This is a genomic window from Luteibacter sp. 329MFSha (assembly GCF_900111665.1).
In the GTDB taxonomy this organism is placed as follows: domain Bacteria; phylum Pseudomonadota; class Gammaproteobacteria; order Xanthomonadales; family Rhodanobacteraceae; genus Luteibacter.
The window spans coordinates 965,959-1,077,382 of record NZ_FOJE01000001.1 but is presented as its reverse complement, the minus strand read 5'-3'; the positions used below and the strand labels follow the sequence as shown (position 1 = coordinate 1,077,382).

At 68.1% G+C, this 111,424-nt stretch carries 115 protein-coding genes and 2 pseudogenes (2 of these 117 running past the window's edge); 51 read left to right on the top strand and 66 right to left on the bottom strand.

The annotated features are described in order from the left end of the window. The 4 genes from BMW54_RS04820 to BMW54_RS04810 all read left to right on the top strand — a co-directional run. Positions 1-433, top strand: the 3' portion of a protein-coding gene (locus BMW54_RS04820; protein WP_090055709.1) for an MOSC domain-containing protein. It extends 272 nt beyond the left edge of the window; only the last 433 of its 705 coding nucleotides appear in the window; the start codon falls outside the window, past its left edge; its stop codon occupies positions 431-433. Then, the gene (locus BMW54_RS04815; protein ID WP_090053407.1) at positions 430-750 is read left to right on the top strand and encodes a hypothetical protein; all 321 of its coding nucleotides are present in this window, start codon (positions 430-432) and stop codon (positions 748-750) included. Before BMW54_RS04820 ends, BMW54_RS04815 begins: the two co-directional genes overlap by 4 nt. Positions 751-888: 138 nt before the next feature. Further along, positions 889-1,059, top strand: coding sequence for a hypothetical protein (locus BMW54_RS18740; RefSeq protein ID WP_175472766.1), 171 nt, complete (start codon positions 889-891; stop codon positions 1,057-1,059). Between the two features lie 282 nt (positions 1,060-1,341). Then, positions 1,342-1,908 (top strand): DUF924 family protein, encoded by a 567-nt coding sequence (locus BMW54_RS04810; RefSeq protein ID WP_090053405.1) that lies wholly within the window; start codon positions 1,342-1,344, stop codon positions 1,906-1,908. Positions 1,909-1,940: 32 nt separating this feature from the next. Here the strand turns inward: BMW54_RS04810 and BMW54_RS04805 are convergent, their stop codons facing one another. After that, entirely contained in the window at positions 1,941-3,266 is a 1,326-nt protein-coding gene (locus tag BMW54_RS04805) for an epoxide hydrolase family protein (RefSeq protein ID WP_090053403.1), read from the bottom strand. Between the two features lie 183 nt (positions 3,267-3,449). After that, complete coding sequence (locus tag BMW54_RS04800) at positions 3,450-3,989, bottom strand: YaeQ family protein (RefSeq protein WP_090055706.1); 540 nt, start codon at positions 3,987-3,989, stop codon at positions 3,450-3,452. A gap of 230 nt (positions 3,990-4,219) precedes the next feature. Here BMW54_RS04800 and BMW54_RS04795 point away from each other — a divergent pair, with 230 nt between their 5' ends. From BMW54_RS04795 to BMW54_RS04775, 5 genes are all read left to right on the top strand, one after another. After that, positions 4,220-4,513, top strand: a complete 294-nt coding sequence (locus tag BMW54_RS04795) for a hypothetical protein (RefSeq protein WP_090053401.1) — start codon at positions 4,220-4,222, stop codon at positions 4,511-4,513. After that, positions 4,510-6,063 carry a PepSY-associated TM helix domain-containing protein gene (locus BMW54_RS04790; protein ID WP_090053399.1) on the top strand — a complete coding sequence of 518 codons (1,554 nt, stop codon included), beginning with the start codon at positions 4,510-4,512 and terminating at the stop codon, positions 6,061-6,063. Before BMW54_RS04795 ends, BMW54_RS04790 begins: the two co-directional genes overlap by 4 nt. Beyond that, positions 6,060-6,332, top strand: a complete 273-nt coding sequence (locus tag BMW54_RS04785; protein WP_090053397.1) for a DUF3325 domain-containing protein — start codon at positions 6,060-6,062, stop codon at positions 6,330-6,332. The genes BMW54_RS04790 and BMW54_RS04785 overlap by 4 nt, the downstream gene beginning before the upstream one ends. A gap of 972 nt (positions 6,333-7,304) precedes the next feature. Continuing rightward, positions 7,305-9,497 carry a TonB-dependent receptor gene (locus BMW54_RS04780; RefSeq protein WP_090053396.1) on the top strand — a complete coding sequence of 731 codons (2,193 nt, stop codon included), beginning with the start codon at positions 7,305-7,307 and terminating at the stop codon, positions 9,495-9,497. A 59-nt stretch (positions 9,498-9,556) separates the two neighbouring features. Next, positions 9,557-10,276, top strand: a complete 720-nt coding sequence (locus tag BMW54_RS04775; protein ID WP_090053394.1) for a 4'-phosphopantetheinyl transferase family protein — start codon at positions 9,557-9,559, stop codon at positions 10,274-10,276. Positions 10,277-10,310: 34 nt separating this feature from the next. Here the strand turns inward: BMW54_RS04775 and BMW54_RS04770 are convergent, their stop codons facing one another. Further along, complete coding sequence (locus tag BMW54_RS04770; protein WP_254779060.1) at positions 10,311-12,074, bottom strand: GGDEF domain-containing protein; 1,764 nt, start codon at positions 12,072-12,074, stop codon at positions 10,311-10,313. A gap of 99 nt (positions 12,075-12,173) precedes the next feature. Then, the gene (locus BMW54_RS04765) at positions 12,174-13,007 is read right to left on the bottom strand and encodes an SAM-dependent methyltransferase (RefSeq protein ID WP_175472765.1); all 834 of its coding nucleotides are present in this window, start codon (positions 13,005-13,007) and stop codon (positions 12,174-12,176) included. Between the two features lie 205 nt (positions 13,008-13,212). Between BMW54_RS04765 and BMW54_RS04760 the strand changes: the two genes are divergently transcribed. After that, a complete protein-coding gene (locus BMW54_RS04760) occupies positions 13,213-14,268 on the top strand; it encodes an alpha/beta fold hydrolase (protein WP_090053393.1) in 1,056 nt (351 codons plus the stop codon). 113 nt (positions 14,269-14,381) lie between these two features. Further along, on the top strand, positions 14,382-15,224 hold the full coding sequence (locus BMW54_RS04755) for a class I SAM-dependent methyltransferase (RefSeq protein ID WP_090053391.1): 843 nt from the start codon (positions 14,382-14,384) through the stop codon (positions 15,222-15,224). On the opposite strand, the gene BMW54_RS04750 is transcribed toward BMW54_RS04755, so the two are convergent. Both BMW54_RS04750 and BMW54_RS04745 read right to left on the bottom strand, forming a co-directional pair. Continuing rightward, the gene (locus BMW54_RS04750; protein ID WP_090053389.1) at positions 15,221-16,006 is read right to left on the bottom strand and encodes a LytR/AlgR family response regulator transcription factor; all 786 of its coding nucleotides are present in this window, start codon (positions 16,004-16,006) and stop codon (positions 15,221-15,223) included. The two genes, BMW54_RS04755 and BMW54_RS04750, sit on opposite strands and share 4 nt — an antisense overlap. Then, on the bottom strand, positions 16,003-17,112 hold the full coding sequence (locus BMW54_RS04745) for a sensor histidine kinase (protein WP_090053387.1): 1,110 nt from the start codon (positions 17,110-17,112) through the stop codon (positions 16,003-16,005). The genes BMW54_RS04750 and BMW54_RS04745 overlap by 4 nt, the downstream gene beginning before the upstream one ends. 177 nt (positions 17,113-17,289) lie before the next feature. Between BMW54_RS04745 and BMW54_RS04740 the strand changes: the two genes are divergently transcribed. Beyond that, on the top strand, positions 17,290-17,628 hold the full coding sequence (locus BMW54_RS04740) for a hypothetical protein (RefSeq protein ID WP_090053385.1): 339 nt from the start codon (positions 17,290-17,292) through the stop codon (positions 17,626-17,628). Positions 17,629-17,708: 80 nt separating this feature from the next. Next, entirely contained in the window at positions 17,709-18,773 is a 1,065-nt protein-coding gene (locus tag BMW54_RS04735) for a redoxin domain-containing protein (RefSeq protein ID WP_090053383.1), read from the top strand. On the opposite strand, the gene BMW54_RS04730 is transcribed toward BMW54_RS04735, so the two are convergent. Further along, entirely contained in the window at positions 18,770-20,317 is a 1,548-nt protein-coding gene (locus BMW54_RS04730) for an MDR family MFS transporter (RefSeq protein ID WP_217642604.1), read from the bottom strand. The two genes, BMW54_RS04735 and BMW54_RS04730, sit on opposite strands and share 4 nt — an antisense overlap. 110 nt (positions 20,318-20,427) lie before the next feature. On the opposite strand from BMW54_RS04730, the gene BMW54_RS04725 reads away from it, so the two are divergent. Both BMW54_RS04725 and BMW54_RS04720 read left to right on the top strand, forming a co-directional pair. Then, entirely contained in the window at positions 20,428-21,117 is a 690-nt protein-coding gene (locus tag BMW54_RS04725; RefSeq protein WP_090053381.1) for a TetR/AcrR family transcriptional regulator, read from the top strand. 27 nt (positions 21,118-21,144) lie between these two features. Beyond that, a complete protein-coding gene (locus tag BMW54_RS04720; RefSeq protein ID WP_090053379.1) occupies positions 21,145-21,804 on the top strand; it encodes an HAD-IA family hydrolase in 660 nt (219 codons plus the stop codon). A 68-nt stretch (positions 21,805-21,872) separates the two neighbouring features. Here the strand turns inward: BMW54_RS04720 and BMW54_RS04715 are convergent, their stop codons facing one another. The 9 genes from BMW54_RS04715 to BMW54_RS04675 form a co-directional block, all read right to left on the bottom strand. Next, complete coding sequence (locus tag BMW54_RS04715) at positions 21,873-23,243, bottom strand: serine hydrolase domain-containing protein (protein WP_175472764.1); 1,371 nt, start codon at positions 23,241-23,243, stop codon at positions 21,873-21,875. 123 nt (positions 23,244-23,366) lie between these two features. Then, positions 23,367-24,122 carry a LytR/AlgR family response regulator transcription factor gene (locus BMW54_RS04710; protein ID WP_090053375.1) on the bottom strand — a complete coding sequence of 252 codons (756 nt, stop codon included), beginning with the start codon at positions 24,120-24,122 and terminating at the stop codon, positions 23,367-23,369. Further along, positions 24,119-25,141 (bottom strand): sensor histidine kinase, encoded by a 1,023-nt coding sequence (locus tag BMW54_RS04705; protein WP_175472763.1) that lies wholly within the window; start codon positions 25,139-25,141, stop codon positions 24,119-24,121. The genes BMW54_RS04710 and BMW54_RS04705 overlap by 4 nt, the downstream gene beginning before the upstream one ends. Before the next feature lie 182 nt (positions 25,142-25,323). Next, a complete protein-coding gene (gene msrA / locus BMW54_RS04700) occupies positions 25,324-25,833 on the bottom strand; it encodes a peptide-methionine (S)-S-oxide reductase MsrA (RefSeq protein ID WP_090053371.1) in 510 nt (169 codons plus the stop codon). Next, positions 25,830-26,288, bottom strand: a complete 459-nt coding sequence (gene msrB, locus BMW54_RS04695) for a peptide-methionine (R)-S-oxide reductase MsrB (protein WP_090053369.1) — start codon at positions 26,286-26,288, stop codon at positions 25,830-25,832. Before msrB ends, msrA begins: the two co-directional genes overlap by 4 nt. A gap of 106 nt (positions 26,289-26,394) precedes the next feature. Next, a complete protein-coding gene (gene zwf / locus BMW54_RS04690) occupies positions 26,395-27,888 on the bottom strand; it encodes a glucose-6-phosphate dehydrogenase (protein ID WP_090053367.1) in 1,494 nt (497 codons plus the stop codon). 155 nt (positions 27,889-28,043) lie between these two features. Next, the gene (gene yjjX, locus BMW54_RS04685) at positions 28,044-28,607 is read right to left on the bottom strand and encodes an inosine/xanthosine triphosphatase (protein ID WP_090053365.1); all 564 of its coding nucleotides are present in this window, start codon (positions 28,605-28,607) and stop codon (positions 28,044-28,046) included. 62 nt (positions 28,608-28,669) lie between these two features. Next, complete coding sequence (gene pgm / locus BMW54_RS04680; RefSeq protein ID WP_090053364.1) at positions 28,670-30,313, bottom strand: phosphoglucomutase (alpha-D-glucose-1,6-bisphosphate-dependent); 1,644 nt, start codon at positions 30,311-30,313, stop codon at positions 28,670-28,672. Positions 30,314-30,503: 190 nt separating this feature from the next. Beyond that, positions 30,504-31,142 (bottom strand): response regulator, encoded by a 639-nt coding sequence (locus BMW54_RS04675; RefSeq protein WP_175472762.1) that lies wholly within the window; start codon positions 31,140-31,142, stop codon positions 30,504-30,506. Between the two features lie 92 nt (positions 31,143-31,234). Here BMW54_RS04675 and BMW54_RS04670 point away from each other — a divergent pair, with 92 nt between their 5' ends. Both BMW54_RS04670 and BMW54_RS04665 read left to right on the top strand, forming a co-directional pair. After that, entirely contained in the window at positions 31,235-32,071 is an 837-nt protein-coding gene (locus tag BMW54_RS04670) for a hypothetical protein (protein WP_090053360.1), read from the top strand. After that, complete coding sequence (locus BMW54_RS04665) at positions 32,068-32,901, top strand: NAD-dependent protein deacetylase (protein ID WP_090053358.1); 834 nt, start codon at positions 32,068-32,070, stop codon at positions 32,899-32,901. The genes BMW54_RS04670 and BMW54_RS04665 overlap by 4 nt, the downstream gene beginning before the upstream one ends. Here the strand turns inward: BMW54_RS04665 and tadA are convergent. From tadA to BMW54_RS04640, 5 genes and pseudogenes are all read right to left on the bottom strand, one after another. Then, the gene (gene tadA / locus BMW54_RS04660) at positions 32,898-33,329 is read right to left on the bottom strand and encodes a tRNA adenosine(34) deaminase TadA (protein WP_090055695.1); all 432 of its coding nucleotides are present in this window, start codon (positions 33,327-33,329) and stop codon (positions 32,898-32,900) included. The two genes, BMW54_RS04665 and tadA, sit on opposite strands and share 4 nt — an antisense overlap. 127 nt (positions 33,330-33,456) lie before the next feature. Then, the gene (locus tag BMW54_RS04655; protein ID WP_090055692.1) at positions 33,457-34,008 is read right to left on the bottom strand and encodes a DNA-3-methyladenine glycosylase I; all 552 of its coding nucleotides are present in this window, start codon (positions 34,006-34,008) and stop codon (positions 33,457-33,459) included. A gap of 78 nt (positions 34,009-34,086) precedes the next feature. After that, complete coding sequence (locus BMW54_RS04650) at positions 34,087-34,548, bottom strand: nuclear transport factor 2 family protein (RefSeq protein WP_090053356.1); 462 nt, start codon at positions 34,546-34,548, stop codon at positions 34,087-34,089. Between the two features lie 311 nt (positions 34,549-34,859). Next, a pseudogene (locus BMW54_RS04645) lies at positions 34,860-35,933 on the bottom strand (NADH:flavin oxidoreductase/NADH oxidase); the annotation flags it as partial. A gap of 85 nt (positions 35,934-36,018) precedes the next feature. After that, positions 36,019-37,029 carry an aldo/keto reductase gene (locus BMW54_RS04640; RefSeq protein ID WP_090053353.1) on the bottom strand — a complete coding sequence of 337 codons (1,011 nt, stop codon included), beginning with the start codon at positions 37,027-37,029 and terminating at the stop codon, positions 36,019-36,021. Positions 37,030-37,223: 194 nt separating this feature from the next. Here BMW54_RS04640 and BMW54_RS04635 point away from each other — a divergent pair, with 194 nt between their 5' ends. Then, positions 37,224-38,141 (top strand): LysR family transcriptional regulator, encoded by a 918-nt coding sequence (locus tag BMW54_RS04635; protein WP_090053351.1) that lies wholly within the window; start codon positions 37,224-37,226, stop codon positions 38,139-38,141. A 9-nt stretch (positions 38,142-38,150) separates the two neighbouring features. Here BMW54_RS04635 and BMW54_RS04630 read toward each other — a convergent pair whose 3' ends face one another. Beyond that, positions 38,151-39,035, bottom strand: coding sequence for a LysR substrate-binding domain-containing protein (locus tag BMW54_RS04630; RefSeq protein WP_217642643.1), 885 nt, complete (start codon positions 39,033-39,035; stop codon positions 38,151-38,153). Between the two features lie 116 nt (positions 39,036-39,151). On the opposite strand from BMW54_RS04630, the gene BMW54_RS04625 reads away from it, so the two are divergent. Beyond that, on the top strand, positions 39,152-40,021 hold the full coding sequence (locus BMW54_RS04625) for an aldo/keto reductase family oxidoreductase (RefSeq protein WP_090053347.1): 870 nt from the start codon (positions 39,152-39,154) through the stop codon (positions 40,019-40,021). Here BMW54_RS04625 and BMW54_RS04620 read toward each other — a convergent pair. Then, the gene (locus BMW54_RS04620; RefSeq protein WP_090053346.1) at positions 40,009-40,854 is read right to left on the bottom strand and encodes a helix-turn-helix transcriptional regulator; all 846 of its coding nucleotides are present in this window, start codon (positions 40,852-40,854) and stop codon (positions 40,009-40,011) included. The genes BMW54_RS04625 and BMW54_RS04620 overlap by 13 nt on opposite strands. A gap of 92 nt (positions 40,855-40,946) precedes the next feature. Here BMW54_RS04620 and BMW54_RS04615 point away from each other — a divergent pair, with 92 nt between their 5' ends. Then, the gene (locus tag BMW54_RS04615) at positions 40,947-41,840 is read left to right on the top strand and encodes an SDR family oxidoreductase (RefSeq protein ID WP_090053344.1); all 894 of its coding nucleotides are present in this window, start codon (positions 40,947-40,949) and stop codon (positions 41,838-41,840) included. On the opposite strand, the pseudogene BMW54_RS04610 reads toward BMW54_RS04615, so the two are convergent. Beyond that, a pseudogene (locus tag BMW54_RS04610) lies at positions 41,825-42,776 on the bottom strand (LysR family transcriptional regulator). The gene BMW54_RS04615 and the pseudogene BMW54_RS04610 sit on opposite strands and share 16 nt — an antisense overlap. A gap of 99 nt (positions 42,777-42,875) precedes the next feature. Between BMW54_RS04610 and BMW54_RS04605 the strand changes: the two are divergent. Continuing rightward, a complete protein-coding gene (locus BMW54_RS04605; protein WP_090053341.1) occupies positions 42,876-43,727 on the top strand; it encodes an SDR family oxidoreductase in 852 nt (283 codons plus the stop codon). 62 nt (positions 43,728-43,789) lie between these two features. Continuing rightward, positions 43,790-44,206 (top strand): RidA family protein, encoded by a 417-nt coding sequence (locus tag BMW54_RS04600; RefSeq protein WP_090053339.1) that lies wholly within the window; start codon positions 43,790-43,792, stop codon positions 44,204-44,206. 10 nt (positions 44,207-44,216) lie between these two features. Here the strand turns inward: BMW54_RS04600 and BMW54_RS04595 are convergent, their stop codons facing one another. Further along, the gene (locus BMW54_RS04595) at positions 44,217-45,134 is read right to left on the bottom strand and encodes an MBL fold metallo-hydrolase (RefSeq protein ID WP_217642603.1); all 918 of its coding nucleotides are present in this window, start codon (positions 45,132-45,134) and stop codon (positions 44,217-44,219) included. A gap of 215 nt (positions 45,135-45,349) precedes the next feature. Beyond that, the gene (locus BMW54_RS04590; RefSeq protein ID WP_090053338.1) at positions 45,350-45,922 is read right to left on the bottom strand and encodes a TetR/AcrR family transcriptional regulator; all 573 of its coding nucleotides are present in this window, start codon (positions 45,920-45,922) and stop codon (positions 45,350-45,352) included. Positions 45,923-45,998: 76 nt separating this feature from the next. On the opposite strand from BMW54_RS04590, the gene BMW54_RS04585 reads away from it, so the two are divergent. Then, positions 45,999-46,748, top strand: a complete 750-nt coding sequence (locus tag BMW54_RS04585; protein ID WP_090053337.1) for an SDR family NAD(P)-dependent oxidoreductase — start codon at positions 45,999-46,001, stop codon at positions 46,746-46,748. A 49-nt stretch (positions 46,749-46,797) separates the two neighbouring features. On the opposite strand, the gene BMW54_RS04580 is transcribed toward BMW54_RS04585, so the two are convergent. From BMW54_RS04580 to BMW54_RS04565, 4 genes are all read right to left on the bottom strand, one after another. Then, complete coding sequence (locus BMW54_RS04580) at positions 46,798-47,784, bottom strand: alpha/beta hydrolase (RefSeq protein ID WP_090055687.1); 987 nt, start codon at positions 47,782-47,784, stop codon at positions 46,798-46,800. Between the two features lie 99 nt (positions 47,785-47,883). Continuing rightward, entirely contained in the window at positions 47,884-49,104 is a 1,221-nt protein-coding gene (locus tag BMW54_RS04575) for an MFS transporter (RefSeq protein WP_090053335.1), read from the bottom strand. An 86-nt stretch (positions 49,105-49,190) separates the two neighbouring features. Next, positions 49,191-49,976, bottom strand: a complete 786-nt coding sequence (locus BMW54_RS04570) for an alpha/beta fold hydrolase (protein WP_175472761.1) — start codon at positions 49,974-49,976, stop codon at positions 49,191-49,193. 106 nt (positions 49,977-50,082) lie between these two features. Continuing rightward, positions 50,083-51,027, bottom strand: a complete 945-nt coding sequence (locus BMW54_RS04565; RefSeq protein WP_090053332.1) for an amidohydrolase family protein — start codon at positions 51,025-51,027, stop codon at positions 50,083-50,085. A 106-nt stretch (positions 51,028-51,133) separates the two neighbouring features. Here BMW54_RS04565 and BMW54_RS04560 point away from each other — a divergent pair, with 106 nt between their 5' ends. After that, positions 51,134-52,036 (top strand): LysR family transcriptional regulator, encoded by a 903-nt coding sequence (locus tag BMW54_RS04560; RefSeq protein WP_090053331.1) that lies wholly within the window; start codon positions 51,134-51,136, stop codon positions 52,034-52,036. Here the strand turns inward: BMW54_RS04560 and BMW54_RS04555 are convergent. Further along, the gene (locus tag BMW54_RS04555) at positions 51,978-53,054 is read right to left on the bottom strand and encodes an AraC family transcriptional regulator (protein WP_217642602.1); all 1,077 of its coding nucleotides are present in this window, start codon (positions 53,052-53,054) and stop codon (positions 51,978-51,980) included. The genes BMW54_RS04560 and BMW54_RS04555 overlap by 59 nt on opposite strands. 58 nt (positions 53,055-53,112) lie before the next feature. Between BMW54_RS04555 and BMW54_RS04550 the strand changes: the two genes are divergently transcribed. Further along, the gene (locus BMW54_RS04550; protein ID WP_090053328.1) at positions 53,113-53,865 is read left to right on the top strand and encodes an SDR family NAD(P)-dependent oxidoreductase; all 753 of its coding nucleotides are present in this window, start codon (positions 53,113-53,115) and stop codon (positions 53,863-53,865) included. Positions 53,866-53,878: 13 nt separating this feature from the next. On the opposite strand, the gene BMW54_RS04545 is transcribed toward BMW54_RS04550, so the two are convergent. The 4 genes from BMW54_RS04545 to BMW54_RS04530 form a co-directional block, all read right to left on the bottom strand. After that, the gene (locus BMW54_RS04545) at positions 53,879-54,622 is read right to left on the bottom strand and encodes a DUF72 domain-containing protein (protein WP_090053326.1); all 744 of its coding nucleotides are present in this window, start codon (positions 54,620-54,622) and stop codon (positions 53,879-53,881) included. A gap of 105 nt (positions 54,623-54,727) precedes the next feature. Beyond that, positions 54,728-55,543, bottom strand: a complete 816-nt coding sequence (locus BMW54_RS04540) for an NAD-dependent epimerase/dehydratase family protein (RefSeq protein ID WP_090053325.1) — start codon at positions 55,541-55,543, stop codon at positions 54,728-54,730. Between the two features lie 4 nt (positions 55,544-55,547). Next, positions 55,548-55,997: a MarR family winged helix-turn-helix transcriptional regulator gene (locus BMW54_RS04535; RefSeq protein WP_090053323.1), complete on the bottom strand. Its 450-nt coding sequence runs from the start codon at positions 55,995-55,997 to the stop codon at positions 55,548-55,550. A gap of 96 nt (positions 55,998-56,093) precedes the next feature. Continuing rightward, positions 56,094-57,008, bottom strand: coding sequence for an SDR family oxidoreductase (locus BMW54_RS04530; protein ID WP_090053322.1), 915 nt, complete (start codon positions 57,006-57,008; stop codon positions 56,094-56,096). A gap of 5 nt (positions 57,009-57,013) precedes the next feature. Here BMW54_RS04530 and BMW54_RS04525 point away from each other — a divergent pair, with 5 nt between their 5' ends. Then, entirely contained in the window at positions 57,014-57,724 is a 711-nt protein-coding gene (locus BMW54_RS04525; RefSeq protein WP_217642601.1) for a TetR/AcrR family transcriptional regulator, read from the top strand. Positions 57,725-57,839: 115 nt separating this feature from the next. Here the strand turns inward: BMW54_RS04525 and guaA are convergent, their stop codons facing one another. From guaA to folD, 3 genes are all read right to left on the bottom strand, one after another. Beyond that, positions 57,840-59,396 (bottom strand): glutamine-hydrolyzing GMP synthase, encoded by a 1,557-nt coding sequence (gene guaA, locus BMW54_RS04520; protein WP_090053319.1) that lies wholly within the window; start codon positions 59,394-59,396, stop codon positions 57,840-57,842. A gap of 123 nt (positions 59,397-59,519) precedes the next feature. Continuing rightward, entirely contained in the window at positions 59,520-60,974 is a 1,455-nt protein-coding gene (guaB, locus tag BMW54_RS04515) for an IMP dehydrogenase (RefSeq protein ID WP_090053318.1), read from the bottom strand. A 100-nt stretch (positions 60,975-61,074) separates the two neighbouring features. Continuing rightward, complete coding sequence (gene folD / locus BMW54_RS04510; protein ID WP_090053316.1) at positions 61,075-61,929, bottom strand: bifunctional methylenetetrahydrofolate dehydrogenase/methenyltetrahydrofolate cyclohydrolase FolD; 855 nt, start codon at positions 61,927-61,929, stop codon at positions 61,075-61,077. Positions 61,930-62,147: 218 nt separating this feature from the next. On the opposite strand from folD, the gene BMW54_RS04505 reads away from it, so the two are divergent. Next, the gene (locus BMW54_RS04505; protein WP_090053314.1) at positions 62,148-62,726 is read left to right on the top strand and encodes a GNAT family N-acetyltransferase; all 579 of its coding nucleotides are present in this window, start codon (positions 62,148-62,150) and stop codon (positions 62,724-62,726) included. A gap of 17 nt (positions 62,727-62,743) precedes the next feature. Here the strand turns inward: BMW54_RS04505 and moeB are convergent, their stop codons facing one another. From moeB to ndk, 8 genes are all read right to left on the bottom strand, one after another. Next, positions 62,744-63,913: a molybdopterin-synthase adenylyltransferase MoeB gene (gene moeB / locus BMW54_RS04500; RefSeq protein WP_090053313.1), complete on the bottom strand. Its 1,170-nt coding sequence runs from the start codon at positions 63,911-63,913 to the stop codon at positions 62,744-62,746. A gap of 26 nt (positions 63,914-63,939) precedes the next feature. Continuing rightward, a complete protein-coding gene (gene der, locus BMW54_RS04495) occupies positions 63,940-65,337 on the bottom strand; it encodes a ribosome biogenesis GTPase Der (RefSeq protein ID WP_090053312.1) in 1,398 nt (465 codons plus the stop codon). A 23-nt stretch (positions 65,338-65,360) separates the two neighbouring features. Then, on the bottom strand, positions 65,361-66,560 hold the full coding sequence (gene bamB, locus BMW54_RS04490) for an outer membrane protein assembly factor BamB (protein WP_090053310.1): 1,200 nt from the start codon (positions 66,558-66,560) through the stop codon (positions 65,361-65,363). Beyond that, a complete protein-coding gene (locus BMW54_RS04485) occupies positions 66,557-67,207 on the bottom strand; it encodes a YfgM family protein (protein ID WP_090053309.1) in 651 nt (216 codons plus the stop codon). The genes bamB and BMW54_RS04485 overlap by 4 nt, the downstream gene beginning before the upstream one ends. A gap of 151 nt (positions 67,208-67,358) precedes the next feature. Then, positions 67,359-68,324, bottom strand: coding sequence for a helix-turn-helix domain-containing protein (locus BMW54_RS04480; protein WP_090053307.1), 966 nt, complete (start codon positions 68,322-68,324; stop codon positions 67,359-67,361). Between the two features lie 89 nt (positions 68,325-68,413). Next, complete coding sequence (gene pilW / locus BMW54_RS04475; protein WP_090053306.1) at positions 68,414-69,184, bottom strand: type IV pilus biogenesis/stability protein PilW; 771 nt, start codon at positions 69,182-69,184, stop codon at positions 68,414-68,416. Beyond that, positions 69,174-70,310 carry a dual-specificity RNA methyltransferase RlmN gene (rlmN, locus tag BMW54_RS04470; RefSeq protein ID WP_090053304.1) on the bottom strand — a complete coding sequence of 379 codons (1,137 nt, stop codon included), beginning with the start codon at positions 70,308-70,310 and terminating at the stop codon, positions 69,174-69,176. The genes pilW and rlmN overlap by 11 nt, the downstream gene beginning before the upstream one ends. Further along, the gene (gene ndk / locus BMW54_RS04465; RefSeq protein ID WP_090053302.1) at positions 70,307-70,732 is read right to left on the bottom strand and encodes a nucleoside-diphosphate kinase; all 426 of its coding nucleotides are present in this window, start codon (positions 70,730-70,732) and stop codon (positions 70,307-70,309) included. The genes rlmN and ndk overlap by 4 nt, the downstream gene beginning before the upstream one ends. Before the next feature lie 250 nt (positions 70,733-70,982). On the opposite strand from ndk, the gene BMW54_RS04460 reads away from it, so the two are divergent. From BMW54_RS04460 to BMW54_RS04445, 4 genes are all read left to right on the top strand, one after another. Next, positions 70,983-71,645 (top strand): TetR/AcrR family transcriptional regulator, encoded by a 663-nt coding sequence (locus BMW54_RS04460; protein ID WP_090053301.1) that lies wholly within the window; start codon positions 70,983-70,985, stop codon positions 71,643-71,645. A 33-nt stretch (positions 71,646-71,678) separates the two neighbouring features. Then, positions 71,679-74,048 carry a 3-hydroxyacyl-CoA dehydrogenase/enoyl-CoA hydratase family protein gene (locus BMW54_RS04455; RefSeq protein ID WP_175472760.1) on the top strand — a complete coding sequence of 790 codons (2,370 nt, stop codon included), beginning with the start codon at positions 71,679-71,681 and terminating at the stop codon, positions 74,046-74,048. Between the two features lie 50 nt (positions 74,049-74,098). Further along, on the top strand, positions 74,099-75,307 hold the full coding sequence (locus tag BMW54_RS04450) for an acetyl-CoA C-acyltransferase (protein WP_090053299.1): 1,209 nt from the start codon (positions 74,099-74,101) through the stop codon (positions 75,305-75,307). Positions 75,308-75,464: 157 nt separating this feature from the next. After that, complete coding sequence (locus tag BMW54_RS04445; RefSeq protein WP_090053298.1) at positions 75,465-76,388, top strand: MBL fold metallo-hydrolase; 924 nt, start codon at positions 75,465-75,467, stop codon at positions 76,386-76,388. A 26-nt stretch (positions 76,389-76,414) separates the two neighbouring features. On the opposite strand, the gene BMW54_RS04440 is transcribed toward BMW54_RS04445, so the two are convergent. Further along, on the bottom strand, positions 76,415-76,750 hold the full coding sequence (locus BMW54_RS04440; RefSeq protein ID WP_090053296.1) for a tRNA-binding protein: 336 nt from the start codon (positions 76,748-76,750) through the stop codon (positions 76,415-76,417). Between the two features lies 1 nt (position 76,751). Beyond that, positions 76,752-78,026: an NAD(P)/FAD-dependent oxidoreductase gene (locus BMW54_RS04435; protein WP_090053295.1), complete on the bottom strand. Its 1,275-nt coding sequence runs from the start codon at positions 78,024-78,026 to the stop codon at positions 76,752-76,754. A 183-nt stretch (positions 78,027-78,209) separates the two neighbouring features. Between BMW54_RS04435 and BMW54_RS04430 the strand changes: the two genes are divergently transcribed. Then, positions 78,210-78,734, top strand: coding sequence for a 3-hydroxyanthranilate 3,4-dioxygenase (locus BMW54_RS04430; RefSeq protein WP_090053293.1), 525 nt, complete (start codon positions 78,210-78,212; stop codon positions 78,732-78,734). Positions 78,735-78,802: 68 nt separating this feature from the next. On the opposite strand, the gene BMW54_RS04425 is transcribed toward BMW54_RS04430, so the two are convergent. Then, positions 78,803-79,363, bottom strand: coding sequence for an NUDIX hydrolase (locus tag BMW54_RS04425; RefSeq protein WP_090053291.1), 561 nt, complete (start codon positions 79,361-79,363; stop codon positions 78,803-78,805). Between the two features lie 153 nt (positions 79,364-79,516). On the opposite strand from BMW54_RS04425, the gene BMW54_RS04420 reads away from it, so the two are divergent. The 3 genes from BMW54_RS04420 to BMW54_RS04410 all read left to right on the top strand — a co-directional run bounded on the left by BMW54_RS04420 (position 79,517) and on the right by BMW54_RS04410 (position 83,710). Beyond that, positions 79,517-80,473 carry a hypothetical protein gene (locus BMW54_RS04420; RefSeq protein WP_090053290.1) on the top strand — a complete coding sequence of 319 codons (957 nt, stop codon included), beginning with the start codon at positions 79,517-79,519 and terminating at the stop codon, positions 80,471-80,473. 215 nt (positions 80,474-80,688) lie between these two features. Beyond that, on the top strand, positions 80,689-82,176 hold the full coding sequence (locus tag BMW54_RS04415) for an amino acid permease (RefSeq protein WP_090053288.1): 1,488 nt from the start codon (positions 80,689-80,691) through the stop codon (positions 82,174-82,176). A 94-nt stretch (positions 82,177-82,270) separates the two neighbouring features. Further along, positions 82,271-83,710: an amino acid permease gene (locus BMW54_RS04410; protein ID WP_090053286.1), complete on the top strand. Its 1,440-nt coding sequence runs from the start codon at positions 82,271-82,273 to the stop codon at positions 83,708-83,710. A gap of 312 nt (positions 83,711-84,022) precedes the next feature. Here the strand turns inward: BMW54_RS04410 and BMW54_RS04405 are convergent, their stop codons facing one another. Then, complete coding sequence (locus BMW54_RS04405) at positions 84,023-84,349, bottom strand: high-potential iron-sulfur protein (protein WP_090053284.1); 327 nt, start codon at positions 84,347-84,349, stop codon at positions 84,023-84,025. A gap of 159 nt (positions 84,350-84,508) precedes the next feature. On the opposite strand from BMW54_RS04405, the gene BMW54_RS04400 reads away from it, so the two are divergent. Genes BMW54_RS04400 through BMW54_RS04385 form a run of 4 tightly spaced genes read left to right on the top strand, consistent with a single transcriptional unit; the run spans position 84,509 to position 87,478 of the window. Beyond that, positions 84,509-85,153, top strand: a complete 645-nt coding sequence (locus BMW54_RS04400) for a methylthioribulose 1-phosphate dehydratase (RefSeq protein ID WP_090053283.1) — start codon at positions 84,509-84,511, stop codon at positions 85,151-85,153. Next, positions 85,150-85,719: a 1,2-dihydroxy-3-keto-5-methylthiopentene dioxygenase gene (locus tag BMW54_RS04395; RefSeq protein ID WP_090053281.1), complete on the top strand. Its 570-nt coding sequence runs from the start codon at positions 85,150-85,152 to the stop codon at positions 85,717-85,719. Before BMW54_RS04400 ends, BMW54_RS04395 begins: the two co-directional genes overlap by 4 nt. A gap of 54 nt (positions 85,720-85,773) precedes the next feature. Continuing rightward, the gene (gene mtnC / locus BMW54_RS04390) at positions 85,774-86,457 is read left to right on the top strand and encodes an acireductone synthase (protein WP_090053279.1); all 684 of its coding nucleotides are present in this window, start codon (positions 85,774-85,776) and stop codon (positions 86,455-86,457) included. After that, a complete protein-coding gene (locus tag BMW54_RS04385) occupies positions 86,441-87,478 on the top strand; it encodes a C13 family peptidase (RefSeq protein WP_090053278.1) in 1,038 nt (345 codons plus the stop codon). The genes mtnC and BMW54_RS04385 overlap by 17 nt, the downstream gene beginning before the upstream one ends. A 127-nt stretch (positions 87,479-87,605) precedes the next feature. Here the strand turns inward: BMW54_RS04385 and BMW54_RS04380 are convergent, their stop codons facing one another. From BMW54_RS04380 to BMW54_RS04370, 3 genes are read right to left on the bottom strand one after another with little or no spacing between them, the layout of a single operon-like run. Further along, a complete protein-coding gene (locus BMW54_RS04380; protein ID WP_090053276.1) occupies positions 87,606-88,409 on the bottom strand; it encodes an amidohydrolase in 804 nt (267 codons plus the stop codon). After that, entirely contained in the window at positions 88,397-89,542 is a 1,146-nt protein-coding gene (locus BMW54_RS04375; RefSeq protein WP_090053274.1) for a pyridoxal phosphate-dependent aminotransferase, read from the bottom strand. Before BMW54_RS04375 ends, BMW54_RS04380 begins: the two co-directional genes overlap by 13 nt. Positions 89,543-89,551: 9 nt before the next feature. Next, positions 89,552-90,580: a LysR substrate-binding domain-containing protein gene (locus BMW54_RS04370; RefSeq protein WP_090053273.1), complete on the bottom strand. Its 1,029-nt coding sequence runs from the start codon at positions 90,578-90,580 to the stop codon at positions 89,552-89,554. Between the two features lie 129 nt (positions 90,581-90,709). Between BMW54_RS04370 and BMW54_RS04365 the strand changes: the two genes are divergently transcribed. Next, entirely contained in the window at positions 90,710-91,291 is a 582-nt protein-coding gene (locus tag BMW54_RS04365; protein WP_090053271.1) for an FMN-dependent NADH-azoreductase, read from the top strand. An 87-nt stretch (positions 91,292-91,378) separates the two neighbouring features. Here the strand turns inward: BMW54_RS04365 and BMW54_RS18735 are convergent, their stop codons facing one another. From BMW54_RS18735 to BMW54_RS04340, 7 genes are all read right to left on the bottom strand, one after another. Then, positions 91,379-91,528: a hypothetical protein gene (locus BMW54_RS18735; protein ID WP_175472759.1), complete on the bottom strand. Its 150-nt coding sequence runs from the start codon at positions 91,526-91,528 to the stop codon at positions 91,379-91,381. A gap of 14 nt (positions 91,529-91,542) precedes the next feature. After that, positions 91,543-91,701, bottom strand: coding sequence for a hypothetical protein (locus tag BMW54_RS18730; protein WP_175472758.1), 159 nt, complete (start codon positions 91,699-91,701; stop codon positions 91,543-91,545). A 46-nt stretch (positions 91,702-91,747) separates the two neighbouring features. Next, positions 91,748-92,626, bottom strand: coding sequence for a ribonuclease H-like domain-containing protein (locus tag BMW54_RS04360; protein ID WP_343124109.1), 879 nt, complete (start codon positions 92,624-92,626; stop codon positions 91,748-91,750). After that, positions 92,623-95,040, bottom strand: a complete 2,418-nt coding sequence (locus BMW54_RS04355) for a DEAD/DEAH box helicase (RefSeq protein ID WP_090053267.1) — start codon at positions 95,038-95,040, stop codon at positions 92,623-92,625. Before BMW54_RS04355 ends, BMW54_RS04360 begins: the two co-directional genes overlap by 4 nt. A gap of 68 nt (positions 95,041-95,108) precedes the next feature. Next, positions 95,109-95,333, bottom strand: coding sequence for a hypothetical protein (locus tag BMW54_RS04350; protein ID WP_090053265.1), 225 nt, complete (start codon positions 95,331-95,333; stop codon positions 95,109-95,111). A gap of 104 nt (positions 95,334-95,437) precedes the next feature. Beyond that, a complete protein-coding gene (locus BMW54_RS04345; RefSeq protein ID WP_090053264.1) occupies positions 95,438-95,677 on the bottom strand; it encodes a hypothetical protein in 240 nt (79 codons plus the stop codon). Between the two features lie 71 nt (positions 95,678-95,748). Then, the gene (locus BMW54_RS04340; RefSeq protein WP_090053262.1) at positions 95,749-96,153 is read right to left on the bottom strand and encodes a hypothetical protein; all 405 of its coding nucleotides are present in this window, start codon (positions 96,151-96,153) and stop codon (positions 95,749-95,751) included. Between the two features lie 143 nt (positions 96,154-96,296). Here BMW54_RS04340 and BMW54_RS04335 point away from each other — a divergent pair, with 143 nt between their 5' ends. Together BMW54_RS04335 and BMW54_RS04330 are read left to right on the top strand one after the other, a co-directional pair. Next, positions 96,297-96,701, top strand: a complete 405-nt coding sequence (locus BMW54_RS04335) for a hypothetical protein (protein ID WP_090053261.1) — start codon at positions 96,297-96,299, stop codon at positions 96,699-96,701. A 37-nt stretch (positions 96,702-96,738) separates the two neighbouring features. Then, positions 96,739-97,128 carry a DNA-binding transcriptional response regulator gene (locus BMW54_RS04330; protein WP_090053259.1) on the top strand — a complete coding sequence of 130 codons (390 nt, stop codon included), beginning with the start codon at positions 96,739-96,741 and terminating at the stop codon, positions 97,126-97,128. 5 nt (positions 97,129-97,133) lie between these two features. Here the strand turns inward: BMW54_RS04330 and BMW54_RS04325 are convergent, their stop codons facing one another. From BMW54_RS04325 to BMW54_RS04310, 4 genes are all read right to left on the bottom strand, one after another. After that, on the bottom strand, positions 97,134-97,349 hold the full coding sequence (locus BMW54_RS04325) for a hypothetical protein (protein WP_090053257.1): 216 nt from the start codon (positions 97,347-97,349) through the stop codon (positions 97,134-97,136). 94 nt (positions 97,350-97,443) lie between these two features. Then, positions 97,444-97,674, bottom strand: a complete 231-nt coding sequence (locus BMW54_RS04320; RefSeq protein WP_090053256.1) for a hypothetical protein — start codon at positions 97,672-97,674, stop codon at positions 97,444-97,446. Between the two features lie 91 nt (positions 97,675-97,765). Beyond that, positions 97,766-98,104 carry a hypothetical protein gene (locus BMW54_RS04315; RefSeq protein ID WP_090053254.1) on the bottom strand — a complete coding sequence of 113 codons (339 nt, stop codon included), beginning with the start codon at positions 98,102-98,104 and terminating at the stop codon, positions 97,766-97,768. A gap of 52 nt (positions 98,105-98,156) precedes the next feature. Then, on the bottom strand, positions 98,157-98,879 hold the full coding sequence (locus BMW54_RS04310) for a murein L,D-transpeptidase catalytic domain family protein (RefSeq protein WP_217642600.1): 723 nt from the start codon (positions 98,877-98,879) through the stop codon (positions 98,157-98,159). Positions 98,880-99,025: 146 nt separating this feature from the next. Between BMW54_RS04310 and BMW54_RS04305 the strand changes: the two genes are divergently transcribed. Beyond that, positions 99,026-100,744: a L,D-transpeptidase family protein gene (locus tag BMW54_RS04305; RefSeq protein ID WP_254779057.1), complete on the top strand. Its 1,719-nt coding sequence runs from the start codon at positions 99,026-99,028 to the stop codon at positions 100,742-100,744. 5 nt (positions 100,745-100,749) lie between these two features. On the opposite strand, the gene BMW54_RS04300 is transcribed toward BMW54_RS04305, so the two are convergent. Continuing rightward, positions 100,750-101,247: a DUF421 domain-containing protein gene (locus tag BMW54_RS04300; RefSeq protein WP_090053251.1), complete on the bottom strand. Its 498-nt coding sequence runs from the start codon at positions 101,245-101,247 to the stop codon at positions 100,750-100,752. A 147-nt stretch (positions 101,248-101,394) separates the two neighbouring features. Between BMW54_RS04300 and BMW54_RS04295 the strand changes: the two genes are divergently transcribed. From BMW54_RS04295 to BMW54_RS04270, 6 genes are all read left to right on the top strand, one after another. Further along, on the top strand, positions 101,395-102,132 hold the full coding sequence (locus tag BMW54_RS04295; RefSeq protein WP_090053249.1) for a 2OG-Fe dioxygenase family protein: 738 nt from the start codon (positions 101,395-101,397) through the stop codon (positions 102,130-102,132). A 115-nt stretch (positions 102,133-102,247) separates the two neighbouring features. Next, the gene (locus BMW54_RS18910) at positions 102,248-102,616 is read left to right on the top strand and encodes a BON domain-containing protein (RefSeq protein WP_217642599.1); all 369 of its coding nucleotides are present in this window, start codon (positions 102,248-102,250) and stop codon (positions 102,614-102,616) included. Between the two features lie 16 nt (positions 102,617-102,632). Next, positions 102,633-103,151, top strand: a complete 519-nt coding sequence (locus BMW54_RS04285; RefSeq protein ID WP_090053247.1) for a hypothetical protein — start codon at positions 102,633-102,635, stop codon at positions 103,149-103,151. 222 nt (positions 103,152-103,373) lie between these two features. After that, positions 103,374-103,724, top strand: a complete 351-nt coding sequence (locus tag BMW54_RS04280) for a hypothetical protein (RefSeq protein ID WP_090053245.1) — start codon at positions 103,374-103,376, stop codon at positions 103,722-103,724. A gap of 9 nt (positions 103,725-103,733) precedes the next feature. Continuing rightward, positions 103,734-104,627 (top strand): bestrophin family protein, encoded by an 894-nt coding sequence (locus BMW54_RS04275; RefSeq protein ID WP_090053244.1) that lies wholly within the window; start codon positions 103,734-103,736, stop codon positions 104,625-104,627. A gap of 69 nt (positions 104,628-104,696) precedes the next feature. Beyond that, complete coding sequence (locus BMW54_RS04270) at positions 104,697-105,428, top strand: response regulator transcription factor (RefSeq protein ID WP_254779055.1); 732 nt, start codon at positions 104,697-104,699, stop codon at positions 105,426-105,428. Here the strand turns inward: BMW54_RS04270 and BMW54_RS04265 are convergent. After that, a complete protein-coding gene (locus BMW54_RS04265; RefSeq protein ID WP_090053242.1) occupies positions 105,418-107,187 on the bottom strand; it encodes a hybrid sensor histidine kinase/response regulator in 1,770 nt (589 codons plus the stop codon). The genes BMW54_RS04270 and BMW54_RS04265 overlap by 11 nt on opposite strands. Positions 107,188-107,501: 314 nt before the next feature. Between BMW54_RS04265 and BMW54_RS04260 the strand changes: the two genes are divergently transcribed. Both BMW54_RS04260 and BMW54_RS04255 read left to right on the top strand, forming a co-directional pair. After that, positions 107,502-109,376: a S8 family serine peptidase gene (locus tag BMW54_RS04260; protein ID WP_090053240.1), complete on the top strand. Its 1,875-nt coding sequence runs from the start codon at positions 107,502-107,504 to the stop codon at positions 109,374-109,376. 23 nt (positions 109,377-109,399) lie between these two features. Beyond that, on the top strand, positions 109,400-111,424 hold the 5' portion of the coding sequence (locus BMW54_RS04255) for a YadA family autotransporter adhesin (protein WP_090053239.1). Its footprint extends 291 nt past the window's final position; only the first 2,025 of its 2,316 coding nucleotides appear in the window; the start codon lies at positions 109,400-109,402; its stop codon lies off the right edge, out of view.

Sequence of the window (111,424 nt, the reverse complement as noted above, 5' to 3'; positions counted from 1 at the left end):
CCTGTCGACGCAGGGCTTGGTCGAGACGGGTGTCGCCGTGGGCGACGTCTTCCGTCTCGGCTCCGCCGTGCTGCAGGTGAGCCAGGGACGCCAGCCCTGCTGGAAGCTCAATCTGCGCTTCGACACGCGGGACATGGCACTGCGGCTCCAGCAGTCGGGGCGCACCGGCTGGTACTACCGGGTGCTGGAGGAAGGCGATGTGTCTCCGGGCGACCGCCTCGAGCGGATCGACCGGGTCACGCCCGCGTGGACCATCGAGCGTGTCTGGAGGGTCTTCTACATCGACCGCCTCGACTACGACGCGCTGTCCGCGATGGCCGAACTGCCCACGCTGGCCGAAAGCTGGCGGCGCCACGCGCGCCGACGCCTGGAGTCGAAGAGTGTCGAAGACTGGTCGAAGCGGCTCACGGGCAAGGACGCGTCGCAGGCATGACGGACCCGGCGACCACCCTCCTCGCCTCGCTGCGTCTCGCCCGGGAAGCCGTCGAGCAGGCGGCTCGCGACACCGCCGTCGTCGCCGACGAACTGCGCCGCTACCAGAAGTTCGCGAAGCCCGGCCAGCCGTCGGCGCAGATCGTGCGTCTTCGTCAACAGCAAGCCGCGGCGAGGCAGGCATCGGCTCGCGCCAGGCAGGCGTTCATCCTCGCCGCCCGGCGCTTCATCGAGGCCAACGGTCTCGTCGTGCCGCCGAAGACGACGCTCGACGTGTTCGCCACGTCGTGGCTCGACGCGCATCCGGACGGCACCTGACCGGGCGGCGGCGCGTGCCGCCGATGCGCTGCGGTGCGGCGCTCAGCAATGTGTTCGGGGGACAGCCGATGCCGCACGGACGATGCACGGCGACCGACCGATGCTAGGCACGACCAACGCCCGCACGAGGATACCCGCATGAAGATGCAAGCCGTCAGGATCGCCACGCTCGCCGTTCTCCTTCTCGCCGCCACGACCGCCTGCACGCGCCACAACGACGCCGACAGCGCGGTGCCGGGTACCAACGCCGCCGGTTCGGGCACGGCCGCCGCGCCCGCCACGTCGTCGACGGCCGGTCAGAGCCGCTAGGCATACCGCCTACCGGATTCCACCGCGCTGTGGGGAAGCTGCCGCTCGCGCGGCCATTCATGAAGTTGAAGCGGAGTGCCGCATTCGTGCGCGCTCCGTCCGCCGTCGATGGCCCATCGTGCAATCGCGACCCGGCCACGGTCGCCCTGCCGCGGAGCGCATCGTCCTTCCCACCTCGGTCGCTCCGCGGCAGGATTCGTGGCCTCGACATCGCTTGCGATGGCGCGCCTGACTGTCGACGAGCGCGCGGGCTATCATCCGGGATTTGCTGGAGCCGCCCGGATGAACGACATCGCCGCGACACGCCGCGTCCCTGAAACCGCCGAACGCGTCGTGCGCTTCTGGCGCGATGCCGGCTACGACAGTTGGTTCACCAGCGATCCGGCGTTCGACCGCTCATTTCGCGAGCACTTCATGGGCGCGCACCTGGCGGCCGCACGCCGGGAACTCGACGCGTGGCTCGACACCGCCGACGGCTGCCTCGCCCTGCTGCTGCTTCTCGACCAGTTTCCGCGCAACGCGTTCCGCGGCACCGCGCACATGTATGCGACCGATCCCCTCGCCCGCTTCGTCGCCAGGCACATGCTCGACAACGGCCTCGACCGCGAACTCGACCACGACATGCGCGCGTTCTGCTACCTGCCGTTCGAGCACTCGGAAGACCTGGCCGACCAGGACACCTCGATGCGATTGTTCGAAGCACTTGGCGGCTCGTACCTGACCTACGCGCGGACGCACCGCGACGTGATCGTCCGCTTCGGCCGCTTTCCGCACCGCAATCGCCAGCTCGGGCGAGCCACGACTCCCGAGGAGCAGGCGTTTCTCGACGAAGGCGGTTTCGCGGGATGAGCGGCGGTCGGTCGCCCATCCCGCGCTGATCGCTACTTGCGTACTCCGCGGAAGGAGTCGCGGATTTCCGTCACATAGAACGCCGGCTGCTCCCACGCGGCGAAATGACCGCCTTTCGGCAGGCGGTTGTAGTGGATCAGGTTGGGGAAGGCTTTCTTCGCCCAGCTCTCGGGTGCCGCGTAGATCTCGTCGGGGAACACGCTGACCGCGACCGGGATGGTGATGTGCTTCGGCTCGAAGAAGTTGAGCTTGTTTTCCCAATACAACCGCGCCGACGATACGGCGGTTTCGGTGAGCCAGTAGAGCGTGACGTTGTCGAGGATGTCGTCGCGGGACAGGCCCTCCGTCTGCCCGTCGAACACGCGCACGATCATCTTGTAGCTGCGGATGTCGTGGTCGAGCATCCACGCCGCCAGACCGATCGGCGAATCCTCGAGCGCGTACAACGTCTGCGGCCGGTTCGTCATCTCCTGCGCGTAGCCCAGGCCGTGCTTGTAGAAGTCGTCCAGCTGCGCATAGGCGAGCTGCTCTTCCGGACCGAGCCCCGCGGGCGCGGGCGCCCCCGCGGCGAGCAGCTTCGCGATGTCGTCGGGAATCGTCGCCGACATGTTGCTGTTGATCGCCAGCAGGCCCGGAGGCGCCTGCACCGCCATCTGCTCGGTCACCGCGTCGCCCCAGTCGCCACCGGCCGCGACGAACTTCTTGTAGCCCAGCCGCGTCATCAGCGTGGTCCAGGCACGGGCGATGTGCTGCGGATCCCAGCCCACCGCTTCGGGCTTGCCGGAGAATCCGTAGCCGGGCAGCGACGGGATGACGACGTCGAACGCGTCGGACGCCTTGCCGCCGTGGGCGGTCGGATTGGCCAGCGGCTCGGCGATCTTCATCTGCTCGATGACCGAGCCGGGCCATCCATGCGTGATGATGATCGGGAGCGCGTTCTTGTTCTTCGACTTCAGGTGGATGAAGTGGATGTCGACGCCGTCGATCGTGGTCACGAACTGCGGCAACGCGTTCAGGCGCGCCTCCACCTTCCGCCAGTCGTAGTCGTGCTGCCAGTAATCGGCGAGCTTCTTCATCGTCGCCAGCTGCACGCCCTGCGTCGCGTCGTCGACCAGTTCCTTCGACGGCCAGCGCGTGGCGGCGATCCGCCGCTTCAGGTCGGCCAGCTGCTCGTCGCTGGCGTGGTATTTCGGGAACGGACGGATCGACGTGTCGCCGGAATTTCCGGGTGCGTCGGCCGCCAGGCTACCGGTGGATGTGGCGGCATGCGCCGCGGGCCCAGGGACGAAGGCGACGGCAGCGGCGAGAACCGCCGTGATCCATGGGCGCCGTAACGAGATCGACATCGCAGAAGACATGGCAAAACCCCTCCGTGACCCTGCCACGGTGGCGAGGGTCGCTCGATCACTCGGGAGTCCTGGTTCGAGGTGCCCGCTCTTCCATGGCCGGGCGGCGCCAACGCCGAGTATCGGAACGGGCGACACGCAGCGTCTTGCAGGAACGCGCGCCTTTCGTCGCGGCGTCGCACCGCGAATGGCCGTCTAATCGGCCAGAACGCTCAGTTCCACCGGAATCATCGATTCACCGACGATGGCCTGGGCGTGTCCATCCTGGACGATGAACTGCATCTGCATGGTGCGCTCCGTGAGGGCGGCCAACGCCTGCACCGTGGCGGTGTCGATGTCGATCACCGACACGTTCCGCGTCCGCGCCACGGCCGGGCCGAGCTTCTTCCACCAGACCTCGGCGCCGCGGCCGCTGTACGTGTAGACGATCACGCGCCGCGCGCGACCCGCCGCCCGGCGGATGTCCGCCTCGTCGGGCTGGCCAAGTTCGATCCAGAGATCGACCTCGCCGGTGAGATCCTTCTTCCACAGATCGGGCTCGTCGTCGGCGCTGAGGCCTTTGCCGAACGCCAGCGCATCGTCCGCGTTCAGCGCGAACGCGAGCACGCGGGCCATCATCCGCTCGTCGGTCTCGGAAGGATGCCGCGCGATGGTGAGGGCATGGGTCTGGTAGTAATGGCGGTCCATGTCGCTGACCTGCAGTTCGACCTTGAACACCGTGGATTTGAGAGCCATGCGTGGATGATCCGCGTCGGATGCCGGGCGCGAAGCGTACACCACGCGGGGCATGCCCAACGGATCGGGTCACGTCGTAGCGCCAACTCGTGTAGACTTTCGCCGCTCGACCAGCCAGCCCCTCGCAAGCCACGTCGGCCCTTTCGCGCGCGGACGCCGCGCTCGCCGTCGACTTCCGGGGCTGATTCCATGCATCGCTTCCATCGCCTTCGCCGTCCGTCGTGACGACCATGCACCCATCGCGGATCGCCTCCGCGGCAAACGTCGCATCGCGCACCGTCGTCGCCTCGCTGGGCGGGTACGTCGCCGCCGCGCTCGCCGCCGCCACGATGGCGCGCTGGCTGCCGATGCCGCGCGTCGAGGCGGTCATGACCGGTACGCTCGCCTCCTTCGCCATCTACGCGGGCGTGGCGATCATGGCCTTCGCCGTCTCGACCGCGACGCGGGCATGGCTCTGGCTCGCCGCCTTCTGCGTTCCGCCCGCCGTCGCGTTATACCTGTCGATGCACGGCGGTGCCGTATGAAGGAAAGCCTCCGCCAGTCGATGGCCTGGCTGCACACGTGGGTGGGCCTGCTGTTGGGCTGGCTTCTCTTCGCCGTCTTCGTCACGGGCACCACGGCGTATTTCCAGGACGAGATCACTCGCTGGATGCAGCCGGAGATCCGGGGCGAGCGGCATCCGGTCGCCTCGGCGGAAGGCGCCATGGCCTACCTGCAGGCGCATGCGCAGGGCGCGGAAACGTGGACGATCCAGCTGCCGGGAGATCGCTCCGTCGCCGCCATGGCCTACTGGAAGGAGAAAGGCGAAACCTTCCGTCAGTGGCGCGACCATGCGTTCATGGTCGACGGCCAGGGCCGCAAGGTCGATGCGCGCGACACCACGGGAGGGTGGCTGCTGTATCGCCTGCATTTCGACCTGCACTACGTGCCGGTGCTCTGGGGCCGCTGGGCCGTCGGCCTCGCGGCGATGTTCATGCTGGTGGCGATCGTCAGCGGCGTCATCACGCACAAGAAGATCTTCGCCGACTTCTTCACGCTTCGCTTCGGCAAGGGACAGCGCTCATGGCTCGACGCGCACAACCTCAGCGCGGTGCTCGCGTTGCCGTTCCATTTCATGATCACGTACACGGGGCTCGTGACGCTCATGTCCCAGTACATGCCGTGGGGCGTCGCGGCGGCGTACGAGCGACCCGTCGATTACGCCCGCGACCGGTTCGGCGCGGACACGTCACCGGCGCGCTCGGGTCGGCCCGCGCCGGTCGCTCCCATCGCCGACATGATCCGCCAGGCCCGCGAGCGCTGGCATGGCGCCGAGCCTGGGTACATCTCGATCGCGCTTCCGGGCGATGCCCACTCGGTCGTGAAGATCACGCGCGATACTGGCGCCGCGATCGGCACGCGTGGCGAGACGCTCTCCTTCGATGGCGCGACCGGGAAAATGCACGTCCCGCCTCCGTCCAGGGGGGCCGCCGCGCAGACCGAGAGCGTGATGGTCGGACTGCATGCGGGCCGCTTCGCGCCTGCCGCGCTTCGCTGGCTGTATTTCCTCGCGGGACTGAGCGGCTGCGCGATGGTCGCCACGGGCCTCGTGCTGTGGACCGCGAAGCGCCGCCAGCGCCTGCCCGACCCGTTACGCCCGCACTTCGGGTTCCGCCTCGTCGAGCGCCTGAACATCGCGACGATCTCGGGCCTGCCATTCGGCATCGCCGTCTACTTCCTCGCCAACCGGCTCCTTCCGTCGGGCATGGTCGCGCGCGCCGCGGCGGAATGCGATGCGCTATTCCTCGGCTGGGGCGCGCTCCTCCTCTACGTCTTCCTGCGTCCGCCACGACGCGCATGGGTGGAGTCGCTCGGGCTCGTCGCGGTGGCGTACCTCGCCGTACCCGTCGTCAACGCGGTGACCACCCAACGCGGCCTGGTTCCCAGCCTTCGTGACGGCGACCTCGTGTTCGCGGGGTTCGACGCCTGCATGGTCGTCGCGGCGGCACTGTTCGCTTTCGCCGCGTGGAAGGCGGACCGACGTCCGATCGCCCTTCCGCGCAAGACGCGCATCGCACGGGATGCGACCGCGTGATCGCCGCGTGCGTGCTTGTCGCCATCGCGGGTTTCGCCGCGCTCTGCCTCGGGATGGCGCGGCACCAGCGCGATGTCGTGGGGAAATCGCTATCGCGTCGTTCCACCTGGCTCGCGAAGGCCACCGGATGGCTCGCGCTAGCCAGCTCCTTCGTCCTCGCGATCGTTGGCGAAGGCGCCGCGCTCGGCGCGATCTACTGGGTGGGCATCCTGACCCTCGCGGCGCTCACCGTCGCGCTGTGCACCACCGCCCTCTCCCGCCGGCGGTAGCCCGCACCGTCGCCACACCTGTTGGCGCGGACCCGGCCGCGACAGCTTCTCGCCCCGGTTCACAGGCTGGCGCGCCAGATTCGGGACTGGCGCGAAAGGCTGTCGCGCCCAGGTGCGCTCCCACAGCGGCATCGCCTCGCCAGCCAGGTGGGAGCGGACCCGGCCGCGACAGCTTCTCGCTGGCGCGCCAGAGTCGGGACTGGCGCGAAAGGCCGTCGCGCCCAGGTGCGCTCCCAGAGCGGCATCGCCTTGCCAGCCAGGCGGGAGCGGACCCGGCCGCGACAGCTTCTCGCCCCGGTTCACAGCCTTTCGCGCCAGATTAGGGACTGGCGCGAAAGGCTGTCGCGCCCAGGTGCGCTCCCACGGCGGCATCGCCTGGCCAGCCAGGCGGGAGCGGACCCGGCCGCGACAGCTTGTCGCCTCGGTTCACAGCCTGGCGCGCCAGATTCGGGACTGGCGCGAAAAGCCGTCGCGCCCAGGTGCGCTCCCACGGCGGCATCCCGGCCATCGTGTGGGAGCGGACCCGGCCGCGACAGCTTCTCGCCCCGGTTCACAGGCTGGCGCGCCAGATTCGGGACGGGCGCGAAAAGCCGTCGCGCCCAGGTGCGCTCCCACGGCGGCATCCCGGCCATCGTGTGGGAGCGGACCCGGCCGCGACAGCTTCTCGCCCCGGTTCACAGGCTGGCGCGCCAGATTCGGGACGGGCGCGAAAAGCCGTCGCGCCCAGGTGCGCTCCCACAGCGGCATCGCCTGGCCAGCCAGGTGGGAGCGGACCCGGCCGCGACAGCTTGTCGCCCCGGTTCACACGCTGGCGCGCCAGATTCGGGACTGGCGCGAAAGGCCGTCGCGCCCAGGTGCGCTCCCACGGTGCGTCGCGGCGATCGGTGGCCGTGACGTTAAAACTACGTCATACTTGCGACCGGTTCTCATTTACATTCGCATTCAGGGCCCTCACTGCCCTTGGGATCTTCCATGACGTTTCGCCGTAGCGCCCTCGCCCTTTCCGTCCTCATGGCCCTTTCGGCCGCCTGCGTCGCTCATGCCGCCGAGGCGCCTGACGTCGCCGACCCGCAGAAGCGCGACAACATGACGACCCTCTCGGGCGTGCAGGTGGAGGCGAACGTGGCGCCGCCCACCGCCGCGTATGCGGGCGATCAGGTGGCGCGTGGCGGTCGGTTCGGCGTGCTGGGCAATCAGGACGCGATGAACGTCCCCTTCGCGATCACCAGCTACACGGACACGCTGATCCGAAACCAGCAGGCGCGCTCGCTCGGGGACGTGGTCAGCAACGATCCGGCGGTGCGCGTCGGCAACGGCTACGGCAACTTCTCGCAGGTCTTCACGATCCGCGGCTTCCAGATCTACAGCGACGACATCGCGTTCGACGGTTTGTACGGCCTGCTGCCCCGCCAGCTGCTCGCCCCGGAGCTCGTCAGCCGCGTCGAGGTCTTCAAAGGTGCCAGCGCGTTCCTCAACGGCATCACGCCGTCGGGTTCGGGCATCGGCGGCAACATCAACATCGCACCGAAGCGTGCCGAGGACACCCCGATCACCCGCATCGGCCTCGACTGGGGCAGCGACAGCCAGGTCGGCGGCAGCGTCGACGTCGGCCGCCGTTTCGGAGCCAACAAGGAATACGGCATCCGCGTGAACGCCGTGCATCGCGACGGCGGCACGGCCGTGGATGGTGAACAGCGACGTGTCACCGCCGCCTCCGTCGCGTTCGACTACCGCGGCGAGAACCTGCGCATCACCACCGACGTCGGCTATCAGAAACAGGTGATCACCGGTGGTCGCGCCGTCGTGTATCCCGGAGCGATCACCCGTGTGCCGCGCGCTCCGTCGGCGAAGACCAACTACGCGCAGCCGTGGTCAAACTCGTCGCTCGAGGACACGTTCGGCGTGGTACGCGCCGAATACGACTTCGCGCCCTGGCTCACGGGATACGTGGCCGCCGGCGCGCACCACGGCAACGAGTTCGGCGACTACGTGAGCCCGACGCTCGCGAACGTCGCCGGCGCGGCGACCGAGTACCGGTTCACGGTGCCGTACATCGCGGACACGGCCACCGGCGAAGCCGGTTTCAACGCGCGATTCGAGACGGGCGAGGTCACGCACCGCGTGAACGTCGGCTTCTCGGCGCTCACCTTCCGCAAGAAGGCCGCGTACGCAGGTTCGGCGTTCGGTGCCATCGAGACGAACATCTATGCCCCGACGTACGTGCCGGCGCCAGGCTTCATCTACGACATCGGGCCCATCGCCGATCCCGGCGTGACCGGACGCACGCAACTGCGCAGCCTGGCGATGTCCGACACGCTCGGCTTCATGGGCGACATGCTCGAAGTAACCCTCGGCGCCCGTCGCCAGAAGCTCCATGTACTGGGTTACGACTACGGCAGCCCGGGAGCCAAGAATTCGGAGTACGAGCAGTACGCGACCACGCCGGTGATCGGTGTGAATTATCGCTTCGCCGAGCAGTGGTCGGTGTACGCCAACCACATCGAGGCCCTGACCCAGGGCGGCGAAGCGCCGCTGACGTTCAACAGCCTGCCCGTGACCAACGCCGGCCAGGTGTTCGCGCCGTATAAGTCGAAGCAGAACGAGGTCGGCGTGAAGTGGGATGCCGGCAGCGTCGGCAGCAGCCTCGCGCTCTTCCAGATCAAGCAGCCCAGCGCCTACGTCGACCCCACCACCAACACGTACGTCGTCGACGGCGAGCAGCGCAATCGCGGCGTCGAGTGGAGCTTCTTCGGCCAGCCCGTGGAGAGCGTCCGCGTGCTGGGTGGCGTGAACTACGTGCGTCCGGAACAGGTGAAGACGCAGGCGGGCCTCACGGACGGAAAGGACGCCATCGGCGTGCCGCGCTTCCAGGCCAATGCCGGCGTGGAGTGGGACGTGCCGCACACCCCGGACATCACGCTGAGCGCCCGCGCGGTCCGTACCGGCAAGCAGTACCTCGACAACGCCAACGATCTCGAGGTGCCGGCCTGGACGACGTACGACATCGGCGCCCGCACCACCGCGCACCTGGAAGGCGTACCGGTCACCTTCCGACTCACCGTCCAGAACGTCACCAACAAGGGTTACTGGGCCTCGGCCAATGGCGGGTACCTGACGCAGGGCCAACCGCGCACGTTCTACGTGTCGGCATCGTTCGATCTGTAAGCGAGCGTCAGGGACGATGGAAGGCGCTATTCTCCGGTTCATCTCGCAGGGGTGCGTCGATGGCTGAAACCGACAACGGTGGTGCATGGCGGCGGATCCCTCTCGGTGGAGGGCGCCCCGCGCTACCGGATGCGTTCGCGCTCGCCTTCGACGTCGCCGCTTTCGAGCTGGCCGACTTCGACGGGTATGGCATCGCCCTTCCGCCCTCCATCGAAAGAAGCGTGCCGAAGCGTCAGGCCGAATACATTGCCGGCCGCCGCGTCGCGCTCGCTGCATTGAAGGCCGCCGGCAGCGACGCCACCGATATTGCGATCGCGCCGGACCGGGCTCCGGCGTGGCCGCAAGGCTTTCTCGGCAGCCTGTCGCATACCGAGGATCTCGCGGTGGCGGTCGCGGCCCGCGCCGGCGGCGATCTCTCCGGCATCGGCATCGACATCGAGCGGCAGATCGCGCCTGCCGTTCTGGATTCCGTGCGCGAGCTGGTCATCGACCGCGGGGAGCGCGATTCCCTGGCTCGCGCGGCCGCGAGCCTGGGCTGGCCGGTCGTCCTCACCCTCGCCTTCTCGGCCAAGGAGAGTTTCTACAAAGCGACCGCCGCGTCGGTGGGGCGCTTCTTCGATTTCGCGGCCCTACGTATCCTCGCGCTGTCGCCGGAGGCGCGGGTCATCGAGGCGGAAGTCGCCGCGCCGCTTTCGGCGCGCTTCGACGTGGGGCGACGCGTCACGCTGTCGTGGACGCCGCTGGATGAGCGCACCTGGCTCACGAGCTTCGCCTGGTAGGCGCTTCAGCGTCGCGACCTGGCAGCCGCGCCACTCAGCCGCTCCTCATCGTGAGCGGACGGTCGTCGCGGACCTCGGCGCTCACGCGGTTGCGACCGGCGCGTTTGGCGCGGTAGAGCGCCTTATCCGCGTCGCGGCACAGATCCTGGAGGTCGTAGCCTGAGCTGTCGGTGGCGGCGAGTCCCGCGCTGCAGGCATACGTGACGATGTGTCCGTCCTCGATCACGGGTGATGCCTCCATGCAGGCGCGCATCGCCTCCGCGGCGGCGACGCCGTCATCCCGGCCGCGGTCCACGAACAGCACGGCGAATTCCTCGCCCCCCAGCCGGCCGAACAGGTCGTGCGGACCGAGTTGCCCGCGGCAGAGCGCCGCGGCCCGCCGCAGCACCGCGTCGCCGATCGCGTGTCCGTGCGTGTCGTTGATCTGCTTGAAGTGATCCAGGTCGATGAAGACGAGGCACGCGGGTGCCCGTCGCCGCTGCAGCGCCGGCAGGAGCCGTGCCGCTTCGCTCATGAAATGCTGGCGGTTGTAGACGCCCGTGAGGCCGTCGTGCTGCGAGAGCTTCCGGAAGCGCATCTGCGACCGCTTCAGGCGGAAGAGCCACAGCACCACCGAGCCGACCACGCACAGCAGGAGCAGGATGAAGAGCCGGCTCTTCGCTACCGCGCTAGTCTCCAGTTCCTTCTGCAAGAGGAGGATGTTGTTCGCCTTGACGAGGCGTTCGGTCTCGAGCTTCTGCAACACCGCGTGCTGCGTGCTCAGCTCGAACGCCAGGTTGCGCGCCGTGATGTCGTTGAGGTATCCCTTGTCCTGCGCCGCGTACGCTTCGAAATAGCGCAGCGCGGCAGCGTTGTTGCCCCGCGCCTTCTCCACGCGGTAGAGGACGCCGTAGAGCTCCTTCAGCCATTCGCTGACGTCGCCGGGCCGCGTGTGGGCCAGACCGGCCAGAGCCGCGCGACGTGCGTCGCCCGATCGTCCCAGGGCCTCGAGGGCGCGAGCGCGCTGTTCCGCCGTGGCGACGAGGTGGGGGTTGTAACCGATCGTCCGCACGCTTTCGTCGATCCCGTCGAGCTCCGCGATCGCGTCCTCGGGACGACCTTCGTCGAGCAGACGGTCCACCCGCACGAGGTGGACCATGTTCGCCGTGACGACGACATCGGCCGCGACGCAGGCGTCGATCGCCTCGCCGATGGCGGGGTTCGACGACGGCAGCGCGAGGCTGCGCTTGCTGAGCGCCGCGATGCGCAGGCCGAGAACCGCGCAATGGCGCTGCGGCGACGTTCCCGGCTCCAGCATGCCCCCGTAGCGCAGCGCGAGGTCCGTCTGTTCCGCCAGGACGAACATCTGCGACAGGTTGAACAGCAACGCCCAGCGGGCATCCGGATCTTTTACCGTCGGCAGCGTCGGCACGAGCCGGTTGGCCAGGGCGAAGGCGTCGCCGTACTGTCGGTTCGCGGCCAGGTTGCTCAGCAACAGCGCGTTCGATTTCGTCGCGAGCACGGGGTCGCCGGAATCGGCCGCCACTGTCCGAAGCTCGTCCTGTGCGTGCGCGTAATTCCCCGTGAAGGTGTCTTCCCACGCTTCCAGATAGCGAAGATGCCAGCGCTCGGCGGGTGTCATCGACGCTTGCATGGCGCGCAGACGGGCGAGACCTTCGACGAAGCGGGGATGGTCGGAGAAACGGAGCGGTTCGACGTGCGCGAACATGGCCGACACGCTATCGACCGCCGCGGCGAAGCCGGCCGGCGACGGCATGCCACACAGGGCGAGCAGCGCGATGGCGAGCCAGCGCCTCACCGGTTCAATCCGTCCTTTTCCACATGAAGTCCCCTGCCCTCCCGGTCATGGCACGCGACCATGCCCCTGCATTCGTTAACGGCCGACGCATCCGTGGCTTTACGAAGAGGCGGCGGGATCGGCCGCGTCGATCGCGGCGAGCCTGGCGGCCACGCGCAGGTTCCTGCGCAGCGGCTGATAGGGCGGGAGGATGACCGTCTCCTCGGCGGTGAGCGGCAGCGCGGCCAGGTCGGCGAGCGGCGCACGCCGGATGCGCGGCCGGTCGACCGGGAGCGTGGCCGCGCGGTAGACGATGACTTCGTGTTCGGGCGGATAGTCTTCCAGCAGCACGTCGACAAGGACCTGCCGATAGGCCATGCCGGTCGCGAAGCGACCAAGCGAGCGGTCGCCGACCACGCCGACCTGCCAGAGCACGAGATAGCCGCCGGTGTCGATGCGCCGTTCGTAGAGGACGAGCTGGCTGGCCTCGATGTGCTGGCAGCCGAAGCGTCCCGGATCGATGCCGCAGTCCGCGTAGAGGCAATCCTCGGCCGAGATGCCGGGCTCCATGTGCGCCTCGAAGCCTTCGGCGCGCGCCGTTTCGACGGCCTTGTGCGGCGACCACGCGAAGATGCCGGGATGCCCGTAGAAGACGCCGCAGACCCGCCTGCCCGCCCTGACCTCGGTCATCATCACGTCCACCCACTCGCGATAGGTGCGCATCCGCGACTTCCCCTCGCGATAGTACGGCTGGAGACTGCGCACGTCGGGATGCATCTCCCGCAGCCAGGCCTCGACGATCGCGTCCGACAGCCCTGCGAACACGACATCGGCCTGCGCGATGTGGCTGCGCGCGAGCGGCGTCAGGTGCGAGCCGAGCGTCATGCCCATGCCCACGCATGCCAGGCGGCCGCGCCCCGGCGGATTCGCGATGTCCGATGCCCCCTCGTTCATGGGCCGATCTTAGGGCATCCCTGGTCCCGGGACGTGATGGACCACCCTGTCGGGGCCGATTTGTAACCGAACGTATCGGCGCCGGTGGGGGTTACAGAACGTTTCAATAGGGCGGAAGCACGTGCAATTTCCCGACAAAACCGGGGCCTAGAGTGGTCACCGAGGCGCCATCCGGCGCGCACGTCAACGACCCCGGAGAGAGACGATGGATACCTACGACAAGCGGCGGCGGCAATTCATGGGCAACAGCGCGATGGCGCTCGCGCTCGCTTCGTTCGGTTTCGGCCTCGGCGACCTGGCGCAGGCGGCGCCTGCGCCGGCGGGCCGAAAAGGGGCACCGGCACCGGCGACCGGTGGGCATACGTCGTTCGCGCGGATGAAGACCGTGAAGACCGATGTGCTCGAGATCGCCTACGCCGAGGACGGTCCCGCGAAGGGCCCGGTGGTGATCCTCTTCCATGGATGGCCTTATGACATCTACAGCTACGTCGACGTCGCGCCGATCCTCGCCGCCCGGGGCTACCGCGTCGTCATTCCGTATCTGCGCGGCTACGGCGCCACGAGGTTCCTTTCGCCCGACACGCCCCGCAACGCCCAGCAGGCGGCGCTCGGCGCCGACGCGCTGGCGTTGATGGATGCCCTGAAGATCGACAAGGCGATCGTCGCCGGCTACGACTGGGGCGCGCGCACGGCGGACATCGTGGCGGCGCTCTGGCCCGAACGCGTCAAGGCGCTCGTGTCGGTCAGCGGCTACCTCATCGGCAGCCAGGCGGGCAATGTCGCCCCGCTGCCGCCGAAGGCGGAACTGCAATGGTGGTATCAGTACTACTTCGCCACCGCGCGCGGCGAGGCCGGCTATGCGAAGTACACCCACGACTTCGCCCGGCTGATCTGGGAACTCGCGTCGCCGCAGTGGCACTTCGACGACGCGACGTTCGATCGCTCGGCGGCCGCCTTCGACAATCCGGACCACGTGGCGATCAGCATCCACAACTATCGCTGGCGTCTCGGCCTCGCACAGGGCGAGGCGAAGTTCGATGCCCTGGAGGCGAAGCTGGCGACATCGCCCACGATCACGGTGCCGACGATCACCCTGGAAGGCGACGCGAACGGCGCGCCTCATCCGGATCCGTCGCAGTACGCGAAACGTTTCTCGGGCAGGTACGAGCACCGCACGATCACCGGCGGCATCGGCCACAACCTCCCCCAGGAAGCGCCCGAGGCGTTCGCCAAGGCGGTGATCGACGTCGACGCGTTCTGATCTTCGCCCTTCGGTCCGGGTGCGGAACCAGCGCGACGTGTTCACGCGTCAGGCCGCGTAGTTGGTACCATTGGTTCCTTTGCGCCGCTTCATGGCGGCGCGAGGATCCTGTTGTGACGCACTATGCCGGCCCCCTGCTCACCCGCGATGTCGCCGAAGCCATGGCGGCCGCGCGCGACGCCGGCGGCGTCACGTGGACCGGCTCCCTCGATCTGGGCAGGTCGACCGGCGAAGCATCGCTCGGACCGGACACATGGCGCTGGCGGAACGTCGATTACCCGTGGCCCGGCAAGCTGAAGGACCGCTCGATCTACGCCTGGGACGGCGACGGCTTCGACGTCGTGTCGTGCTTCTCCGGCTCGCTGATCAAGCTCGTCCCCACGACGTGGGGCGTGCCGACGTTCGAGATCGACGGCATCAAGATGCTGCCGACGTCGAAGGAATCCCCCCTGGACGACGCGCGCCGGAAGGTGGCGCTGGTGGAACCGCGCGGCAAGCGCGTGCTCGACACCTGCGGAGGCCTCGGCTACTTCGCCGCGTGTTGCCTCGACGCCGGCGTCGCCCACATCCAGTCGTTCGAGAAGAACGCGGACGTGCTCTGGCTGCGCACGCTGAACCCTTGGTCGCCCGATCCAGATTCAGCGGAAGCCGGTGGCCGGCTGCGTCTCGAGCACGCCGACGTCGCGGAGGCGATCGCTGGCCTCGCCGACGCGTCGTTCGATGCGCTGCTGCACGATCCGCCCCGCTTCGGCATCGCGGGCGAGCTTTACTCGCAGGCGTTCTACGGCGAACTGGCGCGGGTGCTGCGCAAGGGCGGTCGCCTGTTCCATTACACCGGCAGCCCGAACAAGCTCACCAGCGGACGCGACGTGCCCAGCGAGGTCGCGCGCCGACTGGAGAAGGCGGGTTTCCGCGCGGAGCTCGCGCTCGACGGGGTGTTCGCGACCCGTCGCTAGTCGCCTTCCTTCACACCCTTCGTCGACACCAGCCGCAGGAAGGCCTCCTGCTGGTAGCGGCTCATGCGAAGCTTCTGCCCGGTATCCATCGTCACCACGTGGTGACCGTTGAACCAGGGATGGATCGAGCGGACGCGGCGCACGTTGATGATCGCGGAGCGGTGCACGCGCGCGAATTGCTTCGGATCCAGCCGCCCGGCGAGCGAGGCCATGGTTTCGCGCAGCTCGTGCACGCGGTCGGCGAGATGCAGCTCGACGACGTTGCGGTTCGCCTTGATCCAGACGATGTCGCCCACATCCACGAACGTCACCTGCTCGTCCACCCGCACGGGCACGCGCTCGAGGTAATCGTCCCGACGACGCAACGCTTCCAGCACCTGGGCGATGGCGGCCCCGCCCGCATCCGTCGCGACGCACGTGCCGAGGCGCGCCTTCGCGCGACGCAGGGTTTCCGCGAAGCGCTCGCGGCCGAACGGCTTCACGAGGTAGTCCACCGCGTTCGCCTCGAACGCCCGCACGGCGTACTGCTCGAACGCGGTCACGAATACGGTGGCCGGCATGCGCGAGGCGCCGATGGTACCGACGACGTCGATGCCGGTGATCGCCGGCATCTGGATGTCGAGGAAGACGAGATCCGGCGACTGGTCGCGGATCGCCGTCACGGCGGACAGGCCGTCGCCGCATTCGCCGAGGATCGCGATGTCGGGGTCCTGCTCCAGCAGGCGAATCACGGCCTTGCGCGCGATCGGTTCGTCGTCGACGACCAGGGTGGCGATCTTCATGCGCCGACGAACTCCGGATCGTCGTCGACCTCGGCGGCCTCGCGGAACGGGAGTCGTAACCGGCATACGACACCTTCCGGCCAGACCATGTCGAGCCTGACCTCGGCCGCGTCGCCGTAGAGCTCCCGCAGTCGCAGTGCGGTGTTGCTCAAGCCGATGCCGTGGCCGGATGGCGCCTTCCGGTCGCCAAGGACGCTGTTCCGGTTGCGCACCTCGATGAGCACGCTGTCGCCCTCACGGCGGCTTTCGATCTCGATGTGGTCGGCACCGACTCGCTCGCCGATGCCGTGGCGGATGGCGTTCTCGACGATCGGCTGGAGGATCAGGCTGGGCACGGCGCACTCGATCGTGTCGGGATCGAGATAGATGCGCGTCGTCAGGCGATCCTTGAAGCGCACACGCTGGATGCCGAGATAGAGGTCCAGCAGAACGAGCTCCTTGCGCAGCGAGATTTCCTGGCCGTCGTAGTCCTCGAGGAAGGCGCGCAGGAGCTCGCTCAGCCGCAGCAGCATGTCCTCGGCGGTCAGGGCGTCCTCTTTGAGCAACGTGGCGATCGCGTGCAGGGTGTTGAACAGGAAGTGTGGTTGCAGCTGCGATTTCAGCGCGCGGAGGCGTGACTGGGCGAGCTCGGTGGCGAGACGCCCTGCCTCGATCTCGCGCTGGACCTTCTCCGCATGCAGCGCCATCGCCTGACGGATGGCGAACAGCGCCCAGTAGGTCAGCAGACCGGTCGCGAAGTGCTGACCGATGAACTGCCGCAGCTGCTCGCCGAAGCCGCTCGGTTCGAACACGGTGGATACCAGAGCTCCGATCGCCATCGCGAGCAGGGTGACGCCCACGCTTACCGGCAGCTGCATGCCGAGCCCGCGCAGACGCACCTCGCCGCGGATCGGGTATTTCTCGGCGAGACGGAACACGAGCGGTGCCAGCCCGGCCCAGGTGTACCACTCGATCAGCGACCAGCGCAGGTAATCGATGGCATCGAACTCCGGGCCGCCGAGCTGGGCGTGGAGGTGGCGCTGGATCGCGAACACCAACGCGACCGCGGTCCACAGACCAAGGTACCGTCCGAGACCGATCTCCGCCGTGCCGAGCCGAACCTTCATTCACCGCGCCTTTTCGCGTGAGCCATGGGTCGCATGCTTGGACGGCTGCGTTCTGCCGTCAAGCAAAACCTCGGCGCGCTACGACTCGTCCCGCTCGCCCGACGATTCGTCCCGGATCGCTTCCCGCGCGCTGGGCGCGGCGCTTCGATGGTGTCGCCATCCCAAGGAGCGACATCCATGCACGCCACCCGTCTCGTCCTCATCGCCCTCGCCGCCACCCTGCCCCTCGTCAGCCACGCGGCCGACCGGACGGCTCTGCCGTCGAAGCTGTTCACCGTGGTCAACGCGTCGTTCGCCAGCATCGCCTCGCTCGAGGTGGCGGATGCCGGATCGGGGGCGTGGGTCGACGTTCCGTTGGGCGAACCACTGCAAGGCGGCCTGGCGACGGCCACGCTGCGTCTGCCGGAGGGCGGTTGCCTCCGCCGCTTTCGTGTCACGTTCCGCGACGGCCGCTCCTCGACCGTCGAACGCGTCGACACCTGCCGGTTCCATCGGCTGCGCCTGGATGCCTTGTAAGAGCGTGGGTCGTGCAAGCGTTTCGCGGCGCGACGTAGTTAGATGGAGGACTCCCATCAGCCTCACGACCCACCGCCGCCATGATCCGGACCCTGCTCATCGCTTCCCTCGTGCTGGCTTTCGGCGCGTCGAACCTCAGCGCCCAGAACGCACCCGCGCCCGCCGTCCGCGGCGCCCTACCCGTCGAGGGCCGTCTTCCGTCGCTCGATGGCGCCACGGCGTGGATCGGCAGCGCCGCGCTGACACCGGCCTCGCTCCGCGGCAAGGTCGTGCTGGTCGATTTCTGGACGTATTCCTGCATCAACTCGCTGCGCCAGGTGCCGTTCCTCCGCGCGTGGGCGAAGCATTACGGCGAGCACGGCCTCGTCGTCCTCGGCCTGCATTCACCGGAGTTCGCGTTCGAGAGGAACATCGACAACGTGCGCCAGGCGGTCAGGGACATCGCGCCAGGCTATGCGGTCGCGGTCGACAGCGACCATCGCGTATGGAGCGCCTTCGACAACGAGTACTGGCCGGCGCTCTACGTCGTCGACGCCGAGGGACGCATCCGCCACCACGTGTTCGGCGAGGGCGAGTACGCACAGACCGAGGCGATCATCCGCCAGCTGCTGGCGGAGGCCGGACAGACCGGCCTTCCTCCGCCACTGACGAGCGTACCCACGGCGGGCGTGGAGGTTCAGGCCGACTGGCAGGATCTGCGGACGCCGGAAACGTACGTCGGGTACGCGCGCGCGGAGCGTTTCGAATCCACGGAGGACGTCGCGCGCGACCGCCGCCGCGCCTATGCGGCGCCCGGAAAGCTCGACGACGATCACTGGGCGTTCGCGGGCGACTGGACCGTCGGCAAGGAATCGGCGCGTGCGGAGGCGGCGTCCTCGCGCATCGTCTTCGCCTTCCACGCGCGCGACGTCCACCTCGTGATGGGGCCCTCGACGCCTGGAACGCCGGTGCGCTTCCGCGTCCTCATCGACGGCAAGCCACCGGGCGCCAACCACGGCGTCGATGTCGACGCCGACGGCCGGGGCACCGTCACGACGCCGCGCATGTACCAGCTGGTACGCCAGCAGGGCGAGATCGGCGACCGCATCGTCGAGATCGTCTTCGACGGCCCGGGCGTGCAGGCCTACGCCTTCACGTTCGGCTAGGCGCGGGCCGCCTGGCGTAGCGGTATGTCGCGAAGGCCCCACGCGATCGCGAAGCCGATCGCCATGACGACGGCGGCGACGTGATAGACCGTGTGCAGGGACGCGCCGAACGCATGCAGGTAGCGTTCGTGTACCGCGGCCGGCATGGCGCGCACGGCTTCGGGCGAAAAGGCGCGCGGCGAGGTCGCGCCATCGCGGAAAAGATCCTGCATGCGCGACCGCAAGCCGTTGGTGAAGATCGCACCGAAGGCGGAGACGCCGATGGAACCGCCGATCGAGCGGAACAGCGTCACGCCCGAGGTGGCGACGCCCATGTGCCGCGCTTCGACGCTGTTCTGCGTGGCAAGGATCAGCACCTGCAGCACCATGCCGAGACCGAGCCCCAGAAAACCCGCATACAGGTAGATCAACGCGATCGGATCCCCGTCGCCGACGGTCCCCAGCAGGAGCAGCGCCGCCGTGGCGATGGCGCAGCCGGCGATCGGGAACACGCGATAGCGGCCGATGCGGCTGATCAGGCGCCCCGAGACGATGGAGCTGGTCAGCACGCCACCCATCAGCGGCAGCAGCTGCAGGCCGGCACCCGTGGGCGAGACGCCCTTGACCACCTGCAGGTACAACGGCAGGAACGTCGTGGCGCCGAACAGCGCGGCACCGACGAAGAGGCCGACCAGACAGCTGAGAAGGAACGTGCGGTGACGGAAGAGATGCAACGGGATGATCGGTTCCGCCGCCACGCTTTCCTCGTAGACGAATCCCACCATGCCGATGAGCGCGACGGCGAGATAGCACCAGAGCTCGGCCGAATCCCATGGCAGCGTCGAGCCGCCCTCCGTGGTGAACAGGATCAGGCAGCTCAGCGCGAGCGTGAGCCAGCCCGCGCCCCAGTAGTCGATGGTGTGTTTCACATGGCGGGCGTGCGGATGGAACACCGCGGCGATGACCGCGATGCACAACGCGCCGAGCGGCAGGTTCACGTAGAAGATCCAGCGCCACGAGAGGTGGTCGACCATGAAGCCGCCCAGCAGCGGACCGATCACGGTCGCCAGCCCGTACACGCCGCCGAAAAGGCCCTGGTATTTTCCGCGCTCCGCCGGCGGGATGACGTCGCCGACCGCCGCCATGGTGATGACGAGCAGGCCCCCGCCGCCGAGACCCTGCAGGGCGCGCGTAACGATCAGCTGCGTCATGTCCTGCGCGAGTCCGCACAACACGGATCCGGCGAGGAAGATGACGATGGCGACCTGCAGCACGATCTTGCGACCGAACAGGTCGCCGAACTTGCCATACAGCGGCACGACCACGGTGGAGCTGAGCAGGTAGGACGTGACCACCCACGAGAGGCGGTCGAAGCCGCCGAGGTCGCCCACGATCGTCGGCAGCGCCGTCGAGACGATCGTCTGGTCGAGGGCCGCCAGAAGCATCACCATCATCAGCGCGGTGAACAGCAGCCGCAGCGACGGTGGCTGCGGCCGCTCGTCGGGCGTCGCGGTGTCGACACGGGGCCGCGGGGCGGCGGGTTTGCGCGCGAGATCGGTGGTCACGCCTACGGGCCTGTAATTAATTAATGGCTGAGTTAATATATGGGCCGTTGGCTTCGGCGTCAATCGCCGCACAATGCCGCCGCCGACCGCGTTGACCGAAGGAACCCCGCATGACGACGACCAGAGCCCGACGAGGACGCCCCCCGGGCCGCCCGCCCAGCCAGCCCGATGGGCCGGATCAGCGCGAACGCCTGATCGGCATCGCGCTGGAACTCTATGCGCGCAACGGCTACGCGGAGACCACCCTCGCCGCGATCGCCCGCGCGGCCGGCATGACACCCGCGGCGGTGCACTATTACTTCCGGACCCGGGAGCAGCTTTTCGCCACGATCGTCGACGAGCGCATCGCGCCCATGCGCGCGCGGGTCGACGCGATCTTCTCGGAGCATGCCGACGACCCGGTCGCGGCCTTCACGCGACTGGCCGAACGGTTCGTGCAGGTCGCGGTCGAGGAGCCCTGGATGGGCCCCGTGCTCATCAGCGAACTGCTCCGGGAGGACGACCTCTTCAAGCAGCACCTGCGCGCGCGTACCGATCCACAGCGCCTGTCCGCCCTGCTGTCGGCCATCCGGCGCTGGCAGGACGAAAGCCGGATCAATCCGGACCTCGATCCCGCCCTGCTGATGACCACGATCTCCGCCCTCACGTTCCTGCCGATGGCCGGCCTGCGCAAATGGGCCGACGATCCACTGCGCAGGCATATCGACGCGCAGGCCATCGCGCGGCACGCGGTGGCGTTGCTGGAGCACGGCCTGGCGCCGCCCGCCCCGCGTGTGCCCGTGGCGGCGTCGAAGGCTTAGAATGCCTGTTTTGCCGGAGCGTCCGCCTTGGCCTTCCCGTATTCCCTCGTCATCTTCGATCTCGACGGCACGCTCGTCGACAGCGTCAGGGACATCGCCGAATCGGTGAACCGCACCCTTCGCGACTGGAAACTGCCGACCTACGACGACACGCAGATCGAGCAATGGATCGGCGAAGGCTCGCGCAAGCTCATCACCTATGCGTTTCGCCACGCCGGCAGCGACGTGGACATCGACGCGGTGATGCCGGGCTTCCTCGTGCACTACGGCGAGACGGCGCTCGACGCCGTGGCGTACGACGGCGTGGTCGACACGCTCGCGACGCTGCACGCGCAAGGCGTGAAGCTCGCGGTCTGCACGAACAAGAACGAGGAATTCGTCCGGCCGTTGCTCGAAGCGCGCGGCATGCTGCCGTACATCGACGGCATCGTGGGCGGCAACACGTTGCCCGAACGGAAGCCCAGCGGCGTGCCGCTGCGTCATCTCGCCGATGAGGCGGGCGTGGCGATTGCCGATACCCTGATGGTCGGCGACTCGGAAAGCGACATGCTTGCCGCGCGCGATGCCGGCATCGACCTCGTGTTCGTGAGCTACGGCTATCACAAGGGTCTCGACATCCATCGCGCCGGCGCGGTCGCGGTGATCGATCGGTTCGCCGACCTGACCGGCGTCACGCGAAAAGGTTGAGGCTCGCCGTTCGCGCGCGAGCGCGCTCCCACCCGACGGCAGGCGGGCTCGGGGCGCGGATGCCTTCTTCATTCCGCGATGGCCGCGGCGATCAGGGCGATGTCGTCGCGGATGCCGTACTCGGGCGGCGCGGAGTAGCCGAAGCGCACGATCACCAGCCGTTGCGAGGGCACGATGTAGATCCGTTGGCCCATCGTGCCGCTGGCGAAGAAGCCGTCCTTCGGAAATCCCGCCGACACGCGCAGGGCCGCCAGTTCGCTCGGTCCGTCGTTCGTCCAGAAGCCGGCGCCGTAGGGCGCGCCGAGCGTCGAGGTACGCGACCACGCGACCCAGCCTTCCGGCAGGATCCGCCCGCCGTCCGGCGCGACGCCGTCGTCGAGGTAGAGCATGCCGAACCGCGCGTAGTCGCGCGCGCTGGCGTACACATATGTCGAGCCCACGAACGTGCCCTGCCCGTCGAACTCCATGGTCACGTCGCCCATGCCGAGCCGGTCGAACAGTTCTCGTCGCGCGAAGGCCCGCATCCCCGCGGCGCCTCCGCCGACCTTCCCGCCGATCATTCGGTCGAGCAGCAGGGTATCCGCCGAGGTGTATTCGAAGGTCCTCCCCGGCGGTTCCTTCGACGGCATGCGGGCCGCGAATCCCGCCATGTCGGCGTTGAGGAATTCCATCCGGGCGACGGGGCTGAACGCGGATTCCGCCTCTGCGGCCGCCAGCCCGCTGCGCATGCGCAACAGATCCTCGGCCGTGATCGTCGCTCGCGGGTCGCCGGGACCGCGCCACTCGGGCGCGTCGAGCGGACGTGTCATGTCGACCGCCCCGTCGCGCGCGAGGATGCCGAGGAACGCGTTGGTGAATGACTTCGCGACGGAGAAGCTCAGTAGCGGCGTGTGTTCGTCGACGCCTTGCGCGTAGCGTTCCGCGACGATACGCCCGTCCTTCACGATCACGACGGCCTTGACGCGTTTCACCGGTTTGTCCGGATGCTCGTCGAACACGGCGTCCAGCGCGGCGGCCAGCGCCGGCCGCGACGCGGGGACGATGCCAGCCTGGGACAGGGCGTCGTTCGCCGCGCGGTGGGTCGTCGGATCGGCGGTCAGCGGCGTGTTCCCCGGTAGATCGAGCCGGCACCCGAAACCCGGCGTGAAGCTCGCGCGGGCGAGGACGGTCAACGGACCGGAGACCTCGACGGCACGCGTCGCGCGCGACACGTGCGGTGTCAGCAGCGCGGCGGCCACCGGGCCGATCATGGGCACGACCAGTTCGTCGACCGTCCGCCGCGGCTCCTGCCCGGCGACGAAGGTCATCGAGCAGACGTGGTGCGCGGCGACGCCGGCGGCGACCCGCAGGGCGTCATGCGCGGGAGGGATGGCGACGCCGATGGCGAGGGCGAGCGCTCCGGCGACACAGGTAACGATGAGGGTGCGTTTGCGAGGCATGGGCCAACTCCGCCGTGGGTAGGGACGGAGCATGCGGCGCCTGCCGGGCGTTCCGATGTGCGGCTGGGACGAAGGCCGCAACGGCCGGGACGAACGACACACCTGAGCTCAGCTGTGGGAAGTCTAGACGCCCAGACCTTCCGGCACGTTCGCCAGGTACCGCTTCGTCCAGGTCACCCGGGCACCATCGACCAGGAGGAGCCTGCGCTCCCCGTCGGGCCAGGGCTGGATCTGTCGGATGGCGTCCAGGCGCACGATCGTCGAGCGGTTCACGCGGACGAACTGCGCGGGATGCAGGCGTCCGAGCATCGCGTCGAGCGTGCCGCGCAGGCGATAGGTCTGGCCGTCCACATGCACGTCGAGGTAGTTGCGGTCCGCCTCGATGCGATCGATCCGCTCGACGCGCACCAGCTCCGCGCCCTCGCCGGCGGGCAGCAGCACGCGTTCGAGGTAATGGGCGGGCGGCGGCGCGCCGTCGATCAGCCCATCGACCCGCCCGGCGATGCCCAGCGCTGGCGACACCGTCGCGCGCAGCCGTTGCACGGCCCGCGCGAACCGTTCCGGTCCGACAGGTTTGAGCAGGTAGTCGAAAGCGTGCACTTCGAACGCGCGTACCGCCTGGTCGTCCTGCGCCGTAACGAACACGATCTCGGCGGGCAGCGGATCGCCCAGGGCCTGCAGGAGTCCGAAGCCGTCCATGCCCGGCATGCTGATGTCGAGGAACACGACATCGGGGCGTTCCTTGTGGATCAGCGCGACGGCCGACGGGCCATCGACCGCCTCGCCCACCCAGCGCACGCCGTCGCATTCGGCGAGGTAGCGACGCAGCTTCGCCCGCGCGGGCGCCTCGTCGTCGACGACCACCGCGCGCAGCGTCATGCCGCCTCCCAACGACGCGCGGGCAGCCAGACCGTGACCACGCTCCCGCCCTCGGCGACGGGCTCCAGTTGCACGCCGGCGTCGTCGCCGTAGAGATGACGCAGCCGCGCTCCGACGTTGCCGAGACCGATGCCGTGACCGCCGCGCCGGTTCGTGTCGCCGCCGGAATCGCGCACACGCACGGTGAGCCGTCCCGACTGGCGCGACGCGTCGATCCGCACGCGTCGTTCGTCGCCGCTGCCGCCGTGCTCGATGGCGTTTTCCACCAGAGGCTGCAGCAGGAGGAAAGGAATACGGAGTTCGTCGAGCGACGGATCGTTGTCGAGCGACACGTCGAGGCCTTCGCCGAAGCGCACGCGCTGTATGTCCGTGTACAGCGACACCAGCCGCCACTCGTCGGAAAGACTGTGCTCCTGCCCGCTTGCGGACAGCGTGGCGCGGAGCAGCGCGCCGATCCGCGAGAGCATTTCGTCGGCGACGCGGGGGCGCTCGTACATCAGCTCGGAAACGGCGTTGAGCGTGTTGAAGAGGAAGTGCGGGTTCAGCTGGAGCCGCAGCGCCTCGAGGCGCGCCTCCGACAATGCCGACTCCAGCTGCGCGGCGCGAAGCTCGCGCGCCCTGCCCTCGCGGTAGCGCTCGAAGAGCCAGAAGCCGGTGACGATGACGACGTAGAAGAACAGCTGCGTCGGCACTTCCATCAGGTAGCGCCAGACACCGAAGCCGTACGCGTATTCCGGGAGCCGCGCAGCAGCGAACACCAGCTGCCGCAGGAGGATCATCGCGCTCGTCTGCAGGATCGACAGACCGGCGAAGATCGCCAGGTGCGTGAGCCACGTCCAGCGCACCCGGCGCAGGATCAGGAAAAGGACGGGGAGGAAGGCGCCGAAGCTGAGCGAGCCCGTGAGCTCCTCGAGCAACTTCGGCAGGTATGGCGATACGTGGTGGTTGGCCACGTCCACGAGGTAACGGTTGGTCGCGCGGAGCACGGCGATGGCGACCAGCAACGCCAGCCAGAGCATGAGCCCCCGGCGATGCCAGAAAGACCCACGCGCGTCCGCAGCATTCGCGCTATCCATGTCGATTCGAACCCCCGACTGCCATGGCGGGCTCGGGCGCCCGCCTCATCCGTGCGTCGATGGCCCGACCGGCCGGAACGCACGTCCCCTGCCGGCCCTTATACCAGAGCCGGCAGGGGAAGCGATCAGGCGGCCCGCTTCGGCAGGACCCAGTCCGGGCGGATGAAGTGGCAGGTGTAACCGTTCGGGTACTTCTCCAGGTAATCCTGGTGCTCCGGCTCGGCTTCCCAGAACGGTCCCACCGGCTCGACCTCGGTCACGACCTTGCCCGGCCAGAGGCCCGAGGCGTTGACGTCCGCGATCGTGTCCTCGGCCGTGGCCTTCTGGGCCTCGTCCGTGTAGTAGATCGCCGAGCGGTAGCTGAGGCCCAGATCGTTGCCCTGCCGGTTCAGCGTGGTCGGATCATGGATCTGGAAGAAGAACTCCAGCACCTTGCGATAGCTGAGCTTCGCCGGGTCGAAGGTGATCTCGATCGCCTCGGCGTGCGTGCCGTGGTTGCGGTACGTCGCGTTGGGCACGTCGCCGCCCGTGTAACCCACGCGGGTGGTGATCACGCCGGGCTGCCTGCGGATCAGGTCCTGCATGCCCCAGAAACAACCGCCGGCGAGGACGGCGCGTTCGGTCTTGCCATTCATGCGGCACCTCCCTTGTTGGCGAACAGGCTGGCGTACTGGCCATAGCCTTCTTTTTCGAGGTCGGCGACGGGGACGAAGCGCAGCGACGCCGAATTGATGCAGTAGCGCAGACCGCCGCGATCGCGCGGTCCGTCCGGGAACACGTGGCCCAGATGGCTGTCGGCGTGCGTCGAGCGCACCTCGGTGCGGATCATGCCGTGCGTGGTGTCGCGGTGCTCGACCACGTGCGAGTCTTCCAGCGGCGTGGTGAAGCTCGGCCAGCCGCAACCGCTGTCGAACTTGTCGAGCGACGAGAACAACGGCTCGCCCGACACGACGTCCACGTAGATGCCCTCGGCATGGCTGTCGTGGAATTCGTTGTGGAACGGGCGCTCGGTGCCACTCTGCTGCGTGACGCGGAACTGCTCCGGGGTCAGCCGCGCGAGTGCTTCAGGCGTCTTGCGATACTCGGTCATGGAGGCCTCCAGGGGGAAAGGAGAGAAGCCGGCAGGGGGTGCGACACCCCTCATGCCGGCACTCTCCACATAATGTGGCCTGCCGTCTTGTATGCAATGGGAGGCCTCAGGCCGCGATGTCTTCCACCCAGCTGTGACCGGCCTGGCGGAGCAGTTCGCGCGCCGACTCGGGGCCCCAGGTGCCCGCCTCGTACGTATCCGGGCCCGCCGCGTCCTCGCGCCACCCTTCCAGGATCGGCGTGACCCATTCCCAGGCGGCCTCGGTCTCGTCCTTGCGGACGAACAGCGCCGGGCTGCCCTTCACCGCGTCGAGCATCAGGCCCTCGTACGAATCGCGGAAGACGACGCGCCGCGGCTCGCCGAGACGCGAGAGCGCATCCACTTCCTCGAGGCCGAAGCTGTTGCCCGGATGCTTGACGAAGAGCGGGAGGGTCACGCTTTCGTTCGGCTGCACGCGGATCACCAGACGGCTGCCCGGACGCGCTTCGCCGAAGAGACCGGGCTCGCCGGCACGGAACTGGATCACCACTTCCGTCAGCTTCTCGGGCATGCGCTTGCCCGAGCGCAGGTAGAACGGCACACCCTGCCAGCGCGGGGTGTCGATTTCCGCCTTCAGCGCCACGAAGGTCTCGGTGTTGCTCGGCGTCTCGCCGGGCAGTTCCTCACGATACGCGGGCACCGGCTTGCCGCCGGTGGTGCCCTGCACGTACTGGCCACGCGAGACGTTGGCGCGCAGGTTCGCACGGTCGAGCGGCTTGAGCGATTTCAGCACGCGCACCTTTTCGTCGCGCAGCGCATCGGCGTCGAGAGAAGCCGGGCGCTCCATGGCGACCACGGTCAGCACCTGCAGCAGATGGTTCTGGATCATGTCGCGCAGCGCGCCGGACCCGTCGTAGTAACCGCCGCGACCTTCCAGCCCGACCGTCTCCGCCGCGGTGATCTGCACGTACTCGATGGACTCGCGGTCCCACATGCGTTCCAGCATCGGGTTGGCGAAGCGCAGCGCGATGATGTTCTGCACCGCTTCCTTGCCGAGGTAGTGATCGATGCGGAAGATGCTGTTTTCCGGGAAATGGCGACCGACGCCTTCGTTGACCTTGCGGGCCGTGTCGAGATCGGTGCCGATCGGCTTCTCGAGCACGATGCGCGAGATATCGGTGCGCAGGCCTTTCTCGTCGACGTTACGCGCGATGTCGCCGTACAGATCCGGCGCCGTGGCGAGGTAGAAGACGCGAACCCGGTCCGCGGCCGGCGTGCCCGCGGCGAGCAGGGATTTCAGCGCGTCCCAGTTGCCCGTCGATTCGGCGCCGTTGAGGCTCACGTAGTGGACGAGGCCGAGAAAACGGTCGACCGTCGCGTCGTCGAGCTCGTCGGCGCGCACGTGTTCGCCGAGCGCCTTGCGCGCGCGTTCGCGATAGCTGGCGTCGTCGAGCGGCGAACGGGCGGTGCCCACGATCCGCGAGTCGTCCGGCACCTGCCCCTCCGCGAAACGGCGGTACAGCGCCGGAAGGAGCTTGCGCATGGTCAGGTCGCCCGTGGCGCCGAAGATCACGTAATCGAAGGAGTCGACCGGTTCGAGGGAATGGGAGATGGCGTTCATGGAGGAGTCCGGCAGGGATGGAAGGACGGCGCGCCGTCGTACCCGATCCTCAATGGAGCGCCCCCTCCCCGATTCAAGTGTTGCAGTGCGGAAAAAACGTTAACCGGCACGCACAACTGTTATGCGGCAGGCGCATCGTTTCCGCTCGCGGCGCATCAGGTCGCCGAGGGATCCACCCCGTACAGCTCCGGATGGAGGAACGGCGCCATCGCCAGCACCATCGCCTGCGTGTAGGCGCTCTCGCGGGTGGCATGGCCGTTGGTGACCAGGCCGATCGCGCCGCCCTGCTGCTTGATGTTGACCGTACCGAATAGGCGGTCCATCACGTCACCCAGTTCCTCGCCCTCGAGCAGCGCCTCGTACACCGCCGGGGGCAACGGCAGCCATGCGCTGCAACCGACCGAGACATCGCTGCCGTGGGCGATCGCGACGTATCCGAACGTGCCCGGGCCATCCTGCGTCACGTCGACTCCGCCTTCGAGCGCGACGTGGAAATCCGCCTCGGCGTGCTGCCGGCAGAAGTTCATGCGGTTGAGCGCGCCTTCGCGCGTCTCGGCGGCGGTCATCGGCTGGTCGGGCACGCCCGACGGCGCATGCATGCCCTCGCATTGCACCAGGCGGCCGGGAAACAGCGGCGCCAGTGCGTTGTGCACGGCACCGATCTTGACGGGATTGCGCGAGCCGACGATGACGCGGATCGGCGAGGTGTCGTGCGACATCGGCGGAGAACCTGGCGGCGATCGCGGGATGGTACCAGCCCGCGATCGCCGAGCGCGCGCGATCAGTCCGCGAGGGCGCGGTCGACCATGGCCTGGGCTTCGGCGAGCACGTCGCGCAGGTGCGCTTCACCCCGGAAGCTTTCGCCGTAGACCTTGTAGATGTCCTCGGTGCCCGACGGGCGCGCGGCGAACCAGCCCTGCTCCGAGATCACCTTGATGCCGCCGATGCCCTGGCCGCCCGCCTGATTGGTCACCTCGACGATCGGATCGCCGGCCAGCGTCTTCGACGTGACCTGAGACGGCTGCAGTTTCGACAGCTTTGCCTTCTGGGCGTGATTGGCCGGCGCGTCGATGCGAGCGTTCGCGGGCTCGCCCAGCTTCGCGGTGATGGCCGCATAGAGCTTGCCCGGATCGGAGCCGGTACGCGCGGTCATCTCGCCGGCGAGCAACGCGGCGACGATGCCATCCTTGTCGGTCGACCATGGCGAGGCGTCCTTCGCGAGGAACGATGCGCCGGCGCTCTCCTCGCAGCCGAAACCGAGGCTGCCGTCGAACAGGCCCGAGACGAAATACTTGAACCCGACCGGCACTTCGCGGAGCGGACGGCCAAGGTCCTTCGCGACGCGGTCGAGCAGCGCGGTGCTGACGGCCGTCTTGCCCACGGCCGCGTCGGCCCGCCAGCCGGGACGGTTCTGGAACAGGTACCACGCCGCGGTCGCGAGGTAATGGTTCGCGGGCATCAGGCCCGCGCCCGGCGCCACCACACCGTGGCGGTCGTGGTCGGTATCGCACGCGAACGCCACGTCGTAATCGTCCTTGAGGCCGATGAGACGACGCATCGCGTACGACGAGGACGGATCCATCCGCACCTTGCCATCCCAGTCGAGCGACATGAACGAGAACGTCGGGTCGACGACTTCGCTCACCACGGTGAGGTTCAGGCCGTAGAGCTCGCCGATCGCCGCCCAGTAATGCACACCGGCACCACCCAGCGGATCGACGCCCATGCGGACGCCACTGGCACGGATGACCTCCAGATCCAGCACGTTGCCCAGATCGCCGACGTAGCGCTGCAGGAAATCGTAGTCGCGGGTCGTCGACGCCTTGCGCGCCTGCGCGTACGGCAGCCGCTTCACCTCACGCAGACCGCCTTCGATGAGGGCGTTCGCGCGCTTCGCGATCCAGCCCGTGGCGTCGGTGTCGGCCGGCCCGCCATTGGGCGGGTTGTACTTGATGCCGCCGCTGTCGGGCGGATTGTGCGAAGGCGTGATGACGATGCCATCGGCGAGGCCGCGCTCGCGACCGCGGTTATGGACGAGGATCGCATGGGATAGCGCGGGCGTCGGAGTGGATTCGCCGCCCGTCGAGACCAGGGTCTGCACACCGTTGCCGGCGAGCACTTCCAGCGTGCTCTCGAACGCCGGACCCGACAGGGCATGCGTGTCGATGCCGACGAAGACCGGACCGTCGATGCCCTGCTCCGCGCGGTACTCGCAGATGGCCTGGACCACGGCGAGCACGTGCCATTCGTTGAACGAGCGGTCGAAGGAGGAACCGCGATGGCCCGAGGTACCGAAGGCCACCCGCTGTTCCGGCACCGACGGATCGGGTTTCAGGTCCGCATACGCCGCGACGAGGGCGGCGACGTCGACCAGCTTGCCTTCCGTCGCCGGCTTGCCCGCGAGCGGGCTGATGTTGGCACTCACCGATGGTTACTCCTCGTGCTCTTGTTCGGGCTTCGCGCCGGGCGCGGCATTGTAGGCCGGGCGACCGGCCACGGTTGTCAAGCGCGCGTGCACGGCGCGCCCGGCCCCCAAGCATACGACGCGTTTTCCGATTTCTTCCATGTCCGCGGGCGCCCGGCATGGTTATCGTGACCCAGGTCGAGGAAACGGACTACAGACGCAGGCGATCGATGTACTCGAAGATCTCGGCCTCGGTTTCCAGCCCCAGCTTGCGCATGGCGTTCTTCTTCTGCTGACTGACGGTGGACAGACCGCGGCCCGTCGCCCGGGCGATGTCCGTCACACTGTTCCCGGCGGCGAACAGCCGCAGGATCTTGAGCTCGCGCGGCGACAGGTCCGCCAGCGTGCCCGACTTTCCGATCGGTTCGCGCTGCGGCGCGCCGATCACTTCGCGTACGGAGGCACCCAGGTACACATGGTTCGCAACGATCTGCACCAGCGCTTCGGGGATTTCCCGCGCGTCGCCCGATTTTCCGATCAGCCCGAGCACGCCCGTGCCCATGATCTCCCGGTACAGCGCCGGGTTGGCGAGCGTCGTGATGACCATGACGGGGAGGTCCGGGTAGAGGCGGCGCAACTCGCGCAAGAGCGCCAGTCCGTCGTGCCCGAGCCCCGGCATGCTGAAATCCGTGATGACGGCGTCGCACGGCGTGCATTCGAGCATCGCCAGCAGTTCCTCGGGCGACTGCGCCTCGCCGACCACCGTCGCCAGCGCGTTCCTCGCGAGTGCCAGGCCGAGTCCCTTCAATACCACCGGGTGATCGTCCGCCAGCATGACGCGGTAGACCATGCGATTCATCCTTATCTTGCCTGTCCAGTCCGCGGCGGGCGGGTCTGGGGCACCGTCGACGGGGGCCTGAGTTGAGCACATCGCGACTTCCGATGCCACTACGCCGGCGCATCGTCCGCATACGCTCCGCCGTGCGTGCGATCGGCTTTCGCACGCGCTTAGGCGCGAGTGCCAGCCTGCCCGAACTCCTCGCACGGCTCGGGCGGCATTACGCGGCGGAAGCGCGTGCCCGCGACATGCGGCTGGAGCTCGAGGTCGACCCTGCGCTGGCTCCCGATCTCGAAGGCGATTTCGGCCCGCTCGGCAACGCCCTGCGCCTGCTGCTCGATCGTGCGCTGGAGCGGCGAACGTGGCGCGTCGCGCTGCATGTCGACGTGGTCGGAGACGGCAGCGGATCGCAGATCCTGCACTTCACCGTGGCGGACGAGCAGACCTCGCCGGTGCCGGACGACCGTCGCCTGCGCGAGGCGTCGGCGCAGGTCGCGGCGCTCGGCGGCATCGTGCACACGGAGACCGGCGACGACATCGGCCACCGTGCGATCGTCGAGCTCGGGTTCGACCTGCCCCGCGCGTCCCCGCATATCGACGTGGAGGCCCTGCGCACGACCCTTGGCGGCGACGCCGCGCTGCGCGAGGTGATCGTCGCGCTCGACCATGCGCTCACGCGAGATCTCGCCGACCTCGACGCCCTGCTTTCCCGCCCCGGCGCGGACGAACTCCAGGCCTGGCTGCACCGGGTCTCCGGGGCGCTGGGCATGGCGGAAGCCAGCGATCTCGCGCGCACCGGGTTGACCCTGGAACGCGACCTCGAACGCGGACGCCAGCCGAACCTGGACCGCGCGATCCGCCGCTTCGCCGGCGACGCGGCCGAGGTGCTCTCGATGCTCCGCGAACACGCCGGACCGATCGGCTATAGTCCCGGACCGTGACCACGCTCTCCGCCACTCCCGACACCGTCGACACCGCCCTGCGCGATTTCGTCGACGCCCATCCGCGGCTTTTCGTGCTGACGGGCGCCGGCATCAGCACCGATTCCGGCATCCCCGACTACCGCGACGACCAGGGCGCATGGAAACGCAGCCCGCCCATGACCCTGCAGATGTTCATGAGCGGCCCGCCGGCACGCGCGCGTTACTGGGCGCGCGGCATGATCGGATGGCGCCATTTCGCCGCCGTGCAGCCGAACGTCGCGCACCGCGCGCTCGCCGCGATGGAGCGCGCGGGACGGATCGAACTCCTGCTGACGCAGAACGTCGACGGACTGCACGAGCGCGCGGGGAGCATCAACGTGGTGGACCTGCACGGCCGCCTCGACCGCGTCCGCTGCATGCAGTGCGGCGACATCACGACGCGCGAAACCATGCAGCACCGGCTCGGCGAGGCGAACCCGGACTGGCTGGCGATGCAGGCGACCATCGCGCCCGACGGCGACGCCGATCTCGACGGCGTCGACTTCTCCGGCTTCCACATTCCGCCCTGCACCGTCTGCGGCGGCATCCTGAAGCCCGACGTCGTCTTCTTCGGCGAGAACGTGCCGCGCGCACGGGTCGATACCGCGTGGGCGCACCTTGCCCGCGCGAGCGCCATGCTGGTCGTCGGGTCGTCGCTGATGGTGTATTCGGGCTACCGCTTCGTGCTCGAAGCATCGCGCCGTGGCCTGCCCATCGCCTCCGTCAATCTCGGGGTCACCCGGGCCGATGCGCTGATCACGCTCAAGGTCGAGCGTTCCTGCGCCGACGCGCTCGCGCCCTGGGCCTAGCGCCGCGCGCGGAAGAACGCGCGCAGCATGTCGCCGGCCGCCTCGGCCTGGAGGCCGCCCGCCACCGCCACGCGATGGTTGTGGCGCGGGGACACGAGCGTGTCGAACACGCTGCCGGCAGCGCCCGTCTTGGGATCGGTGGCACCGAAGACCACCCGCGCGACGCGCGCGTGCACCATCGCCATCGCGCACATCGCACAGGGCTCGAGGGTCACGTAAAGCGTCGCGCCGGGGAAACGGTAGTTGGACAGCGCCTGCCCCGCGGCGCGCAGGGCCTGGATCTCCGCATGCGCCGTGGGATCGTTCAGCGTGATGTTGCGGTTCCAGCCCTCGCCCACCATCGCGCCATCGAGCACCAGCACCGCGCCCACCGGCACCTCGCCCTCCGCATCGCGCGCATGGGCCGCGAGTTCGAGCGCGCGCGCCATCCACGCGCGGTCGGCGTCGTCGAACACGGGGGCGGCAGAGAGGAGCGGGCTGTCGGGCGGGAGCAAGGCGGCGTTCCGGGAAGGCAAGCGCGGATTCTACGGCACTGCGGCACCGTCGATGGGCGCGCTAGCGCCGGAAGCACCCGAGGGCGTGGTCGTCGACGATCCCTACCGCCTGCATCCAGGCGTACGTGATCGTGGGACCCACGAACTTGAAGCCGCGCTTCTTGAGGTCTTTCGAAATCGTCACCGATAACGGCGTCTGTGCCGGAACGCTGCGCCCGTCGCCGCGGATGACCTTGCCGTCCGTGAACGACCAGCAATACGCGTCGAAGTCTTCGCCGCGCTCTCGCATGGCTTCGTAGATGCGAGCCCCGTTGATGGTGGCCTCGATCTTCGCGCGCGAGCGGATGATGCCGGCGTCGTCGAGCAGCCGGGCGATGTCCCTCTCGCCGAAACGCGCGACCCGGGCGGGATCGAACCCCTTGAACGCCTGCCGGAAATTCTCGCGCTTGCGCAGGATGGTGATCCACGAAAGCCCGGCCTGGAAGCCTTCGAGCATCAGCTGTTCCCAGAGCATGCGCGAATCGTGCAGCGGCACGCCCCACTCGGCGTCGTGGTACGCCGTGTACAGCGGGTCGCTACCGGCCCAGGCGCAGCGCTTCGGTTCCTTGCTCATGATCGTCGTGTCCAACCGTCGGTCGGGCATGATCACGCGTGATCGACCGCCGCGCCATCCCTTTCTTGCGAAGGGACGTCAGAGGCCGAGATCGGAAAGACCCGGATGATCGTCGGGACGACGACCCTGCGGCCAGTGGAACTTGCGCTCGCTTTCCTTGATGGGAAGATCGTTGATGCACGCATAGCGGTGGTGCATCTCGCCCTTCTCGTCGAATTCCCAGTTCTCGTTGCCGTACGACCGGAACCAGTTGCCGCTGTCGTCGTGCCATTCATAGGCGAAACGGACGGCGATGCGATCGCCGGTAAACGCCCAGAGCTCCTTGATCAGGCGGTATTCGTGCTCCTTCTGCCACTTGCGGGTCAGGAAGGCGACGATCTCCTCGCGCCCGGTCGCGAACTCGGCGCGATTGCGCCACTGGCTGTCCGGGCTGTACGCCAGCGACACCTTCTCCGGATTCCGGCTGTTCCAGCCGTCCTCGGCGAGGCGAACCTTCTGCACGGCGGTTTCGTGGGTGAACGGCGGAAACGGTGCGGCCATGGCCGGAACTCCAGTGACGGGAGTCCGATGGTAGCGACACGGCCACGGGGAGGCTTGCACAATTCCGTAATGCGGCGACGCATCGGCGCGAGGTCATGGTGTAGGAGCGCGCCCTGCGCGCGACAGCTCTTCGCCTCCACCTTTGGCGCTGGCGCGCCAGCTCCAGAGGTGGAGGCCTCGAACGATGTCACGCAAGGCACGCTCCTGCCTACATCGTCGACAGCTCAGCGATACGCGCCGTCGTCATCGCGCACCCAGGTCGGCGTCGGGCCGACCGGACCGTCCACGCCGAACAGGTGACGGTGCTTCGACGGCTGCGAGCGCAGGTACTGTTTCGGTGCGCGCAGGGTGGCGCCCAGCTCGGCCGCGGCATGCCACGGCCAGCGCGGGTCGTAGAGCACGGTGCGGGCAAGGGCGATCAGATCCGCGTCGCCGGTCGCGACGATCGCTTCGGCCTGCTCGGGACTCGTGATGAGGCCGACCGCCACCACCGGCACGGACACCGCCTGCTTCACCGCGCGCGCGAACGGCACCTGGTAGCTCGGGCCCACGGGAATCTTCTGCGCCGGATGGAGGCCGCCGGTCGACACGTGGATGGCGTCGACGCCGCGCGCCTCGAGCGCTTTGGAGAACGCGAGGGTCTGCTCGAGATCCCAGCCGCCCTCGACCCAGTCGGTCGCCGAGACGCGGACCGTCACCGCCCGATCGGCCGGGAACGCCGCGCGCACGGCATCGAACACTTCGAGCGGGAAGCGCATGCGGTTCTCGAGCGAGCCGCCGTATTCGTCCGTGCGCTGGTTCGACAGCGGCGAGAGGAACTGGTGCAGCAGGTAACCGTGCGCGGCGTGGATCTGCACGAAATCGAGGCCAATGCGCGCGGCGCGCTTCGCGGCGGCTGCGAAGGCGTCACGAATGCGCACCATGCCGTCGCGATCGAGCGCGACCGGAGCGTGCGTGCCCGGCTCGAACGGAATCGCGGACGGCGCGACGGTCTGCCAGCCATGCGCGTCGTCCGGCGCGATCTGATGACCCCCGGCCCACGGCACTTCGGTCGAGGCCTTGCGACCGGCGTGACCGAGCTGGATGCCGACGATGGCGTCCGACCAGCGGCGCACGCTTTCCAGCGTGACACGCATCGCCTCTTCGGTGGCGTCGTCGTAGAGGCCGACGTCGCCCCACGTGATGCGGCCTTCCGGCAGCACGGCGCTGGCTTCGATGGTCAGCAACGCGGCGCCGGACATGGCGAGCTGGCCGAGGTGGATATGGTGCCAGTCGGTCATGCGGCCGTCCTCGGCCGAGTACTGGCACATGGGCGCGATCACGATGCGGTTGGCGAGTTCGAGATTGCGGACGCGAAGCGGTTTGAACAGCGCGGGATGCGCCATGGGAGACTCCTGGAGGATGAGTGCGAGGGAGCTGGGGACGCCGTCACAGATTCACCCATGACGGCATCCCGGCGCTTGGCGATACTTAGCGGTCGATCGGCAGCGGCGCGTCCGGGGCGACGAGACCCTGCGCGCGGAGTTCGCGCCAGAAGTCGGCCGGGATGGTCGCGGCGAGCGCGGCGTGATCCTCGCGGATGCGCTCCGGCTTGCTCGCGCCCGGAATCACCGCGGCCACCGCCGGGTTGGCCAGCGAGAACTGCAGCGCGGCCGCCTTGATCGGCACGCCGAAGCGTTCGGCGGCCGCCTTGATTTTCTCGACCTTCGCGATGATCTCGGGCGAGGCTTCGGCGTATTCGAAGTGCTTGCCGCCGGCGAGGATGCCGGAGCTGTACGGGCCCCCGACGACGATGTCCACGCCCTGCGCCGCCGCGGCAGGCATCAGGCGCTGCAGCGCGTGCGCATGGTCCAGCAACGTGTAACGGCCCGCGAGCAGGGTGGCGTCGGGGCGCGGCACGTCGAGGCCGAGCAGTATCTCGACCGGCTCGGTCTTGTTCACGCCGAGGCCCCAGCCCTTGATCACGCCTTCGTCGCGCAGGCGATCGAGCGCGCGGAACGCGCCGGTGCGGGCCGACTCGAACATGGCCAGCCATTCGTCCTTGTAGAAATCCTGCGCCACGTCGTGCACCCAGACGAAATCGATGTGGTCGACGCCAAGGCGCTTGAGGCTGCCCTCGATGGAGAGCATGGTGCCCTTCTCGGAGTAATCGTTCACCACCTTGTTCGGCAGACCGGCGGCGAACAGCTGGCCGGACTGGCCCAGCTTCTGGTTCGGGTCGACCTCGTCGAGGATCACGCGGCCGACCTTGGTGGCCAGCACGTAGTCGTCGCGCTTGTGCTTCGCCAGCGCCTTGCCGAGACGGATCTCCGCCAGGCCGGCGCCGTAGAAGGGCGCGGTATCGAAAAAGCGGGTGCCCGCGTCCCAGGCGGCGTCGACGGTCGCCAGCGCCTCGTCTTCGGGGATGTCGCGGAACATGTTGCCGAGCGGCGCCGTGCCGAAGCCGAGGGGGCCGTGGGGAAGGAACTGACGAATGCTCATGGGTGCTCCGATGATGACGTTAGGTATGACGGTGGGCGCTCGGTGCGGCCATTCGATACTGGCGATCGCGAATGCCTGCGAGGCGAACGTGCCCCGGCGACCCGATGCGGACTAATATGAAACGCGGACGACCGAGCGACAAGCTCGCCGCCCGTATAGACACTCTTTCCTTTTTTTCATGAGTGAGGCACGCCATGGACAACCGGGCCGGGGAAATGGAAGCCTTCATGCGCGTGGTGCAGACCGGCAGTTTCGCCGCGGCGGCGCGAAGCTTTGGTCTATCGCCATCCGCCATCAGCAAGATCGTCGGGAGGCTGGAGGCGCGTCTCGGCACGCGCCTCATCGTGCGCACGACGCGGACGCTGCAGCTGACGCCGGAAGGCGACACGTATTACGAGCGCGCGTTGCGCGTCCTGGCCGATATCGACGAAGCGGAACGGCTCGTCGCCCATGGTGGCGCCGCGACGCCTTCGGGCAAGCTTCGCGTCAACGCGTCCGTTTCGTTCGGCGTCCGGCGGATCGTGCCGCTGGTGCCCGCCTTCCTCGCCGCGTACCCGCGTGTCGAGCTCGACCTCTCGCTCAACGACAACATGGTGGACCTGGTCGAGCACCGCGCGGACGTCGCGATACGCGTGGGCGCGCTACCCGACTCCGGCCTCAAGGCGCGGCGCATCGGCGAAGCGCGCTTCATCGCGTTCGCGTCGCCTTCGTATCTCGAACGTCATGGCGTGCCGGAGGTCCCGGCGGACCTGGCCCGGCACAATTGCCTCACCTTCAACCTGGGCAGGACGTTCCACGAATGGCCGTTCCTCGATCCGGACACCGGCCAGCAGAAGCCGATCCCCGTGCGCGGCAACTTCCAGGTGAACAACGGCGAGACGATGCGCCGCATGGCGCTCGAGGGCCTCGGGATCGCACGCCTGTCGACGTACCACGTGGAGCGCGACATCGAGGCCGGACACCTCGTGCCGGTGCTGGAGCGCTACAACCCGGGCGACCTGCAGGTCGTGCACGCCGTCTTCGTCGGCCACGAGCACCTCGCGACGCGCGTTCGCGCCTTCGTCGACTTCATCGCCGAACGCATTCCGTCGAAGGAAGCCTGGCGGCCCTGACGGCGTGACTCAGGACGGCGCGTGTTCGCGAACGAAGGCCACGAAGGCCTTCAAAGGCCCCGGCACCAGCCGCCGCCCCGGGTAGTAGAGGTACGGCCCCGGAAAGGCCGGCCACCAGTCCTCGAGCACCGGAACCAGCGCGCCGCTGCGCAGGTGTGGCGCGAGCCAGTCCTCGAACAGATACACGATGCCGGTGCCCGCGATGGCCGCGTCCACCGCCAGATCGGCCGCACCACCGAGACCGACCACCAACGGGCCGCCGGGATCCACGACCACGGTCTTTCCGTCGCGTTCGAACTCCCACGGCGGCTTGTTGCCGCTCGGGAACCGGCCGCGAAGGCACGCGTGCCCGATCAGGTCGCGCGGGTGCGCCGGTTGCCCATGCGCGGCGAGGTAAGCCGGCGACGCGGCAGCCGCCATGCGTTGGACCCGCGGCCCGATCGGTACGGCGATCATGTCCTGTTCGAGCCGCTCGTCGTAGCGAATGCCGGCATCCGCCCCCGCGGCGAGGACGTCGACGAAGCTCTCGTCCACGGTGACGTCCAGGCGCACGTCCGGATACGCGGCGAGGAACGGCGACACGATCGCCGGCAGGACGAGCCGGGCGGCGCTGAGCGGCACGTTGAGCTTCAGGGTTCCGGCCGGGCGCTCGCGGTAGCGGTTCACGGCGTCCACGGCGGATTTCACCTCGCCAAGGGCCGGTGCAAGCCGGTCGAGCAGTCCCTGACCCGCTTCGGTCAGCGCGACGCTCCGCGTCGTCCGGTGCATCAGGCGCACGCCCATCTGGGCCTCGACGCGTCGCACGGCCTCGCTCAGCGCCGACGCGCTGCCACCGCTCAACCGGGCGCCTTCGCGAAATCCGCCTGCCCGGGCCACCACGACGAACGCGTTCAGGTCATTCAGATCGAGTTTCATTGTCCGCCATTCCGCACAACGTGTGCGGATCGTACCGGGTTATCGAACGCCACGGGTGAGCCTATCGTTCTCCCACCCCAACGAGAGATGCCATCATGACCACCGCATCGCAGACCACCTATCGGCTCGGCGACCGCACCGTGAACCGTCTCGGCTACGGCGCCATGCAGCTCGCCGGCCCCGGCGTGTTCGGTCCGCCGAAGGATCGCGCCGCCGCCGTCGCCGTTCTGCGCGCCGCGGTCGAGGCCGGCGTGAACCACATCGATACCAGCGACTTCTATGGCCCGCACGTCACCAACCAGATCATTCGCGAAGCCCTGTCGCCCTACCCCGACGACCTGACCCTGTGCACGAAGATCGGCGCGCGCCGCGACGACAAGGGCGCCTGGCTCCCGGCGTATTCTCCCGACGAGCTCCGCTCGGCCGTCCACGACAACCTACGCAACCTCGGACTGGACGTGCTGCCCGTGGTGAACCTGCGCATCATGTTCGACGTGCACGGCCCGGCCGAGGGCTCGATCAGGCAACAGCTCGAAGTCCTCGCCGAACTCCGGCAGCAGGGCCTGGTACGCCACATCGGGCTGAGCAACGTGACGCCCGCGCAGGTGGCGGAAGGCCGCGACATCTGCGAGATCGTCTGCGTGCAGAACCAGTACAACCTGGCGCACCGCGGCGACGACGATCTCATCGACGCGCTGGCGAAGGACGGCATCGCCTACGTGCCATTCTTTCCTCTGGGCGGCTTCAGCCCGCTGCAGTCGGATGCCCTCTCGGACGTGGCGCGCCGGCTCGACGCCAGCCCCTTGCAGGTCGCCCTCGCGTGGCTCCTGCAGCGCTCGCCGAACATCCTGCTGATCCCGGGCACGTCGTCGGTGGCGCACCTCGACGACAACCTCCGGGCCGGGGAGCTCGCGCTACCGGCCGACGCGGTGGCGACGCTCGACGGCATCGCTCAGCGCGCCTGACGCTTTTCGTCGATCAACGTGCGGATGCGCGCGGCGTCGCCTGGCGACGCCGCGTTGTACACCACCATGCTCAGGTCCGGCCGACCGTCCACCGCGAACGACGAGTATTCCAGTGCGATGTCGCCGAGCGCGCCGTGACGCAGCACCTTCGTGCCTTCACCCTGCGCGCGCACGTCGTGATCCCGCCACATCGACGCGAACTCGGGGCTGAGCCGGCACATCTCGTCCACGAAGCCCTGCATCTCACGGCCCGCACCGACCCGGGCGGCATCCGCCCGGAACGAGGCGACGACGAAGCGCGCCACGCTTTCCCATTCCGGCTGCCGCGCGCGGACGTCCGGACGGCCGAACATCAGCCGCAGAACGTTGCGTTCCTTCGGCGCGAGCGTCGCGTAGTCGGTCAGCACCGCGGCGGCTGCGCGGTTCCAGGCGACGACGTCCCAGGTGGCCGTGCGGACGATGGCGGGACTCAGCTCGAGTGCGTCGAGCACGCGCTGGAGGCGCGGCGACACGCCGTCGATCGCCCGATAGCGCACGTCCGGCGCGCGCCCCAGTCCGATCAGGAACAGATGCTCCCGTTCGACGTCCGTGAGCATCAGCGCACGCGCGATGCGGTCGAGCACGTCGGCGGAGGGCGCCCCGCCACGGCCCTGCTCGAGCCATGTGTACCAGGTCGCGCTGACGTTCGCGCGCTGCGCGACCTCCTCGCGGCGCAGACCCGGCGTGCGCCGCCGCGTCAGTGAAAAACCGAAGGCGGCGGGATCCAGCTTCGTGCGGCGGTCGCGCAGATACGCGCCGAGGCTGTTGTCCGCGAAGGCGGCCGACTCGCTCATCCTGTTAGTCCTCTTACCCGTATAACGTCACTACTTCACCCGGATAACCGGCGGATCCAGAGTAGCGCCATTCCAACGAGGGAGGTGCTGCCATGCGCGTATTCGTCACCGGTGCCACGGGGTTCGTCGGTTCGGCCGTCGTTCGCGAGTTGCTATCGGCCGGCCATCGGGTGCTGGGCCTTGCCCGTTCCGACGACGGCGCCGCGCGGGTCGAAAGCTTCGGTGCCGAGCCCGTGCGGGGATCGCTCGAGGACGTGGACGGGCTGCGGCGTGCCGCGGCGTCCGCGGACGCCATCGTCCACACCGGTTTCAATCACGACTTCTCGCGTTTCGCCGAGAACTGCGCGCTCGACCGCCGCGCCATCGACGCCATGGGCGAGGCGCTGTTGGGTACCGACAAGCCGTTCCTCGTCACGTCGGGCCTCGCCCTGGCGAAGGCCGGCGAACTCGGGACCGAGACGGACGCGGCGCTGCCGACGTCGGACGACTATCCGCGCGCGTCGGAGCCTGCCGCGCTCGCGCTCGCCACGCGCGGCGTCCGCGCCGCCGTGGTGCGTCTGCCACCGTCGGTGCATGGCGAAGGCGATCATGGCTTCGTACCGATGCTGACCGAGCTCGCGCGGCGCACCGGCGTTTCCGCGTACGTCGGCGACGGCGACAACGCGTGGGCTGGCGTCCACCGCCTCGACGCCGCCCGCGTGTACCGGCTTGCCGTCGAAACGGGAGCGTCAGGCGGTCCATATCACGCGGTGGCCGATGCCGCGGTGCCGTTTCGCGACATCGCGACCGTCATCGGCCGTCGGCTGGGCGTTCCGGTGGTCTCGAAGACGGGCGATGAAGCCGCCGCGCATTTCGGCTGGCTCGGGAAGTTCACGGGATTGAACATGGGAGCGTCGAGCGAGCGCACCCGCGGCAGGCTCGGTTGGGAACCCCGCGAACCGGGACTGCTTGCCGACATCGACAGTGCCGCCTATTTCCCCGATTGAGTCGCCCCACCCGCGGAGCGCGCTTTCCTGCCGTGGTCAGGCAGCGTCGCTCATCTCCCTGACCACATCCAGGAACGCGCGCAGCGCCGGCGGCACGGCGCGGTGGCCCGGGTAATAAACCGCGATCGCTTCGGCGTCCGTCATCCACGGCGCGAGCACTTCGCGCAGCCGCCCCGCCGCGATGTCCGCCGCGGCCGCGGGCTCCGGCACGTAGGCGATGCCGAGGCCTTCGACGGCCGCATCCACCATCAGCGCCTCGTCGTCGAGGACGACCGGCCCGGCGGTATCGATCGTGAGCGATTCGCCGCCGCGCGCGAATTCCCAGCGATAGAGCTTGCCGCTGGGCATCCGGTGGCCGATGCAACGGTGACGGGCGAGTTCGTCCGGCGCGCGGGGGGTGCCGGCCTGCGCGAGGTACGCGGGCGAGGCAACGCAGGCGAAACGCATGGGCCGCGACATGGGCACCGCGATCATGTCCTTCGGAATGGACTCCACCAGGCGCACGCCCGCGTCGAATCCGCGCGACACGATGTCGACCAGCTCGCCTTCCGCGACGAGGTCGACCGTGACCTCGGGAAAGCGCTCGACCATCGTCGGCAGCACGCGACGCACGAGCATCGCCGCCGCGAGACGCGGGGCGTTGATGCGCACGGTACCGGTCACGCGCCCACGAAAATCGGCCACGCTGTCCAGTGCCGCGTCGAGCGACGCGAGCGCGCCCTGCAGGTGCTCCAGAAGACGCGCGCCGGCTTCCGTCGGCGAGACGCTGCGAGTCGTCCGGTTGAGCAGACGCACGCCCATGCGCTCTTCGAGGGCGCGCATCGCGTGGCTCAGCGTGGACGGCGCCGTACCGAGCTCGTCGGCCGCACGGCGGAAACTCCGGTGCGTCGCGACGGCCACGAAAGCGCCGAGATCGTTGAGGGACGGGCGTGCCATTGGTGGCGATTCTGCAGCAACCCATACGGATTGCAACGTCTAGTTGTTCAACCGTCCCGGGCCTATCGTGACTTCGTCACCCCACGAGAGGCACCCCCCATGGCAAAGCACTGGCTCATCACCGGCGTTTCCTCCGGTCTCGGCCGCCTTCTCGCGACGAAGGCCTTAGCCCGCGGCGATAGCGTGGTCGGCATGAGCCGAAGCGCGGATGCACTGCCCGACCTTCGTGCCCGGCACGCCGACCGTTTGCGCATCGTCGCGGCCGACCTCGCCGATCAGGCGGCGGTCCGTCGCGCCGTCGACGACGCCTTCGCCGCGAGCGGCCGGATCGACGTCGTCGTCAGCAACGCGGGTTACGGCCTGCTTGGCGCCGCCGAGGAGGCCACCGACCGACAGGTGCGCGACATCGTCGACGTCAACCTGATCGGATCCATAGCGCTGATCCGGGCGGCGCTGCCGCACCTTCGTCGCCAGGGCGGGGGCCGCATCCAGCAGGTATCGAGCGAGGGTGGCCAGATCGCCTACCCGGCCTTCGGCCTCTATCACGCGACGAAGTGGGGCATCGAGGGGTTCGTCGAGGCCGTCGCGCAGGAGGTGGCGCCGTTCGGCATCGCGCTCACGCTGGTGGAACCCGGCCCCGCGCGCACCGACTTCGGCGGCAACCTCGTCCGCACGACGCCGCTCCCGGCATACGAGGCGACACCCGCGGGCCAGCTGCGTCGCTCGCTCGAGGGCGAGTGGGTCATCAAGAGCGATCCCGACCGGATGACCGACGCGATGATCCGCCTCGCCGATCAGGACGCGCCGCTGCCGAAGCGTCTGGTGCTCGGCGCCGACGCCTACACGCACGTTCACGACGCGCTGAAGGCTCGCCTCGATGAACTCGAACGGCAGCAGGCCATCGCGCTCGCCGCGGACTTCACGGCCGACGAGCTCGCGACGCTTCCTTAGAAGCGCGCCCTGCGCGCCATCTCATCCGCGACCACACCACGTATCCATCCAAGGAAAGCATCATGAACCAGCGCACCGCCATCTTCCCCGAGAAACGCCACGCCCTCTACGACGCGCACAAGTATTCGCCCGCCGTCCGCGCGGGCGACCTCCTCTTCGTCGCCGGCCAGGTCGGCAGCCGCGACGACGGGTCCCCGGAACCGGTCTACGAGGACCAGGTCCGCCGCGCGTTCGCCAACCTGCGCGAGGTGCTCGCCGCGGCGGGCTGCACGTTCGACGACGTGATCGACGTCACCTCGTTCCACACCGATCCCGCGAACCAGTTCGAAGCGATGATGGCCATTCGCGAGAAGGAGATCGGCGAAGCCCCCTACCCCACGTGGACCGCCGTCGGCGTCAACTGGCTCGCGGGCTTCGACTTCGAGATCAAGGTGATCGCGAGGATCCCGTCCCGGGCGGATATCGGCGCGTCACGTTGAAGATAAACGCTCAGAAATCCCAGATCACGGGCACCCAGCGGTACGCGTCGCCTTGCTTCGCCACGCGGCCGACCGACGGGAATGGCAGGTGCGTCGCGACCATCAGGCCACGGTTCGCGTCGAGTTCGTCGAAAAGGTCGAAACGAACACGCGCCGCGGTTTCGGGATCATGCTCGAACCCGTTGAACCAGTCCGGATGATCGAAGCCGACGGGAAAGACGGCATCGCCGGCGAACACGAGGCTTTCGCCGCGGGAGGCGACTTCCACCACGCAATGGCCCGGCGTATGACCGCCGGTGACGCGTGCGACGACGCCCGGAGCGACCTCGAACCGGCCCTCGAAGGGGCGAATCCGGTCGCGATAGAGCGACGCGAATTGCTTCGCGGTGGAGCGGAGCACGGGCGGCACCGCCTCGGGCATCGACGTGCGCGAGAAATCCGGATTCTCCCAGAACGCCAGTTCCGCAGCCGCCACGTGGATGCGGACATCGTCGCGCAACCGCTCCTTCACGCCGTCCACGAGCAGACCGCCCACGTGGTCCATGTGCATGTGCGTGACGACCACGTCGGTCACGGTCGCAAGATCGATGCCCGCCGACTCGAGGCGATGAGGGAACTGGCCGGCACGCGGAAAATCGGGGAACTGAACACCGAGGCCCGCGTCGACGAGGATCGTCTGCTCTCCGCTGCGCACGACCAGCACGTTGAGCGGCCAGTCGAATTTGTCGGGCGGCATGCGCTGGTCGTCGAGCCAGTCCGACAACTCGGCGGCGCTGGCGTTATGGGCCATGGTGACCGTCGGCAACGGCAGCACGCCGTCGCTCACGACGAGTACGTCGATGTCGCCGATCTTCACCGCGTAACGCGACGAGACGAGTTCTTCCAGCACGGGGGCGGCGGACGGCATGGAACGGGCTACGGTGGACATGAAGGATCTCCGGAAAAGGCGCGCGATCGCGCGCCAGGCGATGCAGGTCGCCGCGCGACGCCAGGCGTCGTCGCGGCGCATACGGTGGAACACCGCATGCCTGCATCGTAGGCCGCTCGAAAGAGGCCCAGTAGGTCCGTGGGACGCGTCGCCGTGTTGTCCACCGCGCACCAAACAGGTCGCACTCATCGCAAGACGCGAGGACCGGCGTGCTGCTAGCGCCGTTTGATCCCGTTGAAGAACAGATCGACGAGATGCGTGACGCGCGGCTCGAGCGAGCCACCCTGCGCGGCCGCGAGCGACGTCGCCGTGATCACGCAGAGGACGTCCTCGAACGACACGTCCTCCGCGATGGCCTTCGCCTTCTTCGCGCGCTCCAGCAAACGAATGCCTTCCGCGCGACCCGCGCGGCATCCGGCGGTATCGCTCTGCAGCACCGCGCCGAGCATCGCGGCGAGTCCCTGGTAATAACCCGCATGGATCGCGAGCTCGACCGTGAACGCGCGAACCGATGCGCCCGGGTCCATGCTGTCGTCGCGCGAGCGGCTCCGGGCCGACAGCGCGAGCAGCCGATCGTTGCAGAGCGCCGCGAGCAGCGCGTCGCGCGTGGGGAAACGGCGATAGAGGGTACCGATGCCGACCTTCGCCCGCCTGGCGATGTCGTCGAGCGACGCATCGGCGCCGCGTTCGGAGAACACCTCGTCCGCCGCTTCGAGGATGCGCTCGCGGTTGCGCGCGGCGTCGGCGCGTAAGGGGGTTTCCTCGATCGGCGGGCTGTCGGTGCTCATGCGGTCTCCGGTTGCAAAGTGGATGATGCCTCCATATAGTAAGTGGAGCAATTCTCCACTTATTAAAGGATCCGGTATGGCAAAGCGTTTCGAAGGCAAGGTCGTGGTCGTGACGGGCGGCAGCGAGGGCATCGGGCTGGCGACGGCCAAGGCGTTCGCGGGTGAAGGCGCCCACGTGTACATCACCGGGCGCCGGCAGGATCGCCTGGACGCCGCGGTGGCGGAGATCGGCGCCGGCGCGGTGGGCGTCCAGGGCGACGCGTCGAATCTCGCCGACCTCGATCGGCTGTACGACCGCATCCGCTCGGATCACGGCAAGCTTGACGTCGTCTTCGCGAACGCGGGGATCGCGGACACCGGAGCGAAGCCGCTCGGCGAGATCGGCGAGGACGACTTCGACCGCATGTTCGGTCTCAACGTCCGCGGCCTGCTGTTCTCGGTGCAGAAGGCCCTGCCGCTGCTGGGCGCCGGCGCGACGATCGTCCTGAACGGATCGGTCGCCGGCAGCAAGGGATTTCCGGGGCAGTCGCTCTACAACGCGACCAAGGCGACCGTCCGGTCGTTCGCCCGCAGCTGGACCGCGGACCTCAAGGACCGTGGCATCCGCGTGAACGTCGTCGCACCGGGTGCGACGGAGACGCGCATGATGCGCGACTATCTCGACGTGCGCCCCGGTGTCGAGGAAGCGTTCACGCAGCTCGTCCCGCTCGGCCGCATCGGACGCCCTGAAGAAGTCGCCAACGCGGTGCTCTTCCTCGCGTCGAGCGAAAGCGCCTATATCGCGGGCGCCGAACTGACCGTCGACGGCGGCATGGTCGCCGTCTGACCGTTCACGAAGCCGCGCGTCGCACCGACGCGTGGCTTCGTCGCGCTTCCTACCCCCAGTGCGAGGCGACGAACGCCCGCACCTCGGCGGCCAGCTCGGCGTCCTCGGGCGTGTGCCCACCGAAACCGCCGTGCGGCATCGCCTCGAACACATGCAGCTCGGCGTGCACGCCCGCCTGGCGCAGCTTCCGGTGCATGCGTACCGCGTTCGACAGGAACAGGTCGCGCGTGCCGCTCTGCAGGAAGGTCGGCGGAAAGCCCGCCAGGTCGCCGAACAGCGGCGACAGATACGGAGCCGAGAGGTCCGCGCCGTCCGCGTAAAGACGGTTGTTGGACATCAGCGATCCGACGAGCACGACGTCCACGAAGCGATGAACCTCGAAGCTGTCGCCGGATTCGGTGAGGTCGACCTCCGGTGACAGGAGCACCAGCGCCGCCGGCATCGGCAGGCCTTCGTCCCGCGCCCGCAGCAGCATCGCCGCGGCGAGGTTTCCTCCTGCGGAACGGCCACCCACGATGATGTGCTCCGGTGCATGCCGTTCGAGCAGATGGCGATACGTCACGAGGCAATCGTCGAGCGCGGCGGGATACGGATGGTCCGGCGGGGTCCTGTAATCGACGCCATAGCAGCGCACGCCGTGCAGGTCCGCCTGCTTCCGTGCGCCGACCGCGCACGCTTCGCCGCCGCCGAACACGAGCGCGCCGCCATGCAGTTCGATGTACGCGCGGTCGGCGCGAACGCCACCGGCTGGCGTCGCCACGTGCACGACGGTGTCGCCGAGCGTGATCGTCTCCACCGTCGAGACCAGCGCTCCGGCCGCCTCGCGCGCGGCGGCGCCGTACTGCGCGTCGACGGCCGTCTTCATCCGCGACCACGCCGCACGATCCTCCGGCGGCGGCATCACGTAACGCGCGTTGACCGGAGCGCCGTCGGCGCCCACGAGGCGCTCGAGCGACGCGCGCGCGGCGTCGCTGATGGACGAGGGAAAGGGTACGTCTCGCGCCGCGAGCCGGAGGTTCGAAGGCGTGTCGGTCATGGGTGTCGATTCGTCGCGGCGGCGCGTGGTCATCCCCGTCATGGTACGGGATCGCGATCGATGCGGAACGGCATGCGAAAACCCGGCTGCGTCGAGGCCTCAGTGCCCCACGACGTGCCCGTGGCGTGCGCCGGCCCGGAAGCCATGCGTGCGCGCGACCGCCACGATGCCGAAACCGATGACCAGCAGCACCACCAGCGCCGGCGGGAACGACGACGCGCCCCATGTTTCCAGGAGCACGCCGCCCAGGAGACCGCCGCCGGCGATGGCGCCGTTCCACGCGACCACGTTCATCGACAGCGCGACATCGGCACCGTCGCCGGCGGTATCGGCCAACGCGGTCTGCAACAGCGTGGCCGCGCCGCCGAAGGTCAGTCCCCACAGCGCCACGCCGACATAGATGGCGGCCGGCACGCGTGCGAGCCAGACGAAGAGAAGCGATACGGCCGCGAAGATCGCGAGGCTGGCCAGCACCGTGGCGCGTAGGTGACGGTCGACGAGACGGCCCGCGATGCCGATCGCCACCAGCGCGGCCAGGCCGAAGACCAGGAGCACCACGTCCACGCGCGCCTCGAGACCGGCCTGCGCGACGAACGGCGCAACGTAGGTGTAGAGGATGTTGTGAGCCAGCATCCAGGCGATCACCACGCCGAGCACGGGACGCACACCGGGCGTCGTGAACACCCGGCGCAACGGCAGCCGCTCCTGGCCGGTCTGGCCCGGATAGTCCGGTACTTTCGCCACGACCCACGCGATCAACACCAGCGTGAGCGCCGACATGACGGCGAACGCGCTGCGCCAACCGATCAGGGTGCCGAGCCATGTTCCCAGCGGCACGCCGAGCGACAACGCGATGGGTGTGCCGACCATCGCCACCGCCAGCGCCCTGCCCTGTTGGTGCGTCGGAACCATGCGGCGCGCGTAACCGGCCAGAAGGCTCCATGCGAGTCCGGCCGACACGCCCGCGAAGAAGCGCGCGACCAGCGTCACCCCGTAGTTCGACGACAACGCCGTGATCGAATTGAAGACAAGAAAACCGACGATGGTCAGCAGCAGCACGTTGCGCCGACGCCAGCCTCGCGTGGCCAGGGTGAGTGGGATGGCCGCCAGCAGCGAGCCCAGCGCATAGGCGGTGACCGTCTGTCCCGCGAACGAGGTCGACACGCCAAGGCCGGCGGCCATCATCGGCAGGAGCCCTGCCGGCAGCGTCTCCGTGACGATGCAGATGAAGCCTGTCATCGCGAGTGCGAGCAACGCGGAATACGGCAAGCGTTCGCCGTCGGCAGTCGCGGCTGCCGGAATCGAGGTGGATATCGTCACGGGGGTGGTCTCGCCACTAATGTACTGGTCGATACATTAGTGGCGGCCGGACGGCACTGTCAACGATGATGCGCGAACGCGATGCGTCAACCCGACATCGACGTCCGCGCGATCAGTGCCTGTAACTCCCGACACACGACGTCCGGGGCTTCCTCCGGAATGAAATGCCCCGATCCGGCCACGACGGCGCTTTTCAGGTCCGTGCAGCGCGGCTCGAGCACCCTACCCATCATCGCCCCGACACCGAACTCCGCGCCGAGGGCGAGCACCGGCATCGTGAGCGGCGCGACGTCGTTCAGCGCGTCGATGCTCGCCGGCACGGCGCGGTAGTAGTTGAATCCGGCCGACATGCGTTCCGGCTGGCCATAGCAGCGCATGTAGACCGAGATGTCTTCCGCGGTGACGGCGCCGGCCACGCGCGTCTTCGTTTCGAACAGCCAGTCGAGGTACACGCGCTCCCGGCCTCGCGTCAGGCGCTCGGGGAGTTCGGGTACCGCGTTGAACGCGAACTGGAAGACGCGCGCGGCGTTGCCTATCGAGAGGAATCCGTCGAGAAACGCGCCCGGGATGGCGGCATCCTGCAACATGAGCCCGGCGATGCCCTGTGGCATCAGGCTGGCCCACGCATAGGCGATCCACGCGCCCACGTCGTGTCCGACCAGGACGAAGCGATCGACCCCGGCCGATGCGAGCGCGGCGACCATGCGCCGGGCGACCTCGGGCGTCGCGTAGTTCGCCGCGTCGCCGATCGGATCGGATTCGCCGAGCCCGGGCGGGTCCAGCGCGATCGAGCGGATGCCCGCATGGGCGAGTTTTTCCTGCACGACGCGCCAGGCATGCAGCGTCTGCGGCCAGCCTGCGATCAGCACCACGGGGACGCCTGACTCGGGACCGCACGATCGCGCGGCTATCCTCGCGCCGTCCGGCGCCTGAAGAAAATGGTCTCTGTATGCGAATGTCGTGGCCATCGCTTCGCTCCTATCGATCGAGACGCGGGAACAGACCCCGCGCGTTACCCGCGTTCACCGCGGCCTTCTCATCCGAGGTGAGCGCGTCGGACGCGTCGAGCATGGCCGTGAACGATGCGCCCACGCGGGCCGGTGCGTACGGGAAATCACTGCCGTAAAGGACTCGACCCGTTCCCACGAATGTCTTCAGCCCGAGCAGCGCGGACGGACCGGAAGACAACGCGGTGTCGAAGTAGAACCGCTGGAAGGACTCGATGATGTCGGCCGGCGGCTTCGCGTCCGGGCGCACGGCGTTGGCGAGCTCCGCGAATCGATAAGCCGCGTACGGCAGGAATCCGCCGGCATGCGAAAGGATGACCTTCACGTTGCGGTAGCGGTCCATCACGCCGTTGAGCACCATGTCGACGGCGCATCGGGTGGTATCGAACGGGTAATCGACGATCGGGCCGGGAATGCCGTCGATCGTCTGGATGGCGGGCTTGCTGGGGTGGATGAACACCACCGCGCCGCGGCGGTCGAGTTCCGCCCACACCGCGTCGAAGTAGCGATCGCCCAGGTACATGCCGTGGTAGTTGCTGAGCAGCACGACGCCGTCCGCCTTCAGCGCATCGAAGGCATGGCGGATCTCGTCCAGCGTGCCATCCACGTCGGGCAGCGGAAGCGTGGCGAAGTTGCCGAACCGGTCTGGTCGCTTCTGCACGAGCGAGGCCGTGTACTCGTTCACGCGGCGCGCCATGTCGCGCCGTGCCGTACCCTGCCATCCGGTGATGCCCGGCGCGGTCAGGGAGAGGACACCGGTGGCGATCTGCTGGTTGTCCATGAAGGCGATGGCGGCTTCGGGACTCCACGCCGGGCTGTTCCAGCCGGACGGATCGCCGCCGAACGCGGGGAGCGCGTCGGACCAGAACGGCGGGACCACATGTTGGTGAACATCGATGCGATTCGCGGCGGACATGTCGATTTCCTCGGGAGGTTTGGGAGGACGAGGAAAAGGATGGGTGCGCGGTATTCGAAACTGAAATATATTGATCTGACGGATTGATCATTCATGGTGATAATCGATGGATCTCCGGCACCTCCGCTACTTTCTGGCCGTTGCGGACGAGGGCCACTTCGGCCGCGCCGCCGAGCGCCTGCACATCGTGCAGCCTGCCCTCAGCATGCAGATCCGCGCGCTCGAGGAAGACCTTGGCGTCACCCTGCTCACGCGCACGACGCGCCGGGTCGAACTGACCGAGGCGGGTCGCCTCTTCCGTGTGGAAGCCGAGCGCACGCTTGCCCAGGCCGAGCACGCGCGCCGGACGGCGCAGCGCGCCGCGCGTGGCGAGGTCGGCCGGGTTCGGGTCGGATTCTCCGGCAACGCGGCACTGGCGGGCCGCCTTCCGGAACACATCCAGTCGTTCCACGCGATCCGCGCGATGGTGAGCATCGAGCTCGAAGAAATGACGTCCGCGGACCAGATACAGGCGATCGTCGAGAACCGGATCGACATCGGCTATTGCCCCGATGTCGGGCTACCCATTCCCGACACGCTTTCCACCGAGATCGTCGGCGCGTGGCCCTGGGTCATCGGGATGGCGCTCGATCACCGCCTGGCGCGCCTCAGCGACGTGCGGTGCGGCGACCTGTCCGGCGAAACCTTCATCACGTACGCCGCCAACGCGGGCGATCGCAGCCAGACCGAGCTGTTGAGGAAGGCGTTGGGCAGCGAACCGATGATCGGCCATCGCGTCGCCAGCACGCTGACGGTGTTGACGATGGCCGCGGCCGGTCTCGGCCTCGTGCTCGTGCCGCAGCCCATCCGCGACATCCATGTGCCGGGACTGATCTACATGCCGCTCGCCGACTTCGGGGAACAGGCCACGCTGCTGCTGATCTCCCGGAAGGACGAGTCGAATGGCCCGGTCATCGCGTTCCGCGACTGGTCCGTGGAGACGTCTCGGTCGCCGCCCTCGAGAACCTGATGTCGCGCACGGGCGGCGCGCCGAACAGGCGGCCGTATTCGCGCGTGAACTGCGGCACGCTTTCGTAGCCCACGGCGTACGCCGCGATGCTGGCCGAGGCGCCTTCCGACAGCATCATCCGCCGCGCTTCGATCAGGCGCAGTTGCTTCTGGAATTGCAGTGGCGACAGTTGCGTCACGGCACGGAAGTGCTGATGAAACGTGGACGAACTCATGCCGGCGGCCTCGGCCAGGCGCTCGACCCGCAAGGGCCGCGCATACTCCGACCGGATCAGGGCGACGGCGCGGGCGATACGCCGCGTGTGGCTTTCGACGATGCCCAGGTTGCGGATCGCGGGTCCATGGCGTCCGGCAAGCAGCCAGAAATGCAGTTCCCTGATCATGTCCGACTGCAGCACCGGAAGCGCCGACGGTCGGTTGAGGAGACGCATCAATCGCAACGCGACGTCGGCGACCTCGGCTTCGGTGGGGTCGACCCTCACGGGGGCGCTCGACTCGCCCTGGGCGATGTTCATGTCGAGAACCAGCGCTTCGATGACAGCGGGATCCAGATCGAAGACCAGCGAGTAGTACGGCGCGTTCGCATCGGCCGCGGTGATCTGGCTGACCGTGGGGACGTCGGCGGTGATGAGCATGGAGTCGCCGGCACCGAAGTCGAAAGCCTGCTTGCCAAGCAGTACGCGCTTGCGCCCTTGAACGACGACCGCGATCAGGGGACGCGAAACCGCATATTGCAGTTCGCTGGGCGTGCCTGCCCGGATCGCGGTCACACCCGGGATCGGGGTAATCGCGACACCGTCCGCGTTCGCGTGGGAATCCGCGTAGAAGCGGACCGCCTGTAGCAGGGTCTCGGTCATGGCCAGAGCGTAGTCCCCGAACCGTGCGAGGCGCAACGAATCCGTCGGATCAGGCAAACATGCGCCGGGCTCCGCGCCATCCTTCCCAAACCGCCGGCGCCGGCGGACGGCCGCCGCTCCGGAGGAACGGGCAAGAAGGTCCGAGGAACCGGCAACCGGCACGAGGGGCTCGGATCGATACTGAATCCGTCACTTCGACACCCCTCACCAGGAGCCTTCCATGTCCACCGTTTCTCTCGTCACAGGCGCCAACCGGGGCCTCGGTCGCAATACCGTCATCAGCATCGCCCGTCACGGCGGCGATGTGATCTTCACCTACCGCCACGGCGCCGAGCAGGCGCAGGCGGTCGTCGCCGAGATCGAAGCACTCGGCCGCAAGGCGGTCGCGGTACAGCTCGACGTCGCCGACGTTTCCAGCTTCGCCGCGTTCGGCGACAAGGTGCGCGCGATCCTCGCATCGTGGGGGCGAAGCGACTTCGACCACCTGGTCAACAATGCCGGCCACGGTGAAATGGCGGGCATCGCCGAGACCACGGAGGCGCAGTTCGACCAGCTGTTCAACGTCCACGTGAAAGGCGTCTTCTTCCTGACGCAAACGCTGCTGCCGCTGCTTGCCGATGGCGGCCGGATCGTGAACTTCTCGACGGGCCTGACGCGCGTCTCCTACCCTGGATTCTCGGCCTACTCGGCGGCCAAGGGCGCCGTCGAGATCCTCACCCTCTACATGGCGAAGGAGTTCGGCAGCCGCGGCATCACGGCCAATACGATCGCCCCCGGTGCGATCGAGACCGACTTCCTGGGCGGCGCCGTCCGCGATACGCCCGCGTACAACGACGCCTTCGCGTCGATGATCGCGCTGGGCCGTGTCGGTCTACCCGACGATATCGGCCCGGCGGTCGCGAGTCTGCTCGGCCCGGACAACCGCTGGGTCACGGCACAGCGCATCGAAGTGTCGGGTGGCCAGAACATCTGATCGCGCGTCATCGTCAGGGAGCCGCGTCGCACGCCGCGACGCGCTCCCGCAGATACAGCGCGTTCGGAATCGCTTCTCCCGCGGCGGTGTTGTCGAAGACGCACCACACGCTCGTCCCGGGCGGCACGGCGACGAGCGGTCCGGCGAGCGCGTCGATGAAGGTCGCGTCGTAGGCCGAGTAATACATGCGTGGCGAACCGTGCAGCCGGATGTACAGCGTCGCGGCATCGCCGAGGGGAAGCATCCCGGGCACCGGCGACGGATCGGCCAGCACGCAGCCGATCGCCGCATCCCGCATCGCCCGCTTTGCTTCCTCCCCGAACCATGTCGCGTGGCGCGGCTCGCACACGACGCGGGTGCTCGTCATTGCGCGAAGCGTCGCGAAAAAACGGTTCGCGGTCGCTCGCTCGAACGGGAGGCTGGGCGGTAGTTGCAACAGCAGACAGCCGAGTTTTTCACCGAGGGCAGCGATGTCGTCACAGAACCGACGCAGGTCCGCGTTTGCATTGCGCAGCCTGAGCTCGTGCGTGATGGCCTTCGGCATCTTGACCGAGAACCGGAACGCCTCGGGCACGCTCGCGGCCCACCGCGCATAGGTCTCGGGCCGATGCGGCCGATAGAACGAACTGTTGATCTCGACACAGGAGAAAACGCGCGCGTACCGCTCCAGATGACTGCCCTGCCCCGGGAAGCGCGACGCGGCGTCGCCAGGCAGTGACCAGCCGGCACATCCGATCCGGATCATCGATGGCTTCATGGCGAACGAACTCGCGGCGCATGCATGGTGCGACCATGACCGGATCCACGCAGTGATTCCGTGAGGCGATGTCGCCGTGGGTGATGCGGACCGGCGCGCGACCGCCTAAAGGATCCCTTCCTGCGCCGCCTGGTACACCGTCCTCACGGTGGGCCGGAAACCCAGCTGCCGCGCGAGCGATCCATCGATATGCAGGTGCCAGGGGTTCGTCATGGGCTCGGCCGAGGCATCCATCTGCCCGCCGACGAGTCTGACCAGTTCATAGACCGTCGTCGGTGCATCGTCGGACAGGTTGACGATCCGGCCATCGTAGTCGCCTGCCAGCGCCATGGTCATCGCGACGGCGACGTCGCGGTGGTGGATCGTGCTCATGCGGTTGGCCGGATGAAACCCGAGGGCCGCCACGTGCTTCGGCAACGCCTGCAGATGACCATCCCCATCGCCGTAGACGAACGGCAACCGAAGGATCGACCCGTTCAGCCCGCTCTCGCGCAGCGCGTTCTCCGCGGCGACCTTGCTCGCGGGGTACGCCAGCTCCGGTTGGACGGTGTCTGTCTCTTGTCCAGGATGCGGGCCATGCCTGTCGTAGACGTGACCCGTGCTCGCCATGATGAAGCGGACGCGCGGCGCGTGGTCCCGTGCCGCCGTGAGCAGGTTGCGGGTTCCTTCGAGATTGCTCTTCCAGATCAGATCGCTGTCTTGCGTACGGAACACCGCCGCCAGATGCACGATCGCCGACACACCGCGAACGGCCTCGGCCAGCGTCGACGGGTCGAGCATGTCGCCCGTCACGGCGACGGCACCGGGCGGGCACGGTTTCCCGACACGCAGCAGCACCCGGCAGGCGAATCCCGCTTGCAGCAGACGCGGAACAAGGCGTTCACCGACGAGACCCGTCGCCCCGGTAATCAGGATGCTCATGAGCTCATGCCTTCTGCAGGAGGGCTTGCAGCCGCTCGGTCGCCGTTCGAAGGACACGCATCGTCGTGGCCAGATCGGCCTCGTCGATACCGGCAAACGCGGCCTGCTGAATGAACGAGAGGTCGGGAAGCTCGCGCCAGAGGTTCTCGCCCGAGCGCGTCAGGGCCAGGCGGCGCTGGCGCTGATCGTCGTCGTCCGAGGTCTGCCGTACCAGCCCCTTGCGCACGAGCGTGGCGACGATTCCGCTCAACGTCGCCCGTTCGAGCTCGAGCGCGCGTGCAAGGTCGCGCTGTACCGACGGGCCTTGATTCGCCAGGTGCCAGAGCACGTACCACTGCGTCGAGCCCAGATCGAAAGGCCGCAGCGTCGCATCCATGAGCGCGCGGCCGGCGAAATAGCATCGCTTGGTCCACGCCCCCACCGAGAGGTGTTCGATCTTTTCCACGTCCGGCATACGGCCCGCTCCACGCATTCGTCAGCTACCTTGCGAATATCGCAAGGTAGCTAACAAAGTGTCAAGCGCGGGTTCGCTTAGCCAAGCGAGGGGGCTTCATCGAAAGACCGCTTCAGTGAGTGCTTCCGACTCGATCCACAGCCTCGCAGCGACGCTCGTATCCAGTGCTTGCGGGGGAACCTTGGCAACGGTTGGATAGCCTCGCGTTTCGCCGAGCTTGTCTGGGCCGTAATAGGCACCCCCTTGAGCCTGCGGCGAAGTCGCGGCGAAGAGTGTCGGCAACGCGCCCTGCGATGCCGGCTGAAACAGGAACCACATGTAACGACGGACCATACCCGGGGCGCTCCAGGCGCCGGCGCCATTGGGCAGTAGATCGGTACGTGAAATGCCGGGATGGGCGGCGATACTCTGGATGCCCCAACCCGCAGCATCGCTGCGTCGTTGCAATTCAAGAGCGAACATCAGGCAAGCGAGTTTCGATTGACCGTAAACCCGCATCGGCCTGTAGCTGCGCTGAGCTTGCAGATCATCGAAGTTGATCGTGCCGCTTCGAGCGGCGACGCTTGAAAGGCTGACCACGCGTGGTTCATTGCCCTTGCGCAGCAGGGGCAGCAGTTTGGCAGTCAGGGCGAAATGGCCCAGGTAGTTCGTGCCGAACTGCAATTCGAATCCGTCGGACGTCACCTGACGCTTCGGCGGCGTCATCACCGCGGCATTGTTGATCAGCAAATCCAGGCTGTCGCGCGAACTCCGCAGGTTTTCGCTGAACGCCTCGATGGATTCGAGGCTGGCGAGATCCAGTGTCCCGAAAGCCACATTCGCGGTAGGAACGCTTTGGCGAATCTGATTGACTGCTGCCGCGCCTTTCGACGGATTTCGACCCGCGATGATGACGTTCGCACCGGCACGGGCTAGCGCCAGCGCGTCGTGGAAGCCAAGGCCGCCAGTACCGGTGACGACCGCCGTACGGCCGCGTTGGGAGGGGATGTCGGAAACTGTCCAGGAGGTCATGATCCTTGCCTGCCGAGAAGACGGAATATACACTAGGTGCATGTAAATATGCACTGAGTGCTAACTTTAATGCACTTGGTGCAGTCATGCAACAGGGCATAGGAATGTCAGGAATTTTGCCTCCCGCAGGTACAGCACCCACAGAAGGCTTGCGGGAACGCAAGCGTCGCGAAACACGTCAGCGTATCGCCGAGGTCGGCCAGCGCCTGTTCCTCGCCAACGGCTACGAAGGCACGACGCTTGACGCCATCGCGGCTGCGGCTGGCATCTCGCGCCGCACGTTTTTCTCGTATTTCAAGTCGAAGGAAGACGTCATCCTGTTCTGGCAGGACGCCGACTTGGCCATGCTGATTGCCGATCTGCTGACGACATCACCCGACGTGCCGCCACTCGATGCTGTTCGCGATGTCATGGTGAAGCACATCGCTCGCTATACGACCGAGCAGATGACGGCCGTGGACAATCTGATGCGTTCGAGCGAATCGCTTCTTGCCCGCAAGCAGGCGTACTACGCGGAGCAGGAGCAGGCGCTATTCAACACACTGTGTGAGGTCTGGCGGCAGCCTGAGAGGCGGTTGGCCCTTCGGATGGTGGCTGTTGTGTCCGTCGGTGCGATGAGACTCGCGCTCCAGGCGTGGAGGGATCAGACCGGCCAGCGAAAACCGGTAGCCAACTTCCTGCGGGACGCCTTCGACAGTTTGAGGACGGAGCTTTAAGGGAAACGACGGCGATCGGGCGTTTCGCGGTGGACATTGATACCGGATGCGGCACGGCTGCCGCATCCGGATCGGGGAAAACGATAGCTGGCGATAGTCCTCGAAGGACGTCGGCTCACTCCCACTCGATCGTCGCAGGCGGCTTGCCCGAGATGTCATAGACGACGCGAGAAATGCCGCGCAACTCGTTGATAATGCGGGTCGAGCATTTGTCGAGGAAGTCGTACGGCAGGTGCGCCCAGTGGGCGGTCATGAAGTCGATGGTCTCCACCGCGCGCAGCGCGATGACCCATTCGTAGGCGCGGCCGTCGCCGACGACGCCGACCGAGCGGACCGGAAGGAAGACCGCGAAGGCCTGGCTGACGCGGTCGTAGAGGCCGTGGCTGCGCAGTTCCTCGATGAAGATGGCATCGGCGCGCTGCAGGAGGTCGACGTATTCGGCCTTCACTTCGCCGAGCACGCGCACGCCGAGGCCCGGGCCCGGGAACGGATGGCGGTAGACCATCTCGCGCGGGAGGCCGAGTTCGACGCCGATGCGGCGCACCTCGTCCTTGAACAGCTCGCGCAGCGGCTCGACCAGCTTGAGCTTCATGTGCTCCGGCAGGCCGCCGACGTTGTGGTGGCTCTTGATGACGTGGGCCTTGCCGGTCTTGCTGCCGGCGGACTCGATGACGTCTGGGTAGATGGTGCCCTGCGCGAGCCACTTCACGCCTTCCAGCTTCGCGGATTCCTCGTCGAAGATCTCGACGAACAGGCGGCCGATGATCTTGCGCTTGGCTTCCGGGTCCTCGACGCCGGCGAGCGCGTCGAAGTAGCGCTGCTTCGCGTCGACGCGGATGACGTGCACGCCCATGTGCTCGGCCATGGTCGTCATCACCTGGTCGCCTTCCTGGTAGCGCAGCAGGCCGGTGTCGACGAACACGCAGGTGAGCTGGTCGCCGATCGCCTTCTCGAGCAGCGCGGCCACGACGGACGAATCGACGCCGCCGCTCAGGCCCAGAAGGACGCGATCGGTGCCGACCTGCTCGCGCACCCGCTCCACGGCGTCGTCGATGATGTGCTTGGCGTCCCACAGGGTCGCGGAACCGCAGAGGTCGACGACGAACCGGCGCAGCAGTTCCATGCCGCGCTTGGTGTGAGTCACCTCCGGATGGAACTGCAGGCCATAGAAGCGACGGGCATCGTCGGCCATGGCCGCGAGCGGCAGGCTCGGCGTGGAGGCGGTGACGGAAAAGCCGTCCGGAATGGCCGTGACGCGATCGCCGTGCGACATCCACACTCCGAGCTCGTCGCCGTTGCCCACGACCGTCTCGAACAGCGCGCAGCTGCCGAAGGTGATGGTCGCCGGGCCGAACTCGCGATGGTGGCCGGCCTCGACCTTGCCGCCGAGCTGCTCGGCCATGGTCTGCATGCCGTAGCAGATGCCGAGCACCGGCACGCCGAGGTCGAACACCACCTCCGGCGCGCGTGGCGAGTTGTCCTCGGTGACCGACTCCGGGCCGCCGGAGAGGATAACGCCGCGCGGCGCGAAGCCGCGGATCTCGTCCGGCGCGTGATCCCAGGCCCAGACTTCGCAGTACACGCCGATCTCGCGGATGCGGCGCGCGATGAGCTGCGTGTACTGCGAGCCGAAGTCGAGGATGAGGATCTTGTCGCTGTGGATGTCGGTCATCGTGCGGCCTGCGGTTTTGTTTGATCGGAACGGGCCTCGCGCGCGGCGCGGCGGCCCTGAAAAAGCAGAACGCCCACTTGTGGCGGGCGTCCTGAAGTCACCTGGAGCGAGCGCCCGGAGGCGTCAGTCCAGGCGGTAGTTCGGCGCTTCCTTCGTGATCTGCACGTCGTGCGGATGCGCTTCACGCACACCGGCACCGGTGACCTTCACGAACTGGGCCTTCTGGTGGATCTCTTCGATGTTGGCCGTGCCCATGTAGCCCATCGAGGCACGCAGGCCGCCCATCAGCTGATGGATGATGTTGCGCAGCTGGCCGCGGTACGGCACGCGACCCTCGATGCCTTCCGGCACGAGCTTGTCGGCGTCGGCTTCGTCCTGGAAGTAGCGATCCTTCGAGCCGAGCTGCATGGCGCCGATGGAGCCCATGCCGCGGTAGCTCTTGTACGAGCGACCCTGGAACAGCTCGACCTCGCCCGGGGATTCCTCGGTGCCGGCGAACATGGAGCCCAGCATGACGGTCGACGCGCCGGCGGCGAGCGCCTTCGGGATGTCGCCGGAGTAACGGATGCCGCCGTCGGCGATGAGCGGAATCTCGCCCTTCAGCGCGGTGGCGACCAGGTCGATCGACGTGATCTGCGGCACGCCGATGCCGGTGACGATGCGTGTGGTGCAGATGGAGCCCGGGCCCACGCCGACCTTGACGGCGTCGACGCCGGCGCCGAGCAGCGCGCGCGCCGCTTCGCCGGTGACGATGTTGCCGGCGATGACCTGCACCTGCGGGTAACGCTTCTTCACCCAGCCGGCGCGCTCGATCACGCCCTGCGAGTGACCGTGGGCGGTATCGACGACGATGACGTCCACGCCGGCCTCGACCAGCGCTTCGACGCGCTGCTCGGTGTCGCCGCCCACGCCGACCGCGGCGCCGACCACGAGGCGCTCGTGCGAGTCCTTGGCGGCGTTCGGGTTGTCGCTGGCCTTCTGGATGTCCTTGACCGTGATCAGGCCACGCAGCTGGAAATCGTCGTTGACGACGAGGACCTTCTCGATGCGGTTCTTGTGCAGCAGCTGCAGGACTTCATCGTGCGAGGCGCCTTCGCGCACCGTGATGAGGCGCTCTTCGCGCGTCATGATGTTGCGGACGGGGTCGTCGAGCTTGCGCTCGAAGCGCATGTCGCGGCCGGTGACGATGCCGACGAGCTTCTGGCCGTCGACCACCGGAACGCCGGAGATGTTGTGCGCGCGGGTCAGCTGGAGCACTTCGCCGATCGAGGTGTCCGGACTCACGGTGATCGGGCTGCGGATGACGCCCGCTTCGAACTTCTTCACCAGACGGACTTCAGCAGCCTGCTGAGCGGCGGTGAGGTTCTTGTGGATGATGCCGATGCCGCCGTTCTGGGCCATCGTGATGGCGAGACGCGCTTCGGTGACGGTGTCCATGGCGGCGGACACGATGGGGATATTCAGGCGGAGGCCGCGCGTGAACTGGGTTGAGGTGTCCACATCGCGCGGCAGAACCGTGGAGTGGCCGGGAACCAGAAACACGTCGTCGTAAGTGAGTGCCTCGGCAAGGATGCGCATAGCATTAGTCCCGCGAGTAAATCGCGGCATTATACCTTGCATTGCAACACTTGTGTAGGAACCGCGAAGGGCGTTCCACCGCGATTCCTCTCGCGGACACTCAGGCGTCGAGCGCTTCCGCGGCTTCCAGCGTGTTCTCCATGAGGGTCGCGACCGTCATGGGGCCGACGCCGCCCGGGACCGGCGTGATCCAGGAGGCCCGTTCGGCCGCGGCGTCGAACTCGACGTCGCCGACGAGGCGACCGTCTTCAAGGCGATTGATGCCGACGTCCACGACGACGGCGCCGGGCTTGACCCAGTCGCCCTTGACCAGGCCCGGCTTGCCGGCGGCGACGACGAGAATGTCAGCCTGGCGCACGAATCCGGCGAGATCCTGCGTGAACTTGTGGCAGCAAGTCACTGTCGCACCGGCAATAAGTAGCTCAAGAGCGAGCGGGCGGCCGACGTGGTTGGAGACACCCACGATCACCGCGTGGCGGCCACGCACCGGGTAGTCGGTATGGCCCAGAAGCGTCATGACGCCCTTGGGCGTGCAGGGGCGCAGGCCGAACCGGCGCAGCGCGAGCCGCCCGACGTTGACTGCCTGGAAGCCGTCGACGTCCTTGAGGGGATCGATGCGGTCGACCAGCGCCTCCTCGTCGATGTGCGCGGGCAGCGGCGACTGCACGAGGATGCCGTGCACGGCCGGGTCGGCGTTGAGCGTGTCGATGAGCGCGAAGAGCTCGTCCTGCGTCGTCGATGCCGGGAGGTCGTAGCCGAACGACTCGAAGCCCACCTGCTGGCAGGCGCGGCGCTTGTTGCGCACGTAGACCGCGGAGGCCGGATCTTCGCCCACGAGGACGACGGCGAGCCCCGGCGCGCGGCGCCCTTCGCTCACGCGCTTGGCGACGCGGCGCGCGATGTGGTCGAGCAGTTCCTGGGCGATGCGTTTGCCGTCGAGGATGCGTGCGGTCATGGGATTCGCCCTGCGGAAAGCGCCGCATTATCGACGATCGCGCGTGCCGATGACAGGCTGCGTGTCGCGCGATCCGGCGAGCACCCATCGCCGATACGATCGGCTCCCACTCCTTCGGTAGGTGCACCGTGCGGTATGCCGGTGGGAGCCGATCGCATCGGCGATCCCGCGGCGCGAGCCTCGTGCGGGTGACGTCGACGCCTGCCTAGAATGGACGCATGACCATCGAGACGCTTCCCTACCCGACCGACCTCACCGACGGTGTGGTCTCGCTGCGCGCTCATCGTGCCGACGACGTGGTTCCCCTCGCCGAGGCGGTTCGCGAGTCGGTCGACACCGTCGGTCGCTGGCAGGACTGGTGCCACGCCGGCTACGACGCGAACGACGCCCGGGGGTGGCTCGACCTGTGCCGCCGCGACTGGCTCCTGGCCGACGGCTTCGAAATGCTGATCGTGGACGCGCGCACCGATCGCCTTCTCGGCGGCATGGGCGTCAACCAGCGAAACAAGGAGCAGCGGTTCGCGAACCTCGGTTACTGGGTTCGCCAGTCGGAACAGGGGCGCGGCATCGCCACGCGGGCCGGACGCCTGGCGATCGGGTTCGCCTTCGACCGGGTGCGGGTCGAGCGCCTCGAGATCGTGGTCGCCGTGGGCAACGAGCCTAGCCGCAGGACGGCTGAACGACTTGGAGGAAGATTCGAAGGAGTGTTACGTAAGCGACTGGTGGTAAAGGGATCGTCCGCCGACGCGACGATGCACTCGGTCGTCAGAAGCGACCTGATCAGCGCCGGCGCGTAGGGCTTCCGCAAGCGCCCTCAACCGGCCGCGGCACACATGCGCTCGAGGTCGACGTAGCCCTCGAACCGGGCGTCCGGACCGCAACCGGGGCAATGCAGATCCCGGCGGAGGGTCAGTTCGCGAAAGCGCATGCCGAGGGCGTCGTAAGTGAGCAAGCGCCCCACCAGCGGCTGACCGAGGCCGAGCACCAGCTTCATCGCCTCGGTCGCCTGCACCATGCCGACGAGGCCGGGAAGCACGCCCAGCACGCCTGCCTCGCTGCAGTTCGGCGCGTCGGCGGCCGACGGCGGCTCGGGGAAGAGGCAGCGATAGCACGGCGAATCGTCGCGTCGCGGATCGAAGACGCTCGCCTGCCCCGTGAACCGCTCGATGGCGGCGTAGACCATGGGGATGCCGAGGCGCCGCGTCGCGGCGGCCAGCAGATAGCGGGTGGCGAAGTTGTCGGCACCATCGATCACCACGTCGTGATCCCGGATGAGCTCTTCGACATTTTCCGCGCGCAGGCGATCGACGATGGTCGTCACCTTCACGCGCGGGTTCAGGGCCGACAAGGTCAGACGCGCGGACTCGGCCTTGCCCATCCCCACGCGCGGATCGGCGTGGATCACCTGACGGTGGAGGTTGGATCGCTCGACGCGATCGTCGTCGACGACCGTGATGTGTCCGACGCCCGCGGCGGCGAGGTAGAGCAAGGCGGGTGCGCCCAGTCCGCCCGCGCCGATGACGACGACGCGCGCCGCCGCGAGCTTCGCCTGCCCTGCTTCGCCGACCTGCGGCAGCAGCACCTGGCGCGCGTAACGCTCGGCGGCGTCGCCGTCGAGCACGCCGGTCGTGACCGGCAGCCCGGCCGCCTTCCATGCGCCCATGCCGCCGGCGACCGACGACACCCGGCGGTAACCCATGCGTTGCAGCGTGTCGGCGGCGAGCAGCGAGCGCTGACCGCTGCCGCACAGCAGGAGCACGTCGCGCCCGCGGTCCGGCTCGGACTGTTCGATGCGGAGTTCGAGGTAACCGCGCGACAGGCCGAGCGCGCCGGCCGGGGAACCCGTGGCGCGCTCGTTGTCCTCCCGCACGTCGACCAGCAGCGCGCCACCCAGTTGCCGGGCGAGCGCCTCGGTGGCGGTCACTTCCGGAACGCGGGACCGGAGCTCGGCCAGCCAGCGGTCACGGTTGAGGTGTTCGGTCATGCGAGGCTCCTCGACGAGGGCGACGCTTACTTCTCGCGTCGCTTCGCGTTACGGATCATGCGCTGGCGGCGGCGCTGCTGCCCTTCCGTCAGGACGTTCTTCTTGCCGGCGAACGGATTCTCGCCGTCGCGGAAATCGATGCGCACCGGCGTGCCCTCCAGGCGGAACCGCTTCCGGAAGAAGCCTTCCAGGTAGCGACGATACGCTGGCGCGATGTGCTTGGTGCGGCTGCCGTGGATCACGATGGTCGGCGGGTTGGAGCCACCCGGATGCGCGTAGCGCAGCTTGGGCGCGTGGCCGCGGACCAACGGCGGCTGGTAGGCCTCGTACGCCTTCTCCAGCGTCCGGGTCAGCTCGCTCGACGTCAGTTCCTTGGTGGCAGCGGCGTGGGCGCGGATGACGGCCTTCATCAGCTCGCGCAGGCCCGAGCCATGCAGCGCCGAGATGAAGACGGTCTTCGCCCACTCGGCGAACTGCAGGCGGCGCTCCAGTGCCTTCTGGGTCTGCTCGCGCTGGTAGCTGTCCATGCCGTCCCACTTGTTGACGGCGATGACGAGGGCGCGACCTTCCTCGATGGCGTGGCCGATGAGCGTGAGGTCCTGATCGGCCAGGTTCTCACGCGCGTCGATCATCACGACCGTCACCTGCGACGCAGCAATGGATTGCAAGGTCTTGATTACGCTGAACTTCTCGACGGTTTCCTCGACGCGCGAGCGACGGCGGACACCGGCGGTGTCGACCAGCGTGTAACGCCGGCCGTCGCGCTCGAGTGGCACCCGGATCGGATCGCGCGTGGTACCCGCCAGATCGGAAACGATGAGGCGATCCTCGCCGAGCAGGCGATTGATCAGCGTCGACTTGCCCGCGTTCGGGCGACCCACGATGGCCACCCGGATGCCCTGGTCTTCAAGGGCCGGGTCGTCGTCGGTGTCGTCCGGAAGGTGCGGGATCGCACGGGCGACGAGGACGTCGACGCCACGGTTGTGCGCGGCCGACATCGGCAGCGTCTCGGCCACGCCGAACGAGCTGAACTCGCCCAGCGCGACGAGCTCGTCCACGCCGTCCGTCTTGTTGACGACGACGATGACGGGCTTGCCGCTACGGCGGAGCTCGGTGAGGATCGCGGCATCGAGCGGCAGGATGCCGTCACGGGCATCGACCACGAAGACGAGCAGGTTCGCTTCCGCGATCGCGGCACGAACCTGCTGCGCGGTGAGGCCTTCGATCCCCTCGTCGCTGCCGGAGAGACCGCCGGTGTCCACGACCACGAAGGGGCGCGGACCGAGACGACAGACACCGTAGTGCCTGTCGCGGGTGACGCCGGGCATATCGGCGACGAGGGCGTCCCTGCTACGCGTCAGCGCATTGAAGAGGGTCGACTTACCGACATTGGGGCGGCCGACCAGGGCGACGACGGGTAGCATGGGAGATACATCTTTCCTGAGGATCAGTTCGCCGGGATGCGGTAGGCGCCGATGTGGCCCTCGACATCCTCGACGTACACGGTGTCACCCACCACGAGGGGCTGGGCACGAATGGCTTTCTTGGACAGGCGCTCGCGCGCGGCGATGCTGCCGTCGCTGGCGTTGAGCCAGTGGATGTGGCCGTCGAGATCGCCCACCACCGCGTAGTTGCCCTGGGCCGCCGGGCCCGTGACCCAACGGTACTTCAGGGCGTCCTGCTTCCAGATGCTGGCGCCGCTCGACTTGTCGAACGCGTAGACCTGCGACTGGTCGTCGGCACCGTAGATGGCGTTGCCGTGGACGTCGAGCGACGTGAAGGTCGAGAAGGCATGGTTCCACAGCGGGCGACCGCTCGGACCGTCGATCGACGTCAGCTGCCCATGGTAGGCGGCGCCGTAGAGCGAGGTACCGTCGAGCACGAGCGCGCCGTCGGCATCCGCGAGACGGTCGATCTCGGTGCGGCCTTCGCCGCTGGCGAGCGTCTGCTCCCAGAGCTTCTCGCCGTTGTCGAGGCGCACGGCGACGAGCTTGCCGGCATCGCTGCCGAAGAACACGACGCCGTTGGCGACGAGCAGGCGGCCGTTGCCGCGCAGGCTGAGGAGCGGCACCTGCGACTGGTCGTACACCCAGCGACGCTCGCCGGTCTTCGCATCGATGCCGTAGACACGCCCGTCGTTGCAGCGGACGACCACGAACTCGCCGACGATGGCGGGCGCGGTGATCACCTCCGACGAGACCTCGGCGACCCAGCGGCGTTCGCCGTCCTTCGCGTTCATGCCGTAGACGTGGCCGTCGAGCGTGCCGATGGCGAGGAGGTCGCCGGCCACGCCGGGGCCACCCGAGAAGCGGGCGTCCTCGCGCTTGGCGTCGCCCCAGCCGAACCAGCCGTGCTGGCGCGTGCTCTTCGACCAGAGCGTCTTGCCGGTATTGGCGTCGAAGGCGCGGATCTTGCCATCGGTGCTGGCGGCGTAGAGCACGCCGTCGGCCACAGCTGGGCGCATGCGCACGCCGGACTCGGCGGCGCCGTCACCGACGCTGGATTTCCAGAGACGGTCGACCTTGAGCGTCGGCTCGAATTTCTTGTCGAGCGGGGTCGGCGGTTCGACGTTTTCCTTCTTGAACGAATGGCAGCCGGCCAGGACGGCCAGCGAAGAGGTCAACGCGATTGCCACGAAACGTTTCATGCACCCTGCTTCCCGGCCACGGCCAGATCATCGAGTTTGGTTTGGACCACACCGCGCTGCGGTGCGCTGTCGCCCATCGCGGCGATCGCCGCCTGATAGGCCTTGCGTGCGTCGTCCGGGCGTCCCAGCTTGACCAGCGCGTCGCCGCGGAGTTCCTGCGAGAGCGCGACGAACGACTTGCCCTGCATGGCGTCGAGCGCCGCGATGGTGTCCTGCGGCTTGCCCTGCGCGAAGCGCAGGCGCGCGGCATTCAGTTCGACCAGGGCCTTGAGGGTTTCGTCCTTCGCATGGGCCTTGGCCCATTCGATGTCGCCGGAGGCCTTGTCCGCCTGCCCGGCCAGGACGCTGCGCTGGGCGCGCTCGCCGGCGGCGAAGATCGACCAGGCGGTGTCCGAGTAGTCCTTCATCAGGGTATCGGTGCGCAGGTCGATCTCGTTCTGACGACTCTGGGCGACCGCGAGCTGCAGGGCCGAATACTCGGCGGCGGCGGCCTGCTCGTGGCCCGCGCGGTGCGACTTCCACTGCTGCCAGCCGAAGATCAGCACCAGCCCGAGAGCGACACCGACGGCGATCGAAACGCCATTCTTGCGCAGCCACTGCTGTACGCGTTCGCCCTGCTCGTAGTCGTCGTAAATGTCGAAAGCCATGCAATCACCCACTGCGCTCCGCGCAGCAAACCAAGGTGGGAACGAGCCCGTGCCGGCCATCGGGGATGGCGGCGCGGATCAATAGGCAAGGATACCCGAAAAGACGGGGGCCGGGCGGCGCCGCGCGGTGCAACGCGCGGCGCGCCGGCGATCAGAAGGCGACCGGTGCCGCCTTGCCGTCGCGGATGTCGACGCGGAACCGGGCCACGTTGGCGCGGCGGAACGCATCGAGCTGCACGGGCTGGCCATCGACGGTCACCTGCGCGGCCGAGGCGTTCCCGATGCGGACGTCCAGCGGGCTGTCGCTGCGGTACGACTTCTGCGTGCCGGCGGGCAGGATGCCGTATTCGAGGCGCGAACCGTCCGCGGCGGTCACTTCCACCCAGCTGGCGGCCGGGAGGTTCAGGCTGAGGCTGTGCGCACCCGCGCCGCTGGCGGCGGCCTCGGGTGCGGCGGCGGCCGTCGCGAGCGGCGTCCGCGTCGCCGAATGATCGAGCGGCGGGAACATCGCCATCGAGGCGAGCAGCGGCTGCTGCTCCTCGGGACGCGGCTCCTGGACCGGCGCCGGCCGGCTCTCGGTGCTGGCGACGCTGGTCGCGGCGCTGCTGCTCGCCGGTGCCGGCGCGTCCTGCTGGGCCACGGGCGCGGCATCCAGCGGCGCGAGGCGCGCCATGTCGCGATCGAGCGTGCCGCGCACGCCGAGCCAGACCATCGGCACGACGATCACCGCGGTCAGCACCACATAGGTGGCGGCCGTGAGGTAGCGCTCGAACAGGTAGCGCGAATGCGAGACACCACCGGTAACCACGAGTTCGGGCTGGCGGGGCGTGTGCCGCGCCAGTTCGGCCTGGATCTCGGACTCGTCGATGCCCAGGTGCGTGCCGTACTTGGTCAGGTAACCGGCGAGGTAGACCTGGTAATCGATGCCGCCGTACTCGCCAGCCTCTAGCTGGCGAAGGAGGCGCGTCGGCAGGCGCAACGCCTGGCCGCAGGCCTCGATGGTGTAACCGCGGGCCTCACGGGCCGCGCGAAGGCGTGCGCCGAAACCGGCGGTGTGGCCGCCGAGATCGATCAGTACCCGCCCCTCTTCACTGCTGGCTTCCACCTGGGGATCCATGGCGTTCTCCCTGTCTGCATTCGGCTCGAGACCGGCGAACAAATCCTGCTCGCGTCCATCCCGACCGGAAGAATTCGAAGATACTGGGGTCATTGACGTGCGGCGACTTCGAGTGCGCGCGCGGGTTCCGAATCCGGGAACGTTTCGCGCAGGCGTTTTGCATAGTCCTGGGCACCCTCCCCGTTGCCCAGACGGAGCTCGATATCGTGACCGAGCTTCAGCGAATCCGGACTCGGTGCCCCCACCGCTTCGTAACGCTGCAGGAAAGCGCGGGCCCGGAATGCATCGTTCGTAAGGTACAACACGTGCGCCATCTGATACAGGGCATCGGCGTTATTCGGATTGCGCGCGAGCGCCTTCCGGAAATAATCCTCCGCCGACGCGTAATCCTGCGACTGCAACTGGCAGGTGCCGGCATTCGTCATCGCGAGATCGGGCGTTTCGTAGAACGGATCCGCGAGCGCCCGGTCGAAGAAGGCCTTCGCCTCCGCCGGACGGTGCTGCTTGCATAGGAAGACAGCGAGATTGTTGTTCACCGAACCCTTCTTCGGATCGTACTCGACGGCCTTGCGATAGTGCAGTTCGGCGTTGACCGGATCGTTGATGCGCTCGTAGAGCACCGCGATCACCGTCTGCGCCGGAACGTATTTCGGGTCGAACTGGAGCGCCTTCTGAAGTTTTTCCATGGCGCCCTTGAGGTCGCCGTTCTGCATGTAACGCTGGCCCAGCTCGGTATGTACTTCCGCACCCTTGGCGCGGTCTTCCGCGGCGGTCGAAGGCTTCAGCCCCGAACCATCCCCCACGCAGCCGGTGCACGCCAGGGCGAGCACCGCCAGCATCCCCCACCGCTCAAGCCGCATTCACCACTCCCTCTCCGAGTTTCTTGCGGAACTCCGCCTGCCGGCGGGTACGGTCGACCACCTGCCCCTTGAGCTGGCCACAGGCGGCGTCGATGTCGTCGCCACGGGTGCGACGGAGCATCGTCAGCACGCCGGCGTTGAGCAACTGCGTCTGGAAGTTACGGATGGCTTCCTGGCCCGAGCGCTCGAAACGCGCGCCCTCGAACGGATTGAACGGGATCAGGTTGACCTTGTTCGCGCCGGGCAGCCGGCGCATGAACTTGATCAGCTGGCGCGCATGTTCCGGCTGGTCGTTGACGCCCTTCATGAGCGTGTACTCGAACGTGATGGACGTACGCGGCGCGCGCTGGATGTAGCGCTCGCACGCACCCATCAGCTCGGCCAGCGGGTAGCGCTTGTTCAGCGGAACCAGCTCGGTGCGCAGCTCGTCGTTCGCAGCGTGCAGCGACACCGCGAGCGAGACGTCGCTCTCCGCCGAGAGGCGGTCGATCATCGGCACGAGGCCCGCCGTGGACAGCGTGACGCGCTTGCTCGCCAGGCCGAAGCCGAGGTCGTCGCGCATCAGGCTCATGGCCTTGACCACGTTGTCGAAGTTCAGCAGCGGCTCGCCCATGCCCATCATCACCACGTTGGTGATGCGGCGCTGCTGGTGCGGCACGTTGCCGAGATGTTTGGCCGCCACCCAGACCTGGCCGATGATCTCGGCGGTGGACAGGTTGCGGGAGAACCCCTGGGTCGCCGTGGAGCAGAACTGGCAGTTCAGGGCGCAGCCGACCTGCGACGACACGCAGAGCGTGCCGCGGGTCGGCTCCGGGATGTAGACCGTCTCGATGGCGTTACCGCCATCCATGCCCAGCAGCCACTTGTGGGTGCCGTCGACCGCGCCCTTTTCGAACACGGTCTTCGGCGGCCCGATATAGCAAGTGGCGTCGAGCTTCTCGCGAAGCGCCTTGCCGACGTCGGTCATCTTCCCGAAATCGCTTTCGAGACGGTGGTAGATCCACTTCATGACCTGCTCGGCACGGTACGGCTTCTCGCCGATCTGGGCGAAGAAATCGCGCAGACCCTTGCGGTCGAAGTCGAGCAGGTTGACCTTTTCGGCGGGCGTGTTCACGGCGGTTCTCAGTGGGAAACGACTTCCGAGTCGTTGAAGAAGTACTTGATCTCGATCGCGGCGTTCTCGAGCGAATCCGAGCCGTGGACGGCGTTGGCGTCGATCGACTCGGCGAAGTCGGCGCGGATGGTGCCGGCGGCGGCTTCCTTCGGGTTGGTGGCACCCATGAGGTCGCGGTTCTTGAGCACCGCGCCCTCGCCTTCCAGCGCCTGGATCATCACCGGGCCGGAGATCATGAACTCGACGAGCGCGCCGAAGAACGGACGGTCCTTGTGCACGGCGTAGAAGCCTTCGGCCTCTTCGCGGGTCAGCTGCTTCATCTTGGCGGCGACGATCTTGAGGCCGGCCTTCTCGAAGCGGGCAAGGATTTCACCGATGACGTTCTTCTTGACGGCGTCCGGCTTGATGATCGAAAGGGTGCGCTCCAGCGCCATACGGGTGCTCCGGGAAAGTGAAGACAAGGAAAGACAAGAAGTGCTGACAGGGCCCCATGGGGACCCTGATGGAAGTTTGCGGCCAAAGCCGTCCGGAATGACTGACTTAGCGCACGAAATCTTGACAGATTCTAGCTCAATCGCAAGCCGTTTGCAGGCATGTGCGGTCGCAGATTGACCACCGTGGGCTGGCGGGCGTACTCTCAAACGATCGTTTGATTCAAACTGTCCGCCAGCCGAGTCCGCCGATATGACGAGTGCACCCTACGCTTCCCGCGAACGCACCACGAAAGAGCGCATTCTCGGCGCCGCTGAGACACTCTTCGCCACCCACGGCTTCGCCGGCGCGTCCCTCCGTCAGGTGACCGCGGCGGCCCGGGTCAACCTCGCGGCGGTGAACTATCACTTCGGATCCAAGGACAAGCTGATCGAGGAGGTCTTCCGCCGCCGTCTCGACGAACTCAACAGCCGCCGCCTGGCCGCGCTGGGCAAGGTCGCCGGGCTGGAGACGACCCGCCTCGAGGACGTCCTCGACGCCTATATCCGTCCCGCGCTCGACCTGTCGCGCAACGACGGCGGTGGCGCCGCGTTCGTCCGCGTGCTCGCCCGCGCCTACGCCGAGCACAACGAGACCCTCCGCCGCTTCCTGTCCGACAACTACGGCCACATCCTGCGCCAGTTCGCCGCCGAGTTCGGCCGGCTGCTCCCGGGCCTGGGCAAGGAAGACATCTACTGGCGCCTGGACATCGTCACCGGCGCCCTGACCTACGCGATGGCCGACTTCGGCATCATCCAGCGCAAGACCGACGTCGCCGAGCGCGACCACCGCGAGACCGCCGCCGAGCAGCTCATCCGCTTCGCCGCCGCCGGCCTGCGCGCCCCTTCCGTTTCGAACGCCACGGCCACCCGCTGACCGAGGCGATCCTTGAGCACCCCGGAGATCACCATGACCGCAACACCGTTACGCATTCGCAAGGCCGCGGTACTCGGCGCCGGCGTCATGGGCGCGCAGATTGCCGCGCACCTGACGAACGCCAACGTCGAAACCGTGCTGTTCGACCTGCCCGCGAAGGAAGGTCCGAAGAGCGGCATCGCCCTCAAGGCGATCGCCAACCTGGCCAAGCTCTCCCCGGCTCCGCTCGCCGAGAAGAGCCTCGGCGCCGCGATCATTCCGGCGAACTACGAGGACGACCTCGCCCAGCTCGCCGACGTCGATCTCGTCATCGAGGCGATCGCCGAACGGATGGACTGGAAGCTCGACCTCTACACGAAGATCGCCCCGCACGTCTCTAAGACGGCCGTGCTCGCGAGCAACACGTCGGGCCTGTCGATCAACGGCCTGGCCGAAGCCCTTCCGGAAGCGCTGCGCCACCGCTTCACGGGCGTGCACTTCTTCAACCCGCCGCGTTACATGCATCTCGTCGAGCTGATCCCGACGAAGCTGACCGACGCGACCGTGCTGGAAGGCCTCGAGGCGTTCCTGACCACCACGCTCGGCAAGGGCGTGGTGTACGCGAAGGACACCCCGAACTTCATCGGCAACCGCATCGGCGTGTTCTCGATGCTGTCCACCATGCACCACACCGAGCAGTTCGGCCTCGGCTTCGACACCGTCGACGCGCTGACCGGCCCGGCCATCGGCCGTCCGAAGAGCGCCACGTTCCGCACCGCGGACGTCGTTGGCCTCGACACCCTGGCGCACGTGGTCAAGACCATGAGCGACACCCTGCCCGACGACCCGTGGCACGCGTTCTTCCAGCCTCCGGCGTGGCTCAAGGCCCTCATCGAGAAGGGTGCGCTGGGCCAGAAGACCGGCGCGGGCGTCTATCGCAAGGCCGGCAAGGACATCGTGGTGCTCGACCTGCAGAAGCAGGACTACCGCGTCTCCGAGCAAAAGGCCTCCGACGAGGTGTCCGCCATCCTCGCCATCAAGGACCCGGCCGAGAAGTTCGCGAAACTGCGCGCCTCGTCCGACCCGCAGGCGCAGTTCCTCTGGGCGGTGTTCCGCGACCTCTTCCACTACACCGCCTATCACCTGGCCGACATCGCCGATACCGCCCGCGACGTCGACTTCGCCATTCGCTGGGGCTACGGCTGGAAACTCGGTCCGTTCGAGATCTGGCAGTCGGCCGGCTGGCAGCAGATCGCCGGATGGATCGCCGAGGACATCGCCGCGGGCAAGGCCATGAGCAGCGCGCCCCTGCCGGCCTGGGTCACGGACGGCCGCACCGGCGTGCACGGCAAGACCGGCTCGTATTCCGCCAGCGCGAAGGCCGAAAAGCCGCGCTCGGCCCACCCGGTCTACGCCCGCCAGGCGTTCCCCGATCCGATCCTGGGCGAGACGTTCGACAAGGGCAGCACGGTCTGGGAAAACGACGGCGTGCGCCTGTGGACCTCGGGCGACGACATCGGCGTCATCTCGTTCAAGACCAAGATGCACACGGTCAACGACCACGTGCTCGACGGCATCCAGCACGCGATCGGCCTGGCCGAGCAGCAGTTCCGCGGCGTGGTGCTGTGGCAGCCGTCCGAGCCCTTCTCGGCCGGCGCCGACCTCAAGGGCGCGCTCGGCCTGCTCAAGGAAGGCAAGCTCGCACAGTTCGAAGCCATGGTGGCCAACTTCCAGGCGACCAGCATGCGGATCAAGTATTCGCTGGTTCCGGTCGTCGCGGCCGTGCGCGGGCTCGCGCTCGGCGGCGGCTGCGAGTTCCAGATGCACGCGGCGCGTACCGTCGCGGCGCTCGAGAGCTACATCGGCCTGGTCGAAGCCGGCGTGGGCCTGCTGCCCGCCGGCGGTGGCCTGAAGGAACTGGCGGTCCGCGCCGCGCAGGAGAACCCGGCCGACCCGTTCGAATCGCTGAAGAAGGTGTTCGAGACCGTCGCGATGGCGAAGGTGTCGGCCAGCGCCCTCGAGGCGAAGTCGCTCGGCCTGCTGCGCAAGGACGACGTCGTGGTCTTCAACAGCTACGAGGTCCTGCACGTCGCCAAGGCGCAGGCGCGCGCCATGGCCGAGTCGGGCTACCGTCCGCCGCTGCCGGCCCGTGCCATCCCGGCGGCGGGCGACGTGTCCACCGCCACGTTCAAGGCGTCGCTGGCGAACCTGGCCGAGGGCTATTTCGCCTCGCCGCACGACATCGAGATCGCCAGCCGCATCGCCGACGCCCTCTCGGGCGGAAAGATCGAGCGCGGTTCGCTGGTGGACGAGGCGTGGCTGCTCGCGCTGGAACGCCGCCACTTCGTGGAACTGGCGCAGACCGAAAAGACCCAGGCCCGTATCGCCCACACGATGACGACGGGGAAGCCGTTGCGTAACTGACGCGCCACGCGCTCTGACGCACCACGACTTCCCCCATTGAGGAACCATCCATGAGCAAGCAAGTGCAAGACGCCTACATCGTCGCCGCCACCCGCACGCCGGTCGGCAAGGCGCCGCGCGGCGTATTCCGCAACACCCGTCCCGACGACCTCCTCGCCCATGTCATCCGCAGCGTGATCGAGCAGGCGCCGGGCATCGACCCGTCGCTCATCGCGGACGCCGTCATCGGCTGCGCGATGCCGGAAGCCGAGCAGGGCATGAACGTCGCGCGCATCGGCGTGCTGCTGGCCGGTCTGCCGGAACAGGTCCCGGGCGTCACCATCAACCGCTTCTGCTCGTCGGGCGTGCAGGCCATCGCGATGGCCGCCGACCGCATTCGCCTGGGCGAGGCCGACCTCATGCTCGCCGGCGGTACCGAGTCGATGAGCATGGTGCCGATGATGGGCCACAAGGTCGCCATGAACCCGGCGATCTTCGAGAACGACGAGAACCGCGCCATCGCCTTCGGCATGGGCATCACGGCCGAGAAAGTGGCCGAGCGCTGGAAGGTCAGCCGCGAGGACCAGGACGCCTTCGCGCTGCAGTCGCACCAGCGCGCCATCGCGGCCATCGCCGCGGGCGAGTTCAAGGACGAGATCACGCCGTTCCAGCTCGACGACCGCTACCCTGATCTCAAGAACCACAGCGTCCGCGAGGACCGCCGCGTCATCGACACCGACGAGGGCCCGCGTCAGGACACCTCGCTCGAGGTGCTCGGCAAGCTCCGCCCCGTGTTCCGCAACGGCCAGTTCGGCGGCTCGGTCACGGCCGGCAACTCCTCGCAGATGTCGGACGGCGCGGGTGCCCTGCTCATCGCCAGCGAGAAGGCCATCAAGGACTACGGCCTGACCCCGCTCGCGCGGTTCGTGGGCTTCTCGGTGGCCGGCGTCGCGCCGGAGATCATGGGCATCGGCCCGAAGGAAGCGATTCCCAAGGCGCTCAAGCAGACCGGCATCACGCAGGACCAGCTGGACTGGATCGAGCTGAACGAGGCCTTCGCGGCCCAGGCCCTGGCCGTGATCCGCGACCTCGGCCTCGATCCGTCGAAGGTGAACCCGCTGGGCGGCGCCATCGCCCTGGGCCACCCCCTCGGCGCCACGGGCGCCATCCGCGCCGCGACACTGATCCACGGCCTGCGTCGCCGCAAGCAGAAGTACGGCATGGTGACCATGTGCATCGGCACGGGCATGGGCGCCGCGGGCGTGTTCGAGGCGCTCTGACGCGAAACCCATCGCCGATACGATCGGCTCCCACCCTTCGGATTCAGCGCCTGGCTTCAGGCCGAAGGGTGGGAGCCGATCGCATCGGCGATCCGCGCCAGCGGGCACCGCTGCATGAGCGATGGTAAGACGAGGGCCACGGGTTTACGCTCGCTCCATGCACGGCATCCACACCATCGATACCGGCTTCGGCCGGCCGAACTTCGACGCCGCCTACCTCGTCGTGGAACGCGGGCGCGGCGCCTTCATCGACAGCGGCACGGCGCAGGCCCTGCCGCGGTTCCTCGACGCGATCGCCGCCGCCGACCTCGAACCGAAAGACATCGACTGGGTGATCCTCACCCACGTGCATCTCGACCACGCCGGCGGCGCGGGCGAACTGATGCGCCACCTGCCCCATGCCATGCTGGCCGTGCATCCGCGCGGCGCGCGCCACATGATCGATCCCTCGGTGCTGATCGCGGGCGCCTCGGCGGTCTACGGCGAGGACGTGGTGCGCCGCGACTACGGTGAGATCGTGCCGGTGGCGAAGGATCGCGTGATCGAAGCGACCGATGGCTTCGTCGTCGACCTGGCCGGACGCGCCCTGCTCTGCCTCGACACGCCCGGGCACGCGAAGCACCACATCGCGATCCACGACGAACGCGCGAACGCCTTCTTCACCGGCGACATCTTCGGCCTGTCCTATCGCGAACTCGACACGGCGGCCGGGGCGTTCATCATCCCGACCACGTCGCCCGTGCAGTTCGATCCCGACGAGGCGCATGCGTCCATCGAGCGCATGATGCGCTACGAGCCGGAGGCCATGTACCTCACGCACTACGACCGCGTGACCGACGTCAAGCGCCTCGCGAACGACCTGCACGAGCAGATCGACGCCATGGTCGCGATCGCCCGGCGTCACGCCGGCGCGGCGGACCGGGAGGATCGCATCGCCGAGGCGTTCGCGGAACTGTACGTCGCCCGCGCCCGGAAGCACGGTGTCGCGCTGGGCACGGAGGCGATTCTCAAACTACTGAAGATCGATATCCGCCTCAACGCGCAGGGCATCGTCGTCTGGATGGATCGCGTCGCGCGCTGAGTCGCCTCACCCGCCACGGGACACGACTAAGCCAGCCGCGCCCCGTTCGGCACCGGCCGCTCGGTGGTCGTGATCACCACGCCGTCGTCGGTGTGGAATCCGGTGAGCAGGAATTGCGAGCGGAACGGACCGATCTGCTTCTCCGGGAAATTGATCACGCCGACGATCTGCCGGCCGACCAGTTCTTGCGGCTGGTAGATGTTCGCGATCTGCGCGCTGGTCTTCTTCTCGCCATGCGGCCCGAAGTCCGCCCAGATCTTGTACGCGGGCCGACGCGCCTCGGGGAAGACCTCGGCGCGCACGATCGTGCCCGCGACGAGCATCACCTTTTCGAAGTCGGCCCAGCTGATCTCTTCGCTCATCTCATCCTTCCAGTCGTGACTTGAACCAGTCGCCCAGTTCGTATTTCCAGTACGTGCCCTGCGCGGCAAGATAACCGAACGGACGATGCACCGGCTCGAGGCCGAAGGCCTCGTACGCGTCGAGGCGCGTCTCTCCCGCGGCGATGGCGTCGGCCAGCGCCTCGCCCGCCGCGCACGTGGGCGCCAGGCCGTGGCCTCCGAACGCCTGCGCGTACCAGAGTCCGTTGCCGTGCGTACCCACCTGGGGCATCTCGTGCCGCGCATAGCTCATCAGGCCCGACCAGGCCTGTTCGATGCGCGCCTCCTTCAACGACGGAAAGACACGCGCCATGTCCCGCCTGAGCAGCCGCTGCACCGCGCGGGGCGAGCGATCGCGGACCGAGATCCGTCCGCCCCAGAGCAGGCGCGTATCCGGCAGCGGGCGGTAGTAATCGAAGGCGAAGCGCGTGTCGTAGATCGCGGCGTGCGTGCGCAGGCACTCGCGCAGCCGGTCGCCCAGCGGCTCCGTGACCATCACGTACGTGGCGATCGGCAACACCGCCCGGTCGATGGAACGATCGAGCCCCGCCAGGTAGCCACCGCAGGCCAGCACGACCTGCGGGGTCTCGATCTCGGCGTCGCCCACGCGGAGGATCCAGCGGGGACCCTTGCGCTCCAGCATGCGCACGCGCGAGCCCTCGTGGATGCCGACGCCTACCCGCTCCGCCGCTGAAGCGAGTCCGCGCGCGTACGCCAGCGGATCGATGTGCAGCGCGTTCCGTTCGTAGAGGCCGTCGTGGTACCGCGGACTCCGCACGAACTCATGCATCGCGTCTTCGGGAATCCACTGCCATTCGGTGCCGTAGTGCTCGGCCAGCAGCTGCTGGCGCGAGCGCAGCACCTTCGCGTCGCGGAACCAGTTGGCCCAGACGACGCCGGCATCCACGGCATCGCAATCGATCGACAGGGCCGCGATCCGCTCGCGGATCAGGTTCACCGCGTCCACGGTGCGCGCGTAGAGCGCGCGGGCGCGATCGGGACCGGCGCGTTCCAGGAGGGCTCGCTCGCCGAGCGAGTAGCCCGCGAAGACGAAGCCGCCGTTGCGGCCCGACGCACCGAACCCGATGTACTTCGACTCCAGCAGCACGATGTCGCGTACGCCGCGCGCGGCGAGGCCGAGCGCGGTGTTGAGTCCCGCGAAGCCGCCGCCGACGATCACCACCGCGGCCTCGCGACGGCCCCGCGGCGGCGGTCGCGACGGCGGTGCGGCGATTCGGTCGTGATACCACGACGGCATGCGGTCGGATTCCTGCCAGGAAAACCACCGTTGTACGGCAGAGCGGCGCGCGGCGGAAGATGCCGTCAGGGGCGCGCTGCCGATTCCCGGCGGGCGCCGATCGCACCGGCGATCCCGCGCGAGCGCGCCGACGGGCGGGGGCGCCGGGAGTATCATGCGGCGATCTTCCACCGAACGCCGACCATGAGCCTCCTTCCGCCCATCGACCTCCAGCGCTGGATCGACGACAACCGCGCCCTGCTCAAGCCGCCGGTCGGCAACAAGTGCATCGTCGACGGCGACTTCATCGTGATGATCGTCGGCGGCCCCAACGCACGCACCGACTATCACTACGACGAGGGTCCGGAGTTCTTCTACCAGCTCGAGGGCGAGATGGTGCTGAAGGTCCAGGACGAGGGACAGGCCCGCGACATCCCGATCCGCGCGGGGGAAGTGTTCTACCTGCCGCCCCGCGTCCCGCATTCGCCGCAGCGCATGCCCGATTCGATCGGCCTCGTGATCGAGCGGCGTCGGCTCGCGGACGAGAAAGACGGCCTGATGTGGTTCTGCCAGGTCTGCAACCAGAAGCTGTTCGAGGAGTACTTCCCGCTCGGAAGCATCGAAAGCGATTTCCCGCCCGTGTTCGAGAAGTTCTATCGCTCGCTGGACGCGCGCACCTGCCGGAACTGCGGCGCGGTGCACCCGGCGCCCGCGAAGTACGCCGACTGAGGCGAGCACCCTTCGCCCGCGAGCGGGCTGCCACCCGAAGGTAGTGACCCTTGCGGGCGAACGGCCTCTCAGCCGAGCGCCGCGTCGCGGAGGGCCAGCCACTTGGTGGCCATGCGGCGCAGCGACGGGTCGGAGGCCGGATCGGACGCGATGTCCGCGACCGGCCGCCAGGCCAGTTCGAGGGACTCCTCGTTGAGGACGAAGGCTTCCCCGCCACGCGCCACGACGACGTGCCGCACGTCGTAATGCCAGTGCTCGGGCTCGTCACCACGCGCCGGGATCGCATGGCGGTCGACATCGAAGATGTCCGGGAGCACGTCCAGCTCCCGCAATCCGGTTTCCTCTTCCGCCTCACGCAGCGCCACGGCCGCCAGGTCCGTATCGCCGTCGGCATGGCCGCCCGGCTGCAGCCATCGGCCCAGCTTGCGATGGAGCATCAGCAGCGCGCGTTGCCCGTCCGCGCTGACGAGCCAGGCGGAACCCGTGAAGTGTCCCTCCCGCGTCTCACGATGGAAGGGACGCTTCGCTTCGCGCAACCACGCGCCGAATTCGGCCACTCCCTCTTCATCAGGCCAACGCCCCGCGTAGGACGCGAGGGCATCGGCAAGGGGCTGTCTGGTCGGATCCATCGGAAATCACCTTCAAGGGACTAGTCATTTTCGCAGGTCATTTTAGGACTGTTCCGATGTCGGACGCGGGCGCGGCTTGCCTACGATGGTTCCGGGGCGCACGACGCGCTCCGCCGTCCGCAGCGTCGCGCTGCGTAACGCAAGGAAACGCGCATGTCGCAGAATCTGAAGTCGTTCGGTGCCACCCTCGCACTCCTGGCCACCTGCCCCGCCATCGCGGCGGACCGCGAGGCCAACTTCACCGGCCCCCTCGTCACACCGGCCGTCAATTCGATGCCCGCCGGCATGGTGAACATCGAGCCATACCTTATCCATACCAATACGCGTGGCAGCTACACCAACGCCGGCGATCGCAAGGAGCGCGACCCGACCGTCCGTCAGTGGCAGCTCGCCGTGCCCATGTCCTACGCGCTGACGGACACGAGCTTCGTCCAGCTCACGCTCAACGCGTCGCGCACGTCCGGCGATGGCCTGCACACCGACGGAATGCGGATGGGCGACACCTCCGTGCGCTTCCAGCAGCGCCTGCGCGCACCGGATGCCGACGGTGGCGGTCTCGTTCTCGCGATCGCGGCCGCCCAGCGCCTGCCCACGGGCGCGTACCACCACCTCGACACCAATCCGCTCAACGGCACGGGCAACGGCGCGATGCGCACGACGCTGGCATTCGGCGCGCAGCAGCTCCACTGGCTGGACGACGGTCACGCCCTGCGCTGGCGCGCGCAGCTGGCCTGGAGTCCGTCGCCCGGCCGCATCAACGTGCGCGACGGCAGCGTCTATGGCACGTCCCGCGGGTTTCGCGGCTATGCGCGCCTCGGCCAGGCATGGAACGCGTCGGTCGCCGCCGAGTACGTGCTCGACCCTCGCTGGGTGCTCGTGGGCGAGGCGATATGGAACCGATCGGGCGCCGTCGACGTGGTGGGCGCCACCGCGGAAGGCCCGCGCACGGCGCGCCGCCTCGCGCCGAGCCAGGAGTTCAGTCTCGCGCCCGCCGTGGAATATCACTTCAGCCCGACGGTCGGCCTGATCGGCGGCGTCCAGTTCACGGTCGCCGGTCGCAACACCGCCGATTACGTCGCGCCACAGGTCGCGCTGAACATGGTCTTCTGAGCATTCAGGCGACGCATGCACAACCGCCGCAAGTCATGGTCGACACCCGCACCGCTCGCATGCAAGGCATTGGAACGCCTCGCATCGCAGCTTGTACGGCCTTGCCCCGCTGGGCTATGGTGCCGTGCCAGCGCTTCCGGGCAGCGGCGTGCGCACCGTGGCTCACGCGGCGGTCCCAACAATAAAAGGCTACATTCCGGCAGTAGGGGAGACACATGTTGAAACACCTGTTCGCGACGCATCCCATCGAGGCCGCGCCGCACGTCGATGCTGGTGAACACATCGACACCGGCGCGCACGGAGGCGAACTCAAGCGCGTCCTCACCGCGAAGCACCTGATCCTGCTCGGCGTTGGCGCCGTGATCGGTGCGGGCATCTTCGTCATCACCGGCCAGGCGGCCGCGCTGCACGCCGGCCCCGCGCTGGTCATCAGCTTCCTCATCGCGGGCTTCGCCTGCGCCCTCGCCGGCCTCTGCTACGCCGAGTTCGCGGCGATGCTTCCCGTCTCCGGCAGCGCCTACTCCTATTCCTATGCCACGCTCGGCGAGTACGTCGCCTGGTTCGTCGGCTGGAACCTCGTGCTCGAATACCTGTTCGCCGCGGCTACGGTCGCCGCCGGCTGGTCGGGTTACTTCAACGAGCTGCTCGGCCTCATCGGCCAGATGGCCGGCACGAACATCGCCCTACCCGCCACGCTTTCGTCGGCGCCGTTCCAGTTCGTCGAAGGTCACATCCAGGCCACCGGCACGCTGATCAACCTGCCGGCGGTCGTGATCATCGCCGCGCTGTCCGGCCTGTGCTACGTCGGCATCACGCAGTCGGCGTTCGTCAACTCGATCATCGTGGCGATCAAGGTCACCGTGATCCTGCTCTTTCTCGCCTTCGCGATCCAGGTGATCAACCCGGCCAACTGGCATCCGTTCATTCCGGAAGCCGAGGGCCCGGGCACGTTCGGCTGGGGCGGCATCTTCCGCGCCGCGACCATCGTGTTCTTCTCCTACGTCGGCTTCGACGCCGTGTCGACCGCCGCGGGCGAAGCGAAGAATCCGCAGCGCGACATGCCCATCGGCATCCTCGGCTCGCTGGCCATCTGCACCGTGCTGTACATCGCCGTCGCGCTGGTCCTCACGGGCATCGCGCCGTTCCGCATGCTGAACACGCCCGAGCCGGTCGCCACCGCGCTGGGCCTGTACCCGCACCTGTCCTGGCTGAAGGCGATCGTCGTCCTCGGCGCGATCACGGGCCTCTCGTCGGTGATCCTCGTGATGCTCATGGGCCTGCCGCGCATCTTCTTCTCGATGGCGAAGGACGGCCTGCTGCCGCAGACGATGGCGAAGATCCATCCGAAGCACCGCACGCCCTACATCGGCACGATCATCGTCGGCGTCGCCGCGGCCGCCATGGCCGGCCTGTTCCCCGTGAGCGTGCTCGGCGAACTCGTCTCGATGGGCACCCTGCTCGCGTTCGCCACGGTCTGCGTGGGCGTGCTGATCCTGCGCTACACGCGTCCGGACCTGCAGCGCAGCTTCCGCGTGCCGTTCGTGTGGCCGATCTGCATCGCCGGCGCCCTGGCCTGCGTCTACCTGTTCTGGCAGGCGTTCGAAGAGCACTGGCGCCTGATGGTGGGCTGGATCGTCATCGGCCAGGCCATCTACTTCGGCTACGGCTACGCGCACAGCAAACTGCGCAAGTCGCTCGGCTGATCGAACCCGCTCCACGCGAAGGGCCGGCGGCACACCGCCGGCCCTTCGCTTTGAAGCTATCCTTATCCACGACATTACGACGCCCAGGCAGTCCATGCTCCAGCAGTTACTCGCCAAGAAAGCACCCCAGGCCGAACCCGACGACGCGCACGGCCCGGCCCTGCGCCGCACCCTCGGCCCGTGGGGTCTGACGGCGCTGGGCATCGGCGCGGTCATCGGCGGCGGCATCTTCGTCATCACGGGCGTGGCGGCGGCGGAACACGCCGGTCCCGCCATCATCATCTCGTTCATCCTCGCGGCTATCTGCAGCCTGTTCACGGCGCTGTGCTACGCGGAGTTCGCGTCGATGATCCCGATCTCCGGCAGTGCGTACTCGTACGCATACGCCACGCTCGGCGAAGGCGCCGCGTGGTTCATCGGCTGGAACCTCATCCTCGAATACGGCGTGTCGGCATCGGCCGTCGCCGTCAGCTGGACAGGCTACTTCGTCAGCCTGCTCGACCACGTCGGCATCCACATACCGCCGGCGCTGACCAACGCGCCCGTCGACTTCGTCGACGGCCACCTCGTGGCCACCGGTGCGCTGTTCAACCTCCCGGCGGTCGGCATCACCCTGGCGCTGACCTGGGTCTGCTACGTCGGCATCAAGGAATCGACCGGCATCAACATGGCGATGGTGCTGCTGAAGACCGCGCTGATCGTCCTCGTCATCGTGGTCGGCGCGAGCCACATCGACACCGCGAACTGGCACCCGTTCATCCCCGCGAACCAGGGCGGCGACAAGTACGGCTGGTCGGGCATCCTGCGTGGGGCGTCGATGGTGTTCTTCGCCTATATCGGCTTCGAGGCGACCTCCACGGCCGCGCAGGAATCCAAGAACCCGCAGCGCGACATGCCCATCGGCACGCTCGCCTCGCTGGCCATCTGCACCGTGCTCTACATCGCCATGGCGGCGGTGCTGACGGGCCTCGTTCCGTTCGACCAGCTCGGCACGTCGGAGCCGGTCGTCACCGCCATCCGCCAGCATCCGGAACTCGGCTGGCTGCGCGGCATCGTCGAAGTCGGCGCGCTGATCGGCCTCTCCTCGGTCGTGCTGGTCATGATCATCGCGCAGCCGCGCATCTTCATGATCATGGCGCGCGACGGCCTCATGCCCAAGGTGTTCACCACGATCCACCCGAAGCACCGCACGCCGCACATCAATACCGTGATCACCGGCGTCGGCATCGCCGCGCTCGCCGCCGTGTTTCCGCTCAACGTGCTCGGCGACCTCACCTCGATGGGTACGCTCGTCGCGTTCTGCGCGGTGTGCGCCGGCGTGATGATCCTGCGCCGCACGGCACCGGATCTTCCGCGCACGTTCCGCGTGCCCGTCGCCCCCGTCACCTGCATCCTCGGCATCCTCAGCTGCATCGCGCTGCTGACGTCGATGGGCGTGCGTAACTGGGTCCTGATGGCCGTCTGGACGGTGCTCGGCATCCTGATCTACCTCGCCTACGGCTACCGTCACAGCCGTCTGCGGCAGGGCCGCTGAGGCCGCGCGCACCCGAGCGGCCGGAGGTTCGACCGGGCTGGAGGTTTCTCCGCTAACCCCCTGATTCACAATGACAATGTGTTAAATCTTCGTTGTCATTTAACTGCCATTGGCCGGGCGCCCGTGGAGGGGAGTATGATCCCCAGTCCGCGGGTAAATCACTTGGCAGTGGGCCCCGGATTGCCGCCCGGCGCGTCAGGCGGGTCAGCTCCTCGGCCTGGCGCGCTTGGGCTGCATTTTCTGCCCGGACATGAAAAAGGCCAGCCTCGCGGCTGGCCTTTTTCGTTTCCGGGGGGTGTCCCGACCCGGCTATCAGGCCTTGGGCGTGTGGGACACGCACCAGCCCGGCCCCGCCACGGCCTTGCCCGGGAACAGGTCGCACGGACCCCAGGCCGCCGTCGCGGCGCCCTTGAAGAAGTTACAATTGGCGCACTTGTCGCCCGGCTTGCGGCCGGGACCGCCCGTGGCGGCCTCGGTGTACTTGAGCGCCGACGCCGTCGGGTCGCTCGGGGAGAGGTGCGGCAGGTCCTGGGCACGGGCCAGGCCCACGGTCCCGAGGACCGCGGCGGCGGTCGCGCCGCCCGCGGCGACCTTGAGGAATCGGCGCCGGGCCTCGATGTTCGGATCGTGCTGCGACATGGGTACAACCTCCGTCGATGGTCGTGCCGGGCGGGGATCGGCCGGCGAAAGAAGTCATCCTACCGCCATCTGCGAAAAGCAAATGGTTCGCATTAGACAGTTCCGGGCCATCCGTGGCCGCATGGTATGATCGCCGCCTGTTTGGACGTCCAAATCCCCATGTCGAATACCTCTCTTCCCGTTTCCGCCGAACTGATGGCCGAGCGTGCCGACGCCATCGCGGAGGCCGCGCGCGAACTCGCGGCGTTCGGCTGGACGCCCGCGACCAGCAGCAACTTCTCGATGCGGATCGACGCGGACCATGCCGCGATCACGATCTCCGGGCGCGACAAGGGGCGGCTGGGACGCGACGACATCATGCTGATCGACATGGACGGCAAGGCGGTCGGTTCCAGCCACCGGCCGTCGGCCGAGACCGGGCTGCACACGCAGGTGTACCGCCGCTTCCCGGATGCCAACGTCGTGCTGCACACGCATTCGCGCACGCAGAGCGTCGCTTCGCGCCTCTTCGCCGCCGCGGGGCGCGTGCACCTCGAAGGCTGGGAGTTGCAAAAGGCCATCTCCGGCTACACAACGCACGAAAGCGTGCTCGACATCCCCGTATTTCCGAACACCCAGCACATGCCCGAGCTGGAAGCGCAGGTGGACGCCTGGATCGACTCCGGCAAGCCGCTTTACGCGTATCTGATCGACGGGCATGGAATCTACACCTGGGGCCGCGACATGGCCGAGACCCGGCGCCATCTCGAGGCCCTGGAGTTCCTGCTGGGCTGCGAACTCGACCTGAGGAGGCTTTCCCCATGAGCCGTCTGCGTATCTACGACGACACCCGGAGCGACACCCCGCTCGCCGTTCTCGACGACCACGCCGCCATCGCCGAGGCGCTGAACGCGGTCGGCGTGCGTTTCGAGCAGTGGGAGGCCAACCAGCCGATCGCGCCCGGCGCGAGCCAGGACGAGGTCATCGCCGCGTACCGCGCGGACATCGACCGCCTGATGGCGGAAAACGGCTACCAGTCCGTGGACGTGATCAGCCTCAAACCGGATCACCCGGACCGCGCGGCGTTCCGCCAGAAGTTCCTGAACGAGCACACGCACAGCGAGGACGAGGTCCGCTTCTTCGTCGCCGGCGCGGGCCAGTTCACGCTGCACATCGATGGCAAGGTCTACGAGGTGCTGTGCGAAAAGGGCGATCTCATCGGCGTTCCCGACGGCACGCCGCACTGGTTCGACATGAGCGAATCGCCCTATTTCGTCGCGATCCGCCTCTTCACGAACACCGAAGGCTGGGTCGCGAACTTCACGGGCACGGACATCGCCGAGCAGTTTCCGCGCATGAACCCGCACGCCTCGGCGGCGACCGTTTCGTAAGCGGTCCCCGTCGTTTATCCTGCGGATCTCCCCGATCCGCAGGTCTCCCCCCGCATGTCCGATATCCGCGCCATCCTCACCGACATCGAGGGCACCACCAGCTCGATCGATTTCGTCAAGGACGTTCTCTTTCCCTACGCCCGGAAGCACCTGCCGGCGTTCGTCGAAACCCATGCGGGCGAACCCGAGGTCCAGCACTGGCTGCATGAAGCCGCGAAGGAAGCCGGGATCGTCGAGGCGACCCGCACGGAAGTCATCGACCTGCTGATCCGCTGGATCGACGAAGATCGCAAGTCGACGGCGCTCAAGGCCCTGCAGGGCATGATCTGGCGTGAAGGTTACGAGGCCGGCGCGTACGTCTCGCACATGTACCCGGAAGTGGCGGCGCGGCTGAAGGCCTGGCACGCGCGCGGCCTGTCGCTGTACGTGTATTCGTCCGGCTCCGTGCCCGCGCAGAAGCTGCTGTTCGGTTTCAGCGAGAGCGGCGACCTCACCCCGCTGTTCTCCGGCTATTTCGACACGCAGACCGGCCACAAGCGCGAAACGCAGTCGTATGCCCGCATCGCCGAGGCGATCGGATTGCCGCCCGCGCAGATCCTCTTCCTCTCCGACATCCGCGAAGAACTCGACGCCGCCCGCGCGGCCGGCATGCGCACCACGCAGCTCATCCGCCCGCCGCAGCCGGTCATCGAAGACGGTCACCCCGCCGTGGCGGATTTCGATGCCATCGCACCTTGATCCCCGCCGGCGCACCGCGATCGCGACGCTGACGGCGTTCGCCGCGGGCGTCCTGCTCACGATCGGCGTCCTGCGGTTCGGCCCGGAACCGCTGACCGCGAGGCGTGAACCGCTGGCCGCGCCGGCGGCCGTCGCCACTGCCGCACCCGCCTCGGCGGCCACGGTCGCGCCGGCGGACGAAGGCGTCGCCGACGAGGCCGCCCTCGACACCTGGCCTACCGACGCCCCGACGCCCGAGCAGGTGTTCACCGCGCAGCCGGAGGCGATGCGCCGCGCCGTCGCGAAGCTCGCGCCGCGCACCCCGGGGAAGACGAACGTCTACGCCCTCGCCTTCGCGGCGGACGGCTCGGAGGATGTCTTCCGCAACGAGGCGGAATATCTCGACACCCTCATGGCGCGACGTTTCGGCGCACCGGGACATACGCTGGTGCTGGAGAACCATCCCGCCACGCTGAGCACCCGCCCGCTCGCGAGCTGGACGAACCTCGAGGCCGGTCTGGACGCGCTGGCGAAGATCATGGATCCGAAGGAAGACATCCTCCTGCTCTACGTCGCGACGCACGGAGGCGACGACCATTCGCTGCTGGTCGACATGGACCCGATCCCGCTCGACCAGCTGGACCCGGACGGCCTCGCCGACATCCTCGGCAAGCATGCGTTTCGCTGGAAGGTACTCGTGGTGAACGCCTGCTACTCGGGCGGCTTCGTGCCGAAGCTGAAGGGTACGGGCACCCTGGTGCTGACCTCAGCGCGCGCGGACCGCACGTCGTTCGGCTGCGGCGCGGATTCCGACATCACCTACTTCGGCCGCGCGTGGCTCGCCGACGGGCTCAACGCGACACCGGATTTCATCGACGCGTTCGGCCGCGCGCGGCGCGAGATCGCCGCGTGGGAAACGAAAGATGCGCTGGAACCCTCGGAGCCGCAGATCGACGTCGGCGCGGGCATCGAGGAAAAACTGGCCGCCTGGCGCAAACGCGCCGCGATCGGCCCGGCGGTACCGTTCACCGCGGCACGTTGACTCATCCGACAGTCACGTAGGAGCGCGCCCTGCGCGCGACATCTTTTCGCGTAGGGCAGCAGGACCTGTTGCTTGCCGCCCTAGATGTCGTACCCACAGGACATTGCGCGGCACGCGCTCTACGCCATCAGACCGACACATCCAAAGAGAACCGATCCGCATCCATCCACGCCGGAAAGCGCTCGCGGTGCGCCTTCAACGGTGCCGGATCGATCACGACGGTGACCACCTGCTCCTGCGGGCCCAGTTCCACCAGCGGCTCGCCGACCGGATCGATGATCGCGCTGTCGCCCGCGTAAGGGTGATCGTTGCCGTCGATGCCGACGCGGTTCACGCCGATCACGTACGACAGATTTTCGATGGCCCGCGCGCGCAACAGCGTGCGCCACGGCTGGCGGCGCGGCGCCGGCCAGTTCGCCACGAACAGGGCCAGGTCGTAGTCCATGCCGCCGGCGGCTTCCTCGCGACGGCCGTTGCGCAGCCAGACGGGGAAACGCAGGTCGTAACAGACCTGCGGCAGGATCCGCCAACCCTTCAGCTCGACGATGAGGCGATCGCGGCCGCCGCCGTAGCGCGTGTGCTCGCCCGCCATGCGGAACAGGTGACGCTTGTCGTAATACGCGAGCGAGCCGTCGGGCGACGCCCAGATCAGCCGGTTGTAGACCGTGTCGCCCTCGCGGATCACGAGGCTGCCGGTCAGCGTGGCGTCGACTTCCGTCGCCAGCGCGCGCATCCAGGCGACGCTGGGGCCGTCCATGGTCTCGGCGTTGCCCAGGGTGTCGTTGGTGAAGCCCGAGAGGAACGTCTCGGGGAGCACGATCAGGTCGCTGCGCGCCGCGCCGCGAACGAGGCGCCCGTAATAGTCGCGATTGGCGGGGGCGTCGTGCCAGCGCGTGGCGCCCTGCACGAGGGAGACGGTCAGAGTTTGCACAGGAGCTCCGCGGCGGCTTCCATGGTGGCGTCGTTCTTCGCGAAGCACAGGCGGACCAGCCGCGTATCCGGGGCGCTTTCGTAGAACGGGCTCAGCGGGATGGCGGCCACGCCGCCCTCGCGCACGAGCCACTCGCTGAAGTTGATGTCGTCGACGTCGCGGATGGCGCCGTAATCCACCAGCTGGAAGTAACCGCCCGGCACGCCGAGCAGCTTCAGCCGCGACGGCGCGAGCAGCGCCCGGAAACGGTCGCGCTTGGCCTGGTAGAACGCGGGCAGTTCGAGGTAGTGCTCGGGCGTCGATTCGAGGAATTCCGCGAACGCCCACTGCGCCGGGTTGAACGTGCAGAAGGTGAGGTACTGGTGCACCTTGCGGAACTCGGCCGTCAGGGCCTTGGGTGCGATGGCGTACCCGACCTTCCAGCCGGTGCAGTGGTAGGTCTTGCCGAACGACGAGACCACGATGCTGCGCGCTGCGAGTTCGGCGTGGCGAAGCACGCTCTGATGCTCCGCGCCGTCGAAGACGATGTGCTCGTAGACCTCGTCCGAGAGCACGACGATCGACGTGTCGCGCACGATCGCGGCGAGGGCATCGAGGTCGGCGCGCGAGAGCACGGCACCCGACGGGTTGTGCGGGGAGTTGACGAGGATCATGCGCGTCTTCGGCGTGATCGCGTCGCGCACGCGCTGCCAGTCGATGGCGAAGGACGGCAGCGTCAGCGGGATGTGCACCGCGCGCGCGCCCTGCAGTTCGATGGCGGGCTCGTAGCTGTCGTAGCACGGATCGAACACGATGACCTCGTCGCCCGCGCGCACGACCGCGGCGATGGCGGAGAAGAGGGCCTCCGTCGCGCCGGACGTCACCGTCACCTCGGTATCGGGGCTCACGCGGTGGCCGTAGAGGCGCTCGGTTTTCGCCGCGATCTGTTCGCGCAGCTTCGGAATGCCCACGCCGGGGGCGTACTGGTTCTTGCCCTCGGCCATGGCGCGCGTGATCGACTCGCGCAGCGCCTCCGGCGGTTCGAAATCGGGGAAGCCCTGCCCCAGGTTCACCGCCTTGTGCTCCACGGCCAGCTGGCTCATGACGCTGAAGATGGTGGTGCCGACCTTGGGAAGCTTGGTTTCGAGCTGCATGCGTTGCCCTTATTCGTTTGGACGGCCAAACGCCGTCGAGACGTCCGATCCTACCATGCGGGCAAGGCGGATCGCCCCGGCCTGCTCGGGATGCTCGGCCACCTTCTGGCAGTCCTTATGGAACTCGGCCTGCGCCTTGGGCAGGCGCTCGGCCAGGAAGTCCACGAAGCTGCGGACGGCCGGCAGGAGGCCGCGCCGGCTGGGATAGACGAAATGCAAGGTGCCCTGCGCCGTGGTGTATTCAGGCAGCACCCATTCGAGGTCGCCGCTCGACAGCAGCGGCCCGCAATAGTCCTCGGGAAGGAGCGCCACGCCGCAGCACTGCACGGCCGCCGCGATCAGGACGGAAAAATCGCCACTCACCAGTCGCGGCTTGACCTCGACCGCCGCCTTCTTGCCACTGGCGTCGACCAGTTCCCAGACCTGCGCCCCCTCGTGTTCGTACATCGACAGCGCCGGCAGCAGGGCCAGGTCGTTGAGGGTCTTCGGGCGCCCGTTCGAGTCGAGGAATTTCGGGCTCGCCACGAGGAGGCTGCGCGCGTAACCGATGCTGCGCAGTACCAGCGTGGCGTCGGTGTCGAGCTTTTCGCGGACGCGGATGGCGACGTCGTAACCCTCGCCGATGAGATCGACGCGGCGGTTCGTCGCCGTGACCCGGACCTGCACCTTGGGATGTTCCAGCATGAACGCCGGAAGCATCGGTCCGAGGACGTTCTGCGCCAGGGAGATCGGGCAACTGACGCGGACGACGCCCCGCGGCTCCGTCCGGAGCTCGTCGACGGCATCCTGGGCCGCCCGGGCCTCCTCGAGCACCGCGCGGCAGTGCTGGTAGAAGCGCTCGCCAATCTCGGTGACGACGAAACGCCGAGTCGTTCGCTGGAGCAGACGTACGCCGAGGCGATCTTCGAGCTGGGCGATACGCTTGCTCAGGCGCGACTTGGGGATCCCCAGCGCCCGCCCGGCCGCGGAAAATCCGCCGTGCTCGACCACCGAGGCGAAGAAGTACAGATCGTTGAGGTCCTGCAGCGCGCCGTCCATCGGAGGCTCCCGTCGTTTCGCTCGCGAAACAATCAGTCTACTCCAAGCGGACTAATCGCGGGATTGTCTGCGGCGTATCGTTGCGCTCATACCGCCGCCGCACGCGACGCACCTTACCGAGGAACCGCCATGAAACTCCTGCACATCGACGCCAGCGCGCTGGGTACCTATTCCGTGACGCGCGGCCTGACCGCGGCGATCGTGGCCGAGTTCGTCCAGAGCCATCCGGGTACCGAGGTCACCTATCGCGACCTGCACGCCGCTCCCCTCGCCCCCTGGTCCATGCCGGTCGGCGAGGACAATCCGGCCGACATCGAAGCGGCCCGTGTGATGGACGAGTTCCTGGCCGCCGACGTCGTCGTCATCGGTGCGCCGATGTACAACTTCAGCGTCAGCAGCACCCTGAAGGCCTGGATCGACCGCATCGCCGTCGCGGGCAAGACGTTCCGCTACTCGTCCGCGGGCCCCGAGGGCCTGGCAGGCGGCAAGCGCGTGATCATCGCCTCGTCGCGCGGCGGCGTGTACACCGAGGGTCCGGCTGCCGGCATGGACTTCCAGGAGCCCTACCTGCGCGCCCTGTTCGGTTTCCTCGGCGTGACGGACATCGAGTTCGTCCGTGCCGAAGGCCTCGCGATGGGCGACGAGCACAAGGCCACGGCGGTGAGCAAGGCCATCGCCGGCATCGCCGGCCTGATCCGCAAGGCGGCCTGATCAGATAATCCGTAGGAGCGCACCTGGGCGCGATCGGAGCTCTCCACGAGCCCCGATCGCGCCCAGGTGCGCTCCTACATGTCCTTGTTACGGCGAATTCTGCTTGCCGGGCTTGTCCTTCGGCATGTTCTGGGACTCCTGCGGGTGCCCTTCCCCGGGCACCTTCGGCTTGCCATGCGACGGCTTGGGATTGTCTTCCCGGTAGCCGGGCGTCTGCTGTTTACCGTCGTTCGTCATATCGGTCGCTCCTTTCATTGCCGCTGCTCGCACGCGGCATGACCGCATTCGCACGTACTGCCCATGATCTGGCTCTCGGCCGCCATGCGGCAGCTTTCGCTGCAGAAATCGCGCGAGACGGGAACGCGGCAGTTGCACCCGTCGTGATCGCAGGGCTTCAGGTCTTCGTTCATCGATAATCACCTCGCAGCCATGTCGTGAGCCTGCGCGGGCGGGCGTCTATTTTTCGTAACCGGCGGGCGAAGCGGCGTCGCTTTCCGCCCAGCCGTGGGCTTCCACCAGCAGGCCGCTCAGGCTGCGGACGTCCTGCAGGTTGTGTTCCGCTACGCGGACGAGATCGGTCGATGCGCCGCCGCGCAGATAGGTGAGCCAGGCACGTGGCGCTTCCGAGCCCGGCAGATCGTCCTCGCGGACGATACGGAGGAGCTTGCGTTCGGCCGTCTGCATCCTGCAGTTTTCCCACACCTGGCGAAACCGTCGGCGCATCGGGTGCAGCAGATCGACGTGGGTCAGACCTTGCAGTGGGTTCGGCATCCGCGCCAGACGGTAGCGCGTCGCCAGCAACGGCGCGTCGTACGATTTTCCGTTGTAGCTGACGAGTACCGTGTCCGCATCGATCCACCCGGTGAACGCGCGGAGCATGGCTGTCTCGGCCGCCATCGTCGTCATGTAGAGCTGACGGACGCGCAGACCGCCGTCGTGCCAGTCCGCGGCGCCGATCATGAACGCGCGTGTGCCGGTGCCGCCGGCCAGGCCCGTCGTCTCCGTGTCGAAGTGCAGCAGGTGTTCGCGCCGCGCCGTGGTCAGGCGCGCGAAGGTGAGATCGAATTGCGCCGGCGCGTCGGCGACCTGGAAACGTCGTTCGAGATAGCGCAGCCCCGGCGCGATCTCCTCGCCTGGCACGTCGCGCGTCGCGGCACGCAATGGCGAACGCGGTTGCGCGATGCGTTCGCGCACGCCGGCCATGCGGCGGAGCAAGGCGAGATCGGGCCGGTTCGGGACCGGAGCCGCAGGGGCCCGCGCCGTGGGCGCGGGCTCGGGAGCGCGGACGCCGGCCTGCCGACGCAGGGCCGCGAGGCGCGACGCCAGATCGCTCACGCGGACGCCCCCAGCAACGTCAGCACGCGCAGGGCCAGCGCGCGCGGCGTTTCCTCGCGCCCTTCGTCGGCCGCGAGCACGGGACCCACGCAACCCGGACAGCCGGCCTTGCACTCGCAGCCCCGGATCGTCGCCGCCGCGTGGTTCAGCAGCTCCGGCGCCCGCTGGAACAAGGGCTCGCTCAGCCCGACGCCGCCGGGGAAATTGTCGTAGAGGTACACCGTGGGCAGGAATCGCTCGAGGGCGTCCGGCAGCGCCAGCCCTCCATCGGGCGCGCGGATCTGCCCTCGCCCGCCGGCGTCCACCTGGGCCGACCAGCCGCCGTCGCCGGAACCCACCGCTTTCTGAAGGTCGCGCGGTTCGGCCATCACCGCGACGATGGCGGCGGTGTGCAGCGCGTAGGCCGCGCCGAGGAAGCCGTCGAGCGCATGCTGGCGGGAGCGGAATGCCGCGTCGAGCACGGTCTGCGGCAGTTGCCACCACACCGCCGTGGAATGCAGCTCCTGGTCCGGCAGGTTCACGGGACCGTAGCCGATGTTCTCGTGGGTGTAGTAACGGATTTTCTTGTAGCCGGAGACGCGCCGCACGACGTGCACCTCGCCATGGCGCGCGCTGCCCTCGCCCGCGTTGCGTCCGTCGAAGCACTCCAGCTCCTTGAGCTTGGTGTAGTCGATGGCGTCGGTGTAGTAATCGACGTGGGTGCGCGTGCAGTACGCCTTGCGCCCCTCCCAGTCGAGCCGCTCCACCTGGTAGGGCACGGACTGGATCATGTGGATCGCGCCTTCGTACAAGGTGAGCGCGGCGGCCGAATAATCGACCTCGGCGATGATCGTCTGCCGGCCTTCGGTGCGATCGACCACCACGAAGTTGCCGTCGGCGACCGAACGCAGGCTCACCGCGTTCGCGGGATAGCTGTCGGCGATCCATTCCCAGCGCTCGCCCTCCTGGTGCAGCACTTCCGCTTCCGCGAGCACCTGCAGATAGGGTTCGGCGTCGTCGGGGCCGAAACGGTCGCCGGCCAGGAACGGCAGCTCGAACGCCGCGCAGCGGATGTGGTCGAGCAGGATCAGGGGCTGATCCGGCTGGATGCGCGCATGTTCCGGGCTCGCCTCGGTGAGGAAGGCGGGGTGCCGCATGAGGTATTGGTCCAGTGGCGCGCTCGTCGCGACCAGCACGCCCAGCGACGGCTGCTGGCGGCGCCCCGCGCGGCCGAAGCGCTGCCACGTGGCGGCGATGGAACCCGGGTAGCCGTTCAGCACCACGGCGTCGAGGCTGCCGATGTCCACGCCGAGCTCCAGCGCGGAGGTCGACACGATGCCGTCGACGGTGCCCGCGCGCATCTGGCGCTCCACGTCGCGGCGCTCCGTCGGCAGGTAACCGCCGCGGTACGCCCGGATGCGCGCGGGCTTCCGCGTGTCGTGGTCGAAGACGTCCTTCAGGTACTTGGTGAGCACCTCCACCATCAGGCGCGACTGCGCGAAGACCAGCGTCTTCATCTTCGCCTTGATCGCCACGCGGGCGATCAGGTTGGTCTGCGATCGCGCCGAGGCGCGCAGGCCGAGGTCGGGATTGACCACCGGCGGGTTCCATAGCAGCACGTGCTTGTCGCCACTGGGGGCGCCGCTTCGGCTGACGGTGACGACGTCGTCCTCGATCAGCGCCTGCGCGTGCTCGGTGGCGTTGCCGATGGTGGCGGAGCACAGCACGAACTGCGGGGTGACGCCGTAGAAGGCGCAGATGCGCTTCAGCCGACGCAGCACGTTGGCCAGGTGCGATCCGAACACGCCGCGATAGGTGTGAATCTCGTCGATCACCACGTAACGCAGGTTCTCGAAGAACTGCGCCCACTTCGTGTGGTGCGGCAGGATCGCCTGGTGGAGCATGTCGGGGTTGCTGACCACCACGTCGCCGTGGAGGCGGATCGCCTGCCGCGCATCGCCCGGCGTGTCGCCGTCGAAGGTGAAGGCCTTCACCCCGAGGTCGCCGGCGCGGTTGATGTCCAGCAGCTCGGAGACCTGGTCCTGCGCCAGCGCCTTGGTGGGGAACAGGTAGAGCGCCTTGGCTCCGGCCTCGAGCACCGAGGAGAGCACCGGCATCGTGTAGCAGAGGGTCTTGCCTGACGCGGTCGGCGTGGCCACGAGCACGTGGCGGCCGGCACGGGCCGCTTCCCAGGCTTCCTGCTGATGACTGTAGAGCCGCTCGATGCCGCGCGCGGTCAGCGCCGAGGCGAGTGACGGGGGCAGGTCGTCGGGAAGAGGCGCGAAGCTCCCTTCCCGGCCGAACACCGTGAAGGCGGAACAGACGCGGTCACCGTATTTATCGGTCAGTCGATGGGCGAGCGTGCGGCCGTCGTGGTGGCTGGCGAGGACGGTATCGGACTCGTCGGCCCGAAGTGCTTTCAGATAGGCGGCCATGGCGGAAACCGGGCGACGGGAGGTCGCCCGTTATCGCCGGCTTGCGTCTCAGATGCTGCGACCGGAGGTCACTCCTTGTCCTGGTCCGTGGCATGCCAGAGGCCGGCCTCGTCCTCGATCTTGATCTCGACGGTGTGTCCGGGCTGGCTGCGCATAGCGGCGGTCAGGGTGTGAGCGTGCCGCAAGGCCTCGTCGCGCGTGGGGTATTGCCCGACCAGTTCGGCATTGCGACGCAGGGTCCATTGCCCACGGGACGACGCGTTGAAGGGTACGTAGAGAGTCGTGCGCTGCAACTGGGCTTACTCCGGCGGAAGGGCCCCCTTGGCCCTCGTCGGATGGCACGCTAGGTGCGGTGCCGTCGCCGTCGCGTCATGGCGGAGTCGCCGCCCGGGTCACGTCAACCGGAATAGGCGCTGCGGGCGTCCGCGAGCCATCCGGCATGGCGGATGCCCCGGCTCATCGCCGCGTCGACCGCCGCGCGCTCGACGTCGAACTCATCAAGGAGCGTGATCATCACGAAATCGTGGGGCCCGGCGTCCGCGGCGGGCTCCACGATGTACGCGGCCTTCCAGGTCCCGGTCGGCGTTTTTAGCGTCCGGACCTCGACGGAGTACTGCCCAACGGTACGACGATGCACATCGGACTCCCGTTCGCCGGTGCCGGCGACGACCCGATCATTGCTCTCCCGCCGAAGGATGACAAGCGTACTCAGCTCTTGGTTGCCGTTTGTGCAGCCAATCCTTCACCACTTGCCGGAATCGAGAAGTTCTTCGTCTCGCCCTGGCCGACGCTGGCGTCGACATCGACCCGGTCGGCGCTGCACGCGCCATGCGGCATCATGCCGAGCTTCCGCGTGCCCGCGGGGACGTGCAGCACGAGCTGCTGGCCGATCTCCATGTCCGCGACGACCTTGTCGTCGACGTAGATGGCGCTGGAGCATCCGGCGCCCCACAGGCCCTGGTCGCGGACGATGTTCAGCGTGGCGTCGCCGCCGGCCGGGTCCTGCAGGGCGAAGACGGTGCTGGAGGGCACGTCGTGGATGCCCACGTGGCGCTCGTTCTGGGTGGCGCAGCCTGCGAGCAGGACGACGGCGGCGATGGCGAGTTGGCGCATGGGGAACTCCTCGGGGGACGTGAAAGCATTGGTTCGGCGACGTGGACGCATCGTGAACCTTCGGGTGGCGCTCGCGCTTGATTATTCCTGCACACGACCGCGCCAACAATCGCCACCCACCCCACCGGAAGGATGCGAGCCCCATGGCGAGCCGCGACTGGATCGACATCGAATCGTTCGAGGCCATCGACGACACGGAGCAGTTCGACCGCCCCGACATTCCCCGCGTCGAGGCCGTGCTCTCCGGCGCGCCCGAACGCGAATGGCAACAGTACTTCCTCGTCAGGGCCCGCGCGCTGGAACAGGCGCATCCTGGGCTGAAGATGGAGATCCTCGCCGACCGGCTGGGCTTCCACACCCGTGCCGCCCACGTCGAAGAGACGTGCCGCCTGGTGCACGAGGCCGTGCAGGGGACGAACCAGGATTACGCCGCCCAGAAGGCGGCCGAGGAAAAGCGCATCGCCGACCGGAACCAGGAGGTCAAGGAACTCATGGCGCGGATGAAGGACATCAACGCCCACTGGCCCCCGACCGGCCAGGCATCCTGAGCTACACGCCGCCCTCACGAATGGCTAGACTGCGCCCATGCCCGACGCCTCCCCATCCCGCCCGACCGCGCTCGTCTTCGATCGCGCCCATTTCGTGGCGGAGACCATCGCGCTGGTTCTCGACCTGGAGGGGTATCGCACCGTCCCGACGGTGACCTACCGCGACGCGAAGCGGAGCTTTCACGAATTGCCGGATCTGTCCGTGCTCGTGGTCCACGCCGACACCCCCGGCGAGCGCCGGGGCGGCGCCTTGCTCCAGGCCGCCATCCGCGATCGCCCGGGTACCGCGATCGTCGTGGTATCCAGTCGCCTTCCGCAGGACCTGGCGCCCTTCCCGCGCAGCGCCGTGTTCCTGGAAAAGCCGTTCGACCGTGCGCGGCTGCTCGAGGCCATCGATCAGGCGCGTGCCGCGCGCAGCCCGGGGTGAGCGCCCTACTCGTCCATACCGATGAGTTTCTCGATGTCGTCGATCGCGAACTGACGCGCGACCCGCTCGCGTTCCCGGCGTCCCATCGCGTTGCAGGCGGGCCCCAGGTCCTTCGCCCTTCGCAGCCGTCCGTCGCGGCTGATCTGGTAACCCTCTGGGCCATACTCGACCAGGTAGGTCGCCTGCAGGCCCTGCTTACGCTGGTACCGCAACGATTCCATGCGTCCCTCCGCTAGCGCCCGGCACGCGCCGGATTGTCGCGATGTATGCCCGGAACCGCGTCGCAAGTAAGCGACACGGTTCACAGTTCGGGATTCACCGCCGATCGAGGCGCTCGAGCGCCTCGCGCGCCATGCGCCGGCCCTCGGACAGCGCCATCTTTTCGGAGTCGTAGCTCACGCCACCGCTGTCGCTGGTGTCGATGATCGTGGTCATGTCGCGAGCGAACACGCGGTAGTCCCAGGTGAAACGGGGTGCCTCCCCGTCGCGGCTGTCGCGCATGCACTCCACGTCGATCCGGTCTTCTTCGTCAGGGTCATGTCCCATGGCACGCTCCGGCTGGCATCGGGGATACCGATGCAACCAAGGCGGCCATAAACGGACCGCGAAAAGCGCGTTGGAAAATCGGGATCGTGCCTCAGAGGCAGGAAACGGCTTCCTGACGATAGCGATCGTCGTACTCGCCACCCTTGACCTTCTGGATCTCGTACATGACGACCTGGGCGCCGGCGCCGTTGGCGGTGACGTCGAGGCGCTCGTGCTTGCCGTCGTCGTTCGCGGTCACGCGGCCCTTGTCGTCCTTCGCGTCGCCCTTGGCGTTCTTCGTCAGCGCCTGCCACTTAGGCTCCACGCACTGGACATAGGCCGTCACGCTCTTGCCCGTCTTGCTGCTGAGCTTGGGCAGGGTGTCGGTCATGCCGCTGGTGGCGCACCCGGCGAGGAGGGTGCAGGCGGCGATCGCAAGAACGTGTTTCATGCTGGATTCCACGGTGAGAGTCCGGGGATTCTAGCGCGAGGCCCGGGGGGAATCAGCCGCCGGCCCGAGCGATGGTGTTGGCCTCGGCCTTCGCAAGCTGGCCGTTCGAGCACTTCAGGTAGTTCGACGACGCGAGCCACTTCTTGTCCGGGTAGTACGAGAAGACCATCTGGCCGCCCTTCAACGCATCGATCAGCTGGTGGGCGATCGCCGTACGCACGGCCGGGCAGCCCCAGCTGCGGCCGATGCGGCCCGCGACCTTCGCCATCGCGTCGTTCACGTAAGCGGCGCCGTGGATCACGATCGCGCGGGCCAGCGCCTTGTCGTTCACGCCGGGCTCGAGCCCGTTCATGCGCAGGGAATACCCGTTCTTGCCGTTGTAGGTGTCCGACGTGCGGAACAGGCCTATGCTGGATGCGAGGCTTTCGGGCGCGTTGGAGAATCGGGTCGCGTTGGCGTCGCCGCTGTTCTTGCCGTGCGCCACCAGTTCCTGGAAGAGCAGCTTGCGGTTCACCGTGTCGAACACCCACAGGCGCGGCTGCGACGAGGGCTTGCTGTAGTCGATCACCGCGAGCCGGTCCGACGGTTGCCCGCTCTGGGTCTGGGCGCATTCGGCGGCCTGGACGGCGAGGCCGATCACTTTCGGGTCCGCCGACGGCGCCAGGCGCGCGAGGGCGTCGCCGAGCGAGTCGGCGGCATGGACGGGAGAAGGAAGGAAGAAGAAGGCACCAAGGAGCGGCGCGGACGCGAAAAGCGTGCGAAGCGGTCGAATCATGCCACCAGCCAGAAGAAGTATCCCGGGCATGCTAACGCGCTGATCATTTATTGACCACAACGCCGTCACATCCGTGCCATTCATATACGTGAAGCATTAAGCAAAATCGCAAGTTATTAAGGAATTGATAGGGAATGACTATGGACATGAGGCCGCTTCGCATCGTCGCGTGGGTGGCCCTCGCGGCCACGACCGGTCGGCTCGCCGCGCAGGACGCTTCCCCCGCGGCCTCGGCCGCCTCGCCACCCCCGATCGTTGCGGTCGACCCTGCCGGCAGTGCGAGCGCGGCGCTGGCGCCGCCCGCGCTGGATGATCCGCTCGCGCAGGCGATCTATGCGCGCCTGCAGCAGATGACGCCAATGGGCGCCGGCCCCCTCCCCCGTTCCGACGCGTCCATCGGACGGGCGGTGGCCGACTTCTACGTGCAGCGCCACTACGCCGCCGCGTGGTCGGATGAAGCGAACGCACGCCAGTTGCTCGCGGGGCTGGCCTCGATGGACGGCGACGGTCTTCTATCCGAGGACTACCACCTCGCCGCACTCACGACCCAGGTCGACGCGCACGCCTATGCGTCGGACGACCCGGTCGCGCGCGCGAACTTCGAGATCGATGCGACCAGCGCGTACATCACGGCGCTCGTCCAGCTGGCCCGGGGCAAGGTCGATCCCGCCCGGCTCGACCCGACCTGGAATTTCGATCCCGCCGTCATCGATCCCGCGCAAGGCATGTCCATGCTCCAGACGTCGATCGACGAACGCAGCATCGAACAGGCCTTCGCGATGGCGCGTCCGCAGAACCCGCTGTACGCGCAACTGCGCGACGCACTCGCGCAGTTGCGCAAGAGCGCCGCCGGAGGGGGCTGGCCGTCGGTGCCGGAAGGCCCCTCGCTGAAACCCGGCATGACCGACCCACGCGTCGGCCCGCTTCGCGCGCGACTCGTCGCCGGCGGCTATCTGGCAGCCACCCTCGCCCACGGCGACCGATACGACAACACCGTGACCGACGCGGTGAAGCGCTTCCAGGCCGATCAGTACCTCGAAGCCGACGGCGCGGTCGGGGCGGAAACGCTCGCCGCGCTGAACGTGCCGATCGCCACCCGCATCGGTCAGGTTCGCGCCAACCTGGAGCGCGCCCGCTGGCTCCTGCACTCGCTGCAGGGCACCTTCGTCGTCGTGGACGTCGCCGGGTACAAGATCAGCTATTACCGGGACGGCCAGAAGGTGTGGACCTCGCGGGTGCAGGTCGGCAAGCCGTACCGGAGCACGCCGATCTTCCGTTCGCAGATCACCTACGTCACGTTCAATCCGACCTGGACGATTCCTCCCACGATCCTCAAGAACGACGTCCTGCCGAAGATCCGCCGCAACGGTTCGTACCTCGCGAGCAACCGCATTCGCGTGCTCGACAGCAGCGGCCGCGTGATCCCGCCCTCGCAGGTGGACTGGTCGCGACCGCGCGGCATCACGCTGCGCCAGGACGCCGGCCCGGGCAACTCGCTGGGCCAGGTGGTGATCCGGTTTCCCAACAGTTTCGCCGTCTATCTCCACGACACGCCGCACCAGGAACTGTTCGAGAAGGCCAAGCGCGACACGAGTTCCGGATGCATCCGCGTGGAGAAGCCGCTGGAACTGGTCGAGCTGCTCTTCAACGACCCGCAGACCTGGAGCCGTGGCGCGATCGACGAACGCATCGCGACGAAGAAGACCCAGAACGTCACGCTGCCCACGGCCGTGCCCGTGCTGCTCGCCTACTGGACCGTCGACATCGGCGCGGACGGCAAGCTCGCCTACAAACCTGACGTCTACGACCGCGACCCTGGCCTGATCGCCGCGCTCGACCGGCCGCAACCGCTGCGGGTGCCATAGACGTCTCAGCCCGGACCGGGGACCGACGCGTCCTCCCGTCGGACGAAGGTGATCTTGCCGTTGGGCTCCAGCCGGGCGATCACCACGCTGCCCTCGTGCTCCATGCCCGCCGCATGCAGGGCGCGGTTGAACGCGGCGTCGGGCACCGACTGGCGACGCAGCTCGGCCTCGTCGCGACGCCCGTCGCGGACCAGGATCGCCGGCATGCCTTCGACGAGCCGGTTGAACCACGGGAAGCGTGTGCAGACCCAGCCAAGCGCCTTGTTCGTGACGAGAATGCTCGCGACGCCGATGAAAGCGCCCAGATAACTGTGGTCGTCGCCGATGATCGCCGTACGCAGCGTGCCGCCGGCGAGCACGATGACCAGGACGTCGAACGCCGACATTTCCCCGAAGCTCCGTTTGCCCGCCAGGCGCATCAGCACCAGCAGTCCGAGGTAGGTCAACACGCCGCGGCCGGCGAAATGCCACCACGGCTCCGACAGTTCGAACCACTCGCTCATGACCGCACCCTCTGCGCCTTCACCTGCCCCCGTTGTGACCTCGCGGCCGCAACGACGGAGTGAAAGGCGCTGTCTGGCGCGCGGTCGCTCGCCCTACGGGGCGGTTTGCCGCACCGCCGCGTGCGATGGCGGCCTTATACTGCGGCCATGAACGCATCCGCCGAGCCGAACGACAGCGCCCTTCACGACCGGGTCCGGGACGAGGGCTTCGCCTTCGTTCATGGCGAGGAGATGCGCGGTCTGATCGAGCACGCGGGCAGGCTGAGCGACCTCGACGCCTTCGTGGCGAGCTGGAACGCGCTGGAACCCGATACCTATCTCGCCGCCACCGGCCGTTTCCGCCGGCGTCGCCACGCGACCTACGCCGCCAGCCGCTTCGGCCGCGTGGAGCCGCGTCCGCACCAGGCGCACTACCAGACGCTGGCTTACAACAGCCTGCAGGGCGACATCGAGCGCTGGTTCGCGCCGGTGCTGGAGGAGATCGCCCACGGGCCGACGATGCTCGCCATCCTCGAGTATTGCCACGATTTCTTCGGCGGCCTGTCGCCGGAGATCGCGCAGTGGCATATCGAGGTGCACCAGTTCCGGATCGAGGCGACCGCGGGGGCGGCGGGTGAGCCCACGCCGGAAGGCCGCCATCGCGACGGCGTCGACTACGTCCTGGTCCTGCTCATCGATCGCGAGAACATCGCCAGCGGCACGACGACGATCCATTCGCCCGAAGGGCGTCCCCTCGGCGAATTCACCCTCACCGAACCCTTCGATGCCGCGCTGGTACACGATCCCCGCGTCTTCCACGGCGTGACGCCGGTGACGCCCACCGATCCTGGCAAGGCCTCGCATCGCGACGTGCTCGTCGTCACGTTCCGCCAGGCCACGGGCTGAGTCGGCGATCTTCAGCCGCCAGCCGGTCTCGCGAACGCACCGTCGCTAACCCTGCACCGCCGGTTCACGGGTCCGGCGGCGTACTGCGCATCGTCGCAGCCACCGGTGAACACCCGTGAATCCATGCTACCCCGCCCTCCTCCTCCTGGCCGTCGCGGCGGCATCGCCGTCGTTCGCGCAGGACACGTCGAAGGTCGACAACACCGCCATCAACCAGCGCGATCGCCACGCCGAAAGCGCGACGCCGATGGACCAGCCGAACGATGCCGCCGACATCCGCCTCGCGGCCGCCGTCCGCAAGGCCATCGTCGCGGACGACTCCCTCTCGACGATGGGCCAGAACGTCAAGCTGATCGCGGCCAAGGGCATCGTCACCCTGCGCGGTCCCGTGAAGGACGACGCCGAGAAAGCCCGCATCGAGGCGATCGCGAAGGGCGTGCCCGGCGTCGCCACCGTACAGAACCAGCTCGACACCAAGCACTGACCCGACGAGGCCCCCGATGAAAGCATCCGTTTACTGCACCGCCCGCACCGTGGAACAGGCCGAGCACATCGTGCTCGAACTCAAGCAGGCCGGCTTCACCAGCGACGACATCTCCGCGCTGCTGCCCGATCGCCGGGGCACCCGCGATTTCGCGCACGAGCACAACACGAAGGCGCCGGAAGGGGCGACCACGGGTGGCGTGGTCGGGCTCGGCCTGGGCGCCGGCCTTGGCTGGCTCGCCGGCATCGGCGCGCTCGCCATTCCGGGCGTCGGCCCGTTCATCGCCGCCGGCCCGATCATGGCCGCGCTCGGCGGCGCGGCCGTCGGCACGGCGACGGGTGGCATCGTCGGCGCGCTGGTCGGCATGGGCATCCCGGAATTCGAGGCCAAGCGCTTCGACACCAAGGTGCGCGATGGCAGCATCCTGATCTCGGTCCACACCGAGAGCGGCAACCAGCGCGACGCCGCGCGCGACATCTTCAAGCGCAACAACGCCGACGACATCTCGACGGGTTCGGAAGCCAGCGTCCGCTGATCTATCCACAGGGATTGTGGAAAGTTCCTGCATAACCGTGTGGATAAGTCCGTCGCCGCCTTGCGCGGCGCGGACTTGCGTTCCATTGGTCACACATTCACCGCCCACCGGCTGGAGCGCACGCGGCCGCGATCGGTGCTCGCGGAAGGGTATGTCCTTCATTCTCAAACCCTTCCGCGTCGACCGTGCCACAATGGTGACCCCTCCGTAGCACGTACCGCGATGAACTCGTCCGGCAAATACGATTTCAGGCAGTTCCAGGAAGAGCTGGCCGCCCTCGATCGCCAGTCCGGCAAGATGGAGACCGCGCCGCCGAAGACGGCCAGCGCCGCGACGCCGCCCGCCACGCCGAAGCGCCGGGGCCGGCCGCCGAAGGTCGATCCGCTCGCTCCTGCGCGCGCCGAGTTCGACGCCTTGCGCCAGCGCTACAACCTCTCGGTCGCCGACGTGGTCGCATGGTTTCCGCCCGAGGAAGGCATCGCCTACCTGCAGTCCCTGATCGCGGCGAGCGAGCCGAAGCCTCGCCGGCGGCGGAAAAGCGCCCCCACGGACGTCCCGCCCACGGACGAGTGAGGCGGCGCCATGCATCGTTCCCGCACGCCCAGCGTCCGATCGCTGCTGTTCGCCATGCAGGGGTCGATCATTCCCGTGATCTGGCCGCGCGTGCTCTACACCATGCTCCTGTCCGCCGCGGTGGTCTGGATCGACTACCACGTCGTGTCCATGAAGGTCGGCCTCAACGCCGCGCCGCTTACCCTGATGGGCCTCACCCTCGCGATCTTCCTGGGATTCCGTAACACGGTGGCTTATCAGCGCTGGTGGGAGGCCCGTACGCTCTGGGGCGAGCTGATCATCGCCATGCGCAACCTCGCCCGTCAGGCGGTCACCTTCCTGCCCGGCGAAAGCGCCGCGTCACGCGAGGGCATGACCTCCCGGCTGATCGCGTTCACGCACGCCCTGCGACATCACCTTCGCGGCACCGACGCCGTTTCCGAGATCACGACGTGGATCGGCGACGAACGGGAGCGAGCCGGGATCCTCGCCACCCCCAACCGACCGGCCGCGATCCTCTCGCGAACGGGCGCGGCGCTCGGCGAGGCCATGCGCGCGCGCCACGACGACCCGATCCTCCTTGCCGCGATGGATCGCGAGCTGGGTACGCTGTCGCACGTGCTCGGCGGTTGCGAGCGGATCCACGGCACGCCCATACCGTACGCGTACATCCTGCTGCTGCACCGGACCGTGCACATCTACTGTTTCCTGCTGCCCTTCTGTCTCGTCGGGCTCATGGGCTGGTTCACCCCGCTCGTCGTCGGCGTGCTCGCGTACACGTTCTTCGGGCTCGACGCGCTGGGCGACCAGATCGAAGACCCGTTCGACCTCATGCCGAACGACCTGCCGCTGGACGCGTACTGCGCGACCGTCGAGCGCGACCTCATGACGCTGCGGCGACAAGACCAGGGCGACGCACACTAAGTCCTATCCATCGGGCGGAAGACCTGCTATCAACGATGGCGGGTTTTATCGCTCCGGACCACGTACACCATGATGAATCGACAGCCGCAGGCGCAGGACGGAGCCGCCGCCGCGGATCACGTCCCGCCACCGCATGTCGCGCTCGTAGAAGACGACCACCTGCTGCGCGACCGCCTGGTCGCCCCCGGCCTCCGCGACTTCGGATTCCGCGTCTCCGCGGTGGGGACGGTCAAGGAACTCGAACAGGTGCTGAGCACCGACGAGCCGGATATCGTCGTCCTCGACGTCGGACTGCCCGACGGCGACGGATTCTCCCTCGCGGAACGGCTTCACATGAGTTCACGCATCGGCATCGTCATGCTCTCGGGAAGGCACACGCAGGAGGATCGCGTGCGCGGCCTCAGCAACGGTGCCGACGCCTACCTCGCCAAGCCCGTGGTGATGCACGAACTCGCCGCGACCCTGCGCAATCTCATGCGCCGCCTGCGGCCACCGCCCCTGCGCAGCGTGACCGCGGCCGCGTGGCGACTCGACAGCCAGGGCTGGTGCCTCGTCGCGCCGAACGGCGTGTCGATCGCGCTGAAGGCCCACGAACGGGCCATGCTGCGCGCCCTGCTCGACGTGCCTGGCGAACCGGTGAGCCGTGAGACGCTCATCGCCGCGGTCGGCGGCGACGAACAGTTCGACCCGCACCGCATCGAGGTGCTCGTGTACCGGCTCCGCAGCAAAGTCGGCACGAAGGCCGGGGTCGTGCTCCCGCTCAGCGCGGTACGCGGCAGCGGCTACGTGTTCACGATGTAAGCGCGGGCGCGCGCCGGACACCTTCCAGCAGGCGCGTGGCTTCCGAAACCAGCATGTCGGGTGAGCAGGGCTTGTGCAGGATGGCGATGCCGTCGACCTGCGCGATCGTCGGAGGGAAATGCGACGAGACCACGAGCAGCGGCGTGTCGGGCATCAGCAGGCGCAGATCGTCGATCCATACCGAAGGATCGTTGTCGCCCAGCCGCAGATCGGTGATCACCAGTTCGATCGAGTGCGCGAACTCGGCGGCGAGCCGTAACGCCTGCGCCGCGTTGCCCGCCTCCATCACCAGGAAGCCGTCGCCCTCGAGCCGCTTGCGCCACATTTCGCGGAGGATGTCCTCGTCCTCCACCAGCAGCGTCTGCACGAGCGGCGCCTGCGAGAGATCGTCCCCCGCGTGGCGCGGCACACCGGGCAGCTCGATGACGATCGTCGTGCCATGCCCTTCCTCGCTCTCCACCTCGATGGTGCCGGCACTGTCACGCACCAGATCGCGGACGACCGCGAGGCCCAGGCCGCTGCCGACGTGGGCGGGTTTGGTCGTGAAGAACGGCTCGAACACCTCCTGGCGCACGCGCTCGGGCATGCCGTGACCGTCGTCGCGGAACGTCATGCGGACGCGCCCGCCGGCGGCGGGCACCACGCGGATGTCGAAGCGGCCGTCCGGTTGCATGGCGTCGCGCGCGTTCGCCGCGATGTTGAGGATCATCAGCTCCAGTTGCTCCGGATCGAAGCGGATGTACCGGGCGTCGTCCGCGACCTCCACGCCGAGCGTGGTCGCATGGCTGAAGAGCTGGCGCAGCACGTGTTTCACGTCGCGCAGCGACCGGCGCAGGTCGATCACCTCGACGCGCGCGACGTCGCGCCGCCCGAAGCTGAGGAGCTTGCGACTGATGGCGGCGCCGCGCCGCGCGGCCGCGGCCACCCCGTAGAGAGCGGTCCGCAGCACGGCCGGATCGTCGCTGTCCTCGCGCACCTCGGCGTAGCCTTCGATCACACTGAGGATGTTGTTGAAATCGTGCGCCACGCCACCGGCGAGGCGCCCCACGGCCTCGACCTTCTGCGCATGGATCAGCTGCTCGCGCGACTTGCGATGGGCCGCGATCTCCTCTTCCAGCACCCGGTTCGTCTCGGCCAGGCGCATGCCGCGCCGCTCCGCGCTCTGCACGCTGCCGCGCAACGTCGACACGCACTGGTCGAGCACCAGGGTGATGGCGAGGTAGCTCAGGGCCAGGGGCAGCAGGTTCACCGCGCCCATCAGCGGATGGTTCGTGCCGTGCGCCGACAACCGCAGGACATCCGAGCCGGCGCCCACGGCGAACAGCACGACGAGCACGCCATAGAGCCGCCACAGCGTGCGGCGCCCTAGCACGAGTCCCCCGAGCACGATGCTCAGCACCACGTACGTCTGGTCGAGCATGGCGTTCATCAGGCCGCGGTCGGCATAGGTGACGAACAGCGACAGGAGCATCGTGGCCACGAACAGGCGCGTCGCCGACTCCACCTTGCCCCGGCGGATCTTCACGATACCGGCCCACGCGGCCGCCACCACGAGCACGTCGCCACCGAGGTCCATCCAGTCGGCGAAGGTCAGCGGGTTGGTCAGCACCGCGATCCGGTAGGGCCAGATCAACGGAAGTGTGATGCCGATCATGAAAAGGAGGAGCTGCAACGCGACGCCGTTGCCGCGCGACGTCTCGTCGCCGAACGGAATGTCGCGCAGCCAGTCGATCGCCGGCCTGAAAATCGTCTTCGTCACGCGTTCTCCCGCGATGTTTCATGACAGGCGACCTTTATAGGCGCGATGGCTTCGCGATTCACGCACCAAAACTGTCAATCGACGCCATGCCATGCCTCGCGTCATCCCATCCGTGAGGTTTTGACAGATTCCGACAGAGACGGTGCGTGATCCTGCAACGCGTTTGTCATACGTTCGCCGCTCGTCGTGCCACACGCCGACGATCATCGACGCGATGCAGGGCCGGTCACGCACCGGCCATGGGGATCACGGGCAAACGCAGGGGAATGCATCGCGTCCGCCAACGCCAACACCACCGGGGAGATACCCGCACCATGCCTCGCCTGTCCTTGCGCCTCATCGGCGTCCTCGCCGTGGCCACCGCCGTCCCGGCGTTCGCCGCGCAGCCCGCGTCACATCCCCTTCGGACCATCGACGTCGCCACCACGACGCAGCCGTCGTTCGACCGGTTCATCGTCGCCTATCGCAACGACGGCGATGCGCTCGCCGCGACGCAGACCGCCAGCGTCGCGCTGTCGCGCATGACGTTCGCCTCGGCGAAGGGTGCGCGCCTGGCGCCGCCCACGGTGACCCACCTGCGCAAACTCGCCATCGGCAGCCGCGTGCTGAAGCTGTCGCGCAAGCTGGATGCCAACGAGACGGCCGCGTTCCTCGCCCGCATGGCGGCCGACCCGGCGGTGAAGTCGATCGTGCCCGACCGCATGCGCCAGGCCGTGCGGGACTTCCGCGCCGACGACGTGGTGACGCCCGACGACGAGTACTACGCCAAGGACCAGTGGCACCTGCGCGCGCCCGACGGCACGCCCGACACCGATCTCGCGGTGCCGAACCAGGGCGGCGCGAACCTTCCCGGCGCCTGGAGCCTCGCCGACGGCGACGGCATCACGGTCGCCGTCGTGGATACGGGCATCACGCAGCATCCGGACCTCGACACCTCGCTCGCCGACGCCGGTTACGACTTCATCACCGACGCGTTCGTCTCCGGTCGCGCCAGCGACGGGCGCGCGCCGGGCGGTTGGGACACCGGCGACTGGACGACCGAAGCACCGTGGTCGGACAGCTGCCAGCCCGAACCGAGTTCGTGGCATGGCACGCATGTCGCCGGCACCGTCGCCGAGCTGACGAACAACGGCCTCGGCATGGCCGGCGTGGCGTCCCACGCGAAGGTGTTGCCGGTCCGCGTGCTCGGCCACTGCGGCGGTTACGACAGCGACATCGCGGACGGCATCGTCTGGGCCGCGGGCGGCCACGTCGATGGCGTGCCCGACAACACGCACCCCGCGCAGGTCATCAACATGAGCCTCGGCGGCCAGGGCCAGTGCGTGCCGGACGACCCGATGGCGCAGGCCATCGCGGCGGCCAACGCGCGCGGCGCGGTCGTCGTCGTCGCCGCCGGCAATTCCGGCGACGATTCGGCGTATTACTCACCCGCGAGCTGCCCCGGTGCGATCACCGTGGCCTCGGTCGGCATCACCAGCCGTCTGGCCTTCTATTCGAACTACGGCAAGCCGGTGGCGATCGCGGGACCCGGTGGCGGCATCTACGCCAACGACGGCACCAGCGGCTCGCCGGTCACGAGCGGCTTCGTCTACCAGGCGATCAACGGCGGCGAGACCGTGCCGGCCGAACCGACCTACGGCGGCTACGCCGGCACGTCGCAGGCGACGCCGCACGTCGCGGGCACGGTCGCGCTGATGCAGAGCGCGCGCCTCGCCGCGGGCCAGCCGCTGATGACGCCCGCCGCGGTGGTCAGCGCGCTGAAGCAGACGGCGCACAAGCCGAAGGTTCCGTTCCCGACCGCGACGCCGGCCGGCGCAGGCATCGTCGATGCGACGGCGGCGGTGAAGCTCGCCCTCCTCGGCGACAACTACACGCCGGAACTGACCAACGGCAGCCTGCTCACGAACGTCGCGAGCTACGCGGGTACGTCGCTCTACTACCAGATCGACGTGCCGGCCGGCGCGAAGAGTCTCGTCCTCCGTACCTTCGGCGGTTCGGGCGACGTCACCCTCCAGGTGAAGGTCGGCGCGCGTCCGGCCGACGGGGCCTACGACTACGTGTCCGCGCATGCGGGCAACGCGGAGTCCGTCGTCCTGGCCCGCCCGGCGGCAGGCACGTATTTCCTCCGCGTCCTCGGCGTCAAGGACGCCCTGAACCTCAGCGTGCAGGCGAGCTTCGTCGCCCCCTGACCCACTTCTCCACGGAGACACCCATGAATCGTTCCACCCGCACCACCCTGCTCCCCGCGCGACGCGCGATCGCCGCCGCCATCGCGCTTGGCGTCGCCTGCACCTCTGCACAGGCGGCCGCGCCGCTGACCACCGCGCCTCGCCTCGATGCCGCGCACCGCGTGCTGAGCGCCGCCGACATAGCGCCGGGCGGCTACTTCGCCGCCAACGGCGCGTCCGACGGCAGCGACGATGCTTACGCCGATGGATTCCACAGCGTCGCCATCGGTGCGAGCGCGCTCGCCGCCTCCGATGACGCCACGGCCATCGGCTCGGGCTCCGTCGCCCTCGACACCGGCAGCACCGCCATCGGCACCTCCGCCATCGCGCAGGGCGCCGGCAGCATCGCCCTCGGGCAGGCCGCGAACACCGCCGGCGATTACGCCACCGCGGTCGGTTTCGGCGCCGCCGCGTCGGGTGCCAATGCGATCGCGTTCGGAACGGGCGCCACCGCCGCCAACGCCGGCACCATCGCGATCGGCGGCGTCGCCGTCGACAGCGGCGGCACGCCGCTGTCCGATGAGGTCACCACCGCCACGGGCAATCTCGCCATGGCGATCGGCGGCAGCGCCCAGGCCAACGGCGACAGCGCCATCGCGCTGGGCTCGCTCACCTCGAGCTACGGCTTCGGCGCGACGTCGATCGGCAACGAGTCGACCGCGCAGGGCGACGACTCCACGGCCATCGGCAACGGCGCGCACAGTACCGCCGAAGGCGCCACCGCGATCGGCGGTGCGTCGCAGGTCTTCCCGGGCGTGTTCGACCTCACGACGGCGTCCGGCTACGAAGCCACCGCGATCGGCGCCGCCGCCATGGCCTTGAACGACAGCGCCACCGCCGTCGGCGCGCATGCGCGTGCCGAGGGCGTGGCGGCCATCGCGATCGGCAACAACGCTTACGCGCAGGAGAACAACAACACGGCCATCGGTTACAACGCCGCGGCCACGGGCATCAACGCGATCGCCATCGGCGGCGACAACCGCTCGTCCACCTGGGCGTACGGCACGAACAGCATCGCGATGGGCGACCTCGCGCTGGCCAAGGGCGACGAGTCGGTGGCGATCGGCCACTTCGCCACCGTCAGCGACGACGGCACCAACAGCGTCGCGCTCGGCACCAACTCCGCCACGCGCGACAGCAACGTGGTTTCCGTCGGCAGCGACGGCACGCTGACGAACCGCTGGGGCGAAAAGATCCCGCAGTTCACGCGCCGCATCACGAACCTCGGCGCCGGCGTCGACGCCAACGACGCCGTCAACGTCGGCCAGCTGCAGGCGGCGATCGGCCAGGTCACCGTCGGCGATTCAGCCGTGAACGCCGCCTTCGCCAGCGCGTTCGGTGGCGGCGCCTCGATGGGCATGGCGGGTTTCATCCCCCCCACGTACGCCATCCAGGGCGGTAGCTATAGCAACGTGGGCGACGCGTTCGCCGCCGTCGACGGCGTGCTCTCCAGCGCGCTGCAGGGCATCGACGATATCCGGCAGCAACTCGGCAATGCGCCCGGCGGCGGCCAGCCGGGGAATCCGTCGGTACCGTCCGGCAGCGGCAACGGCCTCGCGGTCGGCGGCGGCAGCGTCGCCACCGATCCGCGCGACACGGCCATCGGCGATCACGCCACCATCGGCGCCGATGGCAGCACCGCCGTCGGCAGCAACGCCACGATCGCCGCGTCGGCCACGAACGCCGTGGCGGTGGGAGCCGACACGTCGGTGACCGCGGCATCGGGCACGGCCATCGGTCAGGCGGCGTCGGCCACCGCGACCAACAGCGTGGCGCTCGGTGCGGGATCCGTCGCGGACCAGGCGAACACCGTGTCGGTCGGCACGGCCGCGAACCAGCGCCGCGTGGTGAACGTCGCCGCCGGCACCGCTCCCACCGACGCCGCGAACGTCGGCCAGGTCGACCAGGCACTCGCCACGGCCAAGTCCTACGCGGACAACGGCGACCAGCAGACCCTCGCACGCGCCAACGCGTACACCGACAGCAAGATCAACAACGGCGTGAGCCGC

Coding starts and splice junctions, on each gene's coding strand:
- BMW54_RS04370 (WP_090053273.1), bottom strand. CDS start 90,580: ATGGACGGCGCGCTGCAGGACCTCAACGATCTGTACTTCTTCGCCTCG.
- BMW54_RS18740 (WP_175472766.1), top strand. CDS start 889: ATGAAGATGCAAGCCGTCAGGATCGCCACGCTCGCCGTTCTCCTTCTC.
- BMW54_RS04280 (WP_090053245.1), top strand. CDS start 103,374: ATGAACTCGTCCGGCAAATACGATTTCAGGCAGTTCCAGGAAGAGCTG.
- BMW54_RS04790 (WP_090053399.1), top strand. CDS start 4,510: ATGAAGGAAAGCCTCCGCCAGTCGATGGCCTGGCTGCACACGTGGGTG.
- tadA (WP_090055695.1), bottom strand. CDS start 33,329: ATGGCGCGCGCGCTCGAACTCGCGGCCCATGCGCGCGATGCGGAGGGC.
- BMW54_RS04780 (WP_090053396.1), top strand. CDS start 7,305: ATGACGTTTCGCCGTAGCGCCCTCGCCCTTTCCGTCCTCATGGCCCTT.
- BMW54_RS04425 (WP_090053291.1), bottom strand. CDS start 79,363: ATGGATCCGACCAGACAGCCCCTTGCCGATGCCCTCGCGTCCTACGCG.
- BMW54_RS04505 (WP_090053314.1), top strand. CDS start 62,148: ATGACCATCGAGACGCTTCCCTACCCGACCGACCTCACCGACGGTGTG.
- BMW54_RS04270 (WP_254779055.1), top strand. CDS start 104,697: ATGATGAATCGACAGCCGCAGGCGCAGGACGGAGCCGCCGCCGCGGAT.
- BMW54_RS04565 (WP_090053332.1), bottom strand. CDS start 51,027: ATGTCCGCCGCGAATCGCATCGATGTTCACCAACATGTGGTCCCGCCG.
- BMW54_RS04435 (WP_090053295.1), bottom strand. CDS start 78,026: ATGCCGTCGTGGTATCACGACCGAATCGCCGCACCGCCGTCGCGACCG.
- BMW54_RS04795 (WP_090053401.1), top strand. CDS start 4,220: ATGCACCCATCGCGGATCGCCTCCGCGGCAAACGTCGCATCGCGCACC.
- BMW54_RS04365 (WP_090053271.1), top strand. CDS start 90,710: ATGAAACTCCTGCACATCGACGCCAGCGCGCTGGGTACCTATTCCGTG.
- BMW54_RS04670 (WP_090053360.1), top strand. CDS start 31,235: ATGCCACTACGCCGGCGCATCGTCCGCATACGCTCCGCCGTGCGTGCG.
- BMW54_RS04715 (WP_175472764.1), bottom strand. CDS start 23,243: ATGCCTCGCAAACGCACCCTCATCGTTACCTGTGTCGCCGGAGCGCTC.
- BMW54_RS04675 (WP_175472762.1), bottom strand. CDS start 31,142: ATGGTCTACCGCGTCATGCTGGCGGACGATCACCCGGTGGTATTGAAG.
- BMW54_RS04775 (WP_090053394.1), top strand. CDS start 9,557: ATGGCTGAAACCGACAACGGTGGTGCATGGCGGCGGATCCCTCTCGGT.
- BMW54_RS04580 (WP_090055687.1), bottom strand. CDS start 47,784: ATGACCGACACGCCTTCGAACCTCCGGCTCGCGGCGCGAGACGTACCC.
- BMW54_RS04315 (WP_090053254.1), bottom strand. CDS start 98,104: ATGAAACACGTTCTTGCGATCGCCGCCTGCACCCTCCTCGCCGGGTGC.
- pilW (WP_090053306.1), bottom strand. CDS start 69,184: ATGCGGCTTGAGCGGTGGGGGATGCTGGCGGTGCTCGCCCTGGCGTGC.
- BMW54_RS04385 (WP_090053278.1), top strand. CDS start 86,441: ATGCCATCGCACCTTGATCCCCGCCGGCGCACCGCGATCGCGACGCTG.
- BMW54_RS04295 (WP_090053249.1), top strand. CDS start 101,395: ATGAACGCATCCGCCGAGCCGAACGACAGCGCCCTTCACGACCGGGTC.
- BMW54_RS04340 (WP_090053262.1), bottom strand. CDS start 96,153: ATGCGCCAACTCGCCATCGCCGCCGTCGTCCTGCTCGCAGGCTGCGCC.
- guaA (WP_090053319.1), bottom strand. CDS start 59,396: ATGACCGACATCCACAGCGACAAGATCCTCATCCTCGACTTCGGCTCG.
- msrA (WP_090053371.1), bottom strand. CDS start 25,833: ATGAATGGCAAGACCGAACGCGCCGTCCTCGCCGGCGGTTGTTTCTGG.
- BMW54_RS04320 (WP_090053256.1), bottom strand. CDS start 97,674: ATGGGACATGACCCTGACGAAGAAGACCGGATCGACGTGGAGTGCATG.
- BMW54_RS04330 (WP_090053259.1), top strand. CDS start 96,739: ATGCCCGACGCCTCCCCATCCCGCCCGACCGCGCTCGTCTTCGATCGC.
- BMW54_RS04260 (WP_090053240.1), top strand. CDS start 107,502: ATGCCTCGCCTGTCCTTGCGCCTCATCGGCGTCCTCGCCGTGGCCACC.
- BMW54_RS04765 (WP_175472765.1), bottom strand. CDS start 13,007: ATGAACGAGGGGGCATCGGACATCGCGAATCCGCCGGGGCGCGGCCGC.
- yjjX (WP_090053365.1), bottom strand. CDS start 28,607: ATGTCGCACGACACCTCGCCGATCCGCGTCATCGTCGGCTCGCGCAAT.
- BMW54_RS04410 (WP_090053286.1), top strand. CDS start 82,271: ATGCTCCAGCAGTTACTCGCCAAGAAAGCACCCCAGGCCGAACCCGAC.
- BMW54_RS04400 (WP_090053283.1), top strand. CDS start 84,509: ATGTCGAATACCTCTCTTCCCGTTTCCGCCGAACTGATGGCCGAGCGT.
- der (WP_090053312.1), bottom strand. CDS start 65,337: ATGCTACCCGTCGTCGCCCTGGTCGGCCGCCCCAATGTCGGTAAGTCG.
- BMW54_RS04725 (WP_090053381.1), top strand. CDS start 20,428: ATGACGACGACCAGAGCCCGACGAGGACGCCCCCCGGGCCGCCCGCCC.
- BMW54_RS04620 (WP_090053346.1), bottom strand. CDS start 40,854: ATGAGCGAGTCGGCCGCCTTCGCGGACAACAGCCTCGGCGCGTATCTG.
- BMW54_RS04305 (WP_254779057.1), top strand. CDS start 99,026: ATGAGGCCGCTTCGCATCGTCGCGTGGGTGGCCCTCGCGGCCACGACC.
- bamB (WP_090053310.1), bottom strand. CDS start 66,560: ATGAAACGTTTCGTGGCAATCGCGTTGACCTCTTCGCTGGCCGTCCTG.
- BMW54_RS04275 (WP_090053244.1), top strand. CDS start 103,734: ATGCATCGTTCCCGCACGCCCAGCGTCCGATCGCTGCTGTTCGCCATG.
- BMW54_RS04285 (WP_090053247.1), top strand. CDS start 102,633: ATGAAAGCATCCGTTTACTGCACCGCCCGCACCGTGGAACAGGCCGAG.
- BMW54_RS04455 (WP_175472760.1), top strand. CDS start 71,679: ATGACCGCAACACCGTTACGCATTCGCAAGGCCGCGGTACTCGGCGCC.
- BMW54_RS04550 (WP_090053328.1), top strand. CDS start 53,113: ATGTCCACCGTTTCTCTCGTCACAGGCGCCAACCGGGGCCTCGGTCGC.
- BMW54_RS04460 (WP_090053301.1), top strand. CDS start 70,983: ATGACGAGTGCACCCTACGCTTCCCGCGAACGCACCACGAAAGAGCGC.
- BMW54_RS04440 (WP_090053296.1), bottom strand. CDS start 76,750: ATGAGCGAAGAGATCAGCTGGGCCGACTTCGAAAAGGTGATGCTCGTC.
- BMW54_RS04760 (WP_090053393.1), top strand. CDS start 13,213: ATGGATACCTACGACAAGCGGCGGCGGCAATTCATGGGCAACAGCGCG.
- BMW54_RS04655 (WP_090055692.1), bottom strand. CDS start 34,008: ATGAGCAAGGAACCGAAGCGCTGCGCCTGGGCCGGTAGCGACCCGCTG.
- BMW54_RS04635 (WP_090053351.1), top strand. CDS start 37,224: ATGGACAACCGGGCCGGGGAAATGGAAGCCTTCATGCGCGTGGTGCAG.
- BMW54_RS04540 (WP_090053325.1), bottom strand. CDS start 55,543: ATGAGCATCCTGATTACCGGGGCGACGGGTCTCGTCGGTGAACGCCTT.
- BMW54_RS04710 (WP_090053375.1), bottom strand. CDS start 24,122: ATGACGCTGCGCGCGGTGGTCGTCGACGACGAGGCGCCCGCGCGGGCG.
- BMW54_RS04560 (WP_090053331.1), top strand. CDS start 51,134: ATGGATCTCCGGCACCTCCGCTACTTTCTGGCCGTTGCGGACGAGGGC.
- BMW54_RS04615 (WP_090053344.1), top strand. CDS start 40,947: ATGCGCGTATTCGTCACCGGTGCCACGGGGTTCGTCGGTTCGGCCGTC.
- BMW54_RS04745 (WP_090053387.1), bottom strand. CDS start 17,112: ATGAAGGTTCGGCTCGGCACGGCGGAGATCGGTCTCGGACGGTACCTT.
- BMW54_RS04355 (WP_090053267.1), bottom strand. CDS start 95,040: ATGGCCGCCTATCTGAAAGCACTTCGGGCCGACGAGTCCGATACCGTC.
- BMW54_RS04590 (WP_090053338.1), bottom strand. CDS start 45,922: ATGAGCACCGACAGCCCGCCGATCGAGGAAACCCCCTTACGCGCCGAC.
- BMW54_RS04640 (WP_090053353.1), bottom strand. CDS start 37,029: ATGAGCATTCGTCAGTTCCTTCCCCACGGCCCCCTCGGCTTCGGCACG.
- BMW54_RS04415 (WP_090053288.1), top strand. CDS start 80,689: ATGTTGAAACACCTGTTCGCGACGCATCCCATCGAGGCCGCGCCGCAC.
- folD (WP_090053316.1), bottom strand. CDS start 61,929: ATGACCGCACGCATCCTCGACGGCAAACGCATCGCCCAGGAACTGCTC.
- guaB (WP_090053318.1), bottom strand. CDS start 60,974: ATGCGCATCCTTGCCGAGGCACTCACTTACGACGACGTGTTTCTGGTT.
- BMW54_RS04450 (WP_090053299.1), top strand. CDS start 74,099: ATGAGCAAGCAAGTGCAAGACGCCTACATCGTCGCCGCCACCCGCACG.
- BMW54_RS04600 (WP_090053339.1), top strand. CDS start 43,790: ATGAACCAGCGCACCGCCATCTTCCCCGAGAAACGCCACGCCCTCTAC.
- BMW54_RS04310 (WP_217642600.1), bottom strand. CDS start 98,879: ATGATTCGACCGCTTCGCACGCTTTTCGCGTCCGCGCCGCTCCTTGGT.
- BMW54_RS04375 (WP_090053274.1), bottom strand. CDS start 89,542: ATGCAGCTCGAAACCAAGCTTCCCAAGGTCGGCACCACCATCTTCAGC.
- BMW54_RS04750 (WP_090053389.1), bottom strand. CDS start 16,006: ATGAAGATCGCCACCCTGGTCGTCGACGACGAACCGATCGCGCGCAAG.
- BMW54_RS04810 (WP_090053405.1), top strand. CDS start 1,342: ATGAACGACATCGCCGCGACACGCCGCGTCCCTGAAACCGCCGAACGC.
- BMW54_RS04430 (WP_090053293.1), top strand. CDS start 78,210: ATGAGCCTCCTTCCGCCCATCGACCTCCAGCGCTGGATCGACGACAAC.
- BMW54_RS04815 (WP_090053407.1), top strand. CDS start 430: ATGACGGACCCGGCGACCACCCTCCTCGCCTCGCTGCGTCTCGCCCGG.
- BMW54_RS04740 (WP_090053385.1), top strand. CDS start 17,290: ATGCACGCCACCCGTCTCGTCCTCATCGCCCTCGCCGCCACCCTGCCC.
- BMW54_RS04585 (WP_090053337.1), top strand. CDS start 45,999: ATGGCAAAGCGTTTCGAAGGCAAGGTCGTGGTCGTGACGGGCGGCAGC.
- BMW54_RS04300 (WP_090053251.1), bottom strand. CDS start 101,247: ATGAGCGAGTGGTTCGAACTGTCGGAGCCGTGGTGGCATTTCGCCGGC.
- BMW54_RS04530 (WP_090053322.1), bottom strand. CDS start 57,008: ATGACCTCCTGGACAGTTTCCGACATCCCCTCCCAACGCGGCCGTACG.
- BMW54_RS04480 (WP_090053307.1), bottom strand. CDS start 68,324: ATGGATCCCCAGGTGGAAGCCAGCAGTGAAGAGGGGCGGGTACTGATC.
- BMW54_RS04395 (WP_090053281.1), top strand. CDS start 85,150: ATGAGCCGTCTGCGTATCTACGACGACACCCGGAGCGACACCCCGCTC.
- BMW54_RS04545 (WP_090053326.1), bottom strand. CDS start 54,622: ATGAAGCCATCGATGATCCGGATCGGATGTGCCGGCTGGTCACTGCCT.
- BMW54_RS04485 (WP_090053309.1), bottom strand. CDS start 67,207: ATGGCTTTCGACATTTACGACGACTACGAGCAGGGCGAACGCGTACAG.
- BMW54_RS18730 (WP_175472758.1), bottom strand. CDS start 91,701: ATGAACGAAGACCTGAAGCCCTGCGATCACGACGGGTGCAACTGCCGC.
- mtnC (WP_090053279.1), top strand. CDS start 85,774: ATGTCCGATATCCGCGCCATCCTCACCGACATCGAGGGCACCACCAGC.
- msrB (WP_090053369.1), bottom strand. CDS start 26,288: ATGACCGAGTATCGCAAGACGCCTGAAGCACTCGCGCGGCTGACCCCG.
- BMW54_RS04535 (WP_090053323.1), bottom strand. CDS start 55,997: ATGCCGGACGTGGAAAAGATCGAACACCTCTCGGTGGGGGCGTGGACC.
- BMW54_RS04625 (WP_090053347.1), top strand. CDS start 39,152: ATGACCACCGCATCGCAGACCACCTATCGGCTCGGCGACCGCACCGTG.
- BMW54_RS04650 (WP_090053356.1), bottom strand. CDS start 34,548: ATGGCCGCACCGTTTCCGCCGTTCACCCACGAAACCGCCGTGCAGAAG.
- BMW54_RS04420 (WP_090053290.1), top strand. CDS start 79,517: ATGTCGCAGAATCTGAAGTCGTTCGGTGCCACCCTCGCACTCCTGGCC.
- BMW54_RS04605 (WP_090053341.1), top strand. CDS start 42,876: ATGGCAAAGCACTGGCTCATCACCGGCGTTTCCTCCGGTCTCGGCCGC.
- BMW54_RS04800 (WP_090055706.1), bottom strand. CDS start 3,989: ATGGCTCTCAAATCCACGGTGTTCAAGGTCGAACTGCAGGTCAGCGAC.
- BMW54_RS04405 (WP_090053284.1), bottom strand. CDS start 84,349: ATGTCGCAGCACGATCCGAACATCGAGGCCCGGCGCCGATTCCTCAAG.
- BMW54_RS04445 (WP_090053298.1), top strand. CDS start 75,465: ATGCACGGCATCCACACCATCGATACCGGCTTCGGCCGGCCGAACTTC.
- BMW54_RS04735 (WP_090053383.1), top strand. CDS start 17,709: ATGATCCGGACCCTGCTCATCGCTTCCCTCGTGCTGGCTTTCGGCGCG.
- BMW54_RS04805 (WP_090053403.1), bottom strand. CDS start 3,266: ATGTCTTCTGCGATGTCGATCTCGTTACGGCGCCCATGGATCACGGCG.
- BMW54_RS04595 (WP_217642603.1), bottom strand. CDS start 45,134: ATGTCCACCGTAGCCCGTTCCATGCCGTCCGCCGCCCCCGTGCTGGAA.
- BMW54_RS04705 (WP_175472763.1), bottom strand. CDS start 25,141: ATGCTCTGGCTGGCGTTGCTGGTCGCCATCGCCGTGCTCCGCGCGACC.
- BMW54_RS04325 (WP_090053257.1), bottom strand. CDS start 97,349: ATGGAATCGTTGCGGTACCAGCGTAAGCAGGGCCTGCAGGCGACCTAC.
- moeB (WP_090053313.1), bottom strand. CDS start 63,913: ATGACCGAACACCTCAACCGTGACCGCTGGCTGGCCGAGCTCCGGTCC.
- BMW54_RS04335 (WP_090053261.1), top strand. CDS start 96,297: ATGGCGAGCCGCGACTGGATCGACATCGAATCGTTCGAGGCCATCGAC.
- BMW54_RS18735 (WP_175472759.1), bottom strand. CDS start 91,528: ATGACGAACGACGGTAAACAGCAGACGCCCGGCTACCGGGAAGACAAT.
- ndk (WP_090053302.1), bottom strand. CDS start 70,732: ATGGCGCTGGAGCGCACCCTTTCGATCATCAAGCCGGACGCCGTCAAG.
- zwf (WP_090053367.1), bottom strand. CDS start 27,888: ATGAACGCCATCTCCCATTCCCTCGAACCGGTCGACTCCTTCGATTAC.